Annotated in this window: 103 protein-coding genes, 7 tRNA genes and 1 riboswitch (1 of these 111 running past the window's edge); of the genes, 61 read left to right on the forward strand and 49 right to left on the reverse strand. The window is 36.0% G+C overall.

Annotated elements, in window-relative coordinates; all coding sequences use genetic code 11:
* Positions 1-95: 95 nt before the first annotated feature.
* The 3 genes from EDF66_RS16970 to prpB all read right to left on the reverse strand — a co-directional run bounded on the left by EDF66_RS16970 (position 96) and on the right by prpB (position 3,646).
* On the reverse strand, positions 96-1,547 hold the full coding sequence (locus EDF66_RS16970; protein WP_132843914.1) for a bifunctional 2-methylcitrate dehydratase/aconitate hydratase: 1,452 nt from the start codon (positions 1,545-1,547) through the stop codon (positions 96-98).
* A gap of 67 nt (positions 1,548-1,614) precedes the next feature.
* Positions 1,615-2,769, reverse strand: a complete 1,155-nt coding sequence (prpC, locus tag EDF66_RS16975) for a 2-methylcitrate synthase (protein ID WP_132843916.1) — start codon at positions 2,767-2,769, stop codon at positions 1,615-1,617.
* Positions 2,750-3,646: a methylisocitrate lyase gene (prpB, locus tag EDF66_RS16980; RefSeq protein ID WP_132843917.1), complete on the reverse strand. Its 897-nt coding sequence runs from the start codon at positions 3,644-3,646 to the stop codon at positions 2,750-2,752. Before prpB ends, prpC begins: the two co-directional genes overlap by 20 nt.
* A 432-nt stretch (positions 3,647-4,078) precedes the next feature.
* Between prpB and EDF66_RS16985 the strand changes: the two genes are divergently transcribed.
* Both EDF66_RS16985 and EDF66_RS16990 read left to right on the forward strand, forming a co-directional pair.
* Entirely contained in the window at positions 4,079-4,831 is a 753-nt protein-coding gene (locus EDF66_RS16985) for a DUF1080 domain-containing protein (protein WP_132843919.1), read from the forward strand.
* Between the two features lie 184 nt (positions 4,832-5,015).
* Entirely contained in the window at positions 5,016-5,594 is a 579-nt protein-coding gene (locus EDF66_RS16990; protein ID WP_021190911.1) for a hypothetical protein, read from the forward strand.
* Positions 5,595-5,692: 98 nt separating this feature from the next.
* On the opposite strand, the gene EDF66_RS16995 is transcribed toward EDF66_RS16990, so the two are convergent.
* The gene (locus EDF66_RS16995) at positions 5,693-6,271 is read right to left on the reverse strand and encodes a hypothetical protein (protein ID WP_132843920.1); all 579 of its coding nucleotides are present in this window, start codon (positions 6,269-6,271) and stop codon (positions 5,693-5,695) included.
* Between the two features lie 573 nt (positions 6,272-6,844).
* Entirely contained in the window at positions 6,845-8,536 is a 1,692-nt protein-coding gene (locus EDF66_RS17000) for a sodium/sugar symporter (protein WP_132771878.1), read from the reverse strand.
* A 172-nt stretch (positions 8,537-8,708) separates the two neighbouring features.
* Here EDF66_RS17000 and EDF66_RS17005 point away from each other — a divergent pair, with 172 nt between their 5' ends.
* Together EDF66_RS17005 and EDF66_RS17010 are read left to right on the forward strand one after the other, a co-directional pair.
* The gene (locus EDF66_RS17005) at positions 8,709-9,278 is read left to right on the forward strand and encodes a hypothetical protein (protein ID WP_206368662.1); all 570 of its coding nucleotides are present in this window, start codon (positions 8,709-8,711) and stop codon (positions 9,276-9,278) included.
* The gene (locus EDF66_RS17010; RefSeq protein ID WP_021190909.1) at positions 9,278-9,742 is read left to right on the forward strand and encodes a hypothetical protein; all 465 of its coding nucleotides are present in this window, start codon (positions 9,278-9,280) and stop codon (positions 9,740-9,742) included. The genes EDF66_RS17005 and EDF66_RS17010 overlap by 1 nt, the downstream gene beginning before the upstream one ends.
* A gap of 194 nt (positions 9,743-9,936) precedes the next feature.
* On the opposite strand, the gene EDF66_RS17015 is transcribed toward EDF66_RS17010, so the two are convergent.
* Positions 9,937-11,808, reverse strand: coding sequence for a M1 family metallopeptidase (locus EDF66_RS17015; protein WP_132843922.1), 1,872 nt, complete (start codon positions 11,806-11,808; stop codon positions 9,937-9,939).
* A gap of 278 nt (positions 11,809-12,086) precedes the next feature.
* On the opposite strand from EDF66_RS17015, the gene EDF66_RS17020 reads away from it, so the two are divergent.
* From EDF66_RS17020 to EDF66_RS17035, 4 genes are all read left to right on the forward strand, one after another.
* Positions 12,087-13,415, forward strand: coding sequence for a BamA/TamA family outer membrane protein (locus EDF66_RS17020; protein WP_132843923.1), 1,329 nt, complete (start codon positions 12,087-12,089; stop codon positions 13,413-13,415).
* A 65-nt stretch (positions 13,416-13,480) separates the two neighbouring features.
* Positions 13,481-15,559 (forward strand): TonB-dependent receptor, encoded by a 2,079-nt coding sequence (locus tag EDF66_RS17025; protein ID WP_132843925.1) that lies wholly within the window; start codon positions 13,481-13,483, stop codon positions 15,557-15,559.
* The gene (locus tag EDF66_RS17030; protein ID WP_132771883.1) at positions 15,560-16,045 is read left to right on the forward strand and encodes a GNAT family N-acetyltransferase; all 486 of its coding nucleotides are present in this window, start codon (positions 15,560-15,562) and stop codon (positions 16,043-16,045) included. It abuts the gene before it with no gap.
* A 76-nt stretch (positions 16,046-16,121) separates the two neighbouring features.
* On the forward strand, positions 16,122-16,721 hold the full coding sequence (locus EDF66_RS17035) for a hypothetical protein (RefSeq protein WP_132771884.1): 600 nt from the start codon (positions 16,122-16,124) through the stop codon (positions 16,719-16,721).
* A 41-nt stretch (positions 16,722-16,762) separates the two neighbouring features.
* Here the strand turns inward: EDF66_RS17035 and EDF66_RS17040 are convergent, their stop codons facing one another.
* From EDF66_RS17040 to EDF66_RS17050, 3 genes are read right to left on the reverse strand one after another with little or no spacing between them, the layout of a single operon-like run.
* Positions 16,763-17,113, reverse strand: a complete 351-nt coding sequence (locus tag EDF66_RS17040) for a hypothetical protein (RefSeq protein WP_132771885.1) — start codon at positions 17,111-17,113, stop codon at positions 16,763-16,765.
* A gap of 1 nt (position 17,114) precedes the next feature.
* Positions 17,115-17,660 (reverse strand): RNA polymerase sigma factor, encoded by a 546-nt coding sequence (locus EDF66_RS17045; RefSeq protein WP_132843927.1) that lies wholly within the window; start codon positions 17,658-17,660, stop codon positions 17,115-17,117.
* A complete protein-coding gene (locus tag EDF66_RS17050) occupies positions 17,660-18,007 on the reverse strand; it encodes a DUF6249 domain-containing protein (RefSeq protein WP_132771887.1) in 348 nt (115 codons plus the stop codon). The genes EDF66_RS17045 and EDF66_RS17050 overlap by 1 nt, the downstream gene beginning before the upstream one ends.
* A 251-nt stretch (positions 18,008-18,258) precedes the next feature.
* On the opposite strand from EDF66_RS17050, the gene EDF66_RS17055 reads away from it, so the two are divergent.
* The 3 genes from EDF66_RS17055 to EDF66_RS17065 all read left to right on the forward strand — a co-directional run bounded on the left by EDF66_RS17055 (position 18,259) and on the right by EDF66_RS17065 (position 23,497).
* Positions 18,259-21,618: a DEAD/DEAH box helicase gene (locus EDF66_RS17055; RefSeq protein WP_132843929.1), complete on the forward strand. Its 3,360-nt coding sequence runs from the start codon at positions 18,259-18,261 to the stop codon at positions 21,616-21,618.
* Positions 21,619-21,696: 78 nt separating this feature from the next.
* A complete protein-coding gene (locus EDF66_RS17060) occupies positions 21,697-22,554 on the forward strand; it encodes an alpha/beta fold hydrolase (RefSeq protein WP_132843930.1) in 858 nt (285 codons plus the stop codon).
* Positions 22,555-22,720: 166 nt separating this feature from the next.
* On the forward strand, positions 22,721-23,497 hold the full coding sequence (locus EDF66_RS17065) for a Cof-type HAD-IIB family hydrolase (RefSeq protein WP_132843932.1): 777 nt from the start codon (positions 22,721-22,723) through the stop codon (positions 23,495-23,497).
* Here EDF66_RS17065 and EDF66_RS17070 read toward each other — a convergent pair.
* The 4 genes from EDF66_RS17070 to EDF66_RS17085 all read right to left on the reverse strand — a co-directional run bounded on the left by EDF66_RS17070 (position 23,494) and on the right by EDF66_RS17085 (position 27,682).
* Positions 23,494-24,105 carry a hypothetical protein gene (locus tag EDF66_RS17070; protein ID WP_132843933.1) on the reverse strand — a complete coding sequence of 204 codons (612 nt, stop codon included), beginning with the start codon at positions 24,103-24,105 and terminating at the stop codon, positions 23,494-23,496. The genes EDF66_RS17065 and EDF66_RS17070 overlap by 4 nt on opposite strands.
* 29 nt (positions 24,106-24,134) lie before the next feature.
* The gene (locus tag EDF66_RS17075; protein ID WP_132843935.1) at positions 24,135-24,497 is read right to left on the reverse strand and encodes an iron chaperone; all 363 of its coding nucleotides are present in this window, start codon (positions 24,495-24,497) and stop codon (positions 24,135-24,137) included.
* A gap of 98 nt (positions 24,498-24,595) precedes the next feature.
* Entirely contained in the window at positions 24,596-25,192 is a 597-nt protein-coding gene (locus EDF66_RS17080) for a DUF502 domain-containing protein (protein WP_132771894.1), read from the reverse strand.
* Between the two features lie 48 nt (positions 25,193-25,240).
* On the reverse strand, positions 25,241-27,682 hold the full coding sequence (locus EDF66_RS17085) for a bifunctional UDP-N-acetylmuramoyl-tripeptide:D-alanyl-D-alanine ligase/alanine racemase (RefSeq protein ID WP_132843936.1): 2,442 nt from the start codon (positions 27,680-27,682) through the stop codon (positions 25,241-25,243).
* 73 nt (positions 27,683-27,755) lie between these two features.
* On the opposite strand from EDF66_RS17085, the gene EDF66_RS17090 reads away from it, so the two are divergent.
* The 17 genes from EDF66_RS17090 (at position 27,756) to EDF66_RS17170 (ending at position 38,899) form a co-directional block, all read left to right on the forward strand.
* Positions 27,756-28,244, forward strand: a complete 489-nt coding sequence (locus EDF66_RS17090; protein WP_132843938.1) for a regulatory protein RecX — start codon at positions 27,756-27,758, stop codon at positions 28,242-28,244.
* A 99-nt stretch (positions 28,245-28,343) separates the two neighbouring features.
* Positions 28,344-28,419 (forward strand) — tRNA-Gly (locus tag EDF66_RS17095).
* A gap of 14 nt (positions 28,420-28,433) precedes the next feature.
* Positions 28,434-28,518, forward strand: a tRNA-Leu gene (locus tag EDF66_RS17100).
* Between the two features lie 470 nt (positions 28,519-28,988).
* Positions 28,989-29,567, forward strand: coding sequence for a GDP-mannose pyrophosphatase NudK (gene nudK / locus EDF66_RS17105; RefSeq protein WP_132771897.1), 579 nt, complete (start codon positions 28,989-28,991; stop codon positions 29,565-29,567).
* Between the two features lie 186 nt (positions 29,568-29,753).
* Positions 29,754-29,852: riboswitch (TPP riboswitch) on the forward strand.
* Positions 29,853-29,873: 21 nt separating this feature from the next.
* Positions 29,874-30,122, forward strand: a complete 249-nt coding sequence (gene thiS / locus EDF66_RS17110; protein WP_207898667.1) for a sulfur carrier protein ThiS — start codon at positions 29,874-29,876, stop codon at positions 30,120-30,122.
* Between the two features lie 27 nt (positions 30,123-30,149).
* Complete coding sequence (gene thiC / locus EDF66_RS17115) at positions 30,150-31,964, forward strand: phosphomethylpyrimidine synthase ThiC (RefSeq protein WP_132843939.1); 1,815 nt, start codon at positions 30,150-30,152, stop codon at positions 31,962-31,964.
* Positions 31,961-32,557, forward strand: a complete 597-nt coding sequence (locus EDF66_RS17120; protein ID WP_132843941.1) for a thiamine phosphate synthase — start codon at positions 31,961-31,963, stop codon at positions 32,555-32,557. Before thiC ends, EDF66_RS17120 begins: the two co-directional genes overlap by 4 nt.
* A 107-nt stretch (positions 32,558-32,664) precedes the next feature.
* On the forward strand, positions 32,665-33,315 hold the full coding sequence (gene thiE, locus EDF66_RS17125; RefSeq protein WP_132771900.1) for a thiamine phosphate synthase: 651 nt from the start codon (positions 32,665-32,667) through the stop codon (positions 33,313-33,315).
* Positions 33,303-34,073: a thiazole synthase gene (locus EDF66_RS17130; RefSeq protein ID WP_132843943.1), complete on the forward strand. Its 771-nt coding sequence runs from the start codon at positions 33,303-33,305 to the stop codon at positions 34,071-34,073. Before thiE ends, EDF66_RS17130 begins: the two co-directional genes overlap by 13 nt.
* Before the next feature lie 9 nt (positions 34,074-34,082).
* Positions 34,083-35,204, forward strand: a complete 1,122-nt coding sequence (gene thiH, locus EDF66_RS17135) for a 2-iminoacetate synthase ThiH (RefSeq protein WP_132843944.1) — start codon at positions 34,083-34,085, stop codon at positions 35,202-35,204.
* 26 nt (positions 35,205-35,230) lie between these two features.
* The gene (locus EDF66_RS17140; protein WP_132771903.1) at positions 35,231-35,941 is read left to right on the forward strand and encodes a HesA/MoeB/ThiF family protein; all 711 of its coding nucleotides are present in this window, start codon (positions 35,231-35,233) and stop codon (positions 35,939-35,941) included.
* 187 nt (positions 35,942-36,128) lie between these two features.
* Positions 36,129-36,204, forward strand: a tRNA-Gly gene (locus EDF66_RS17145).
* Between the two features lie 13 nt (positions 36,205-36,217).
* Positions 36,218-36,302: transfer RNA gene (locus tag EDF66_RS17150), tRNA-Leu, on the forward strand.
* Positions 36,303-36,608: 306 nt separating this feature from the next.
* Positions 36,609-37,166, forward strand: a complete 558-nt coding sequence (locus EDF66_RS17155; protein ID WP_132843946.1) for a TetR/AcrR family transcriptional regulator — start codon at positions 36,609-36,611, stop codon at positions 37,164-37,166.
* 3 nt (positions 37,167-37,169) lie between these two features.
* Complete coding sequence (gene fabF / locus EDF66_RS17160; RefSeq protein ID WP_132844113.1) at positions 37,170-38,414, forward strand: beta-ketoacyl-ACP synthase II; 1,245 nt, start codon at positions 37,170-37,172, stop codon at positions 38,412-38,414.
* Between the two features lie 310 nt (positions 38,415-38,724).
* A tRNA-Gly gene (locus EDF66_RS17165) sits at positions 38,725-38,800 on the forward strand.
* Positions 38,801-38,814: 14 nt separating this feature from the next.
* Positions 38,815-38,899: transfer RNA gene (locus tag EDF66_RS17170), tRNA-Leu, on the forward strand.
* 144 nt (positions 38,900-39,043) lie between these two features.
* Here the strand turns inward: EDF66_RS17170 and EDF66_RS17175 are convergent.
* On the reverse strand, positions 39,044-39,997 hold the full coding sequence (locus tag EDF66_RS17175) for a hypothetical protein (protein WP_132843948.1): 954 nt from the start codon (positions 39,995-39,997) through the stop codon (positions 39,044-39,046).
* 125 nt (positions 39,998-40,122) lie between these two features.
* Between EDF66_RS17175 and EDF66_RS17180 the strand changes: the two genes are divergently transcribed.
* The 9 genes from EDF66_RS17180 to EDF66_RS17220 all read left to right on the forward strand — a co-directional run bounded on the left by EDF66_RS17180 (position 40,123) and on the right by EDF66_RS17220 (position 48,747).
* The gene (locus tag EDF66_RS17180; RefSeq protein WP_132843950.1) at positions 40,123-41,340 is read left to right on the forward strand and encodes a hydroxymethylglutaryl-CoA reductase; all 1,218 of its coding nucleotides are present in this window, start codon (positions 40,123-40,125) and stop codon (positions 41,338-41,340) included.
* 1 nt (position 41,341) lies between these two features.
* Positions 41,342-41,923 carry a CDP-alcohol phosphatidyltransferase family protein gene (locus EDF66_RS17185; RefSeq protein ID WP_132843951.1) on the forward strand — a complete coding sequence of 194 codons (582 nt, stop codon included), beginning with the start codon at positions 41,342-41,344 and terminating at the stop codon, positions 41,921-41,923.
* 2 nt (positions 41,924-41,925) lie between these two features.
* On the forward strand, positions 41,926-42,651 hold the full coding sequence (locus tag EDF66_RS17190; protein ID WP_132843953.1) for a phosphatidate cytidylyltransferase: 726 nt from the start codon (positions 41,926-41,928) through the stop codon (positions 42,649-42,651).
* Positions 42,651-43,322: a diacylglycerol/polyprenol kinase family protein gene (locus tag EDF66_RS17195; RefSeq protein ID WP_132843954.1), complete on the forward strand. Its 672-nt coding sequence runs from the start codon at positions 42,651-42,653 to the stop codon at positions 43,320-43,322. Before EDF66_RS17190 ends, EDF66_RS17195 begins: the two co-directional genes overlap by 1 nt.
* A gap of 160 nt (positions 43,323-43,482) precedes the next feature.
* Positions 43,483-44,199, forward strand: coding sequence for a sensor histidine kinase (locus EDF66_RS17200; protein ID WP_132771910.1), 717 nt, complete (start codon positions 43,483-43,485; stop codon positions 44,197-44,199).
* Positions 44,192-44,902 carry a LytR/AlgR family response regulator transcription factor gene (locus EDF66_RS17205; protein WP_021189847.1) on the forward strand — a complete coding sequence of 237 codons (711 nt, stop codon included), beginning with the start codon at positions 44,192-44,194 and terminating at the stop codon, positions 44,900-44,902. The genes EDF66_RS17200 and EDF66_RS17205 overlap by 8 nt, the downstream gene beginning before the upstream one ends.
* Before the next feature lie 93 nt (positions 44,903-44,995).
* Entirely contained in the window at positions 44,996-47,275 is a 2,280-nt protein-coding gene (locus tag EDF66_RS17210; protein WP_132843956.1) for a cation:proton antiporter, read from the forward strand.
* Between the two features lie 11 nt (positions 47,276-47,286).
* Entirely contained in the window at positions 47,287-47,505 is a 219-nt protein-coding gene (locus EDF66_RS17215; RefSeq protein WP_132771913.1) for a hypothetical protein, read from the forward strand.
* Between the two features lie 192 nt (positions 47,506-47,697).
* Positions 47,698-48,747 (forward strand): endonuclease/exonuclease/phosphatase family protein, encoded by a 1,050-nt coding sequence (locus tag EDF66_RS17220; RefSeq protein WP_132843957.1) that lies wholly within the window; start codon positions 47,698-47,700, stop codon positions 48,745-48,747.
* Between the two features lie 39 nt (positions 48,748-48,786).
* On the opposite strand, the gene EDF66_RS17225 is transcribed toward EDF66_RS17220, so the two are convergent.
* On the reverse strand, positions 48,787-49,053 hold the full coding sequence (locus tag EDF66_RS17225; RefSeq protein ID WP_021189844.1) for a hypothetical protein: 267 nt from the start codon (positions 49,051-49,053) through the stop codon (positions 48,787-48,789).
* A gap of 205 nt (positions 49,054-49,258) precedes the next feature.
* On the opposite strand from EDF66_RS17225, the gene EDF66_RS17230 reads away from it, so the two are divergent.
* Positions 49,259-49,984: an acyl-[acyl-carrier-protein] thioesterase gene (locus EDF66_RS17230; protein WP_021189843.1), complete on the forward strand. Its 726-nt coding sequence runs from the start codon at positions 49,259-49,261 to the stop codon at positions 49,982-49,984.
* Between the two features lie 52 nt (positions 49,985-50,036).
* Here the strand turns inward: EDF66_RS17230 and EDF66_RS17235 are convergent, their stop codons facing one another.
* The 13 genes from EDF66_RS17235 to EDF66_RS17295 all read right to left on the reverse strand — a co-directional run bounded on the left by EDF66_RS17235 (position 50,037) and on the right by EDF66_RS17295 (position 64,000).
* Entirely contained in the window at positions 50,037-50,669 is a 633-nt protein-coding gene (locus tag EDF66_RS17235) for a gluconate 2-dehydrogenase subunit 3 family protein (RefSeq protein ID WP_021189842.1), read from the reverse strand.
* Between the two features lie 19 nt (positions 50,670-50,688).
* Positions 50,689-52,119 carry a Gfo/Idh/MocA family protein gene (locus EDF66_RS17240; protein WP_132843959.1) on the reverse strand — a complete coding sequence of 477 codons (1,431 nt, stop codon included), beginning with the start codon at positions 52,117-52,119 and terminating at the stop codon, positions 50,689-50,691.
* A gap of 19 nt (positions 52,120-52,138) precedes the next feature.
* The gene (locus tag EDF66_RS17245) at positions 52,139-53,827 is read right to left on the reverse strand and encodes a GMC oxidoreductase (RefSeq protein WP_132771916.1); all 1,689 of its coding nucleotides are present in this window, start codon (positions 53,825-53,827) and stop codon (positions 52,139-52,141) included.
* A gap of 37 nt (positions 53,828-53,864) precedes the next feature.
* Complete coding sequence (locus tag EDF66_RS17250) at positions 53,865-55,115, reverse strand: nucleoside permease (RefSeq protein WP_132771917.1); 1,251 nt, start codon at positions 55,113-55,115, stop codon at positions 53,865-53,867.
* 92 nt (positions 55,116-55,207) lie between these two features.
* Positions 55,208-56,128 (reverse strand): hydroxypyruvate isomerase family protein, encoded by a 921-nt coding sequence (locus EDF66_RS17255; RefSeq protein WP_132771918.1) that lies wholly within the window; start codon positions 56,126-56,128, stop codon positions 55,208-55,210.
* 8 nt (positions 56,129-56,136) lie between these two features.
* A complete protein-coding gene (locus tag EDF66_RS17260; RefSeq protein ID WP_132771919.1) occupies positions 56,137-57,183 on the reverse strand; it encodes an FAD:protein FMN transferase in 1,047 nt (348 codons plus the stop codon).
* Positions 57,184-57,198: 15 nt separating this feature from the next.
* Entirely contained in the window at positions 57,199-58,512 is a 1,314-nt protein-coding gene (locus EDF66_RS17265) for a Gfo/Idh/MocA family protein (RefSeq protein ID WP_132771920.1), read from the reverse strand.
* A gap of 22 nt (positions 58,513-58,534) precedes the next feature.
* The gene (locus EDF66_RS17270) at positions 58,535-59,497 is read right to left on the reverse strand and encodes a formylglycine-generating enzyme family protein (RefSeq protein ID WP_132843960.1); all 963 of its coding nucleotides are present in this window, start codon (positions 59,495-59,497) and stop codon (positions 58,535-58,537) included.
* A gap of 205 nt (positions 59,498-59,702) precedes the next feature.
* Positions 59,703-60,299, reverse strand: a complete 597-nt coding sequence (locus EDF66_RS17275) for a hypothetical protein (RefSeq protein ID WP_243656074.1) — start codon at positions 60,297-60,299, stop codon at positions 59,703-59,705.
* A gap of 3 nt (positions 60,300-60,302) precedes the next feature.
* Positions 60,303-61,046 (reverse strand): hypothetical protein, encoded by a 744-nt coding sequence (locus EDF66_RS17280; RefSeq protein ID WP_132771921.1) that lies wholly within the window; start codon positions 61,044-61,046, stop codon positions 60,303-60,305.
* Positions 61,047-61,221: 175 nt separating this feature from the next.
* On the reverse strand, positions 61,222-61,506 hold the full coding sequence (gene rpmA, locus EDF66_RS17285; RefSeq protein ID WP_021189836.1) for a 50S ribosomal protein L27: 285 nt from the start codon (positions 61,504-61,506) through the stop codon (positions 61,222-61,224).
* Positions 61,507-61,549: 43 nt separating this feature from the next.
* Positions 61,550-61,861 carry a 50S ribosomal protein L21 gene (rplU, locus tag EDF66_RS17290; RefSeq protein ID WP_021189835.1) on the reverse strand — a complete coding sequence of 104 codons (312 nt, stop codon included), beginning with the start codon at positions 61,859-61,861 and terminating at the stop codon, positions 61,550-61,552.
* A gap of 96 nt (positions 61,862-61,957) precedes the next feature.
* On the reverse strand, positions 61,958-64,000 hold the full coding sequence (locus EDF66_RS17295) for a M13 family metallopeptidase (protein ID WP_243656075.1): 2,043 nt from the start codon (positions 63,998-64,000) through the stop codon (positions 61,958-61,960).
* Positions 64,001-64,121: 121 nt separating this feature from the next.
* Here EDF66_RS17295 and EDF66_RS17300 point away from each other — a divergent pair.
* From EDF66_RS17300 to EDF66_RS17345, 11 genes are all read left to right on the forward strand, one after another.
* Positions 64,122-64,209 (forward strand) — tRNA-Ser (locus tag EDF66_RS17300).
* A gap of 218 nt (positions 64,210-64,427) precedes the next feature.
* Positions 64,428-64,721, forward strand: coding sequence for a barstar family protein (locus EDF66_RS17305; RefSeq protein WP_132843963.1), 294 nt, complete (start codon positions 64,428-64,430; stop codon positions 64,719-64,721).
* A gap of 337 nt (positions 64,722-65,058) precedes the next feature.
* Positions 65,059-65,283, forward strand: a complete 225-nt coding sequence (locus EDF66_RS17310; protein ID WP_132843965.1) for a TIGR04139 family peptide modification target — start codon at positions 65,059-65,061, stop codon at positions 65,281-65,283.
* Between the two features lie 162 nt (positions 65,284-65,445).
* Entirely contained in the window at positions 65,446-65,652 is a 207-nt protein-coding gene (locus tag EDF66_RS17315; RefSeq protein ID WP_132771936.1) for a TIGR04139 family peptide modification target, read from the forward strand.
* 18 nt (positions 65,653-65,670) lie between these two features.
* On the forward strand, positions 65,671-65,892 hold the full coding sequence (locus EDF66_RS17320) for a TIGR04139 family peptide modification target (protein ID WP_132771937.1): 222 nt from the start codon (positions 65,671-65,673) through the stop codon (positions 65,890-65,892).
* Between the two features lie 118 nt (positions 65,893-66,010).
* A complete protein-coding gene (gwsG, locus tag EDF66_RS17325; protein WP_132843967.1) occupies positions 66,011-66,913 on the forward strand; it encodes a grasp-with-spasm system ATP-grasp peptide maturase in 903 nt (300 codons plus the stop codon).
* Position 66,914: 1 nt separating this feature from the next.
* On the forward strand, positions 66,915-67,118 hold the full coding sequence (locus EDF66_RS26110; protein ID WP_165902457.1) for a hypothetical protein: 204 nt from the start codon (positions 66,915-66,917) through the stop codon (positions 67,116-67,118).
* On the forward strand, positions 67,115-68,203 hold the full coding sequence (gwsS, locus tag EDF66_RS17330) for a grasp-with-spasm system SPASM domain peptide maturase (RefSeq protein ID WP_243656076.1): 1,089 nt from the start codon (positions 67,115-67,117) through the stop codon (positions 68,201-68,203). The genes EDF66_RS26110 and gwsS overlap by 4 nt, the downstream gene beginning before the upstream one ends.
* Positions 68,204-68,205: 2 nt before the next feature.
* Positions 68,206-70,407, forward strand: coding sequence for a peptidase domain-containing ABC transporter (locus EDF66_RS17335; protein ID WP_132843968.1), 2,202 nt, complete (start codon positions 68,206-68,208; stop codon positions 70,405-70,407).
* Positions 70,397-71,704 (forward strand): HlyD family efflux transporter periplasmic adaptor subunit, encoded by a 1,308-nt coding sequence (locus tag EDF66_RS17340; protein ID WP_132771940.1) that lies wholly within the window; start codon positions 70,397-70,399, stop codon positions 71,702-71,704. Before EDF66_RS17335 ends, EDF66_RS17340 begins: the two co-directional genes overlap by 11 nt.
* Positions 71,704-73,044, forward strand: a complete 1,341-nt coding sequence (locus EDF66_RS17345) for a TolC family protein (RefSeq protein ID WP_132843970.1) — start codon at positions 71,704-71,706, stop codon at positions 73,042-73,044. Before EDF66_RS17340 ends, EDF66_RS17345 begins: the two co-directional genes overlap by 1 nt.
* A gap of 19 nt (positions 73,045-73,063) precedes the next feature.
* On the opposite strand, the gene EDF66_RS17350 is transcribed toward EDF66_RS17345, so the two are convergent.
* From EDF66_RS17350 to EDF66_RS17370, 5 genes are all read right to left on the reverse strand, one after another.
* Entirely contained in the window at positions 73,064-73,804 is a 741-nt protein-coding gene (locus EDF66_RS17350) for a LytR/AlgR family response regulator transcription factor (protein ID WP_132771942.1), read from the reverse strand.
* Positions 73,805-73,807: 3 nt separating this feature from the next.
* Complete coding sequence (locus EDF66_RS17355; protein WP_132843971.1) at positions 73,808-75,775, reverse strand: sensor histidine kinase; 1,968 nt, start codon at positions 75,773-75,775, stop codon at positions 73,808-73,810.
* A 351-nt stretch (positions 75,776-76,126) separates the two neighbouring features.
* Positions 76,127-76,633 carry a YybH family protein gene (locus EDF66_RS17360; protein WP_132843973.1) on the reverse strand — a complete coding sequence of 169 codons (507 nt, stop codon included), beginning with the start codon at positions 76,631-76,633 and terminating at the stop codon, positions 76,127-76,129.
* Positions 76,634-76,639: 6 nt separating this feature from the next.
* Positions 76,640-77,314, reverse strand: a complete 675-nt coding sequence (locus tag EDF66_RS17365) for an NADPH-dependent F420 reductase (RefSeq protein ID WP_132843975.1) — start codon at positions 77,312-77,314, stop codon at positions 76,640-76,642.
* Between the two features lie 117 nt (positions 77,315-77,431).
* Positions 77,432-78,007 carry a Crp/Fnr family transcriptional regulator gene (locus EDF66_RS17370; RefSeq protein WP_132843977.1) on the reverse strand — a complete coding sequence of 192 codons (576 nt, stop codon included), beginning with the start codon at positions 78,005-78,007 and terminating at the stop codon, positions 77,432-77,434.
* A 384-nt stretch (positions 78,008-78,391) separates the two neighbouring features.
* On the opposite strand from EDF66_RS17370, the gene pncA reads away from it, so the two are divergent.
* Positions 78,392-78,982 (forward strand): bifunctional nicotinamidase/pyrazinamidase, encoded by a 591-nt coding sequence (pncA, locus tag EDF66_RS17375; protein ID WP_132843979.1) that lies wholly within the window; start codon positions 78,392-78,394, stop codon positions 78,980-78,982.
* Positions 78,983-79,059: 77 nt separating this feature from the next.
* On the opposite strand, the gene EDF66_RS17380 is transcribed toward pncA, so the two are convergent.
* The 4 genes from EDF66_RS17380 to EDF66_RS17395 all read right to left on the reverse strand — a co-directional run bounded on the left by EDF66_RS17380 (position 79,060) and on the right by EDF66_RS17395 (position 82,892).
* Positions 79,060-80,298 (reverse strand): DUF6596 domain-containing protein, encoded by a 1,239-nt coding sequence (locus EDF66_RS17380; RefSeq protein WP_132843980.1) that lies wholly within the window; start codon positions 80,296-80,298, stop codon positions 79,060-79,062.
* Positions 80,288-80,629 (reverse strand): YciI family protein, encoded by a 342-nt coding sequence (locus EDF66_RS17385; RefSeq protein WP_132771948.1) that lies wholly within the window; start codon positions 80,627-80,629, stop codon positions 80,288-80,290. Before EDF66_RS17385 ends, EDF66_RS17380 begins: the two co-directional genes overlap by 11 nt.
* A 261-nt stretch (positions 80,630-80,890) precedes the next feature.
* Positions 80,891-81,397 (reverse strand): N-acetyltransferase, encoded by a 507-nt coding sequence (locus EDF66_RS17390; RefSeq protein ID WP_132843982.1) that lies wholly within the window; start codon positions 81,395-81,397, stop codon positions 80,891-80,893.
* An 88-nt stretch (positions 81,398-81,485) separates the two neighbouring features.
* Positions 81,486-82,892 carry a PLP-dependent aminotransferase family protein gene (locus EDF66_RS17395; protein ID WP_132843983.1) on the reverse strand — a complete coding sequence of 469 codons (1,407 nt, stop codon included), beginning with the start codon at positions 82,890-82,892 and terminating at the stop codon, positions 81,486-81,488.
* 77 nt (positions 82,893-82,969) lie between these two features.
* Here EDF66_RS17395 and dxs point away from each other — a divergent pair, with 77 nt between their 5' ends.
* A complete protein-coding gene (gene dxs, locus EDF66_RS17400) occupies positions 82,970-84,871 on the forward strand; it encodes a 1-deoxy-D-xylulose-5-phosphate synthase (RefSeq protein ID WP_132843985.1) in 1,902 nt (633 codons plus the stop codon).
* A gap of 128 nt (positions 84,872-84,999) precedes the next feature.
* On the opposite strand, the gene EDF66_RS17405 is transcribed toward dxs, so the two are convergent.
* The 4 genes from EDF66_RS17405 to map form a co-directional block, all read right to left on the reverse strand.
* Complete coding sequence (locus EDF66_RS17405) at positions 85,000-85,770, reverse strand: porin family protein (protein WP_132843987.1); 771 nt, start codon at positions 85,768-85,770, stop codon at positions 85,000-85,002.
* Positions 85,767-86,786 carry a PCMD domain-containing protein gene (locus tag EDF66_RS17410; protein ID WP_207898668.1) on the reverse strand — a complete coding sequence of 340 codons (1,020 nt, stop codon included), beginning with the start codon at positions 86,784-86,786 and terminating at the stop codon, positions 85,767-85,769. The genes EDF66_RS17405 and EDF66_RS17410 overlap by 4 nt, the downstream gene beginning before the upstream one ends.
* A 92-nt stretch (positions 86,787-86,878) precedes the next feature.
* Complete coding sequence (locus tag EDF66_RS17415) at positions 86,879-89,326, reverse strand: mechanosensitive ion channel family protein (RefSeq protein WP_132843990.1); 2,448 nt, start codon at positions 89,324-89,326, stop codon at positions 86,879-86,881.
* A gap of 348 nt (positions 89,327-89,674) precedes the next feature.
* A complete protein-coding gene (gene map, locus EDF66_RS17420; RefSeq protein WP_132843991.1) occupies positions 89,675-90,472 on the reverse strand; it encodes a type I methionyl aminopeptidase in 798 nt (265 codons plus the stop codon).
* Positions 90,473-90,688: 216 nt separating this feature from the next.
* Here map and EDF66_RS17425 point away from each other — a divergent pair, with 216 nt between their 5' ends.
* A complete protein-coding gene (locus tag EDF66_RS17425; protein WP_132843993.1) occupies positions 90,689-91,525 on the forward strand; it encodes a helix-turn-helix domain-containing protein in 837 nt (278 codons plus the stop codon).
* A gap of 37 nt (positions 91,526-91,562) precedes the next feature.
* Here the strand turns inward: EDF66_RS17425 and EDF66_RS17430 are convergent, their stop codons facing one another.
* From EDF66_RS17430 to EDF66_RS17445, 4 genes are all read right to left on the reverse strand, one after another.
* On the reverse strand, positions 91,563-92,720 hold the full coding sequence (locus EDF66_RS17430) for an FAD-dependent oxidoreductase (protein ID WP_132771957.1): 1,158 nt from the start codon (positions 92,718-92,720) through the stop codon (positions 91,563-91,565).
* Between the two features lie 29 nt (positions 92,721-92,749).
* Complete coding sequence (locus EDF66_RS17435; RefSeq protein ID WP_132843994.1) at positions 92,750-93,505, reverse strand: helix-turn-helix domain-containing protein; 756 nt, start codon at positions 93,503-93,505, stop codon at positions 92,750-92,752.
* Positions 93,506-93,659: 154 nt separating this feature from the next.
* Positions 93,660-94,310, reverse strand: a complete 651-nt coding sequence (locus tag EDF66_RS17440) for a flavodoxin (protein WP_207898670.1) — start codon at positions 94,308-94,310, stop codon at positions 93,660-93,662.
* Between the two features lie 82 nt (positions 94,311-94,392).
* The gene (locus tag EDF66_RS17445; protein ID WP_132843996.1) at positions 94,393-95,376 is read right to left on the reverse strand and encodes an aldo/keto reductase; all 984 of its coding nucleotides are present in this window, start codon (positions 95,374-95,376) and stop codon (positions 94,393-94,395) included.
* Positions 95,377-95,781: 405 nt separating this feature from the next.
* Between EDF66_RS17445 and EDF66_RS17450 the strand changes: the two genes are divergently transcribed.
* From EDF66_RS17450 to EDF66_RS17465, 4 genes are all read left to right on the forward strand, one after another.
* A complete protein-coding gene (locus tag EDF66_RS17450) occupies positions 95,782-96,786 on the forward strand; it encodes a sensor histidine kinase (protein WP_132843998.1) in 1,005 nt (334 codons plus the stop codon).
* Positions 96,787-96,792: 6 nt separating this feature from the next.
* Positions 96,793-97,545: a LytR/AlgR family response regulator transcription factor gene (locus EDF66_RS17455; protein WP_132843999.1), complete on the forward strand. Its 753-nt coding sequence runs from the start codon at positions 96,793-96,795 to the stop codon at positions 97,543-97,545.
* 124 nt (positions 97,546-97,669) lie between these two features.
* A complete protein-coding gene (locus tag EDF66_RS17460) occupies positions 97,670-98,872 on the forward strand; it encodes a DUF418 domain-containing protein (RefSeq protein WP_132844001.1) in 1,203 nt (400 codons plus the stop codon).
* A gap of 11 nt (positions 98,873-98,883) precedes the next feature.
* The gene (locus EDF66_RS17465) at positions 98,884-99,750 is read left to right on the forward strand and encodes a helix-turn-helix domain-containing protein (RefSeq protein WP_132844003.1); all 867 of its coding nucleotides are present in this window, start codon (positions 98,884-98,886) and stop codon (positions 99,748-99,750) included.
* Positions 99,751-99,808: 58 nt separating this feature from the next.
* Here the strand turns inward: EDF66_RS17465 and EDF66_RS17470 are convergent, their stop codons facing one another.
* The 3 genes from EDF66_RS17470 to EDF66_RS17480 form a co-directional block, all read right to left on the reverse strand.
* Entirely contained in the window at positions 99,809-102,076 is a 2,268-nt protein-coding gene (locus EDF66_RS17470) for an alpha/beta hydrolase family protein (RefSeq protein ID WP_207898672.1), read from the reverse strand.
* A 77-nt stretch (positions 102,077-102,153) separates the two neighbouring features.
* A complete protein-coding gene (locus EDF66_RS17475) occupies positions 102,154-105,189 on the reverse strand; it encodes a DUF5107 domain-containing protein (RefSeq protein WP_132844005.1) in 3,036 nt (1,011 codons plus the stop codon).
* Between the two features lie 178 nt (positions 105,190-105,367).
* Positions 105,368-108,382, reverse strand: coding sequence for a glycoside hydrolase domain-containing protein (locus EDF66_RS17480; RefSeq protein WP_243656077.1), 3,015 nt, complete (start codon positions 108,380-108,382; stop codon positions 105,368-105,370).
* Between the two features lie 574 nt (positions 108,383-108,956).
* Here EDF66_RS17480 and EDF66_RS17485 point away from each other — a divergent pair.
* The 4 genes from EDF66_RS17485 to EDF66_RS17500 are packed head-to-tail and all read left to right on the forward strand — an operon-like array spanning position 108,957 to position 113,015.
* Positions 108,957-109,658, forward strand: a complete 702-nt coding sequence (locus EDF66_RS17485; protein ID WP_132771965.1) for an ABC transporter ATP-binding protein — start codon at positions 108,957-108,959, stop codon at positions 109,656-109,658.
* On the forward strand, positions 109,639-110,586 hold the full coding sequence (locus EDF66_RS17490; protein WP_132844006.1) for an efflux RND transporter periplasmic adaptor subunit: 948 nt from the start codon (positions 109,639-109,641) through the stop codon (positions 110,584-110,586). Before EDF66_RS17485 ends, EDF66_RS17490 begins: the two co-directional genes overlap by 20 nt.
* Before the next feature lies 1 nt (position 110,587).
* Positions 110,588-111,721, forward strand: coding sequence for an ABC transporter permease (locus EDF66_RS17495; RefSeq protein WP_021189792.1), 1,134 nt, complete (start codon positions 110,588-110,590; stop codon positions 111,719-111,721).
* Position 111,722: 1 nt separating this feature from the next.
* Complete coding sequence (locus tag EDF66_RS17500; RefSeq protein WP_132844008.1) at positions 111,723-113,015, forward strand: TolC family protein; 1,293 nt, start codon at positions 111,723-111,725, stop codon at positions 113,013-113,015.
* A gap of 110 nt (positions 113,016-113,125) precedes the next feature.
* Here the strand turns inward: EDF66_RS17500 and EDF66_RS17505 are convergent, their stop codons facing one another.
* A complete protein-coding gene (locus EDF66_RS17505) occupies positions 113,126-114,577 on the reverse strand; it encodes an FAD-dependent oxidoreductase (RefSeq protein WP_207898674.1) in 1,452 nt (483 codons plus the stop codon).
* A gap of 302 nt (positions 114,578-114,879) precedes the next feature.
* On the opposite strand from EDF66_RS17505, the gene EDF66_RS17510 reads away from it, so the two are divergent.
* Positions 114,880-115,343 carry the 5' end (the start) of a prolyl oligopeptidase family serine peptidase gene (locus EDF66_RS17510; protein WP_132844010.1) on the forward strand. Its footprint extends 2,086 nt past the window's final position, so the window shows 464 of its 2,550 coding nt (coding positions 1-464); its start codon is at positions 114,880-114,882; the stop codon falls past the right edge of the window.

Consider the following 115,343-nt stretch of genomic DNA (forward strand, 5'->3'; position numbering starts at 1 on the left):
ACTAACTAACTAACTAACTAACTAACTAACTAACTAACTAACTAACTAACTAACTAACTAACTAACTAACTAACTAACTAACTAACTAACTAACTTTATTTCACCATCAAATCAACTAACTGATTAACATCCATATCGATAAAAGTATCGTAATCCAATGTTGCATTTAAGATTTGTTTCTGTTGTTTATCTGCAAATATGCGGGCCAAATTAATCCTGTATTTTTCAATCAGTTTAGGAATACCTTCATCGCGGCGGCGTGGATGCCCTATTGGATATTCAACCAAAATTTCAGAGAGCTTTGTTCCATCATTTAATGTAATCGTCAATCCATTTGCAATTGCCCTTTTTTCAGGATCATGATAATCTTCTGTTAATTTAGAATCTTCGATACAATTCATTTTATCACGCAAAACATCAATTCGAGGATCCATAGCTATCCGATCTTCATAATCTTCTGCTGTCAATCGGCCATAGATCAAAGGTACCGCAATCATATATTGTATACAATGATCTCTATCAGCAGGATTATGAAGTGGCCCCTTTTTATCAATAATGCGAATAGCAGCTTCATGGGTCCTAATTTCTATATGCTTAATAGACTCAACAGTTTTCCCTATTGCTTTAAGTTGATCATGCAGCAACATGGCAGCCTCAACGGCTGTCTGAGAATGGAATTCAGCCGGAAAAGAAATCTTAAATAAAATATTTTCCATCACATAAGAACCATAAGCTCGCTGAAATTGAAATTTCTTTCCTTTGAACGAAACATCATAAAATCCCCACACTGGAGCCGTTAATACGGAAGGATATCCCATTTCCCCTGTCTTGGCTATCAATGCTAACTTTACCGCACGTGAGGTTGCATCGCCTGCTGCCCAAGATTTACGGCTACCTGTATTGGGTGCATGACGATATGTTCGCAATGCCTGCCCATCAACAAAAGCCAGTGAAACAGCATTGATCAATTCATCACGACTTAATCCCAACAATTTACCAACCACAGCAGTGGAAGCTACTTTGACAAGAATCACGTGATCTAAGCCCACTTTATTAAAAGAGTTTTCCAAAGCCAGAACACCCTGAATCTCATGTGCCATGATCATTGCTTCTAAGACTTCCCTTGCTTTTAAAGGTTTTTCTCCCATAGCAATACGGGTTCTACTCAACCAATCAGCCGTTGCTAAAATACCTCCTAAGTTATCCGAAGGATGTCCCCATTCTGCCGCCAGCCAAGTATCATTAAAATCTAACCAGCGCACAATTGTTCCGATATTAAAAGCAGCCTGTATCGGATCTAATTGGTAGTTTGTTCCAGGAACTTTCGCACCGTTTGGCACAATGGTACCAGATACCACCGGACCTAACAATTTTGTACAGGCAGGGTAAGTGAGCGCTTCAAAACCGCATCCTAATGTATCCAAAAAACAGTAAAATGCAGTTCTCCATGCAACTTTGCTTTCAATCTTATATTGAAGTACATAATCTGCAATATCAGCTAAGACCTGATCAGCCTGTGGTCGTTCATTCGAAATTTGTGATGCCATTTTTTCTAAAAAACTATTCGTAAATATTAAATTTCAATTGTTGCGTTCATTTGTATATTTTCTCACATTACCTTTCAGAAATAGGAATATAAGGTCTATTTTCTGGTCCGATATAGTGAGCACTAGGTCGAATAATCTTCCCGTCCTGACGCTGTTCAAATACATGTGCCGACCATCCTGTTATCCGTGACAGCACAAATAAAGGGGTAAACATTTCTGTCGGGATACCCATTATATGATATGAAACGGCCGAATACCAGTCTAAATTGGGAAACATTTTCTTTTCTTCCCACATCACAGATTCCAAACGCTCGGCAATGGAATATAGTGTCATATCGCCCGCTTCCTCCGATAGCTCCCTAGCAATACGCTTAATAACCTGGTTACGCGGATCTGAAATGGTATAAACAGGATGACCAAATCCAATAATAACCTCTTTATTCGCTAACCGCTTACGAATATCAGCCTCCGCTTCATCAGCATTGGCATAACGACTCTGTATTTCAAAGGCTACTTCATTAGCACCACCATGTTTTGGTCCCCGCAGGGCACCAATAGCTCCTGCAATACAAGAATAAAGATCCGATCCAGTACCTGCAATAACACGGGCGGCAAAAGTAGATGCGTTAAACTCATGTTCAGCATACAGATTAAGAGACACCTGCATGGCTCTTATCCAAGATGCAGATGGCGGCGTGCCATGCAACAAGTGTAAAAAATGCGCACCCAAAGTTCCATCGGTCGTTTCGACATCGGTTTCTCGGCCATGTTGGCTAAAATGATACCAATACAACAAAGCAGAAGCCATAGAGGCCATTAAACGGTTGGCAATATCGCGCGCACCAGCACTTGGATGACTTTCCTTTTCAGGTTGAATACTCCCAAATACCGAAACATAAGTTCGAAGAACATCCATTGCATGAGCAGTTGTCGGCAATTGTTTTAAAACTTTCTGTATCGCGATCGGTAATCCACGTTGACTTATTAATTGTGCCTGATAAGTGGTCAATTGCGATTTAGTCGGTAAATTTCCATAGATCAATAAATAGGCTACTTCTTCAAAACTAGCCTGATCTGCAAGTTCCAAAATATCATAACCTCGATAATGTAAGTCATTACCACTTTTTCCGACGGTGCTTAATGCTGTATTGCCTGCGGCAACACCAGATAATGCGACGCTTTTCTTGGGTTTAAAACCCATTTCATTTGTTTCTGTCATCATGCTTAGTATTGAACAATTGATCTAGTTTATTTTCATATGCATAATAATTAATGCTACGATAAAGTTCTTCACGGGTTTGCATACCTACCAGAACGGCAGCTTGCGTACCATCTTTTCGAATATGCTGATATACATTTTCAGCCGCTTTATTAGCTGCTCGAAAAGCAGAGAGCGGATATAAAATTATTGAAACTCCTACTTGATGTAATTCATCTCGAGTAAACATTGGCGTTTGACCAAACTCTGTAATATTTGCTAAAACAGGCAATTGGGTTGCATCATGAAATCGTCTGTATTGATCCAGTTCATGAACAGCCTCTGCAAAAATAAAATCAGCTCCAGCCTCTTTATATGCGATAGCTCTATCTAAAGCCGCCTCTAAACCTTCTGATGCTAAAGCATCTGTACGGGCGCCGATTACAAATGTATTATCCGTACGTGCATCCACAGCAGCTTTAATACGGTCCACCATCTCTGTCTTCGATACCAATTCTTTTCCAGGTCGATGTCCACAACGTTTTGCTCCCACCTGATCCTCCATGTGAACAGCTGCAGCACCAGCCTTGATCAAAGACTGAATCGTACGTGCTATATTAAATGCCGAGGGTCCGAATCCGGTATCGATATCGACCAATAAAGGGACTGGACAAACGTTCGTAATACGCTGCACATCAACCAGTACATCTTCAAGCGTGGTAATACCAAGATCAGGAATTCCCAAAGAACCCGCGGCAACTCCTCCTCCCGATAAATAAATGGCCTGAAAACCTGCTTGCTGAGCTAGCAGAGCATGGTTCGCGTTGATAGTTCCAACCACCTGTAATGGTTTTTCCTGTTGCATCGCTTCTCTGAAAAGAAGCCCTGGAGTTTTTATCATATAATTGGATATTATAAATGAGCCCGATAGCCGAGCAGATGCATTAAACTTTTTATTGCTTAATGTCCAAGAAATTTTCTCCTTTATTATCGTACTGAAAAAAGTTCCCTTATTGCTAAAGATAAGAAAAATAATGGTCGTGATCACCATCTTTAAAGATCATTTTTCATGTAAATGTTCAAAGTACACACTCTCAACAACACCCTTCAAAATATTGATTATCAAAAGTTTTATTGTAAAAAAACACTTGATAAAATAATTAAAAAGGCTAAATACTGAGACAATATGCATATCCACTGGGTCAGATGATGAGCAATAGAATTGGTGATAATTATATTGCTTATTACTACAAATTTATTTAAGTTTGCTTGTACGCAGTATTTTAATCATAATCCTTATTTAACCTTTTTTAAACCGTTTCACTACATCAATATGAACCTTAAAACTATCGGTTTATTTTTTCTTTTGATCGCTTTATGTCAGCATAACTACGCTCAAAAAATACCCTTATCTTTTGGCGAAGAAGTACAACTTGAGGATCTACTTTTATCAAAAAAGCCCACGAAAAATTCAATCAACTGGCTAAATGTAAACACAGCCAAAGATACTTGGCGTTTAAATGGAAAATCACTCATATGTACAGGGCTTCCTATTGGTGTCATGCGTTCTGAAAAACTATATGAAAACTTTATTATCCATGTCGAATGGAAGCATATCTATGCAGGAGGTAACTCGGGTATCTTTGTATGGTCGGATGCAGAGCCCGATTCCATAGGAAGACTTCCAGGAGGAGTTGAAGTGCAGATGCTGGAATTGGATTGGGTAAAACAGAATACCAAAGACGGTGTTGTTCCGCCAATCGCTTACGTTCATGGCGAATTATTTGGTGTGGGCGGTGTGGAAACAATACCAGATAATCCACGCGGTACAAGAAGTAAAGCGATAGAGAATCGGGCTAAAGGGAAAGGAGAATGGAATAAATATACGATCGTCTGCGTGGACGGTACAATTAAATTAGCTGTGAACGGAAAATTTGTCAATGGTATTCGCAATTCGACTATTAAGAAAGGGTACCTATGTCTTGAATCTGAAGGTTCGGAAATACATTTTAGAAATTTTCAATTAATTGAACTTCCTCCAAGTGTTACCCACATTTCTCAAATCGTAAAAACAATAATACAATAACCACTTAACTTCGTTGCTGCTCTTTTAAGAGCAGTTTAAAACAGAAAGTTTAACAGCTAAAAATTAAAAATAATTAATTTCGGATCTTAATTGTAAGTTACAAGCAAAAAAAAGAAAACTTTTGATTTCGTTTACTGTTATATAATAAACAACAATCGTTAATTATATAGAAAACTTACGAATCATGAAGAAATTAGCATTACTACTTACAATTATGGGGGGAATAGCTTTCGGCGCAAATGCACAAAAGATCGAAACTGTTCCACAAAGTTCAGCAGATGTTGGAACTGCCCCAATAAAAAAAGGTAACTGGATGGTTGGTGGTTCCTTAGCAAATCTAGGTTATAGTTTTGAAGGAAAAGCATTTAATATCAACGTACAACCTCGAGCTGGTTATTTTGTTTCTGATGGTATCGCGATCGGAGCTCAAGCTAACTTAGGATTTATTGCTGTAAAAGATCATGATAACGAATGGAATTATGGTATTGCACCTTTTGTCAGATATTATTTCCCAGAAGGTTCATCTTCGTCAGGACGTTTCTTCGGACAAGGTGATATTGGTATCGCAGGTAGTTCAGTTGGAAAAGGTGCTTCCTTAGCTTTAGGAGCAAATCTTGGTTATGCACACTTTATTACAAGAACAGTTGCACTTGAGGCTACTGTCGGTTATAACTATACCAAATCGAACGTTAACTTAGGTGAGAAGTCTTCTGGCTTAGGAGTAGGACTTGGATTCCAAATCTATTTACCTGGTCAGAGATAAAAACAGATTTTTACACCGTATAAAAAAAGCACATATTCATCTATGTGCTTTTTTTATTCACGTCATTTTTTCATCATAAAACAGACTTCATTAAAGAATCATGAACATAATACGTTCTTAGGTTTTATTGTCATCACAGTCTGTTCATGCCAGCTTGTTGCTACTGGACAACCCAGTTTTTCATTATAATAAATATCAGATACAACATGCTCTTTTTCGATTTTCACCTCCAGCTGAAACATACTGTCCAAATCATTTAAAATACGCTGCTGATACTCCTCTCTTTCAGTTGCCGCAGGTAAAGTAATTTCATAGCAATACAAATACTTCTCCCTCCATAATGCGGAGTCTCCACAATCCTGAGTATGTAAATACTGACACCGATTATCATCATAGATAAAAATACGTGAGACAGGAAAATTTGCCGATAAACCAAACGCAAACAAGTAAAATTCATAAATCGCCATATTGACTAATGAGATTCGAAGTATATCGGCTTTTTCATCGCGCACAACAGCACTGTAAGAATCAAGTCCATTTAAAGGAGATGTAAACTGTGCATAGTATTGTTCCGGAGGTTTTACTTTTAAAATGCTTTTTAAAGGTTGTTCCCGATTATGAGTTTGAAACTCTTTCATGACACGAGTTTTAAAACGATCTTGCCTTAATGTTTTCATTCTTATTATATGTTTATAAGTTTTTCGTGTAATTAAAAGCTTTAGCTATACTAAGTATGTTCCCAAATCAATTGACTTCCCTATAAAAAATTGAAAATAAAAAACCGACCTACTACATTCACAAATAAACAAGAACATGCATCTATCATAGAGCACAAAAAACTCACTTAAATTTATTGTATCAAGAATAAATTAGTCATGAAGATTTCTCTATCAGTGCTACTTGCCAGACAAGTAGGTCGGAAAAATCATAAGATACTAGCCGTTCACCATCTTTACATAAGCCGTTACAAATATGAAAAACAGACAACATGAAGTTGACAACATGTTGTGAAAGTTGACGACTAGACTTATAATTTTTTTTAAAATGTCATTATCTAACAAATTTTAATATAGCATGCATTTTATATAAATAGTGCATGTAAAAAAATGCTAACAAATCAAATGTCTACATGGCTTCAATCCCACTACTATTAAGATTTCTCGATTGCTATAAATTAATAAAAAATAATGCATACAAGAAAAGGCACCCTATTGGGTGCCTTTTCTTGTATTATAGTGCATATGTAGTTCTTACCAATAAATTGAATATAGGGCAACCACAATCATGAGTACCAATAATGACCCAATAACAAAACCATTGTGAGATTTAAACATTTTTGCATCAATTTCTAATCCTTTAGGGACAATGCCACGTTTGTTATCAATCAAACTAATGATTACCATAAAGATCACACAGATGATAAATACAAAACTCATCCTGTCTATAAATGGAATTTCATAAATACCTGTTGTTGGATTCAGCACAGAGAATCCGGTGCTTGATAAGAAAGAAAGGTCCATCATATCTGGCAACTTTTTGAATAGTACAGATAAAATAAAGCCTCCAATCGTTGCGAACATCGCTGCATTTGATGTTGTTTTTTTCCAAAAGAACCCGAGAATAAACATCGCAAAAATACCCGGAGAAACGAATCCTGTATACTCTTGAATGTATTGGAATCCCTGTTTTCCTTCTCCCATTAGCGATTCACCTAAAATAAGTGCCAATCCTGTTCCTAAAATCATGGAAACAATAACAGCTATTTTTCCAACATTCACCAAATTCTTTTCAGAAGCAGTTTTATTGATTGCTTTTTGGTAAATATCTAACGTAAAAATGGTCGCAATACTGTTTGCTTTCCCCGCTAAAGAAGCGACGATTGCAGCAGTCAATGCGGCAAATGAAAGACCTTTTAAGCCTGCAGGCAAAAGAGTTAAGAGCGCTGGATATGCTTTATTTGGATCCTGTGCTCCAGTTGAGGTCAATAAGCTTGATGCATCAATAGCACCTAAATTTTTATTTACAATATAGTAAACAGCAATTCCTGGGATAACAACAATCACTGGCATCAAGAGTTTTAAAAATGCAGCAAACAATAGACCATTTCTTGCTGTTGGCAAAGAAGCTCCCAATGCACGCTGTGTAATATACTGATTACATCCCCAGTAGCTTAAATTAGCTATCCACATACCTCCGATCAGAACACTGATACCAGGTAAGTCCATATAATTAGGGTTGTCGGTTTTGAATATCATATGGAAATGTTCAGGAGCATCATTATGCAAAGTGGTAAAACCAGCTAAAACACCATTACCATCTGAAATGATATTAAGTGCTAAGTAGGTAGCTACCAAACCTCCTAATACTAAGAAAAATACCTGAATAACGTCTGTATACCCAATAACTTTCATACCACCTAATGTGATGATGATAGCAAAAACAGCCAATAACATAATACATAAAGTCAAATCTAAACCAGAAATACCACTGATAGCGACAGCTCCAAGATATAAGATCGACATTAAGTTGACCACGATATAAAGCATTAACCAAAATACAGCCATGATCATCGCTACAGTACTATTGTAGCGTTGATTTAAAAACTGAGGCATGGTAAAAATCTTATTCTTAAGATAGACCGGCATAAAGAATATGGCTACAACAATCAGGGTTATGGAGGCCATCCATTCATATGCTGCGATTGCAAGTCCCATTTTAAAGCCCGAACCGCTCATTCCAATGAATTGTTCGGCAGAAATATTTGAAGCGATCAAGGAGGCACCAATAGCCCACCATGTCAATGATCCCTCAGCCAAGAAATAGTCCTTTGCTCCTTCTGACGCTGACTTCTTTTTGTAGTAGATCCACAAACCATATGAAGCAACAATTATAAAGTATACAAAAAATACAATATAATCCTTCGTACTTAAAATAGTATTCATTAGTTAAGATTAATTAGATTTTGATATAAAAATGTGAGGCTAAATATAGAAATATTTATTGCAGAATCACATAAAAAAACAGACGCAAAACTTATATAATCAATTTCACTCATCTCAAAATAGTTCAATTTTTATGTTTTTTTCCCAATTTTCTTTGTAATTTTGCACAATAATGTCAAAAATCTCATCAAATAGAGTTATTCGTTATACCTCTTTATTATTACTTTTCGTAATACAATTATTATTTTTATTAGCAATCTTTAAGGAAAATAACTCAACTATTGCCCTATCATTCTTCATCATTCTAATTTCATTCTTATTACTTTTCTCCTTTTTTAAGTCACCAGTTCATCATAATAAATTAGCGTTTGAAAAAGTTTATATTGCCGTATGGGTTCCAATTGGTGCAATAAGTTGTTATTTTTTAAATCACGCATTTGGATTAGGTTCGGTATTTTCAGCAAGTTTAGTAGGGCTCACCGGCGCCTTAATTCCGTACCTAAACAAAAAGTCAAGTTATCTGCCCCATCTACCTCCTGCTATTTATTGCGGTGCATTCGTAGGTATGTCCAATACCAAAGTAGCTCATGATATTTATTTCATTCTCGCAGCCAGTATCTGTACGGCTATTCTGCTGATCATATCAAAAAGTTTGTTGAACGGAATTGGCGGAAAACTTGGAACATTGGCTTTTGCCGGAGTTACCATTACCTACTTGATTCTATTTTTATTTTCTAGATAATGATATTTACAGCGATTCTCATATTTACAGGAATTTTCGGAAGTTTACTCACTTATTATTTTAACAATAAGCTGAAACTTGGAGGTGTACTATCCTCATCCCTATTGACCAGCATTGTTGCTGGATTTGTCCACTTTTTTCCTTCTCATATTCCAAAAGAATTAGTCAATCATATTCCGCTGATTTTTATTGGGTCTTCTTTTGTTGGTATGGTTTCGAGCAATCAATTGTCTACATTTATCGGAGTTTCACTTTCCGGTCTTGTATACAGCCTGATCTATATCAACACCAGTAAATTTTTTGATGGTTTTGGCGGTGCATTAGGTACTTCAGCGTGCATATCATTACTGGTAATTATGAGCATACCTTATCTTCGGTCAAATCATAAAATGACACTGGGTTTCTTTCAGTTACGCCGTATGATATTTAAGAACACCAGAAGAAAATCGCAAAAAAATACCTAGTCGTGTACCAATACCTTAAAAATCTACTTTTTCAATAAAAGGCAGCAGCTCTCTTCCCTAAAAATCTCAGAACCTTATCGTAAAATAAGAGCACAAAAAAAACGGTTTGAGTACTATTATTCCCGCTTTTAAGAGAAATAACAGCCCCAAACCGTAAGATGCAAAGTCTTCTCAGAGATTACAAAACAGTAACATTAAAGTGTTACTCGATTATCATCACTGTTATAATCCATAAATATATCATTATCAAGCACAACTTCTTTCACCTTTGCTTTAGTTTTCAGTTTTAATGTAGTAACAGCCTGATTACTCTCCCAAACTTGTGGTGTAAAATGAATTTTTTCTTTTTCACCGTCCACATAAGTCAATATCACATCAAATGGGATTGCAAATCCACCATTATTTTCAATCTCTAAACTAATGGTTTTATTTTTTTGACTGACCTTTGACAGCTTCAGATCGATATAATGATTACTAAAATACCAGTTGTTCCAGAACCAATTGAGATTTTTTCCAGATCCTGTATTGAAGGAATAAAAATAATCCCAAGGAGTCGGATGCTTCCCGTTCCAATTCTCCATATAATGATGTAAAGCTTTTCTGAATGCTTCGTCCCCTAGATAATCTTTCAGTGCCAAATAAGATAATGCCGATTTGATATAGGCATTATTACCATAACCCTTACCGCTCAATTGTGATGACAAAGAAATCAATGGCTGATCTTGTTCAGTAGCAGGATCCTGAATCCATCCTTTTACCCGATATTCTTTAAACAATTGCTTAGCAGCTTCCTCTCCATTTTCATCCATTCCAATAAGCAATTCCAAAGCTGTAGCCCAACCTTCATCCATAAAAGCATAACGGGTTTCATTAGTTCCCATATAAAAAGGAAAATAAGTATGGGCAATTTCATGGTCTACAGTTTGTCTAGCATCCATCAAGTTATCCGGCACACTGCTATCATTGACCATCATCGGGTATTCCATATCCGCAAATCCTTGAATTGCAGTCATCGTTGGAAATGGATATTCTACTCCTGGCCAATTTTTAGAGAACCAGTCAATACAGTAACGCTCCCAACCTACATATTGCTCGAAATCCTTAGTCCCATTCAGATAAGCCGCCTGAACACTTACTCTTTTACTTTTCAATTGAACACTAGAAGCATCCCACACATAATGATCACTCAAAGCAAAACAAAAATCAACGATATGATCTGCTTCAAACTTCCAGATGTTCCAGTCATGCTGTTTTGTCACCTTTTGTGTCTCCATTTCTTTTAAATTTGCAACCGTAATCACTTGGTCCGAAATCAAAGATTTTTTAAAACGGTCTAATGTTTCAGTTTGCAGTACCTCTTCAGGATTTAGAAAACTTCCTGTAGCCCATACTACATAATTTTTTGGAACGCGGATTTCAACTTTATAATCATTGAAATCATTATAAAATTCCTGACGGCCGTTATGTTCCAAGACATCCCATCCATTATAATCATCATAAACTGCTATACGCGGGTATGCATACGCACAGAAATAGGTACCAGGATCAATCTGCCCCTCACGGTCACTGGATAATGACAATGGATATTCCCATTCCATTTCGACTGTGACAGAAGATTTGGGATCAACAGGTTTATTCAACTTAATGCGATTGGCGGTAGTCCAGTCCTTACTATCGATAACATACACTTTATTATCTACTTTAAACGACTTCAACTTCAGTCCCGAAGTGAGAAAATCTGTACTGACGTCCGCAGCTCTTGCGGCTGTAGGTTTATGTACATTATTAGCAAAATGAATAACAAGATCTTTTAATGCATTAGGACTATTGTTCTCATATTGAATACGTTCTTTTCCAGAAACAATTTTTGTTTCTGGGTTTACCGTTACCTGTATGTGATATTGCGCTCTGTTTTGCCAATATTTTGCACCTGGTGCACCGGTTAAACTTCGGGTTTCATTTTTATAAGCCTGCTTAATATGACGAGGAGTATATAATTCCTGAGCGTGCAGGAATATGTTACAGACGACAATGTAAACCAGACTGAAGAGAATCTTTATTTTCATGTACTTTTTTTTGCTAAAGATAAGCAGTTCCTAAACGTCGTACAACAAGGAGATGTGTCGTATATTAAAAATTACTGGCTAAAAAATATCGCAAGTCTTACTTTTAACCGTATTTCCTCAATAAAATAATTCTAGATACCAAAGAGATATCGATAATTGTATAAGAATCATGAGTGCCAAATAAAAAAAATACAAACAAATTTATCTAAGTTTGCATACTATCTATATGACTAAAACGTTAAATTTTATACTCATATGTTGCAATATAAACTTGATACATGAAAAGATATTTACCTCATTTTAAAGCTGTTAACATAACTTTAGTTTCTTTATTACTTTTGTTCGCAACACATATCACCCCAGTTCTTGCTCAGGTCACTATTGTATCGGACTCTTCTAGATTAGAATCAAAATCCACCTATATGCAGCATAAAATTGATTCTAACGCTTCTTATCAATATGATATATCCGATTTATTTCGCAACATTCTTCATCCAAAAAGAGAGCGAAACCCAAATAAAAAACGTTCTGGAATTACCCTGATGCCTGGTGTGGCCTTAAATCCCACTATTGGAGCTCAAATCGGAATAAAGGGAGTTGCAGGAATTGTACTGGGAGATAAATCGAATACCACAATGTCTACAGCGGCATCAACAGCTTCAGTAACAACAAAAGGTATTATGGTTTTTTACGTAAGCCATAACATCTATACCAGAGAGAATAAATGGAATATCCAGGGAGGATGGGCTATTGTAAAAATGGTCAATCCAGATGCCGGCTTAGGAATGACTAAAACTTTTTCTGGACAAAATGATGATGATATTCTTGCTAACCCAGACAAAAACATGTTTGTCTACAAGTATACATCCTTTAGCATCAATGAAAAGCTCTATAAACGGGTTTCAGATAATCTTTTTCTGGGTGCTGGTTTTGCATTTGACATTCGCAGAAATATCAAAGCATCAACCGAAAACAATGACAATCCAAATTACGTCTATAGTAAACGTTATGGTTTTGATCCTGAAAAATTCAATTCAAATGGTCTTCTGTTTAATGTTCAGTATATGACACGTGATAATCCAAATCGTGCGTATAAAGGAATTTATTCGGATATTGGAATTCGTATGAACCAGGAGTGGATGGGCAGTAGTAAGAATGCAATTCAGCTTACCACAGATTTTAGAAAATACATTAGTCTTTCTGAGGAAAACCCTGAACATGTACTTGCATTATGGAATTATGGATCTTACCGTATAGCAGGAAGACTACCTTATCTTGATCTACCAGGAACTGCCAAAGATAGTTATGCACGGTCAGGGCGCGGTTATACGCTTGGGTTTTTCAAAGGCTTATCTTACTTCTATAATGAGGCAGAATACCGGTTCCCGATACTTCGTAATAAATTTATCAGTGGAGCAACCTTTTTTAATATCCAATCGACCAATAACGATATGGACAGCAAATTATTTCAATCTTGGAGAGCTGCTGGAGGAGCAGGATTACGTATTCTGTTTAATAAAGCCACACGCACTAATTTATGTATTGATTATGCTTTTGGTGGGTATCATCAAAGAGGTCTATTCCTTGGATTAAATGAAACCTTTTAAAAAGCAGGCTTAATTGAAGTTTTTCATTATTTTAGGGGCAAATTGTTTTTGAGCCCCAATATCATATGTATGTTTTTAAATCTGCTTTCTACGCATTAATACTATTTTCACCTTCTCTATATGCACAGGAGGTTAGTAAAGATACCATTACATCCTATCAATTAGAAACAGCAAAAGTGTCTGGCTATTTTACAGAACAGCCCCTATTAACAACACCAGGATCTGTTTCTATAGTCGGGCAGAAAGCAATTCTTAGTCAAAATGGAGCAACTTTATTACCGAGCTTGAATACCGTTCCGGGCTTACGGATGGAAGAACGCTCACCAGGAAGCTACCGTTTGGCCCTTCGTGGTAGTTTAATCCGTTCTCCTTTTGGTATCCGTAATGTGAAAATATATGTCGATGAATTTCCAATAACAGACGCAGGTGGGAATACTTACCTCAATCTTATTGATCCGGCTTCCATTTCGCAAATTGAAGTTCTAAAAGGTCCTGATGGATCTATTTTCGGACCGAACTCGGGAGGTGTACTCATGATTAAACCTAATGGCTTTCAACATAGTCCGTTATCGAAAACCTCACTTAACCTTGCTGGTGGATCTTTTGGATTCGCACAACAACAATTTTCGATACTACAGCAGATCAACCAAAAATATCAATTTTCCCTTGATCAAAGTTTTACAAGATCCGATGGTTATCGAGAAAATTCGGCTTTAAATAAAAAAACTATTCAAACAGCACACCTATGGAACTATCATCCACAAGCAAGTCTTAAAGTCTTTGCCCTTTATAGTGATTTGAATTATCAAACACCAGGAGGACTTACGCTAGAACAATATCAGGAAAACCCACGTATGGCACGTCCCGCTACTCCAGCCACACCATCGGCTAAACAACAAAAAGCGGCGATTGATAATAAAACCTTTTTCGGAGGAATATCCCATAAAATCAACATAATTAATAAACTATCCAATACGACCACTATTTTTGGCTCATCATCAAAAATAGAAAATCCATTTATCAGTAATTATGAATATCGAGATGAACAAAACTTAGGGTACCGAAGCTATTTTTCTTACGAATCGCAGGATCAATTGAATTGGCAATTGCAAATTGGTACAGAAGGTCAAAAAGGTTGGTATGATATTGCTAATTATGATAATAAAAACGGAGTTTCCACAGATCCTCAAGCAGAAGATAAATTGAAAAATTGGCAGAATTTCTATTTTGTAAGAGGTAAAATTATTCTTGCAGAAAAATTGACCGTGGAGGGTGCTCTTGGGTTGAACCAGAATCAAATTGCTTATAGACAAGTATATCCTCAAACCTCGCAACAAAAAGAACGAATCTCTTTTGGAACAACGTGGATGCCGAAGTTTGCGGCATCCTATCTGCTTACACCAAAACTAGCCATCCGAGGTTCCATTTCCTCTGGATTCTCAGCTCCTACAATTGCTGAAGTCCGATCATCGGACAATATCATCAACACAGCTCTGAAACCTGAATCTGGTTACAACAAAGAGATCGGATTACGATGGGAATGGATGAACCGTCGTTTTATTACCGATATATCCTACTATCAGTACAAAATGAATAATGCCATTATTCGCCAGTTAAATGCAAATGCGGTAGAATATTACCAAAATGCTGGAAAGGTAAACCAAAGTGGAATTGAGAGTTCCATTATGGGGTACATTATAAAGCCTTCTTCAGAAAAGTTGGTGCAGGCGCTGTACATCAATTCGAGCGTGACCTACAATCATTACCGATTTAAAGATTATGAGATAGGGAATAACAATTATGATGATAATAAACTTACTGCAGTACCGGACTGGATTATTGTTCATGCTTTAAACCTAGATTTTGCCCATCAACTTGGTCTCCATGTGCAACATAATTATACGTCAAAAATTCCGCTAAATGATGCAAATACAGCATTTGCAGATTCCTATCATCTGGTTCAGGCAAAGATCCAATGGGGATTCAAATTTTCAACTAAATTCATGGCAAATGTATACCTCGGAGTGGATAACCTACTGAATGAAAAATACAGTTTAGGAAATGACATTAATGCATTTGGAAATAGATATTACAATGCCGCACCAACACGAAATTTTTTCGCTGGACTAAAACTAAGTTATTAAATGAAACGGGACTATATCATCAGAAAACATTCAACTGATGAAGCTATACCTTACGATTTACTGTTATTGGCAGATGAGACGAAAGAAGCTATCGACAAGTATATTTCGACCTGTACCATCTTTACATTAGTACATCGAATAACTAACGAGATTGTTGGAGTCATGGCAGTAAAACAAATAAATTCAGATACGGTTGAACTAAAAAATATTGCGATCACAGCACAGTACCAAGCGCAAGGTCTGGGCAGCGACATGCTGTCTTTCTTAAAATCCCATGCACAGGAAGAAAATTTACTGCATATCTGGGTTGGTACTGCGGATGTAGGCTTTCAACAGCATCGATTCTATATGCGCAATGGTTTTGAAATGAATCACATCCGTCATAACTTCTTTATGGAAAATTATGCTGACCCTATTATAGAGAACGGACTGCAGATGAAGCACATGCTTGTCTTTGCATACCGTTTAAATACGAATACAGATTAAACTACCTGCAACACAATATAAATAATTATACATACCTTTAAAAATAATAGCTTTACAAAAAGAGCATTTAGATACCATGAGCAATTTCAATTATCCATTAAACTTTCTATTTAAAATTTCGACTTTTCATAATGACTTCACCATTAAGGATAGTGAGGATCGTACACTCTTTTATGTTCGTCAAAAACTGTTCAAGCTTAAAGATGAAATTATGATCTTTTCAGACGAAAGTAGATCAGAACAGCAGTATGGTATAAAAGCAGACCGTTGGTTAGATTTCAATGCAAATTATACTTTTACAGATACCAGAACTACTGAAACGATTGGTAAAGTAGGCCGAAAAGGAATGAGATCGATATGGAAAGCTAATTACAATGCTTTAGACATAGATGGTCTTGAAGATTATACCATCAAAGAAGACAATGGCTGGGTAAAAGTTGGCGACAGCTTTTTAGGAGAAATACCGATACTCAATATTCTCACCGGATATGTATTCAACCCCTCATACACCATGTATGATAAAGAAGGAAATAAAATATTACAGCTCAAGAAAAAACCTTCTTTTTTCGGCCGAAAATTTACATTGGACAAACTCGCGGATATCAACCCAAAGGATGAAACAAGACTTATTCTTTGTTTTATGATGATGATCTTACTAGAGCGCGAAAGAGGATAAAATAGAAAAGGAGAATACATCTTGTATTCTCCTTTTCTATTTTATAAACCTTTAATCTGACGGTTCAAGTGATATAGCTTAACAAGCCTTTCTATAAAAAACAGGATCAATATCGCATAGATGATCTGAGAAACTAACAAGGCATTTTCCTGCTGCGGTAAATTGAATTGGAGGTCTTTCCATGACTTGCTGAGTAGATAGTTCAGTCCAAGCCCAAATATCATTCCTGCTAAGAAAAAATAAATTCCTCTCTTACGATCCTCTAAAACAGCAACCGCTTTTTTTTCATCCTGTTCGATTGTTTGCATTACACGACTTTCAAAATCAGAAAAAGGCATTTTAAGTTTACTGCTCTGCATTAATGTCTTCATTAATTCATCATTATTTTCCATGCTACACATTTGCTTTATTCATTAATTCCTTCAATATGGCGTACATTCGTTTACGGCCCCGGTGCAAGATCACTCTTGTATTTGCATCAGTCCAGCCCGTTATTATCGAAACCTCTTTGATACTTTCTTCCTCCAGATAAAATAACCGTAAAGCCAAACTTTCATTTGCCGGTAATAGACAAAGTGCTTCATTGATCATCTGACTCCGTTCTTCTTCCTCCAATAAAGTCAGGTCACTTTCATCGATCACCTCTTTATCATAATCTGACTGAAAATCTAAGACTTCAATCTTAATTTTTCGCAATTGCATAAAGGCTGTATTGACGACAATTCGATATAACCAACTGCTAAATTTGGAGTGCTGATTAAACGTGTCGAGTTTATGGTAACATTTGACAAAAGCATCCTGCGCGACTTCTTCTGCAAGCGATTCGTTTTTCACAATACTCATTGCAACAGAAAAGACCATATCCTGATATTTTTGTAAAAAATATCGAAAGGAATCGCGATCTCCCGCTAAAACTTTATCAATATACTGTTGATCCATCAATCCCTATCCTGCTTAGGTTTATCTACATAATTAGCAACAATCATGGCAATACCGCCACAAAGTACAATAATCGAAACTTTAAGTACACCGACAATATTTTCGGTCTGATATTGCGAAATTAAACCAACTATCAACAGCCCGATGCCAATTCCTACTATAAATACACCTAAACGTAACCAGTGTGAAATTCGAACTTGTTTTTTATAAAATTGAGATAAGTCCAGCCCTGCTTCGATCAAGGCCATACGCTCTTTATTTCTTGCTTGAAAATAGTAATAAAGCGTGAAGAAAATTGTACTAAAAAATGATACGAACATAATCGCACCCATTGTTTCCTTTTCCATAATTTATATTTTTCTCATTAGATGCAGACCGATCATCAAATGTTACAACTTAGCACTATAAATTTTAAAAAATGCTTTTTTAGTCTTTTAGCAAAAAATATTTTTGGAAAACGAATTTACATCGTTGCGCTTATATTCATACTGATATAACAGTTTTAAAGACTCTGACCATAAATATTGAAGAATAAAATTGGTTTTATATGACGGAATTAAAATTGTAAATAAAACAAATTTATCTAAGTTTGAGTAGCATGTATACAAAAGACGTTTTGCCACAGGGTTCAGATGATTTTCACCAGTTTCGATTCTCAGATATTCATTTTAACAATGAAAATCGATACAGCTTTTATTCTTGGATGTCAAACTTATCCGATAGCAACGCTCCAATCCGCATATTGACACTAAAGAAAAATGAAGGCCATTTCTCTATCCTCTCCCTAGGTATTCCCTACGATATCATTGTCGTTTATGACACTCCCGTACTCTCATTACTGTGCAATTGCTCTGAAAGCGAAGAATTCTGTATCCATCAAAAGCTAGTTCTGAATGAAATCTTTAAAAATGATCAGGTATATTTATTTTTCTCCGATCATGCTTATCAGAATTATCTAACTAAAATAGCAGTTAAATATGGGATAGAAGATGAACAGCAACTCGAGGATTATTTCGAAATTCAATGCATTGACGGTGTTGTAAAAACCATCAAAAAACAGGATAATTTACTAGATTTATCTCAAGATATTCTTAACACCGCAACAAATCCTGATTTAAAACGCAACAATAAGGAATTAGAACAGCTAAGCAACATTCTAGTACTTAAAGAGCATAAATACTATAAACACCCTCAGGTGTTACTCTATCGTGCAGCCCGCGCTAAAAATGGTTCGCTAAAAAACCCAGTACAGCAACTTTCATGTGAGGAAATGATCTGGAAAAGTAAAGATATTACAGAAAGTCAATTTTTTACCGCACTTCATTTTTTAGGGCAGAACACAATAGAAGAAAGCAAACAACAGATCACCGCCTTTAAAAAGCTGATTAAAAATCCACTAGGACTGGAAATCTATCAACATGATAAATCCTTATCGCAAACTATCGGGGCAAATAGTCTGACGCAGATCACATTAAGAGAACTACCCAAAACAATCCGAATTGACATCGATCGCGTCGGGAGATTTTTCACTGTTAGAAGCTCAATTCAAATCGCTGGACAAGATCACGCTTTACAGCAGCTTCCTGTAGTCTTTGATTATTTCATTCAGTTACAGCAACATTTCTATTTTATAGAGCATGCACAAATCCTTGCCCTGTTCAAACTTTTCAACACGACAGCAGATCACCTTATCGTACATCAGTCCAAATTCGAAGGTTTTAACAAGGATTTCTTAGTAGCAATGGAGGAGATTGTAGAAGTCAACTATCTACATATTCCCAAAGCAAATAGTAAACAAATCAAAGAACAACAGTTTTATAACGACACCGAATCGATTATCTATCTTGAAGAATCTGGTGATTATATCAATCTCATTCCGACCATGCGATATGCGGATGTAGAAGTTCCTGTTCGAAGCAGAAGATCTATCTTCGGATTTGATAAAAATGGACAAAAATTTTTAGTGAAACGGGATCTCGAAGCAGAACTCAAGATCATCAGCTTGATCATTAAGCAACATCCCTATTTCCAGGAGCAACTTGATGAAGATTTTCAGCACTTCTATCTGCATCGTAAACATTTTCTTGAACTGGACTGGTTCTTAAATGTGTTTGAAGATTGGCGCAATCATCATATTTCCATCATCGGATTTAACGAAATAAAAGCAAATAAATTCAACTCATTTAAAGGTAAAATAGCAATTCATGTGCTCAGTGGACAGAATTGGTTTAATGTAAATGTGGATCTGCAGTTTGGTAAAAGTAAAGGTTCGCTTAAAAACCTTCAAAAAGCTATTCGTAATAAATCAAAATTCATTACACTAGATGATGGTACGCAAGGTATATTGCCCGAAGAATGGTTGAATAAATTTGAACAGTTCTTTTTAGCAGGCGAAATCATTGATGACAGCCACTTACAGATTGCAGAAACAAATTATACAGCCATTGATCAATATTTTGAGGAACAATGGTTATCCCAAATAGCAAAAGAACGTTTGGAAGAAATTAAAAGTAAAATACGCAACATCGATCAGGTCAAACCCGTAATATTATCAAAAGATTTTATCGGCGAACTCCGTAATTACCAACATGATGGATTGAATTGGCTAAATTTCTTAGATGAATTCAATTTTGGTGGTTGCTTAGCGGACGATATGGGACTCGGAAAAACCATTCAGGTCATTGCTTTTATTTTAGATCAACGTAAAAAAGTAAAAAACAATTGCAATTTACTGGTACTTCCAACCACGCTAATTTTCAATTGGAAAAACGAATTGGAGAAATTTGCTCCTTCCATTAAGGTACTTATATTACAAGGTGCAGATCGTCAAAAAAACACCTTTGGATTCGATCAATATGACCTGATACTAGTTTCTTACCATAATTTATTGACCGATATTAATCACTTAAAAAAACACACTTTCAATTATATTTTTCTAGATGAGTCACAGCAGATTAAAAACCCCGAATCACAACGTTACCAAGCTGTTACCAAACTCAGTTCTCGTAATCGTATTGTAATTACAGGTACACCGATCGAGAACAGCACCATGGATTTGTTTGCGCAACTGTCGTTCGCCAATCCCGGATTATTAGGTTCGAAAAAATATTTTAAAGATGTCTATACTACGCCTATTGATGGATTCAGCAATAAAAAAAGATTGGAAGAATTGCAACGCAAAGTAAAACCTTTTATTTTGCGACGTACAAAAACGGAGGTTGCCAAAGAGTTGCCAGCAAAAAATGAAATCGTACTTTATTGCGAAATGAAGCCTGCTCAAAGACATATCTACGATACTTACGAAAAGGAATTTCGGGAATTTATCTCGGTCAAAGATGGAGATGAAATACGCAAGAGTCCTATGCATGTATTAAAAGGATTGACCAAATTACGTCAGATCTGCAATTCAACAAAATTGCTAAAAACAGATGATCTAAGTGTAGAACAAGATGCATGCAAGATTGAAATGCTTATCGAACAAGTACTCGACAAAAGTCCATATCAGAAAATCATCATCTTTTCCCAATTTGTGAGCATGCTAAATCTAATCGAAACAGCTTTAGCCAAACACGATATCAAAGTGCTAAAATTAACAGGACAGACAAGAGATAGACAACATATTGTAACGCAATTTCAAGAAAATGAAGCACAGCGAGTCATACTGATAAGTTTAAAAGCAGGTGGAACGGGCTTAAATCTTACAGCGGCGAGCTTAGTATATTTGGTTGATCCTTGGTGGAATCCTGCAGTTGAAGCGCAAGCTATCGACCGCGCCTTTCGAATAGGTCAAGCAAAAGATGTCACCGCGATACGCTTAATCTGCCCGGATACTGTGGAGGATAAAATCATGAAACTGCAAGCCAATAAAACAGCAATAGCAGATAACATCATTTCCAGTACTTATAATCCGATTGCAGACTTTATGAATAAAGAACGCCTACTGAGCTTATTTCAATAAATGGAATTGCTACATACAAAGCGAATGTAAAGAGCTCATCTATGCCCTTAAAACATACATTTTTAAATAATTATCCTGATGAAAAAACTAAAGCAAAGCATTGAATATCTGAAATCTTTAGAACATATTTCTTTAACGGCTAATTTAGATGATATTTGGTCGTATATCTGCTATTCCCCTAAAATGCCATTGCGACATCATCAAGAGCTACTAATACAGTTAGCTTCAAAAGATGAATTAGCAGTAAAGGATGAATTTTTCAGTGGTCACCTATTATCTTTTCCTGCCTACCGTTGGGGATCGGGCAAAGATTTAGTTTTGTTGACGCATGGTTGGGGATCAAAAGCCGCAGATTTTTCGATGCTTATTGATAAACTATTGGAAAATCCAGATTTAACGATAATCGCATTTGACGCACCTGGAAATGGAGGAGCTGAAGGAGAATTATCCAATTTAATTTTATACATTGAAGCTGTTCAAACTATTATTAATACCTATGGTTTACCTGCAATAGTCATCGGTCATTCTCTCGGTGCCATGGCTAATATCGCAGCATTAGCAAAAATTAGACATACTCCGAACTGGATCATTAGCCTTACTCCACTAATAGATTTAAAAGCAAATTTCGCAGCTAGTATGGATTTCGTAGCTGTACCAAAAGATGTTCAAGAACACTTTTTTCTGAATTTTGAAGAAAAATTCAATATGAAAACCGCTTACTTTCATTTAAACAGTTTATACGATTTTGATAATAGCCAGCAGCATCTTGTACTCTATGATCAACAGGACAAAATTGCGCCCTATACCTATCTGCAATCATTTTTTAAAGTTCATCCCCCGACAGAGGCGATAGACTTGAATGGTGTCGGTCATGAACGCATCTTAAAATCACCGGAAGCAATCTCCTGCGTTCTTGAAAAAATTTACTTAACATAGAAGCTGTTCTATGAATTGCAAATCAAATAATCTTATTTTAAATTCAATACTTTTTGATGGATAAAATATAGCAAAATACCCATAATACATCTTCATTATGACATCAAAGGGGCAAAAAGCAATCTTCTAATGTTTACCTTTGTATCACAAACATTTATAAAGTAGCATGATTAAAGCAGTTTTTTTTGACATCGACGGTACTCTTCTTAGTTTCGACACCCACAAAGTCCCCGCTTCAACCGAAAAAGCCATTCAAGAATTAAAATCAAAAGGTATAAAAGTAATTGTTTCTACAGGAAGGTCTATCAATAGTTTAGATCACATCAAATACCTTGACTTTGACGGATTTATCACTTTTAACGGTGGTTATTGCATCACGAAAGAGGGTGATGTACTTTTCAGAAAAGGTATTCACGCCACTGATATTCAATCTTTGATTGACCATGCGGCAAAAAATGAAGTAAGCTTCTCTCTGATGTCAGAACAAGAAATCAGTATTTTTCAAGTAACACCGGAGATCGCTTCCATGTATGCACTCTTAAATTTACCTGTCCCGCCTCAAAGATCTTACTCAGACTTTGATATGGGATCTGTGCTTCAAACCAATATCTTCATTCAACCGGAGGAACAGGAAGAATTCATGAACAATGTAATGCCTAATTCTGTGGCCAGCCGTTGGACCCCGCTATTTGCAGATGTGAATCCTTTAGGTCAAAGCAAACAAATTGGTATCGATATTTTCATCAAACACTTTAATATCGACATCAAGGAAACCATGTCTTTTGGTGACGGTGGAAACGATATCACCATGTTGAAACATACGGCCTACGGAATTGCTATGGGTAATGCCAATCCTGAGGTAAAAGCTATTGCAGACTATATTACAGATGATGTAGACAGTGACGGTATATACAATGCTCTAGCACATTTTGAGGTTATCTAAAACCTCAAAGTTAGATTTGCGCGAAATGTATGTGCATTGCTATTCATAATAAGTGTATGTTGATCACCAAATTCATACTGTAGACGAGCCTGATAATTCTCCACAGAGTCATTAACTTTTTGATCTACAATATGGTGATTAACATGATTTGTAATATCCAATGAAATGATTTTTTCAAATACTGAAATCTTGATTTTCATTGGATATTTTGCTGCTGCATGATATCCTTGCCACAAAGCATTCTGAACCAATGGCAATAAGATAAACCTCGGTACAGACAAAGTGGGATATTCGATCTTTTTAGTCCAAACAACGGAAAGGTCTACAGCAGAAATCTGACTAAATAAAGAAACATATCTTTCCATAAAATCAATTTCTGCTTCAGCACTATTCTGAGTTTCCAATTGCGAAGCAATATCCTGATGAGCTAGAAAAGCTTGTAAAAATAAGGTATTCTTTGGATCATCCTTAATTTTATCCAAGCAACCTCGTATAAGTTCTACATCAAACTGACTGTTTACAAAAGAAAGTTTTGCCTTATCTTTCCATTGTTCGTGTAAGTTTTCAGGAACTTTACTGCTCCATAAACGATTCCATAATCGATCCATCACCACCTTTAATTTAAAATCCTAATAACCTATTTAAACTTATCTAATGTCTCTGAAACCCTAAATTCAACAATTCTTCCGATGAGTTCAAATGGGATCGGCTCCCGTAACGGAAACTGCACCGAACCTTTACCTTGCTTATAAGAAGCAAGTTCTATTTCGAATTTTGAATGACCAGTCGGCGTTGCATAAAATCCGATATGCTTTTGATAACCACCGAAATAAACAAGCGGTTTTCCTTTTAATTTATAAGCTGGCATGCCATAAGCTATTCCTTCAGTAGCTTGAGGAGCATGCTGCAGAATTGTATTACGGACCTGCAACAAGATCTCCTGCACTTCTTTTGGAAAACAAGCAATATACTCTTCTACTGTTTTAAATTCAACATTCATCACTAATTATGATTTAAAGTTCAAGATAAATGTAAACAAAAGGGAACCATTTTACCAATGATTCCCTTTTGTTTTATATAAACGTATGTATTTGTATCTTATTCTAAACCACTGACACCACCTGAAACAACGAGCTTCATCGCGTCTGTAGCAGACATATCTAATTTGGTTACCAAGGATGATTTTACAACGACCACCTGACCTGCAAATGAATATGAATAGGGAAAATAAACCACCACTTCATCTGTAAGCTTAATTTTTGATAGATCTGATTGTGTCAGAAAACCAATTTTACTAACACCTATTTCATTCACTTTAACTAGAACAGGAACATTAAATTTTTTGGCATCACCTACAAAGGCTTCAGTAAAATCTTTAATGGATGAATATAGCGTATTCAACAAAGGAATACGGTTAATCTGATTATTCAGCCAGTGTTTAATTGGATCTGTCACAAAATTGGTAAAAACAATCCCTGCTACAACCAAAAATAAAATGACTGTTAAAATACCAATTCCGGGAATATATAAAGGATGTCCTGTCTCATCCTCCAGGAATAACCCTGTAAGGTTAAGCGCCGAATCGACTGAAGCAACAATCCAAACAATTAAAAAAACCGCACCAGCTAAAGGAACAACGACCAAAGTTCCTTTGATAAGATAATTTAAAAAAGCTCTAATTAATTTTGATAACATATTACTTGTACCTAAAAGACCCTACAAAGATGCGAAATAAGCCTCGAATTACTCGTAAAAATAAACTCTTTTCACCCGTTGTGAGATATTGACCAACAATTCATACGGGATGGTTCCTATAGCCAATGCCGCTTCCTTAATATCAGGATAAACAATGACTTCGTCTTCTTCATTAACATTAATATCTGTCACATCTAACATACACATATCCATACAGATATTTCCAATGGTAGAAACCAGTTGCCCGTTGATCGACATTTTACCTACTCCATTACCGAACCTTCGATCATAACCGTCTGCATAACCGATCTTGATGGTTGCGGTTCTGCTCGCACGTTGCAACATACCAGCGCGATTGTATCCTACTGTTTCATTAGCCGTAAGCTCTTTTATCTGGGTAACATTGGTTTTCAGAACACTAACTTCTCTCACCGGCAGATCATCTCGATCCATATCAATTCCATAAAGACCAATCCCTAAGCGTACCATATCGAAATAAGCACTTGGCCACAGATCAATACCCGATGTCGCAGCAATATGTCTGATAAAAGAATACCCTAATTCCTGCTTAAGTTTTGTCGTGAAAACATCTAAAAGATGAATCTGATTCTCAGTAAAAGCATTATCAACAGCATTTCCTGCCGAAGCTAAATGTGAAAAAACAGACTGCACTTTCATCGCATCCTGATTTTTCAATATCGCTAACAGTCCATCAACTTCCTCTGGCATAAAACCAAGACGATGCATCCCGGTATCAACTTTAATATGGACTGGAAAATCTTTTAGCCCTTGCTGTAACAGATAGCGGAGAAATGAATTTAAAACTCTAAAACTATAGATCTCTGGTTCCAACTTGTGATGTACAATAGCATCAAAGGCATTTTCATCAGGACTCATTACCACTATTGGAAGTGTGATGCCTCCATTTCTCAGATCAACACCTTCATCAGCAAAAGCAACCGTCAAATAATCCACATGATTAAACTGTAGTAAATTAGCAATTTCAAAACTTCCACTTCCATAAGAAAAAGCTTTTACCATAGCCATCAATTTAACACCTGCAGGCAACAGACCCCGGTATACATTGAGGTTATGTTCCAATGCATTTAAATTAATCTCTAATATCGTATCATGTGATTTAGCAACCAATCGTTTACTGATCTGTTCAAAATGATAATCACGTGCACCCTTTATCAAGATCGTTGAATTGCTATAATCAATATGCTTAAAACCATCTATAAATGATTTTGTATCCGAGTAGCTGGCCGTGGGTAATGAAAACTGTGCTTCCAACTGACTCAAAATAGGTCCGATAAAAATCAAATCAGTTAATCCACTAGCTGCGACCAAACGCTTTAGTTTACTGATACTCTTCTCATCATGCAACTGTACACCAGGAATATCGGATAAGATTAGGACCTTACGAGAATTTTGCTTTTGTTGCTTTAAAAAATCCAATGCAATCTGTAGCGCTACCAGATCATTACTATATGAATCATCAATAATGGAAGTATTATGTTTTCCTTTTTTCAATTCAAGACGCATCTCCATCGGTTGCAACGTGGCAATACGATCGGCTATAGTTTTAAAATCATAACCAAAAGTAATCATCACTGCAATACATGAAATCGCATTCTCAATTGATGCTTGATCAACAAAAGGAATTTTAACCGTAAAAAACTGGCGGGAAAAACATAAACTTACCAATGTAGCTTGATCACCTTCCTTCTTAAGTGAATAAACTTCTAATTGACACGATTCATCCTCTCCCCAGGCGAATTTGTAAATCTGAGAAGGCATATAGATCTGTTCAAGATACTTTTTAGGATAGACCAATACCTCAGCATCTGTAAAAAGTTTCAGTTTCTGTGCAATTTTTTCCTCTTTCGATTGAAACCCTTCTTTATGGGCTACCCCAATATTGGTTAATACACCATGCGTGGGTTTAATCATTTTTTGGAGTTTTTCCATTTCACCGACCTCACTTATTCCAGCTTCAATGATGGCGAAATTATATTGTTCATTTAGTTCCCAGAGTGATAAAGCAACACCCAGCTGTGAATTATAGCTTTTAGGACTGCGATAGATTTTATATTCTGGAGATAGCAGTTGAAACAACCATTCTTTGACGATAGTCTTACCGTTACTCCCTGTAATACCCAATACAGGAGATTTAAATTTCATGCGCTGTGTTTCTGCTACTGCCTGTAATGCTAAAAAAGTATCTGCTACCCATAAAACATTAGCATCTGGCAATACCAGTTCTTGCTGAAAGTCATCTTGTAACACAAAATTTCTAATCCCTTTACTATAGGCATCCATGATAAACTCATGTCCATCACGACGATTGATCAAGGCAAAGAATAATCCTGTTTCAGCATTTACGATCTTACGTGTATCATAAATCAGATTTTGAATGATAGATTTATGATGAACAATAATTGATCTTTTAGGAACAACAATCTCTGAAATATCCGATATGGTATACATTTTTTAAAATATTTATTCAATCAAAGCTCCACAATTTTTCAATAAGTTCAATATATTTTTGAAATTTGTAAAGATGTTTGACGAAGAGAAAACGAGAAAAAAAATATACACACCTAAGCAGGCATTGCTTAAGGCTGCCAGTTATTGTGCTTATCAAGAACGGGCACAACAAGAAGTCCGGGACAAATTATACGAATGGGGCTTGCATCATGAAGATGTAGAAGAAATCATTTCACAATTGATATCGGACAATTTTCTAAATGAAGAGCGCTTTGCTATAGCCTATACCCTAGGCAAGCTTAGAATAAAAAGTTGGGGAAAGATTAAAATTAAGCAGTCCTTAAAACTCAAAAGGGTATCCGATCCTTTAATTAAAATTGCGTTTTCAAAAATTGATTTAGATGAATATGAAGATAAACTCCATGATCTCTTAGATAAAAAGCAACTATCATTGAAAGATAAAGATGCCTATATTCTAAAAAATAAATTATTTCAATATGCTTTATCAAGAGGTTTTGAAAGTGATCTCATTTCTTCTCTCCTGAAAGAAAAGGGCTTATAAAAAAAAGACAATAAAGCTTATATTAAAATTTGTTTTTTTAATTATTAGCTCTATATTTGCATCACCAAAACAGAAAACAACTTGTTAACTGTTAGCAATGCGAAAATAGCTCAGCTGGTAGAGCACAACCTTGCCAAGGTTGGGGTCGCGAGTTCGAATCTCGTTTTTCGCTCCACATTAATATCACCTGCCTAGGTGGTGGAACTGGTAGACACGCAGGACTTAAAATCCTGTTTCCGTTAAGGAAGTGCGGGTTCGATTCCCGCCCTAGGTACAAGAAAGCTCATCAAAAAGATGAGCTTTTCTTGTTTTTGGACCTTTGATTTTTTTATTGATATCAATAGATTTACCATTGCATTTTATTGTTTCCATCTTGTATATTTCTAGATAGGTGATAGTGATATTATAGAGGTTTTATAGAGGGTTCATAGAGGTATATCTCTATAAACCCTCTATAAATACACAATAAAATGTATCTAAGATCTCAAGTACTTTTTAACCTGTCCTCTACATGATCTTCATCATTTTATATCAGCTCATAAGGCAATCGCTACTGAATAAAATTTCCTTCAACACGATCGATTTTCCCCATATAAACAATTTTAGGAGTTTATAAATTTATATACCTTTAGCCATCGACAACTTACTTTTAAAAGTCCACCGTATTTTAGAAAAAAAGTATAAAAGAACTGAAAAATATGCATATGACAATTATTAATAATGCGAATTTGAAATACCTCAATCATGATAGATAACATCAAAATCACAGAAACCAAGGTCTTATCAGACAATTGGTACGTCTTGCGAAAGATCACTTACGAATATTTGAAAAAGGACGGCACCATTATGAGTCAAAGCAGGGAAGCATACGACAGAGGAAACGGTGCCACTATTTTACTGTACAACAAAGAACAGAAAACAGTTATCCTTACCCGTCAATTTCGTCTACCTACATTTGTCAATGGAAATGAGAGTGGTATGATGATTGAAGCTTGTGCAGGTTTGTTGGATAAAGATAATGCCGAGGATTGCATCAGAAGAGAAACTGAAGAAGAAACGGGTTATAAAATTACAGATGTACGTAAAATATTTGAAGCTTATATGTCCCCTGGATCTGTCACGGAAATTCTGTATTTCTTTATAGCCGAATATGCTAAAGAAATGAAAGTCAGTGAAGGTGGTGGGCTAGAACAGGAGGAAGAAAATATTGAAGTTTTGGAATTGCCTATAAAAGAAGCGATGCAAATGGTTGATAATGGCGAAATCAAAGATGCCAAAACCATTATGCTGCTTCAATATATTAAACTCCAGCATATTTTATAGTATTTGCCATTGATTCTCCCTGCCCATAACTCCACCTCTGCCAGGGAGAATCATTATTCGCTATACCAGCAGTCCCCATTAATAAAACACTTCACTTCTTAAAGTATATGGTTCTGTCACAAAAAGATGGACAGACTAAAATAAATCTACCTCTTTTCGTTTATTGAGATTTTTTACCTAGTTTAGTGGAAACTTTAGGGGTGTCTGCAAAATTTGCAGGCTGAGATTTTACCCTTAGAACCTGATCCGGATCATACTGGCGTAGGGAAAAGTAGATGTCTTCATTGTGCATATACCGGCACAACTGTGGCCATTCCTAAAGTTTTTTATTTAAAAATTTTAAAAGGAATGGAACTCAAAATTAATCACCAATTACGTTTTTTTGAACAGCCCCCCTCCTCTTTGGAAGGTTTGATGCTTTTGGAATTCCCAGAAAAAAGCAAGGGCATTGCTGTCGCTATTAATAACCAGGTTATACCCAAAACGGCTTGGGCAACAACCAAACTACAGCATCAGGACTCAATTCTAATTATCGCTGCAACACAGGGCGGATAAATCTCTTATACCTATTACTATACCATCATGTTAGAACAAAACATTACCCAGACCCCATTTCCAAATTCAAAAAAAGTCTATATTTCAGGTCAGCTCTATCCTATTCAGGTTGCCATGCGTGAAATTACATTAAGTCCGACCAAACTTAGCAAGGGTGGAATAGAAATCAATCCTCCAGTCACTATTTATGACACTTCTGGTCCGTATACGGATGAACAAGCACAGATTGATATCCGCAAAGGCCTTCCTAGAACTCGTGAAAATTGGATATTGGACAGAAAAGATGTTCAAGTTTTATCACAAATCAGTTCAGATTATGGAAAAGAAAGATTGGCAGACTCGGACCTGGATGAACTCCGTTTTGAATACAGCCATAGACCTAAAAAAGCATTAGCGGGTAAAAATGTAAGTCAACTGCACTATGCAAGAAAAGGAATCATAACTCCAGAGATGGAGTATGTAGCCATTCGCGAAAATCAGCGTATTGAGCAAATCGAAGCAGCAACTAAAGGTATGGATCATCAGCACACCGGTCACAGTTTTGGTGCCCGTACTCCAAAGAAATTAATTACCCCTGAATTTGTAAGAGAAGAAATTGCCGCCGGAAGAGCAATTATTCCAAACAACATTAATCATCCAGAAAGCGAACCGATGATCATCGGTCGCAACTTTTTGGTAAAGATCAACGCTAATATTGGTAATAGTGCCGTTACCTCAAGCATTGAAGAAGAAGTTGATAAAGCTGTCTGGGCATGCCGATGGGGTGCTGATACAATTATGGATCTTTCAACAGGTAAAAATATTCATGAAACACGCGAATGGATCATCCGTAATTCTCCGGTGCCAATTGGTACAGTTCCTATATATCAAGCTTTGGAAAAAGTAAAAGGCGTTGCAGAAGATCTGACATGGGAAATATTCAGAGATACACTAATTGAACAAGCCGAACAAGGGGTTTCTTATTTCACCATCCATGCAGGAGTACTTTTACGTTATATCCATTTAACAGCACAACGTGTAACAGGTATTGTTTCCCGAGGTGGCTCGATTATGGCAAAATGGTGCCTGTTCCATCATAAAGAAAACTTCCTCTACACGCATTTTGAAGAGATCTGTCAGATTATGAAGGAATATGATGTTGCTTTTTCACTAGGGGATGGACTTCGACCAGGTTCTATAGCTGATGCTAACGATGCTGCACAATTTGCTGAATTAGAAACCTTGGGTGAGTTGACCAAAATAGCATGGAAACATGATGTACAGGTTATGATCGAAGGTCCAGGTCATGTGCCTATGCACATGATCAAAGAAAACATGGACAAACAGCTTGAAGTTTGTGACGAAGCACCATTTTACACTTTAGGCCCATTGACAACAGATATTGCTCCGGGTTATGATCACATCACCTCAGCAATTGGCGCGGCAATGATTGGCTGGTTCGGCTGTGCCATGCTTTGTTATGTTACCCCAAAAGAACACCTCGGTTTACCTAACCGAAAAGATGTAAAGGATGGCGTGATCACCTACAAACTGGCTGCACATGCGGCAGATTTGGCTAAAGGACATCCTGGTGCACAATACCGAGACAATGCTCTAAGTAAAGCGAGGTTTGAGTTCCGTTGGGAAGATCAGTTTAACCTTTCCTTAGACCCTGACACAGCCCGAGAATTTCATGATGAAACTTTACCTGCAGACGGCGCTAAAGTTGCTCACTTCTGTTCGATGTGCGGCCCTAAATTCTGCTCGATGAAGATCACACAGGAAATCCGGGATTCTGCAGAACAAGGCATGATCGATATGTCAAAAGAGTTTATCGAACAAGGTAAAGAATTATACTTATGATCATCGTCTTGACAGCCGAGCATGATATTGATAACGAACTCCAGACCATCAACAGTATACTGGATGCAGGATTGGAACTACTACATATTCGAAAATATAATTTTTCGGATGATGATATGTGTCAATTTATTTATGGAATAGATCCGCAATATCGAAATCGTCTTGTCATGCATAGCCATCACCATCTAGCCGAAAAGTTAAACTTAAACCGGTTACATTTTAATGAATATGATCGAAAATCAAAAAAACAAAGTCAGTATAGTCATACCGTAATCCGATCAACATCTGTACACAGTATGATAGATTTTAATCAACTGGATAACCAATGGTCATATGCACTGTTTAGTCCGATGTTTTCAAGTATTTCAAAACCAGGTCATGGTAAGGAGCATACTATCAAAGATCAGCTAAAACTTCGGAATAATCAGCAAGTTCAATTAATTGGGCTTGCTGGTATCCATTCCGAAAACCTAGGCCTTGCATATGACGCCGGCGTCGATGGTGTAGCTTTATTAGGAACAATCTGGAAGAGTGCACAACCTGTAAAAAGTTTTAAAAATTGTCTTATAAAAGATCATGCATATTGCCTGTAACAATTGCTCTTACAGGTAATTCATTCCTTTACAGATGATTAGAAGGAAATACCCAAACCGGATTATACTGAGCAGAAAAATGCGATAGTAAAAAAATTGAAATAGCAATGACAGCATACCCCAAAAATATCACGTTCAGTAAGATACAGTATATCTCGCAGGGAGATACGGCTATTGAACAGGAGACTAACATTAATAATGCACTACAAGCGGGTGCAGATTGGATTCAGCTACGCTGGAAACAAGGCACTAAAGATGAAGTGCTCGCATTAGCACGTCGTATTAAACAGCATTGCTTGCAACATAGTGCTACGCTTATTATCAATGATTATCTGCACATAGCCAAAACCATTGATGCTGCCGGAGTTCATCTGGGATTAACAGATACTGACATACAAGAGGCCCGACATGTATTAGGACCGCACAAAATAATTGGTGGTACAGCAAATAATATTTCTGACGTACAGCAACGCATCACAGAAAACTGCGATTACATCGGTCTTGGCCCTTTACGGTTCACCGCAACTAAAAACAATTTAAGTCCAATATTAGGCTTAACAGGATATCAAGACATCGTTTATCATTTAAAAAACAACGGTCAAAACTATCCGCCGATTTACGCTATTGGCGGTATAACACTTGATGATATCGTTCCCCTACAAGATATTGGCATTTATGGGATAGCACTGTCAAGTTTAATCACCGTACACCCTCACTACATTCAAGAACTTAAAAATAAACTACAATGGATACATTAAAAATAGCAGATCAGATATTTCAATCGAGACTATTCTTAGGAACAGGAAAGTTCGGAAGTCTGCAACAAATGAAGGAATCTATCGTCGCATCGGGTTCTGAATTGGTCACGATGGCTTTAAAGCGTTTGGACCATCAGTCTTCCTCAGACACATTTCTCGAGTCTTTACAAATCCCTGGCGTAAATTTACTCCCCAATACCTCTGGAGCACGTAATGCAAAAGAAGCAGTCTTGGCCGCACAACTTGCTCGTGAAGCCCTGGAAACGAACTGGGTAAAACTCGAAATTCATCCAGATTCACGCTACCTGATGCCCGATCCAATCGAAACATTGTTGGCTACAGAGCAACTTGCAAAACTCGGTTTTATTGTGCTCCCTTATATGCATGCAGATCCAGTGCTCTGTAAAAGACTAGAAGAAGCTGGAACGTCGGCAGTAATGCCTTTAGCTGCACCCATAGGAAGTAATAAAGGACTTCGAACATTGGACTTTTTAGAAATGATCATCGCCCAAAGCCAAGTTCCTGTTATTATTGATGCTGGAATTGGTGCTCCTTCCGATGCTGCAAAGGCAATGGAAATCGGTGCTGATGCTGTTTTAGTCAATACAGCTATTGCATCCGCAAAATATCCGATACAGATGGCGACGGCATTTAAAGAAGCTGTAATAGCAGGTCGCAAAGCTTATCAGGCAGGATTAGGTATATCAGAAAATCGTGCTATCGCTTCTAGTCCGCTAACTTCATTTTTAATCGATTAAGAACGTTTTATGCAAACTTTTCAGGAACTATTTACACTATACAGCTGGCAGGAAATCAAGGAAAAGATATATAATACCACAGTTGAGGATGTCAGAAGAAGTCTCCGTAAAGAAAAAAGAAATTTAACTGATTTTCTAACCTTCCTTTCTCCTGCGGCGATTACTGAAATAGAAGAAATGGCACAATTAACGCAACAGATCACACAACGTCGATTTGGTAAGACAATCCAGTTATATGCTCCTTTATATCTAAGCAATGAATGTCAGAATATCTGCACCTATTGCGGTTTTAGTATGGACAATAAGATCAAGCGCAAAACACTTTCGAATACAGAATTACTGTTAGAAGCCATGGCGCTAAAATCTATGGGTATCAGTCATGTATTATTGGTAAGCGGAGAAGCCAATAAAACAGTCGAGATCAATTACTTTAAAAATGCGATTGCATTGCTGAAGCCCCACTTCGCGCAGATATCCATTGAAGTACAACCTCTGCTTTTAGAAGAATACCGTATTCTGCAGGAAGAAGGTGTTAATACTGTGCTTGTCTATCAGGAAACCTATCATCAAGAGGTTTATAAAACATATCATCCAAAAGGCAAAAAGTCAAATTTTGAGTATCGGCTGGATACACCAGACCGTATAGGTCAAGCCGGAATTCATAAAATTGGTCTTGGTGTTCTTTTAGGTCTAGAAGACTGGCGTGTCGATAGCTTTTTCAATGCGTTACATATTGATTATCTTGAGAAGCATTATTGGCGTACAAAATATTCAGTTTCATTTCCTCGATTACGACCTGCGGAAGGTGTATCCACACCGAATTTTATTATGGAAGATCGTGATTTACTGCAATTGATCTGCGCTTATCGTTTATGGAATGAAAATCTAGAAATATCCATATCAACTCGTGAACGCGAGAAATTTAGAGACCATATCATTCCTATCGGTGTCACGACCATGAGCGCCGCTTCGAAGACAAATCCAGGTGGCTATGTGGTGGATCCACAGTCGCTTGAACAATTTGAGATCAGTGATGAGCGCAGTATGGAAACTATCCAAGGTATCATCAGAAAGGCTGGATACGATCCCATTATGAAAGACTGGGACATAAGCTACTCTGGTAGGCAATAATAATTATAACACAAATTATCGTATTTATGCAACAGCACAGTGCTTTTGATCGATACTCCCGCCAAGTTTTTATTAATGAAATTGGTGTTGAAGGGCAACAGAAAATTATGGCGGCAAAAGTCCTCGTAATTGGAGCAGGTGGACTAGGTTCGCCTGTTCTTCAATATCTCGCTGCTGCTGGAGTAGGTCATTTAGGGATTGTTGATTTTGATCATGTAGAAATTCATAATCTCAACAGACAAATTATACACAATGAAAAAAGTGTACATCTACAAAAAGTAAAAAGTGCGGCAGTATATATCCGCGAACTCAATTCATCCATCCAAGTCGACAGCATTGCGACAAAAATCACTTCGGAGAATGTTGATGTTACCCTAGCGGGATATGACATTGTTGTAGATGGTTCTGATAACTTTACTACACGCTATCTGGTCAACGATGCTTGTGTACGTTCCAACAAAGTTTTGGTGTATGGAAGTATTCTTGCTTTCGAAGGTCAAATGGCTGTTTTCAATTACATGGGCAGTAAACAATTGCGTGATTTATTTCCAGAGCCTCCCCATCCAAAAGATGTTCCTAGCTGTGATCAATATGGGGTATTAGGCCCTCTGCCTGGAATCATGGGAAGTATGATGGCCATGCAGGTATTAAAAATTATAACAGATCTACCTGTTGATTCCGACAAACTGACGCTAGTTGATACTTACCACTGGAGATTCACTACGCTCTCATTTTAAGTTTTGACTACTATGAAAGCTTGTATTAGTTCCCCTACATATCTAGCAAGGTGGTGAATTCAAATTTAAACACATCGTATTTTGAAGCGGGATAAAAATTATCTCGCTTCATTTGAGGGAATTACGCTTAAGCTATAAAAAAACATTTTGTAGTATCTATAATCTCCCTATATTTGCAGTATCAAAAGCGAAAATAGCTCAGCTGGTAGAGCACAACCTTGCCAAGGTTGGGGTCGCGAGTTCGAATCTCGTTTTTCGCTCCACATTAAATCACCTGCCTAGGTGGTGGAACTGGTAGACACGCAGGACTTAAAATCCTGTTTCCGTTAAGGAAGTGCGGGTTCGATTCCCGCCCTAGGTACAAGAAAGCTCATCCAAAAGATGAGCTTTTCTTGTTTATTTTAAATATTTCGAATTGCCTCCCTTTACATGTAATTGACCAAGATATCCCTTAAAACTTAAATTTCGGATTTTAAATCCTGATCATCATGTATTTCAAAATACAATAACCCCAGCGATAATACATCCGCTCCCTTCAAAAAAGTTCTTGCATAATCAGGTAGGCCTGATCATGCGGAAAAATCCAACCACACCACTGATCTCAAATAAATATCAGCAACCCTTACCTACCAACTGGTAGGTTTGTATATTTACAAAAAAATAATTGATGTCAACAAAAGAACAAATCATACGAGTTGCTGATAGCCTGATTCGGGATAAGGGTTACAATGCCTTTAGCTTTTTTGATATATCTAATGCCGTTGGAATAAAAAAAGCTTCTATTCATTATCATTTTCCACAAAAGATAGATTTGGGAATTGCAGTTATAGATTATCATATTGAAAACTTTCACAAAATGAAAAAGGATTTTGAAGATAAGTCTCCACTACAAAAACTAGACAAGTTCCTCTCTATATACAGGAATATTAAAAATGACAATAAAATATGTATCGTTGGATCGCTATCTACTGATTACAATACTTTAGATATAGGTATAATTGAACATCTAAAGATTTTTTCCGAACAGGTGTTAAATTGGGTGATTGCATGGCTTAAATATGGTCAAGAACAGGGTACTTTTCATTTTAAAGGTGAGCCTAGAACAAAAGCCGTCTTACTTATTTCCACGATGATTGCAAGTGTACAAATTACTAGACTGACAGGTGATGAAGATTTCACTCTCATACAAAAAATTATTAAAGAAGATTTAATTAAAAACGATTAAATGATGAAAAGAGTTGTTATAACAGGTATTGGAGCGATTACGCCTTTAGGAAATACCGTAGATAAATTTTGGAATGCACTGATTATGGGACAAAGTGGCGCAAAAATGATTACTAAATTTGATGCGACAAACTTTAAAACAAAATTCGCATGTGAAGTAAGAGATTTCGATCCTTTACAATTCATGGAAAAATCAGAATTACGAAAATTAGATCTTTTTACGCAATATGCATTAGCTAGCGTTCATGAGGCTATTCACCACGCTGAGATTGATTTCAATCTACTGGACAAAGATCGGATAGGTGTTATCTGGGCTTCAGGAGATGGCGGGGTTTCAACATTTGAGCAACAAATAGCGGAGTTTAAGCAAGGAAATGGAATACCACGCTTCAGTCCGTTCTTTATTTCTAAGCGTATTTTAAACATTGCTTCAGGTGTTATCTCCATTAAATATGGACTTAGAGGAGTAAATTATACGACCGCTTCTGCTTGTTCTGCAAGTAATACTGCGATTGTTGATGCCTTTAATTATATCCGCTGGGGCAAAGCAGATATGATTATTACCGGAGGTTCTGAAGCGTCTATAACCGAAAGTTCCATCGGTGGATTTAATGCATCTAAAGCCTTATCAACAAGTAATGAAGATTATTTGGGTGCCTCCCGCCCTTTTGATATTCATCGTAACGGTTTTGTATTAGGAGAAGGTGCTGGGGCTATCGTATTGGAAAGCTATGAAAGTGCGATTAAAAGAAATGCCCCGATTATTGCTGAAATAATTGGAGGAAGTTTAGCGGCGGATGCTTATCATATTACGGGCACACATCCTGAAGGAGACGGGGCATTTCTGGGAATGAAACTTGCTTTGGAGGATGCGAATATCGCTGCAAAAGATATAGACTATGTCAATGCGCACGCAACTTCTACTCCTATGGGCGATCAAAGTGAACTGAAAGCTATGGGAAGAATGTTTGGTTTTAACAACGAGGTATCTATTAGCGCTACAAAATCAATGACAGGGCACTTACTGGGAGCTGCTGGAGCTATCGAAGCTATTGCTTGTATTAAGGCGGTTCAAGAAGATATTGTTCCGCCTACGATAAACTCTAAAGAAATAGAACCAGAATTTGCTGATAAATTGGATTTAACTCTCGGAAAAGCAAAGCATAAAAAAGTAAATATAGCCATGAGCAATACTTTTGGTTTTGGTGGTCATATCGCTTGTTCCATTTTCAAAAAAATAGAGCACTAGATCTCGGCTACTTTTAGAAAATTTATAAATGAACATTTTAAAATGACGGCTTAGAAAGGCTGTCATTTTACTTGAAACATGTACAAATAGTGCATCGTATAATAGGTGCAAAATTTTGAAAAAACATCTATACTCCAGTTTCAGATCAATGTGTTTTTCTGTTATTCATTTCAATCTAAAAAATAAGAGCCAATATTTGAGGTCATTACATTAAATATTAAAAAAATGATGGTTTCAAATTTTGATTTTATAAAAATCGCCGTATATTTGCATCACCAAAACAGAAAACAACTTGTTAACTGTTAGCAATGCGAAAATAGCTCAGCTGGTAGAGCACAACCTTGCCAAGGTTGGGGTCGCGAGTTCGAATCTCGTTTTTCGCTCCACATTAATATCACCTGCCTAGGTGGTGGAACTGGTAGACACGCAGGACTTAAAATCCTGTTTCCGTTAAGGAAGTGCGGGTTCGATTCCCGCCCTAGGTACAAGAAAGCTCATCCAAAAGATGAGCTTTTCTTGTTTTCTATGCCGTCTAAAATATTTTTATTAAATACTAGATTTTCATACTAAAAGCACCACCTGATCGAAACTGTAAACTGCAGTTATATAAACGACCCATTAGCATTAAATCAAATTTCATCCATCGCGCTTACTCTTGCCTTATACAGATCAATTTTTTGATAAGCCTTATTAAAAAACATTTTCTTATCCCTTGTTCCTGCTGTGTTTAACAACCTGGAATTCTTAAGCTGGTGCTGATAAAAATTTGAAACGTGTTGACAGGTGTCAGTATCGTGTGTGATAAAATACCCCAACATGGTATGGGGGACAAATAAAGCCCTTCTATCTTTGTTCGAAACAAGAACATTATTGTTTAATATCAACAGTTCATGATAATACAGTTGGTATTGGTCATTATTCGGAACACATTTCTTCTCCAGCGAAAACAAAAGCTCTTTGATCTGATCGCAGAGAATCGTCCCGTGCGCTGCGGTCAATAAACCAGTTTGTGAAAAATACATGATCTGCTGTAACGTACTATTGATAGTTGTATCATTCCAAATTTCTTTTACTCTGATGGAGGAATAATAATCGTTCAATTTTTTTCCGCCATTGTCTAAGGGATTTTTCGATAAAAAAGATTCGAATGATACTTCCAGCCCCTCAAAACTCAATAAGTTGAGCCAGACGTATCTTTTAAAGCTTGACAGTAATCCTGTATTTATGGTATAGAAAATTGGAATATCCTTAGCGGAATAGTAGAGGGACGTACCAAGATCAGGATTGAATTCTGTTAAAGACTTAAAGGAATTTTCCAGATAAGTTGAAAGGTCATGTGGTGTCCGGATTTCTGTCGTTTTTTTTACTAAAACATGATCACTCTTTTGAAACATCTTATCTAAAGAAATTGCAAAGTGATTAGCCAGCTGAACTGTCTCCTCTATCGAAAATTTACTTTTCATCGAAATTCTTCGATGTGCCGCATCATAACTAATATCAAGCGCATTTGCAATGGCTTCTATAATAGACTTAGTAGCGTCGATTTTTTTATATATTTCTTGGATTAGCTTTTCTTGATACATTGGTTTAATCATTTGCGATAATCGCAAAATTAAAAATATTTTTTATTGTTTGTCACAATTTTAAATGCAATTATCACAATAACTTTGGAATACGAAACAAACAGTCCATTTATTAAAAGCTCATTATGAAAACATTATTAAAAAAAACAGAAGCATATGACGTTCATAATGAAGACGCATGCGCTTTACCATTTTCTTCAGAAATCAGCCAAACAGAGATAGCGAAACTGTGTGATTATCTCAGCAAAAAAACGAATAAACAATTTCCAATACTTACTGACAGTAACATCAACTTATCGCTATTAAATGGAAATATTGAAAATTTTATTGGGATAAGTCAAATTCCTACGGGGGTCATTGGCCCGCTAAAAGTTCATGGTACAGCAGCTAATGGAGCTTACTATGTTCCATTAGCTACCAGTGAAGGCGCGCTGGTGGCTTCATATCATCGTGGAGCGAGAGCATGCTTACTAGCTGGAGGAGTTACTTCGATATGTCTAAAGGAAGGTATCCAGAGAAGTCCTGTATTCAAATTTGAAAATTTAAATGATTTAAGCCTTTTTATCTCTTGGTTTCTTGCTAAAAAAGAAAGTCTCCACGATATTGTTAAAAATACAAGCAGATTTGCTAAGCTAACAGATACAAAGATTCAGATTGAAGGGAACCATCTCACTATATCTTTTGAATACTTTACAGCAGATGCATCGGGACAAAATATGGTCACGATATGTACAGATGCGATCTGTCGATTTATGATTGATCAATGTCCCGTTAAACCTAGCCATTGGTTTATAGAAGGAAATAGTTCAGGAGACAAAAAAGCAACAGCATATTCCTTTAATAACGTTAGGGGTAAGAAAGTCACAGCGGAAATTGAATTATCCGCTAAAATCGTATCAGAGGTACTTAAAACGTCATCTGCACTCATGGATAGGTATTGGCGTACTTCTACAATGGGAGTGATCCAGAGCGGTGCAATAGGCGCACAAGGTCATTATGCAAATGGGCTTACAGCATTATTTATAGCTACCGGTCAAGATGTGGCCTGCGTAGCAGAAGCGGCAACAGGAATTACAAGAATGGAATTAAATAGTGATGGATCGCTCTACGCCTGTGTTACATTGCCAAATCTGATCGTAGGAACGGTAGGTGGAGGAACCAATCTACCTACTCAAAGAGAGTGTCTGGATATGATGGACTGCTATGGAGAAGGAAATTCAATAAAATATGCCGAGATAGCTGCTGCTCTTGTTCTTGCCGGCGAGTTATCGATCGCCGCGGCGCTGTCAGCAGGTCAATTTACGCAGGCTCATCAAAAGTTCGGTAGAAAAAAATCACTGTAATATGGAAACTAAAAAAGAAAACAGATGGAATGTGCCAAATGCACTTTCACTATACCGTTTATTGGCATTACCTTTTATCATTTATACTATAATTACAGCAAATAGAGAGTCCTTTATATTGTTGCTGTCCATAAACCTAGTAACTGATATACTTGACGGATTAATCGCAAGACTGTTTAACCTTCAAACAGAGTTTGGTGCAAAACTAGATTCGATTGCAGACATCGGGACTTATATTATGGCGTTCATGGGAATGATTAGTTTAGAAAAAGTATTCGTAGCAACATACAAAATAGAATTTATAATCTTAATTGCGATGTGGTTAATTCCACAGTTATGCGCGCTTATCAGATTTCAAAGATTCCCTAGCTTTCATTTATGGTCTTATAAAATAACTGGCTACTTACAGGGCATATTTATTTTCAGCTACTTCGTATTTGGCTTTAGTGCATTCTATTTTCACTTGATGTTAATTGTTAGTTGTCTAGCGTACCTAGAGGAATTAATCTTAGTTATTACGCTACCAAAACTACACTCTAATTTAAAGAGCATATTTCTTATACAGCAACAAAAAAGAAATTAATCATGTACTTAATTCTTGGTTCTATATTGTTCCTGTTTTTTGGAATAGGCAGTTTAGTTACACAGTATATCAATAAACAGAGTAAGGTGCGACAAGCTAATGAACGTTGGTTAAAACTCGTGTTGTACTTTGTAATTCTGATCATGGTATTTTCGTGTATCTATTTTGAATTAACAGTATCTCTAGCTATTTGCATAGGAATAATAGGTCTTTTTGAAATTTCAAAAGCTCATATATTTTCCAATAAACGGATTATATTTTTCTTTTTTTCTGTATTTATTTACCTTACGATCCTATTTGCATTTATCAAATTCAGTGACAATACTTTAACAGAAAACGTATGCTTTGTATACTTTACTGTGGTCACTTTTGATGGATTCAGCCAACTTACTGGTCAATTATTTGGTAAAAGAAAACTTCTGCCTCAGATTAGTCCCAATAAAACTTTTGAAGGTTTACTTGGAGGTTTAATACTAACAACATCGACCAGCTTTTTCTTTTTCCAATACATCGATTTTTCAATTGGCCAAACCATAGCGACAGCAATTTCTATTTGTTTTACAGCACTCACTGGAGATTTATTAGCTTCATTGCTGAAACGTAAATATCAAATTAAAGATTATAGTAAGCTAATTCCAGGTCATGGTGGGATATTAGATCGCTTTGACAGCTTTATATTTTCTGGAGCTATGTATTGGTTAGCTGATTTATTTAAAGAAATATTATAATGAAAAACGATTTGTTAAACCTGCTTTTACTGGCATTGACATTCTTGCTTTTATTTGCTCTTTCTGAATTTTTATACCATCAATACAAGATTAAGGTAGAATTGACAAGAAAACTTGTACATATTGGTACGGGATTAATTTGTTTGCTCTTTCCAATATTATTGAAAAATCATTGGTCAGTCCTATTTCTTTGTGGATTATTTGCTGTGATTTTACTCCTATCCTTAAAATTTAATTTATTAAAATCCATCAATGCAGTTGACAGAAAATCCGTAGGTAGTATTGTATATCCAGTGGCAGTTTATCTGTGCTTCTTAATCCAGACGTCTTTGGATGAATGCTATATATATTATTATTTACCTTTAGTTACCTTAGCTATTTGCGATCCTATGGCCGCACTATCCGGCAAGAAATGGCCTTTAGCGCAATATAAGATCTTTGGTGCAAAAAAAACTTTAATGGGATCTACTGTTTTCTTTATATGTGCTATGATCGTTATGTTTTTAACATGGAGATCCGTTTATAATTCTAATTTAGATTCGGAGGAATTTATAGTAATAGCCACAATTGCTCTTACTGCTACATTAGCAGAGGCATTTAGCAAAGATGGCTATGATAACTTAACAATTCCGGTAAGTATATTAGTCTGTTTGTATATATATTTTCCTTGATGAAAAAAATGATCATCTTTAGAAATAGAAAAAGTTTAGCTTTGGGATCAGTTTTTGTATTTTATTATAGTCGATCTATAGATTCCCATTTCCTATTGAAATCTTAAAATTCCATTGCCTTTTTAGAAAATTGCTATATTCGAAGTAAAACAAAGTCAGTATGTCTACTTTTTATTATAGTTTATTATTTCTTGTGTTCTTTATTCTTGTTTTATTAGCGGTCTTCCTCTACTTGAAGATTCGTATTTTAAAACGTCAAAATAAACTATTAATTCGACAAAATCGAGATTTAAATAGCATTTCTCTTCCTGATGAAACGAATTATTATAAGTTGGACCCACACTTACTAAAAAATGCATTAAACGCTATTCAGTCTCATGCCTACCAAAGTTATCATGCACTTGATAAATTATCCAATGTACTAGATTATATTCTTTATGAAACAGATGGCACGTTCGTAAAGCTAAAAGATGAGATCGCTTTTGCGCAAAATCTAATAGAGATCAATAAACTTAAAATAAGTCCTTTATTTGATCTACATATACGAAAAAAAATTAGTGCCGAAGCTGGAGAAATGCTTATTGCTCCATTTATGACCATCAACCCAATTGAAAATGCTTTCAAACATGCTGATGTTCAAAATGAAAACAGTTTTATCTCTGTGGTGTTTGAGGTTATCGACGATTATTTTCACCTCACCGTTTCTAATCGGGTCATGCAAAAACAAAAAATAGACTCAAGCCTAGGTGGATTGGGCAATAAAACTTTTTCGAAACGGTTGAAAAATATTTACGGTACTGAATACAGCTTGAATACTGAGCAAAAAGAAAATATATACACGGTAACCGTAAAAATAAAACTTTATCAAAATGATTAAATGTATTTTATTGGATGATGAACTTCCTTCACTAAGTTACATTCAAGCTTTATGTGAAAATTTTAAGGACGTAGAAATCGTGAAAAGTTTCAATAATCCCCAAAAGTTTTTAGCACAGATTGACAGACTTGATTTTAACACCTGTATTCTAGATATTCATATGCCAGGTATGAACGGACTAGAGGTCGCCCGGATACTTTCTGACAAAGCAATTATCTTTTCAACAGCTCATAAGGAATATGCTGCTGATGCATTTGATCTCAATGCTGTGGATTATATACGAAAACCTTATCAGGCTGATCGATTACAGACTGCTTTTGATAAAGCCTTGAAGTGGCTTAACTCAACAAAGGAAACGGGTTTAGAGGTTATAGAGTTAAACAGTAATCAAGGAAAAACAAGGATAAGAATAGATCAAATTGCCTATATTGAGGTGGCCGATCATGATAGGCGGGATAAATACATCTATATGAAAGACGGTCAAAATATTCTTGCGAAAAACATCAGTTTAGATGAAATTTTGGCGATCCTACCTTCTGGAAAATTCTGTAGGATCAACAGACGAAATGTTGTTGCATTAGCTGTGGTCTCGTCTTACACAGCACAGTATGTCGCGTGTAAAATAAAAGATATGCCTGACCTGAAACAACTTACCTTATCGGCACCCTACAAAGATCATTTTGTAAACAGCTTAAATGTTTAGTACATTTTTTTTCTGGTCTGGTACAAAAAACACGAATTCGTTTTGTAGAAAAAACTTTAGCTATTATACTTGCTCTTTACAATCCGACGAAATATGTTTAAAAGTAAGTACCGCTCCACCTTTTTTTATCTAGCCATTTTAATTATTGGGATAGCTTTAGGCTATTTTATTATCCATCAGGGCTCCCAATTTGAAAATCAACCACATACAACTGCAGATGTACCACTCAACTCAGCATGGTCACATTTCTTAGATCATTTGCATGAAAATCTTTCCTACCCGCTAGCAATACTCATGTTGCAGATCATAACAATCATATTTGTAGCGCGAATATTTGGTATATTATTCAGAAAAATTGGTCAACCCTCTGTTATTGGAGAAATCGTAGCGGGTATTGCACTAGGGCCTTCCCTACTAGGGAATTACTTTCCAGAAATATCCACATTTTTATTTCCAGTCAGTTCTTTGGGAAATCTGGGGGTATTGAGTCAAATAGGTTTAGTGCTATTTATGTTTGTCGTCGGCATGGAGCTAGATTTGAAAATATTGAAAAACAAAGCTCAAGATGCCATAGTTATCAGTCATGTAAGCATTATCTTTCCTTTTCTTCTAGGGATGGGGCTCGCCTATGTGATCTTCCAGACAACAGCACCTGAAGGTATTTCATTTTTATCATATGCGCTCTTTATTGGAATATCCATGAGTATTACTGCATTTCCTGTTTTAGCAAGGATCGTACAGGAAAGGGGTATGAGCAAAACACGACTAGGTTCGATTGCCATCACCTGTGCAGCGGCAGATGATATCACTGCTTGGTGTCTTTTGGCAGCTGTTATTGCGGTTGTAAAAGCAGGATCTGTAGTCAGTGCAGTTTACACGATCGCTTTCGCGGCCGGCTATGTCTTATTGATGGTCCGGTTCGTAAAACCATTTCTCCAACGTATCGGTGACCTTCACTCCACTAAAGAACGGTTAGGCAAATCGATTGTAGGTATCTTTTTTCTAACATTGCTGATTTCTTCATGGACCACCGAAGTTATCGGTATCCACGCCCTATTTGGAGCTTTTATGGCTGGTGTAATCATGCCAACCAACACAAGTTTTCGAAGTATCTTTATTGAAAAAGTAGAAGATGTAGCGCAAGTACTTCTTTTACCGCTATTTTTTGTCTTTACAGGCCTAAGAACACAGATTGGATTACTCAATGAGGCCGAACATTGGCAAACCTGTTTCTGGGTGGTTACAATTGCTGTAGTGGGTAAATTTATTGGAAGTGCTTTATCGGCAAGATTTGTGGGGCAAAACTGGCACAGTAGCCTTACCATAGGAGCTTTGATGAATACTAGAGGTTTGATGGAACTAGTCGCTCTAAACATAGGTTATGATTTAGGAGTCCTTACTGATGAAATGTTCGCAATACTGGTTCTTATGGCTTTGATCACAACATTTATGACGGGGCCTGCATTAGATTTAATTAATAAATTTTTTAAGCCTGAAATCGAAAATAATGGCGATCTCATTTCGAAGAAAAATAAATACAATATTCTGATTTCATTTGGCAACCCAAATTCTGGAAAAATTTTACTCCGTATTGCCAATATGCTGATTAAAAAATCAAAAGAAAATAGTACGGTAACGGCATTACATCTTTCGATCGGGAATGAACTCAATACTTATAATTCGATCGAATACGAAAGAGATAATTTTTCAGTATTAAATGATGAAAGTGAAAAAATAGAGCAACCGTACACTGGTATTTTTAGAGGTACCGACAATATCAACGACGACATTGCAAAAATGGCCAATGAAGAAGATTTCGACTTACTGTTGACAGGTATCGGTCAATCTGTCTATGAAGGATCTGTTTTAGGAAGTATCATCGGGTTTACAAGTAAAGTCGTTAATCCGGAAAGATTGTTAGGTTCATTAACAGGTAAAGAAAGTTTATTTAATCATAGCGGATTTGAAGATAAAACGACAGCGCTTTTAAAAGCTGTTCATATTCCTTGTGGAATTTTAGTCGATAGGGGTCTTCCGGAAGAGGTGAAAAACATATTGGTTCCTATCAAAACACTTAGTGATAGTTTCTTATTGATATATGTGCACAAACTTGTACAGAACAACGATGTAAAAATAAGTTTCTTAGACGAAGATGAGGTCATTAAAACCTCTGTAGAGCTCAAAGAGGCTATTCGTTCGTTAGATTATGCGGCACCTAATCAAATCAATATTATAGAGGAACCCAAGACTAAAGATATTGATTATTCTTCATTCGATATTATACTGATAAGTTTCATTGCTTGGAAACAGATTTCTTTTGAGAAAGAGCAATGGACGAAAAAATTACCGAGTACATTGATTTTAAAACCTTAATATTTATTGTTATGGAAAAATACATTTTTGAAACCATGCTAATTAATGAAGACAAAATTCATCAATTAGAGGAAACTTTAAAGAAGATTCCCAACATCATCACCATTAATATTAACAGATTCAGTAACGGATTAATATTAAAATTGGAAGCTCTAAATATTCAAGCGTTTGAAATAGCACTACGTCTGAAACAAAATGGTTTTGCCGTTGAGCGCTTATACGAAGAATAATAGCTGATCCATTGTTACACCATTATATAAACTCCAACAAAAAGTTTATATAATGGTGTATGCATTTTTAACGATTCCCCATACATGATGCCCTTATAGCCTGCTTCTGCTATCTTCCAATTCTCATTTTATTGTGCCCGAATCATCTTTTCTTGATTATTTTTCTATTTTTATCGCACAAATAGATTACATATGCACACAGCTCTATATATTTTTTCTTCCATCCTAATCATTATAAGTTTTATTCCATTAATAAGAAATGATTATTGGACGTTCCGAATTTTTGAGTATCCAAGACTACAAAAGCTTGTATTAACAGCCCTGTCACTGGCGCTCCTTTTAATATTCTCTAACAGAACGTTAACCTTCTATATTTATGTAACCTTACTTTCAGGGACTATTTTATACCTATTAAAACAGATCATTCCCTTTACTCCTCTTGGAAAAAAGCAGATTTTAAGAGTAAAACAGGAAATACCCGATCAAACCATCAGTATTATGATATCAAATGTGTTTGAAGATAATACCAATTACAAAGGCTGCATTGCGGAAATTAAAAAGACTGATGCTAACCTGGTACTGCTACTGGAAACCAGTCATGAATGGATGGAACAGCTTAAGGAAGCCACAGATGCCTATCCTTATCGTATAGAGAAACCGATAGATAACACTTATGGTATGTTGCTGTACTCTAAATTGGAATTGAAGGAAAGTGAAGTCAAATTTCTTGTGGAGGATGATATCCCTTCCATTCATACAAAAGTAATTTTACGAAATGGGCAGGTCATTCAATTATATGCGGTACATCCGACTCCTCCTGTACCAGGTGAAAACCCAAGGTCAACAGAACGTGATAAGGAACTCCTTCTGATTGCAGATAAAGCTTTAGCATCAAAAATACCAGTGATAGTTTGCGGTGACCTGAATGACGTCGCCTGGAGCTATACCACTGAATTATTTTTAAAGACAAGTCAATTACTTGATCCGAGAAGAGGCCGTTTCTTTCTGAATACTTTTCATGCACATCATTTTTTTATGCGCTTTCCTTTAGATCATATTTTCTGTAGTACAGACTTCAAATTAAAGAAAATGAAAAGACTGAATAATTTTGATTCAGATCACTTCCCAATTCTGACCGTATTACAATACGAAAAATCCGCGGATGCAGAACAAGAAGACAATACATTAGATTTAGATCAGGAAGATCGGGAATTAGCTGAGGAAAAAAAAGAAAAGTGCTGATACAACAGCACTTTTCTTTTTTTGAGTAATTATTTTTGTTTAATATTCTATTGCTAAAATTGATCTCAGAGGAATCAATACACCGCTTTTTATTTGGAGATACTTATCCGTTAACGACCAAACCGTTGTTTCTATTCTTTTAGGACCTACTTCTGTTTGAAAGGCTATTGTAGTCTTCGACTTAAATTCATTCCCCAATCGCAAAGCTCCTTTTAAAGTTTCTAAAAATGTTTGACTTTTATCTTCATTCGCCGCGACTATTTTGAATGAAGAGATTTGTTCTTTTTCTATCAATTCTCCGATCATACTACTAATAATTTATAATTGACACTTTGATTAAGTAAGACATTTCATTTATAACGCTCCTAATTGTTATAACATATACTTAACCTTATTTAAATGTAAGGAATCCTCGATAAAATACCAATACTATTTCGATTTTAACATTTATTTTACAAAATGCCTTATTCTACAGCATAATAATGCCTAAATTTGTTGAAATTTATCAAAAATGGACAATTCAACATTTGAAAAAAACTGGGAAATCAATTTTACACAATGCTATTCAAATGCCAGAATCCGTTATTCTGATCTTTCCAATTTACTGCAACTCACAGCTGGTGAACATGCGACTATTGCAGGTTTTGGTTTTAGGGAAATGGCCAAAAATAATCAGACCTGGGTGTTAAGCCGTATCCGGTTTGAAATAAACCGCTTGCCAAAATGGATGGATATAGTGACCATAAAAACCTGGATTCAGCACTTAGAAGGGGCTAAATCAACCCGTAATTTTGAGGTGTATGTCAATAACCAACTTTATGTGACTGCTACAAGTTATTGGGCGGTTATCAATACTGTAAAAAGAGGACCTGAGGAACTGGCAATAGCACTTGGCGATTTTAAAACATTTCCAGAGCGTCACAGTACGCAAAAGCCTTTTTCAAAACTAAATCTAGCACAGACCGTAAAACCAATCGAAAACTATACGGTTAAAATATCGGATCTGGATATTGTCAATCATGCTAATAATGTCAAATATTTAGATTGGTGTATGGATAGATTACCGATGGAATTAGTGCTAACAAATCAAATTGTATCCATAGAAATGAATTACCTACGAGAGCTCCGCTATAATGACCGTGTAGAAATTAGTGGTAACTCAACAGATAAGGGCTATTTCATGACGGTCACAAAGCAAGAACGTGTTTCATTCGCCTTAGAAATCGAAACTAAATAAAAAGGGAGTACTTCGCTTGAAGTACCCCCTTTTTATTCTTTATGTTTTTACATTAACCTGCAAAAGCTTTATCACCTTTTTTATAAGGGTAATTTCCATCGAATTTTCCTGGAATCTTCACATAGCGCAATGCTTTAGTTAATCCCAGTTCCGAATTAAAGTATCCTGTTAAAGTCAACTGCTTAAACATTGTAAACCAATGAGGTGGTTTGTTTTCCACTTCTCTATATAATTCATTTTGTTTTACAGCATTTTTCTCACGTTCTTCTTTTGTCGCCTCATCTTGTTTTTTATTAAACTCACCAGCTTCTTTGTCTAGTAAGTTTACAAAACTTGTACGTTCTTCAGCAGAAAGATCTAAGAAATTTTTCTTCATTAACTCTTGTGCTTTTTTATCTAAGTTGTTAATTCCATCCATGAAAACAGTTTGTTGTTCATCGGTATAACAATCTCTTACCATCACTGGGATAAAGCTTCCCACGCCTGCTTCTTTAGCTCCAGGAGTAGAGGTTTTCGGTAATATTGCTTCGGCTAAGTCTCCCAATAAATCGGTTGTCTTAGGTTCGAATAAAACTTCTACCTGTTTAGTAGCAGAGCGTGAACAACCTTCAAGAAAAAGGCTTGAACCAATGACCACGCCTCCCATCAACATTGCGACACGTTGAATTGCTTCTCTTCTATTCATAATCAATCTCTTTTAATACTTAAATTGTATAATTAACTTCCCAGCCTGGACGGTAGTTACGCTTCACGAACTGGTTTACTTCATCAAAATTCGTCACACGCATATTATTATTATCCCATAATAAGCGTAAGTTTCTTCCTGGATATTTATTATCAACTTTCAAATCCGATCCACGAATAGCCAAGTTTGCCATCAGTAAAGCTTCTGTCAATGGTCCAGCAATTTCAAAAGGAGAAGACATCTGCATATTACCATAACCAGCAATACAACCTTCAACCCATTGCGCCCAGTGACCATCAGCACCACCTTTAACACGTGCATACTTTTGTTTTGGAGTCGTATAAGAAACAGTTGTAGGCAATAATCTCGGATTTGCAGCGTAAGTATCGGCCAATATTTTACCTTTCGTACCGATAAATAAAATACCATTTCCACCGTCGCCAAAAGCCTCATTAGGACCTAGTTCATCTGGTCTTGGTGGTTGAATTCCACCATCCATCCAATGTAACTTAACATCTCCTGCTGTTTTATCCGTTTTCGGGAATGTCATTACGGCATAGCTTGACGGCGGACAGCTTTCTGGGAAATATCCTCTTTTAAATTCGTCAACATATACAGATCCAACAGTTGCCTGTACATCTTTCACATATTGAAGACCATAGATACTAAAAGGCGCTTCCATGTTATGGCATCCCATATCACCTAATGCACCTGTTCCATAATCCCACCATCCTCTCCAGTTGAAAGGAATCAATTTTTCAACATAATCTTTTTTTGGAGCAGTACCTAACCAAAGATCCCAATCCAATTCTTGTGGAACCGGAGCTTGTTGTGTAGGCCATTGGATACCTTGAGGCCATACAGGACGATCGGTCCAACAGAAGATCTCTTTCAGATCTCCAATCATCCCTGCGTCAACCCATTCGCGCATCTGTCTCACACCATCACCTGATGCTCCTTGATTACCCATTTGCGTCACAACTTTATATTTCTTGGCTGCTTGCGTCAAAACACGTGCTTCCCAAACATCATGAGCTAATGGTTTTTGCACATAAACGTGCTTACCCAATTGCATTGCTGCCAAAGCTACAATAGCATGCTGATGATCTGGTGTTGATACTGAAACTGCATCAATATGTTTATGCTCTTTATCGAGCATATCACGGAAATCCTTATAAAATTTTGCCTTCGGAAACTTTTTCACAGAATCTGCCGCACGACGCGTATCTACATCACATAGGTAAGCAATATTTGCTTTTCCACTTGCTGCAAATCGCGATACGTCTGATCCCCCCATACCACCGACACCTACAGATGCAACATTCAACATATCACTCGGTGCTGTAAAACCTACTCCACCCAATACATGGCGGGGCAGTATAGTCACTCCAGCGCCAAATAAGGCAGCTTTTTTCAGAAAGTCTCTTCTTGATGAATTATTCTTTTCCATAATTTAGATTTATAACTGATTAAAGATTACCTTTTTTCAACTCACTTACAGCAAAATCAACCGCTCTTGCTGTTAATGCCATATACGTTAATGAAGGATTGACACAGCCTGCAGATGTCATCGCTGCACCATCAGTTACAAAAACGTTAAGTGCATCCCAAACCTGGTTGTTACCATTTAAAACAGATGTTTTAGGATCTCTACCCATACGAGCAGTTCCCATTTCATGGATACCTTGACCAAAACCATACACGTTATCATAAGTATATGTGTCCTTAACACCAATTTTCTCCAACATCTCTTTCATCTCGTTTTGCATATCACCACGCATCTTCAACTCATTATCCTTGATTTCAACGTCCATTGATAATACAGGAAGACCCCATTTATCTTTTTTAGTTTTGTCTAAGCTAATTTTGTTTTCATGGTATGGCAAAATCTCACCGAAAGCAGTAAAACCTACGTTCCAATCACCAGCTTCGGTAAGAGCATCTTTCCATGCTCCACCTACACTCATTTCTGCGACCTCTCCAGACCAGCGACCACGGCCTGCAGCTCCTTGATAACCAAAACCACGGACATAATCACGTTTCTTGTCATCTCCAGCAACGTTAACAAAACGTGGCACATATAATCCTGTTGGTCTACGACCAAATACATAGCTATCTAAATATCCTTCTACATTACCTCCTGCTCCACAACGGAAATGGTGATCCATTACGTTATGTCCCAATTCTCCACTGCTACTTCCAAGTCCACCTTCCCAAACATCTGTAGCTGAGTTCATCAGTACCCAAGTTGAGTTAAATGCAGATGCATTAACGAAGATCACTTTAGCGAAAAACTCATACGTTTGATTTGTTTCCGCATCTACAATTTCAACACCTTTTGCTTTCTTGGTATTTTTATCGTAAATGATTTTCGTAACAATTGAGAATGGACGTAATGTCAAATTGCCAGTTGCTACTGCTGCTGGTAATGTTGCCGATTGCGTACTAAAATAAGCACCAAAATTACAACCTAACCAACATTGGTTTTGATATTGACAGTTGATACGGTTATGATGAGGAACAGTAATGTTTGCTGTTCTTCCCATAATAAAATGGCGGTTACCACCGTATTCTTTTTTCAAACGTGCTGCAAGATCCTTTTCCACGATATTCATCGCCATAGCAGGCATAAAATCACCATCAGGCAATACATCCAAACCATCACGGTTACCGCTGATACCAGCAAATTTCTCTGCATAGCTGTACCAAGGAGCAATATCTTTATAACGGATCGGCCAATCTACACCGTGTCCATCTTTTAAATTTGCTTCAAAATCTAAATCGCCAAGTCGGTAAGATTGTCTTCCCCACATCAATGAACGACCACCTACGTGATAACCTCTATACCAGTCAAAACGTTTAGTTTCGGTATAGGGACTTTCTTGTTCATTTACCCAATAATCTAAGTTTTTTTCATTTAACGGATAATCCCTGCTCAAAACTGGACGTTCTTTGATCATCTCTTGCGTACGTCCTCCGGCATGTGGGAAATCCCAAGGATTCTTATTCGGCGACGGATAATCTTTTACGTGCTCGATATTACGACCACGTTCTAACATAAGGGTTTTTAAACCCTTTTCTGTTAATTCTTTTGCTGCCCATCCACCACTGATTCCTGAACCAATGACAATAGCATCATAAGTGTTATTTTCAGCCATTTTATTTTATTGTTTAGTTTTAGTTCTTTTATTAATTTTACTCAGCAACCGCTTTATTCTCAACCTTCTCATCTTTAAAAGCAACTAAAAAGATAACAAAGACTACGAATGCTATTCCTGCTGGAATAATCCATGTTTGTTTCCAAAAATCAGCAACATTAGCTTGTTGCAAGTATGCATATTTCTCACCGATAAAACCCGCAACCCAGAATCCAATAAGCTGACCTACCCCATAAGTCGCTAATGTAATCAAACCCTGTGCAGCACTTTTATATTTGATTCCAGCTTTACTATCGGTATAAATTTGTCCAGAAACGAAGAAGAAATCGTAACAGATACCGTGTAAAGCAATACCTAATATCAACATGAAAGAAAGATCGCCCGCATTACCATATGCAAATAAGATATATCTTAATGCCCAAGCAAGCATACCAACCAAAATCGTTTTCTTGAAGCCGAATTTAGAAAAGAAAACAGGTAATGCCAATAAGAATAATACTTCTGAAATCTGACCAATTGTCATTTTTCCAGTAGGATTTTCCATTCCTATTTGATCTAAAAATGGATTGGCATTTTGATAGTAAAATGCTAAAGGAATACAGATTAAAATCGATGAAACGAAGAAAATCAAGAAATTACGGTCTTTCAATAATTTGATTGCATCCAATCCGATGATCGATGAGAATGATGGTTTCTGATCTGACTCAATTTTAACAGGTGGCGTTTTAGGCAATGTAAATGAGAATAAACCTAACACCAAAGAAGCAATAGCCCCCATTAAAAAAGTATTTTTCAAAGCTCCAGCAGATGAAGCTTCTGCAGCATCCCATTTAAACAAATAACTGATTGAAAGACCAGCAATGATCCAACCGATAGTTCCCCAAATACGGATATTAGAGAACTGTTTCTCAGGATTGGTCAACTGTCTGAATGATACCGAATTTACCAATGATAGTGTCGGCATATATAAAACCATATAAGCCAATACATAAGGGTAAAAAGAAGAAATTTCAGTTGCATTATACATTTGATACATCAATACCGCACCGATGATATGCAATACGCCTAATATACGTTCCGCGTTAAAGTAACGATCGGCAATCATACCGATAATAAAAGGAGCAATAATAGCACCTAATGATTGGGTTGAAAAAACATTCGCAATTTCAAGCGGCTGTGCTTGTAAATTTTTACTCAGGTATGTACCCAATGTAACGAACCATGCGCCCCAGATAAAGAATTCCAGGAACATCATGAAGGATAATTTAAATCTAATAGATGTGGACATTATATGTTTTAGTTTATTTTAAAATAAGAGATTTCTATCAAGAATTTGGTTTTTAAAATGACAATCTAGCATAAAAAAAACAATTGTACAAGTTACACTAAGAAATTATCTACTTCTCTGTAAGCGTTGACCAAAGTTTCTTCGCCGATCTTGCCACTTTTGGACATACCATGCTCCATACCGACCACGCCTTTAAATCCCTTCTCGTGAAGCCATTTAAACACATTTTTGTAGTTAACTTCACCTGTAGTAGGTTCCCTTCTTCCTGGATTATCTCCTACTTGAATATAAGCGATCTCATTCCAGCACTCATTCATTTTATGAATGAGATTACCTTCATTTTTTTGCATATGATACGCATCATATAATAATTTACATGAAGGACTTCCCACACCTTTGCATATTTCATAGGTCTGATCTGAATATCTAAGAAATAAATCAGGACTGTCACTTAAAGGCTCCAGTACCATCGTTATGCCATGTGGTTCAAAAATTTCTGCCCCTCTCTTCAATGCCTCAATCACATTACCAGTTTGTACCCCGATAGATAGATTACGTTCGTAATCGCCAGGAACAACCGTTACCCATTTTGCATTGACACGTTTTGCTACTTCCACAGACTCTTTACAGCCTTTTAGAAAGATATCAATGTATTCTTGTTTACCTGCCGCTAAAGTATTGGCACCGTTCCCGCCCTTTGGAACAACAAAAACGCCCATACGCATCCCAAGAGATGCCAACGTTTCACCTATTTTCTTTTGTTCATCGATACTGCGTCCTGTCATACCGTTATCTTCGATACTTCTGAATCCCAGTTCATGCATATATTTTATTTCATCAACAAAATTTTTACCAGCAGTTGCACTGAACATGCCCTGATGCGGTGCATAATCTAAGTTAAATACTGCTCCTGCCTTATTTTTTTTCTGTTGTTGTTCACCCGCTAAAGTATTCAAGCTCACAGCGGAACCTGCAACCAATAAGGTGTTTTTTAAAAATTCAGATCTTTTCATAATTTCATTTATATTGTTTTTTTTAGAAAAAAGTTGGAAAACCCTTTCGAGTACTTTTCTTCTATTTCTCCCTTTTCATTGTTAAATATAATATAAACTTCTAAATTCTTTCTCTTCTTCACAAAATCAAGTATCTCATCTGGTGTAAGGGCCATAAAATAATTGTCCAAGGCATCTGCTTCCATTGCAGTTTTTGCATATACCGTAACACTGACTACTGGACTAGAAAACATATATCCCGTCAAAGGATTGACATGATGACTAATCTTCTGTTTTCCATTCATCATGTACTTTTCAAAATTTCCAGCAGTCGTCAATGCTCCAGATTTGATATGCACAACTTCGGTTTTCAGTAATTGATTGTGGCTGGAGGCTGGTCTTTCAACACCAATTTTAAAAAATTCACCTGCCTGATTTCTTCCCTTAACACGCATTTCCCCACCTAACTCCACAATATAATTTTTGATATGCTTACTTTCAAGAAATTTAGCCAAGACATCTACTGAATACCCCTGTGCAATACCATTGACATCAATACTGACGTTAGGTTTGCTTTTTTTAAGATAAGGAGCTTTCCAAATTAACTTATCCATTCCCACAGACGCTAGGGTTGCATTGATTTCATTTGAGTCTGGAAAATGTTTAATCTGTTTAGGTCCAAACCCCCACAATTGGACAAGTGGTGCTACCGTAATATCAAAAATACCTTTCGTGATGCGATTATAGCGGAATGATGCATCAACAACCTTTTGAAAATGACGATCTAACTTGACAGCACTTCTCTCCTCTTTATTAAATAGACTTATTGTAGAGGATGGGTTATAAATCGACATTGACAAATCAATGACTTTCAAAACACTATCGATATCATTTTTTGAAACCAACTCCTGTGTATCAAAATACGTAATATGATAAGAAGTACCCTGCGCAGGGCCAGATAAAACAGTTTTTCGGAGAGATTTTAAAGAATAAGAAGCTTGTTCAGCTCGTGCAGCTGTTATGCTGCACAAGCCAAAAAAACTAATTGAGAGCAGTATCCATGATTTAAAATACATGAATGCATCCTCTTATTAAATGTATAAATTTGTATTCTGACCTGGTATAGCTACCGGGTACGAACCATCTTCTTTTGGTAATATCTTAGGTAAAGCATCCCATGCATAATTTGTAGGCATAATATCGATTTCCGACTTTAATGCAGCATCCCATTTAATTACTTTTCCTGTATAACATGCGATACGACCAATAATACCTGTTAAAGTACTATATGCACCATATTCTGCATTATCAAATTTATATTCACCTTTTGAAATTGCTTCAAACAATTCTTTATGCTCTTGTTGATAAGGATTTGGATTTCCTTTTGGTTCATGACGATAGATTTCATTTCCTTTAGCATCCCAAAGTACTGCTTGTCCATTTGCTGACAGATAGGCTCTACCTTTGGTTGCTTGAAACTGTTCGTCGACACGGTTTGTAACCCCTTCGAAGTGCGCACACTGACTGTATACAACTGAATTATCAGGATAAGTTAACTCTAATGCAAAGTTGTCATAGATCTCACCATATTCTTTACCTGTTCTATGCGCGCGGCTACCAGTACCTTGAATACGTACCGGGTATGCACCTTTGACCCAATTGGCAATATCAATATTGTGAACGTGCTGCTCTACGATATGATCACCACATAACCAGTTAAAATAATACCAGTTGCGCATCTGATAATCCATTTCTGTCTGTCCCGGCTTACGTGGTCTTACCCAAACACCACCACTATTCCAGTATACCTGTCCAGAAACAACATCACCGATTGCACCCTCGTGAATTCTTTTAATGGCTTCTCTGTAGTTTGTTTGATACCTACGTTGAAGACCCACCACTACATTCAGTTTTTTCTTCTTAGCAATTTCAGCAGCTGCCAAAACTTTACGGATTCCTGGGATATCTGTGGCAACAGGTTTTTCCATAAATACATGTTTACCTTGGCGCACAGCTTCTTCAAAATGAATTGGACGAAATCCAGGAGGAGTTGTTAAGATCACCACATCGGCTAATTTAATAGCTTCTTTATAGGCATCAAATCCAACGAATTTATTTTTTTCAGGAACATCAATTTTATCCTGCCATTTATCTTTTAATGTTTTATATGTGCTGTCCAAATTATCTTTGAAAGCATCAGCTAATGCAACTACTTTAATATTAAATCCTGAGCTTAGGGCGTCAAAAGTTGCACCTGTACCGCGTCCACCACAACCGATCAATGCAACTTTAATTACATCGCTTCCCGCGGCAAATGCTCCTACCAATGGCACTGAACTTAAAACTGTCCCGCCTGCGATAGCTGCTGTCGTTTTTAAAAAATCACGACGTTCAAAATTTTCCATATTTTAGGTTTTTTGGTTATAATTAATAATCTTTAATTGGAGCCTTATCATAATAGGCCATTATTTCTTCATGCGAAGGAGGTGTCACAGGTCTTACTAAGCGCATTCCTACAAATGGAGCTTCAGGGAACCACCAGTTACTTTTAGGAATTTGTGGATCTAGTTGTTTCCAGAATGGATCTGAAGCTACCCGAGATGCACTTCTTAAATCTACAGCTTCACTATCAAAGGCACCGCCTCTTACACTATTGGGATATAATTTAGTAGGTATTGCAACGGGGTTATCAGCTACTTTACCGTCAAACTGCTGGTAATAATCTTCGATATATTGATCAAAAGTCCATTCTGAAACATTTCCATGCATATCAAATAAACCCCAAGCATTTGGCTTCTTAGTTCCAACAAGATGTGTTGAACCGTCACTATTGCCTTTATGCCAAGCATATTGATCCAATAAAGCGGTATCATCTCCAAAACTATATGCTTTATCACTTCCGGCGCGACAAGCATACTCCCATTCCGCTTCTGTTGGCAATCTATAAAAAACTCCTGTACGTACGTACAGCCACTTGCAGAACTGAATTGCATTATAATGGGTCATGGCCAAAGCTGGGTGACCTTCTTTACCCATACCAAAGGTCATATCTAAATATGGTTTTGTAGGACGTGTTACTGCATCCACTTCGGGAGTGATCTTGCCATCTATACTTTGAGTCAACTCATAATCTTTATACAAGAAAGGTTCAAACAAGTTCCAGGTTACCTCGTATTTCCCTATCCAGAAGGGAGCTATTTTTACCTCATGAATAGGCTTTTCATCTGCTTTAACATTCCCACCTTGTTTATATACGCCAGCTGGAATCGCAACCATGTCAAACTTCAATTTTGTCCCTTTTATTTCTTGTACATAGCTTTCCACCTTTTGCTGTGCAAACAACGAGCTGGACATTCCTGACAAGATAAGAGCAAGTAAACTTTTACGCATTTCTATTTTTTTCTATAAATAATTGGTCATCACCCACCACTAATCCAGATATATTATTTGTCTAAGATATTAATTTCATTGTGTAATTTAAACAATAAGTATCATAACTTTTTTATTACACAGATAAAAAATGACAATTGAATAAAAAAAATAGGGTCTGTAAAACAATGTTTTACAGACCCTATTTAAAAATTACAAGTATCCTTTATAATAAAATATTACGGCTAACTTCACGATCAATCGTTATATATCCGGGATAAAAAATTGATTTACCGGCGACATTTATCGAAGGTTTAATCTTTATTGTAAACAAACCTTTTTTAGTGTTTGAATTAGATCCTATAAATCCTGCTAAATCACCATTATTGATCAATTCATAAATATTAGTATTTAATCTTACCGAGGCTACCGTAGATTGTCCAGGGTCTAAAGAAATCGACTGATTAACAATACCCTCTGCTAATTGCTTTTTTTCAAACAGAATAATATATTGAAACTGATTAATTGCAGCTTTCTTTAAAGTCGGATTTTCAATTTTCAAGCGAATTACGGCATCCAAAGGAATATTTTTACGCAACATTCCCAAAGCTACACTCGGTAGTGCCGATAGATCAATACCATCTGCTTTCACTATTTTTTGAATGGAAGTTCCCGCTACACGAATGCTATCAACAGACTGTATATCAAACTTACACTTACCAAGATTTTCAATCTGGGCTTTTTGCCTACTGATCCCGCAGCTACTCAAAAATGTCACGCTCATTAACATCAATAGCCAGTTCTTTTTCAATACTTTTATCATAATTTAATTTTTCCCTCCAAATTTATAAAGAATTCCCAAACTATTTATCGGATGCCCTGCTTTCAAATAATCATTGCTCATCAAACCGAAATTCATGCCAGTCATATATTGTATCTGCCAGCCACGCCCTACTTCCATACGGGTATAGAATACAGGTTCTATCAAAACATTCTGTTCTTTATTTGCATTAAGCTGGTTTATTTTAAAATCTGTCATATTTACATGTGACAATCGTAAAATTGTACCATAGTTCAAGGCGCGATCTCCACCAAACAAACGAATTTTCTCACGTTTTGTGGAAGAGTAATTGACTTGGACAAATATTTTATTAAAATCCATATCTCGGCTTTCTACCACTGCCGGCCCCGCCGTTGATGTCCTTGTATCTAGTTCATTTACAACACCCATCCCATAACCGGCATATACTTCGAGAATACGATTGCGCCGTTGACCAAAAGTCGTAAAATAGCCAATACCCAGCTCACCCATTTTTTGAGCAAAATCTGTAGGACTATCTTTTCGGTCCACATAAGAACCATTTGCAATCACTCCGATATGATCTGAAACGGCGACTCCTCCACTGGCAGAAATATTTCCCTTTAAATTAATATTTCCGGAAACATATACTTCACCAGCATCTTTAAACATTGGCGCGGCTGGCACATTGGGCATATACATCGAACTACAAGATGACAACAACAATAACACAACTGCTGGAATACTGTAAGGTAGACTTTTATAAATCATGAACGTTTAATATTATCTATAAACTGCAATTCCTGTATAAAATTGTACCAAACTTAGATTCTTGAAGAAATAAATGTATACAATTTTATTAAGAAGCTCTTACTTAAGCTTTAAAACATAAAAAAGGCGTTAAGTAAACTTAACGCCTTTTACAAATATTGTGTAGCAAAAAAACTTATGCCTTCTCTACAGGAACTACAGAAACTTCTGCAGGAATAATAGAAACATAAGATTTATTGTTAGCTTTTTTGCGGAAAAGTACTTTTCCATCAACTAAAGCAAACAATGTATGATCTTTACCAATACCAACATTTAAGTCAGGATTGTGTTTAGTACCACGTTGGCGAACGATGATGTTACCAGCGATAGCAGCTTGACCACCGAAGATTTTGATACCTAAACGTTTCGAATGTGACTCACGGCCGTTCTTAGAACTACCCGCACCTTTTTTATGTGCCATTTCTTTATCTCAATTTAAGACTAATGTCTGATTAAAAATTCAATTATAATGTAATACCAGTGATCTGGATTTTAGTGAATTGTTGACGGTGACCGTTTTTCTTTTTGTAGCCTTTACGACGTTTTTTCTTGAAAACGATAACTTTATCACCTTTTAAATGAGACAAAATTTTAGCCGAAATTTTAGCACCTGCCACGTTCGGAGTACCGATTGTGAATTTACCACCATCTTCTGCTAACAATACATTGTCAAATTCAATACTAGCGCCTTCTTCTCCTTGTAAGCGGTGCACAAAAAGAAATTGGTCTTTTGCAACCTTGAATTGCTGTCCTGCTATATTTACTATTGCGTACATTGTTAATAAATTAATTAAATGTGTTTATTGTTAATGAACGGCAAAATTAGCAATTATTATTCAATTCTAAAAATATATTACACTTTTTATTTACCACTACCAAACAGCAACACGTTTCTCTGGTGCTACATACATCTTCGCAGTTTTTGGAATCTGGAATGCTTGATAAAAAGCTTCCATATTATAGACTGGACCATTGACACGGAATTCTTCAGGGCTATGCGGATCGACTTTCAAACGCATGCTCATTCGCTCATCACTATTTTTAATACGCCAAACTTGAGCAAAACTTAAAAAGAAACGTTGGTCTGGTGTAAATCCATCTATTTTGGTTGCATCTTGTCCTTGCTTTGTTTTTTTGAAAGCATCGAATGCAATATTAAGACCTCCGATATCCGCTAAATTTTCTCCTAATGTCAATTTTCCATTCACATGTTGTTTATCCAGTAAAGTAAAACCGTCGTATAAGGAGGCTACCTGATTAGCTTTTGTCGTAAACTTAGTTGCATCTTCTGGAGTCCACCAATCTTTTAGATTTCCTTCTTTATCATATTGACGACCTTGATCATCAAAACCATGCGTCATTTCATGTCCGATTACAGCTCCTATAGCACCATAGTTGATTGCATCGTCGGCATTTGCATCAAAAAATGGAAACTGTAGTATTCCTGCAGGAAATACAATTTCATTATAAGGTGGGTTGTAGTATGCATTGACAGTAGGTGTTGTCATCAACCACTCAGTCTTGTCAACTGGTTTGCCCATTTTTTCGATCATTTCCTTATAAGCATGACGTGATGCAGCTTGTAAATTGGCATAATAAGTATCCTTATTGATTTCTACATCAGAATAATCTTTCCATTTATCTGGATATCCGATCTTTTTAGTAAAAGCTTGCAGTTTTTCGATCGCTTTTTTCTTGGTTTCAGGAGTCATCCAATCTAACTTTTCAATACGGTCACGATATGAGATTTCTAAATTATTAACTAACTCCAACATTCTTTTCTTAGCCTCAGGTTTAAAGTATTCTTCGGTAAACAATTTTCCAAGTACTTCTCCTAAGTTATCATCGACCGTACTGACCATAAGTTTCCAGCGTTCCTTTTGCTCTTTCTGCCCCTGCAAAGTTTTACCATACAGTTCAAACTGTGCATTACGGAAGTCTTTTGTCAATGCTGTTGCTGATGAATTCAACAGATCCGCCTTCAATTTTAGTTTCCATACTGGTAGCGGTTCAGATTTTAACAAATTATTTAGAGCAACATAAAACTTCGGTTGCTGTACCAATAAAGTATCTGTTTTAATTGCTAATCTGCCCAAGATATCATTCCAGTTCAGATTAGGTGTCTCCTTTTGAAAAGCTGCTACCGCAACTTTATTATAGTTTTTAATCGGATCACGTAATTCAACTGGATTAAGATGAGATTTCGCAATTGCAGTTTCAATCTTAAGGACAGATTCGGCATCCGCTTTAGCTGTAGCCTGTTGACCGGCAAGGGTAAACAGCTTACTAAGATAATTCGTATAAGCTTCACGTATTTTCTTTGCCTTTTCATCCTGATCCAAATAATAACTTGCTTCAGGAAGATTAAGTCCCCCCTGTACAAAAGTAGCGGCATTTTTATTACTCATACGTTCATCGGCAGCGATATAAAATGAGAAAAGATCTCCCTCCCCCTCTTTAAAACCGTCGGCACTATAAGCAATCAGTTCTTCGATGGATTTTAAATCATCAATTTTCTTCAGCTGAGCCTGAATAGGTGAAATTCCAAGCTTTTCTATCGTCAGGGTATCCATTCCACTGGAATAGAAATCGCCAACCTTTTGTTGATCCGTACCTTTTTTACTATTGGACTGAGCGGCCTTATCTAAAATACCATGAAGCTTTTGTAAGTTCTCATCATTCAAGGTATAAAATGATCCCCAGCCAGACTCTGATGGAGGAATAACTGTTTTCTTCAACCATTGTCCATTGGCATACATAAAGAAGTTATCTCCTGGATGAACTGTCGTATCCATACCGGATACATCTAAAAATACAGTTCGATCTGCTTGTTTCTGATCCGAACTTCTATTGGATTGGCAACCAAATGCTAGAGCAGCAATCGGTAATATTGCCCATAATTTTTTATTGACCATAATTTTCTTATTTCAAACACCTTGAGTAAAGGTAGTTTTTTTATTAATGCGGAAATAACACATTTTAATAAAATTTGTTTTGGAAAATAGAATTATACTTCTATTTTTGCCAACAGACTCCGGAGAGGTGTCAGAGTGGTCGATCGAGCACGCTTGGAAAGCGTGTGTACTTAACGGTACCGCGGGTTCGAATCCCGCCCTCTCCGCCATCAAAAAATAAAACCCAACTATTAAGTTGGGTTTTGTCGTTTACAGGATTTTGCAAACTTACTTAAAACAACACACGCTTACACGACAAGGTGAATAAGCAAAGCGAATGGTTTTATTTTTAGATAAAGTCTTCCTGTAGCATAGGTATCATTCCTACTTTTTTTGTAGATTGGTTTTGCTGAACCATTAGGAGCGAACATAATAATGTAAGATTAAAATGGACAAACTGACAATCATAATAAACGGAGGCAATTTTTCTGATTTAGAAAGTTTCTATCATGAAGTCGACCAAGTCTTGACGAAAGATCTTGATTGGCAAACGGGGCATAATCTAGACGCGTTTAATGACCTACTTTGTGGCGGTTTTGGTGTTTACGATTATGCGACATCTGTAAAAATTGTTTGGACAAAATTTTCTAAAAGCAGAAGCGAATTAGGAGAGAAATTTACAGATACTTTATGTGCGATAATCGCATACCACGATCATATTGAATTTGAGACAAAAGACTAAGAAATAATTGTAGTATAAAGAATAAATGATGGGCGTGATTATCTATCGCTTAAAGCGTCTACATAGGTGACTAATGATAACACTCCCTCCCTAAACTACTAAAAAGCCCAGCTACAAAGCTGGGCTTTCTCATTTTTTACATGTATTTTTTTTGAAATTTAATGATGTAAAACGTACAGTAGAAAATTATTAATCAACCGAATATTTACCCAAAGCATTCGAAAATACATAAATACCAACCGAATATTTATTGCCTAAAAAGACCTCTTTTAAATTGATTATTTTTAAAGAATACATACATGGTGCATGGCCTTTGTTAATTATAAAATTTAAAAAAATGAAAAAATTAAATGGAATGAAGAGTTTCTCTTCTTTAGAAAACAAAAAATTAGACTTAGAAAATGTGGAAGGTGTTACTGGAGGTCGTCTATCTCAGGAACGTTTCACCCAAGTTTCTTCTAACTTTTTAAATGCAGACGGTGCTCAAGATTATGATATGTACATCGGTAGTAGATTTGTTGGAAGAGGATGGGATATGTCAGATTGTGACGTTTCTTGGTAAGAGCTGAATCGATTCATCACATCGTGTACATCTAACATTATTCAAAGGAACATTGATTACCTGGCGAATATGTATGTTGCCCGAGTCCCATTGACTTACTGATTGATTTTAAAGAACACAAGCAATTGTACATTGAATTTGTTAATTATAAATTTTAAAAAAATGAAAAAATTAAATGGAATGAAGAGTTTCTCTTCTTTAGAAAACAAAAAACTAGACTTAGATAATTCTAAAGCTGTGTTAGGTAGTTTGGCTGGTGGGCCTCAGTATATCAGATCTAATTTCTTAGATGAAAATGGATGTCAGGATGTAGATTACTATCATGGAGGTAAATGGCGTGCTAGATTTTATGATTGTTCAGGTTGTTAATATTTCAATTTTAAGGTTATGAAGAAATTAACTGGAATGAAGGATTTTTCTGCTTTGGAAAAGAAGAAAATCGATATAAATACTGTAGGCGGATTAGCCATGTCTGGTGGTGTTTATGAAATACGTTCAAACTTCGTCGATGCACATGGTTGCTCTGATGTAGATGTTTATGATGGAAATGGCGGTACATACCTGTCAAGAGTATGGATCAAAGATGGCCGATTTCCTCACCTAGATTAAACTAAATTTCAGTTTTAATCGAAATATATTTCTAAAACATAAGCTGCTTTTGTTTGCAAAAGCAGCTTATGTTTTTAAAAAGACTGTTATACTTAAAAATAATACACTACTCAAATTTATGATTTTAATCATCTCTAAAAACAATGAAATCACGACCACAACGGTCATAAAGTGGCTTATTGCTATGAAGAAGGAATTTATCCGTATTCATGAAAACGAGGTATTTGAAATCAAAACTGCAGAAAAAAGAATTCTTTTAAAAAGCACGCGAAATCAATTTTTTCTTGATGAAATAACTGCTGTATGGTATCGACGAGGAAATATCGCATTTGATACATTAAAGTACGAGAATCAAGCTATAAATCGCTATATGTTTGAAGTGCAGCACTGGTTAACAGATTATGTAATCAAATCTTTGGAAGGAAAAAAACACATCAATAAGGAAAGTAATAGTCATGTTAACAAACTATTGGTTTTAGAAAAAGCAAAAGAAGTAGGATTGGATGTACCTCCTTATTTTTTGGCTGAAGATATGAAGGATGTTATCATCAATCAAACCATTGTGAAACCCATTTCTGGTACGCCGATAATAGATATGGTTCATGAAAATCAGAATGGCATTATGTACACATCGGTCATCGAGCAAAAGAAAGAATCCAATTTCTTTATTTCTTTTTTTCAAGATAAGATCGAAAAAGATTTCGAGATACGAAGTTTCTACTTAAATGGAAAAATTTATTCTACAGCCATTATATCACAAAATGATGAAAGAACAAAGATTGATCATAGAAGATACAACAGCAAAATTCCCAATAGAAATGTCCGGTATAACCTACCTCTGGAAGTAGAGCAAAAAATTACGGTATTGATGCAGGCATTAGATCTAAATTCAGGGTCTTTAGATTTTATTAAATCTGGCGAAAAGTTTTATTTTTTAGAAATTAATGCCATTGGTCAATTTTTAGGAATGTCCAATGCCTGCAACTATGGATTAGAAAGAGAAATAGCAACATATCTATAATATGGAAGAAAAAGTAAAAGACCTGATTATAAAAGAAGAGAATAAGCTTCCTCTGACATTTGAATACATGGAATTGTATGATGGTAAAAGTTCGAATAATTTAGATTCCAGTTCAGGTTCATCGCTTTATCTAAAATGTTCAACGTATCAAACAGATTATTTGTTACGGACAAAACCATTTAAACGATTGACAAGACTGATATGAGATTTTTTAATTTGTACACTGACATCTTTATAACAAAAGGATATAATCGTATACTAATATCCGATTTAGGGAGAAATGTTTCCAAATTATATCCGTTAGAATTGTATGAGCTTATTGAAGAATTAAAATCGAGTTCCATTGAATCGGTACTTGACAATTATGATCCAGAATCCAAAAAGATTGTCCAAGAATATCTCGATTATTTATTGGAAAAGGAATATGGTTTTATTACGGAAAACGATTGGGATAAAAATTTCCCCCCATTATCTTACGAGTACCATGACTATCAATTGGTTTCCAATTTATTCATAGAAATTGAAAAACTATCCGTACCAGAAACATTAATAAAATCAATAACCAATTTAAATATTAAACATGTGGTTGTTTTTTGCAGAAGTTCAGCATCTTCACAAGAAATCATCGATTTTGACCGTGCTTTTGAAAATACACCTTTAGAAGGTTTAGAAATATTTACAGCCTATTCTACTGCTCTTAACGAAGCTTTTCTTCAAGCTGTTCATGATCGAAGTCAGCGGATTTATCATCTTGTATTTTATCAATGTGAAAAAGTCCCTGTGCTATCGAATTCCAGTTTCAGATTTATGGTTGATTTTACTGAAGATGCACTATCTATTAATTCCTGCGGAAAAGTAAACACAGATTATTTCAATACAAATATGCCCAAAGTTCTAGAGGCTATAAATCATAATTCTTGCCTTCACAAAAAGATTGGAATCGATATAAATGGTAATATCAAGAACTGTCCAGCAATGCCACAATCTTTTGGTAACATAAAAGAGATGACTTTAGAAGAAGTATTACAGCAAAATTCGGTTCAGGAATATTGGCATCTGACAAAAGAAGAAATAATGGTTTGTAAAGATTGTGAATTTAGAAATGTATGCACCGATTGCAGGGCTTTTACAGAACGTTCCCAATACAATAAAAAAGGTTTGGATATTTCCAAACCCTTAAAATGTGGCTATGACCCCTATAGCAATGAATGGTCGGAATGGTCTATGAATCCGCTAAAACAACAAGCGATAACGTACTATGGTTTTGAACAATTGGCTCCGAAAAATTAAATATGGCAAAATTTCCATTCTATAAACAACCGGATTCCAAAGACTGTGGACCTACCTGTCTCCGCATTATCAGTAAATATTACGGAAAAATATTACCCCTCCAGATGCTCCGTGATTTGTCCGAGACAACACGCGAAGGATCAAGTCTTTTGGGATTAAGTAAAGCTGCCGAATCTATAGGATTTAAATCACTTTCTGTAAAAGTAGATTTCAAGACACTTGTTGAAGACGCACCACTTCCCTGTGTAGTGTTTTGGATGAAACAACATTACGTTGTTGTCTATAAAATTCAAAAAAAACGTCAGGGTTACCGAATCTATATTTCAGATCCAAGTTACGGCTTAATTAGCTATTCAGAAGAAGAATTTCTACAGAACTGGATAGGAAAAGGTGCTACCGATACAACAGAAGAAGGTATTGTACTCGTTCTAGAAACAACAGCACGTTTTGATCAACAAGAAGACATTTCAGACAGATCCTTTTCTATCAAAAACTATCTGAAACATTATTTTTTTAAATATAAATCCTTTATTATTCAATTGGCTTTAGGGTTGATAGGAGGAAGTTTACTGTCCTTGGTTTTTCCGTTTCTGACACAAAGTATCGTTGATATAGGGATTCAGAATCAAGATTTAAATTTTATCTATTTAGTGTTATTTGCCCAAATTATGCTTTATATTGGACAAATGGGCATAGAAGTGATCCGAGGATGGATTTTACTGCACCTATCATCACGCATCAATATATCTATTGTATCTGATTTCTTCATTAAATTGATGCGTTTGCCTATTAGCTTTTTTGATTCAAGGGTAACGGCCGATATCATGCAACGAATCGCTGATCATGGTCGAATCGAACAATTACTTACCAACAACTCTCTACAGACACTCTTTTCATTGATCAATTTTTTGGTTTTTGGTGTTGTTCTTCTATTTTACAGCTATAAGCTTTTTATTATTTATCTGGTAGGTGCTGTTCTTTATTTCTTTTGGATCGCATTTTTTTTAAAGAAGAGAAGAGAATTAGATTACAAACAGTTCTCCCAGCTAGCAGAAGAACAAGGCCAGGTCATGGAATTGATCAATGGTATGCAAGAAATCAAAATGAATAATGCCGAAACCAATAAACGTTGGCAATGGGAAGGTATTCAGATTAAAGTTTTCAGAATTAAAATTAGAGCACTTAAGCTTGAACAGATACAGACTATAGGTGGAAATATTATCAATCAACTTAAAGATGTATTCATCAGTTTTATCGCGGCAAGCCTGGTGGTAGAAGGTCAATTGACATTAGGAATGATGCTTTCTGTGCAATACATCATAGGACAGCTAAATAGTCCATTAATCCAATTTATGAACTTCATCAGACAAACGCAGGATGCTAAAATTGCACTGGAGCGATTGAATGAAATCCACGGAAAGGACGATGAGGAAAGTCTGGATAATAACTATGCGTCTGAAATTCCAGAACAAAATATTTCAGTAACGAACTTAACATTTCGCTATAAAGGATCAACTCATGCTGTATTTGAAAATTTGAATCTATTGATTCCCTATGAAAAAACGACCGCTATTGTAGGCGCCAGTGGATCTGGGAAAACGACTTTAATGAAACTATTAACAAAGTTTTACGATGCAGATGAAGGCGAAATTAAGATTGGGAAGACCGACATACGCCATATCGCCCCCAGTATGTGGCGTGCATCCTGTGGCGTTGTTATGCAGGATGGTTACATTTTCAATGAAAGTATAGCAAATAATATTGCAATGGGTAATATTAGTGTAGATAAGCAAAAATTAAAGCACGCGGTAGAAATCGCACATATAAAAGATTTTATTGAATCATTGCCAGTAAGTTACAATACAAAAATTGGCTATGAAGGATTAGGTATCAGCGGGGGGCAACGCCAACGGATGTTAATAGCGCGTGCAGTCTATAAATCTCCACAATATGTATTTTTCGACGAAGCAACTTCTGCCCTTGACGCAAATACAGAAAAAGTTATAACAGATAATTTGAATCAGTTCCTAAAAGGGCGAACGGCAGTGATTATCGCACATCGCTTATCTACTGTAAAAAATGCAAACAAAATAATCGTACTGGATAAAGGTAAAGTGGTCGAGGAAGGCACCCATGAACAGCTTGTATCCTTAAAAGGAGAATATTATCGATTAGTAAAAAATCAATTAGAACTTGGCAACTAAAGACAACATATTGGACAATATCAATCTGCGTTCAGAGCAGGTACAGGAGGTTTTAGAAACACCGCCAAATTGGCTTATCCGTTGGGGAAGCCTAGTGATGTTAGGTATAATACTTTTATTTTTTTTACTGGCATGCATTATTAAATATCCAGAATTCATTTCATCTACTATTATTATATCATCTCAAAATCCACCAGAGAAAATTGAGGTTAGGATCGATTCACGGATTGAAAAGTTGATCGCAAAAGATCAAAAAACAGTAAAAAAAGGAGACTTACTGATGGTTTTGGAGTCGTCAGCCGATGATCAAGATATATATCAATTAAAGAAGATTCTCGATTCTCTATCGACGAAACAACTTAGTAAATTTCCATTACAACTTGTTTCCAGCTTTAGATTGGGTGAAGTACAGGAAGATTACAATGCCTTTGCCAAGGCGCTGGAGGAAGAGATATTATTTACCAATCTACAGCCTTATGCTGCAGAAGAGGTAACGGCCCTTAAAGGTATTACAGATTATAAAGAACGTGTTGCAAATCTTAGGCAACAACATATATTAGAATCAAGTAAGTTACAATTGACCGAAAAAAACTACAAGCGTTCCGAATCATTACATCGTGAAGGTGTGATAGCTGCTTTAGAACTTGAAAATGAAAAAGTAAAATTATTGGAAGCGCAAAGGAATTTCAAAAATACAGAAATATCAATTGCGCAATTGGAAGAAACTATTTTAAACTTTAAAAAAATAAAATCAGGTGCAGATGTAAATATTGTTAAAGAAAAAACTTCCTATTCATCTGCTTCTATCTTATTACTTGAAAAGCTCAAAAAAGCACTACGACAATGGGAAAAAACTTATCTCGTCTATGCTTCTATAGATGGAACATTAAGTTATCTCCAATTTTTAGGAGAGAAACAATTTGTGAAAGCGGGCAGTACCCTGCTCAGTATACTGCCAAACAATAGACAGATAACAATAGGACAAATGCATATAGGAGCGCAGAATCAAGGTAAAATAAAAATAAATCAAAAGGTATTGATCAAGCTTGATAATTATAAGTACCAGGAATATGGTATAGTACAAGGGAAAATCAAATCCATTGCTTTAGTTCAAGATAAAGACAGTAAATACTATATAGAAGTAGCACTGCCCAATGGATTACAGACTTCTTATCATAAAACAATTGTATTTGACAAGGAATTGAGCGGAACGGCTGATATTGTTACAGAAGAATTAACACTTGCTGAAAGAATATTGAGTCAATTAAGGAGTTTACTTAGATATCAAGATAATTAATGATTGTGTTATTTCGATATATATTACTAACGCTTGGCATCACATGCATTACAGGCAAAGTTTTGTTCGCACAACAGACTTTTGACTTACACCAATGCATTGCCGTTGCACTTGAAAAGAATATCACTTTAGACAAAGCGAAATTAGTTCTTGAAGACAAAAATCTAGATATAAAAAATTACAAAAATGAACGTCTACCTAATCTAAATGGATTTACAAATTTATACAACAATTTTGGACAATCTCAAGATATTTTTGGTAACAATGCACGAAATGACAACTTCAACAGTACATTAGGTTTATCTTCCTCCTATTCGATCTTAAACAATGGCAAACTGAAAAATTTCATTAAGAAATCAGAGAGAGAAATGGAAGCAAGCCGACAAGACTTAGCTTTACTCAAAAGAGATATAACACTAAAAACTATCCAGGCTTACCTAAACGTATTGTTGCAAAAAGAGATCTGCAAATCAGTAGATACAGCTCTATTTTTTGCAGAGAGCCAACTTTTAAAAGTACAAAAGTCAACTGACCTCGGAGCCACTTCGCTTACTATATTATACGAAGCAAAGGCTAATTATGAACGTGAGAACGAAAAGAATAGACAGGCGCACTACACTATAGATAAAGCTATATTGGAACTTAAACAAATAATAGCTATTGAACCAGATCAAAATTTTGAAATTAATACGGAAACTAAGGCTTTTTCACCGTTACAGCAATCAAGTTCTGAATCTTCGGATTTATACAGTTCCTATTTAAAACAACACCCTGGATTAAAAAAATATGCATTGTTAAGTGAGGCACTTCAATTTGATCAAAAAGCTATAAAAGCCCAGCTTTACCCCACGATTGATGCGAGTCTGACATTGGGTAGTTTTTATTTCAACAATTTGACTACAGGTTTTGGAAGACTTCCTTTATTTCATCAGCTTCAAAATAATTTTTCTCAACAGATAGGTCTGACCATCAATGTACCAATATTCAACAAAAATACGGTTAAGACAGCTGTTCAAAAGAATAAGATTCAACAGGCTGAAAATGCAAAACAAATACAATTAGAACAGCTTACTATCAAGCAGGAGCTAACAAAACAATTACTTGATCTGGATAATTATCAAAAACAATATAAACTAGCAACTAATGTTCTGGAAGTCACTAAAAAGGCTTTTGATTTAAGTTTAAAAAGTTACGAGGCAGGTAGAATCAGTATATACGACTTAAATACATCGCGTTCGAACCTGCTCACGACAGAGAGTGAGCTGATTCAAACTAAATACAATATGCTATTTACACAAATTTTAATCCATTATCTAAGTACAGGTGACATTAAATTTTAAACCTGTTCAAAAAATAAAATTATCCCAATCCTTCGATAAACTGCATAATCATTTCTCGCTTTCGATTTGAAATAGGAATCATCCTGCCATCCTTCATTTCCAGTTGCCCGTCTTTAAAATACTTATGGATATAATGGGAATTAATAAGATAAGATTGGTGACAACGTATAAACTGTTCTTGAGGCAACATCGCTTCAAAATGCTTTATTACTTTAGAAACCATTAAATTGACCCCATCTTTTAAATGAAAAGTAGTATATCCTTTATCACTAAAACAGTATAAAATATCCTCTACATCAACAATCTGTGTAAATTCAAAGGTTCGAAGTGCTATTTTTTTTGGAGTAGCCGGATGTTTAAGATGACTTTCTGCAATCTTGAGCTGTAATTGGTTTAGCGTAAATTCTGTCGTCTTTTTATAGCATTGTTCAATCTTCTCCATGAGTAAACTTGGATCGATCGGTTTTGTCAGATAACCAATAGCGCCAAGATTAAGCGCTTCAATAGCATATTGGTTAAAAGCAGTTATAAATATAATATTAGCATCTAAATTAAGATTGGCTAATAATGCTAAGCTGAGACCATCTTTTAACTGTATATCTGATAAGATAAGGTCCGGTAATTCTCTCGGAATTTCGATCTCGGCCTTTTTGATATTAGACGAGCTTCCAACCATCCGCACATAGGGTATTTCATCCAAAATGGATTGGATATAACGAAGTATATTCGCCTCGTCTTCGAGTACATAAATCTTTAACATAATCTAATCAAAATTCAGAGTTAATGGGAAATATATTTCAACTTGATAACCTGTTCCGTCCTGTTTAAAATTCGGATGTTTCCGCATACCTGCAACATGCTTATCCTTTCCAAATAGCAGTTCAATACGCTCCTCGGTTATTACCTGAGATAAAGATTCTTTCTTTTTATTTATCTGTGAGTTTTCCGCCACTCCCACTCCATTATCAGTAATCTCAATATGTAGCGTACCTTTAGTTTGGTAAAACCTAACTTGTAGACAACCTTTATCCTCCAGGCTCATAAGACCATGTTCTATCGCATTTTCTAAAAAGGGCTGGACCAACATCGGAGGAATAAGTGTATTATCTAAGTCTAAATCGCCTGTTTCGACATGATATTCAAAAGAGTGATTAAAACGCATTTGTTGAAGATTGACGTAGTTATTAAGACTATCTATTTCTTTTTCTAACGGTATAAAATCTTTTCTATTTAACTCTAACATATCGCGGATAACTTTTGTCAGAGTAACCAAATACTTATTTGCTTCCAATTTTTTATCGGTACTGATCAAGCCCTGCAAGTTGGCAATAGAATTATATATAAAATGAGGATTTAGCTGATTTTGTCTATTTTTTTGTTCTAAGACAAGTTGTTTATGTTGTAATAACAATTTATCATGTTCAGCCTTGAAGAGTTTTTGTTTGTAGGAGCTGAAAACAAAAAAGACAATAAAAATCGTCAATATGATGAAAATTATAAAGGTCCATCGCTGTTGGGTAATAAATTTACTGTTTAAATCATTATTTTCCTGAAGAGATCGAATTGCTTCATCTTTCTTCTGAGCATCATAACGTGCAGTAATGTCAGCTATTGCTGTCTTTTGCATCACCTCAGTGGCCTGTAGATATGCTTCATATTGTTTTCTACCATACAGGTAAGCTTGTTTATAATCACCCTTTTTTTCATAAGATTTGCTTAAGATATCCAATACCGAAGTCATATCTTTGGTTTCCTTTTTGTTTTTACGAGCGATTTCCATCCCCCTCTTTACATATAGAATAGCCGAATCAGGTTGATTGTTAGCAAGGAATAGGTCGGCAAAATTATTGTACTGTTTTAACGCCGTATTCTCTTTCGTTTTGGTGAGATAGTTAAAATATATCCTATGTCGATCAACAGCTTCTTTTGTCTTCCCCTGTTTTTTCAGCCATTGTGATTCAAAGTCAATCGAACGCATTAAGGCCAATGTATCATCCAATTCTCTAGCCAATGCTTGACAGCTATCCAGATATGTCTCAGCCCCAGGAGTTCCATCAAGATCTAAGGAGATCATAAAACGAATATCATAGTACATTTGAAGGAAGCGTGCAGATGTTGCATAGGGATGATTTTGTCTGAACAATTTAATATACCGTAAAGAATTCTCGGAGTCCTGATTAGTGTAAAAAATCATGGCCAACATGTTGTCATATAAAAATAAGAATACAGACTTAGATTTCTCCACCAGACTTCTCGTATTCATAAGCTCCTTAGTCACTTCTGAGCTATTAATATCTGTATGGTCGGCTTTACTTTTTAAGAGCAAATATTTCTTTAAAGCCCACTCATCCACCTGCTTAGGTAATATATATATGTTATTCACACTATTTATCAGTGAATCATCTTTGAAACCAAAGGGTAAATTAAGTGCTTTGAGTGCCCAATAATAAATATTCTGCTTAAAATTGGGTGATTTTTCATACTCGACAAATAGACTATCTCTGATCCGATTATTATCCTGTGTTGAATTTATAATCGAACTTAACAAATGATGCTTTGCAACACTGTCCAAAGTCAAATCTGCATGTTTAGAAATTGTTGGCTTCTGACTGGAGTCACAGCTTACAAATATGGTTAAAAAATAAATGCAGAAAATTATGCTCCAAATTCTATTCAATTTCAGCAAGCGACCAATTTTTAGACAATATTCTTTCATCCCTATAAAAATCATTTTTTAAAACAACTAATATAAACCATTTTCGATATTCGCTATAGTTCAACCAATATTCGAAACGATCTTGTCGATATTTAAAGAACAAGATTGTCCGAAACTTATACTATATGTAAAAATAAATAAGGTTACAGAAGTGCCGACTTCAATTAGTTTGTTTCAAATATATTTAAAAAATGGAACTAGTCAGGGGCTCTCAATTCAATTATATAAATAGTCAAATAAAAAATGCTAAAATTATTTTAAAAAAAATCCGCCGGTTTACCATATTACATAAAATCAAAACCCTATAAATCAGAAAATTTACATGGTTTTGATTTTTATTTTAAATTACGATTTTCTATCTAGTACCTATTTTGGTTGGTTAAACATGTACCGAGCGATCTTCCATTTGTTATTTTCTTTTTTCATTAAAAAAAACTCTCGATTTAACTCGTTAGATTTTTGTCCACTAGCACGGATCAATTGACTTCCGTTTGATTGAGTTCGAACAAATACTACACTATCTTCAAGTATAACTGCTTCCTCCATTTTAAAGGATACATTAAGCAGGATTGCTTTAAAAACATTTTGATAAGCTATTGTAAGTTCATGTTTTCCTGTTGCTGTGGGCAACCCTGTTGGCATAAATATACCGTCAGCCGTATATTGACCGACGGCCTGCTCGACATTTGATTTATTCAGGGCCTCAAAATAAATAGTCAAAGCATCTTCGATTTCCGCTTTTATTGTTTGTTTATTCATTACTGTTGAGTTTTCAAGTTTAGAAATATGTGCATAATCATTCCGCTGATTTGTTTCATTTTGACAGGCTAATAACATAAAAAAAAACACTGCCGCCACCATGGCTTTTATCATACGATTTTAGATTTTATGTTGACCAATAATATCCTTTGCTTCATCAAGTACCACTGTTTTTCCCAGTGCTCCGAACTCATGCAGATCGCCAAATACTTCTATGCGAATAGATTGATTGATACCTCCAATATGAAGAGGTTCAAAACCACTGGCTTTGATTAATTCTTCAACAAATTGATTACTATTAGTATTATCCGATGCATAAAATAACACTTTATTTTGAGGGGTAACGAAAGCCTCTTCTGATAATGAATGTACACCTAGAGTTCCAAATGCTTTAACAAAACTGGTTTCTTTAGGTACCAAAGCTAATAGAGTCTGACCTGCAGAATCATGTTGATCAATAATTTTTCTAAAACCTCCATTGCCATCTGGAGCAATTGGATTTGAAACATCTACAATAATTTTTCCTTTTAGCTCCGTCGCATACTGCACCAAAAATTCTTTAATCTTATCAAAGTAAATCGCTGGAATGATTACATCAGCTTTATGAATCGCATGGGATATCTCCTCTGCTGTGGCAAGATTTCCAAATTTGTCCGCCAGATTGCTTGCCTTCTCAAATGCTCTAGAAGAAAGGATAACCGGGTGATTTCCTTTTACAAGATTAGTGGCTATGGCTTTACCAATATTACCCAAACCAATAACGGCTACTTTTACTTGTTGATTTACTGTATTCATCGTTTTATATGTTAAAAATTTGTTTGTCATTATTGACAATACAAAATTGCGATGAATAGTCAACCTACACCTATAAGCTATAATAAGAAATACCCTTAATCTAGTTTAAGAGTATAGTTATTTTCTAAATCTATCGTTCTTTATTTTACTCAAAAATTCTGCAGTTATACCTAAATAAGAGGCGATTTGTGTATTAGGTAGCCTATTTGCTAAATTGGGATATTGATTAATAAAACTTTCGTACCTATCAATAGCGGTAGAACTAAACATTTGTAATAATCGATTTTGAAGTTCAATATATTTATTTTCAATAATCACACGGAAATTACGGTCAAACTTTGGATAATTAGTGTATAAATACCATAAATCACCTTTGGAAATCTGTAACACTACTGAAGGTTCTATTGCTTCTATATATAACTTCGAAGGAGTTTCACGATGTAAACTACCTATGTCCGAAATCCAATCGTCTTCAGCTGCGAAGACAAGATTATGTTCAGCCCCCTTATCATCTATACCGTACATTTTAAAACAACCACTCTGTATGTAGGTAAAAGACTTACATACATCCCCTTGGTGTAAAAGAAACTGTTTTCTTTTTATAGTTCTCTTCGTAATATGGTTTGTTAAGACCGCGATCTCCTCGCTATCAAGGGGCAGATACTGGTTAAAGTGGTTTATAATATGATCCATATCAATTCTTTTTTCTAAACAATCTTCTAAAGATACAAAATGAGAATGCCATGAATATAATGATGGATTTAATATTTCTAAATAATGCCGCGTTTATAGTTTTGATAAATACGCTATATTTTCAAAATTAAAACACATATGCTATAACATTCATCCTAATTTTTAAACAAGGAATATACTAATAAAGTTAACAACTTTAAGATCTGAGTACATGGAGTGATGGTGTAAAAAAGAGTCATAAACGAATGCTTTACCATATAAAACAATCCGAAATAATTATTTTTTTCCTTTTAATAAAGCAACAACAGCAATTACTAACATTTTTCTTATATTAGGGAAAATATTACATATCAAGGTATCCTTACTAATATTTAACTTTTCTTTATGAAAGCTTTAATTATAATCGATGTACAGTATGATTTTTTACCAGGAGGTGCTTTAGCTGTTAATCATGGTGATGAAATCGTGCACACAATTAACGAGCTACAGACACAGTATGATCTTGTGGTAGCCACACAAGATTGGCATCCAAGGGGGCACAAAAGTTTTTATACCTCGCATCCTGGCAAAGAGCCATTTGAAGAAATAAAGTTAAATGGATTAGATCAGGTACTTTGGCCAGAGCATTGCATACAAGGAACTAAAGGCGCTGAATTCGTCTCTGGACTTTCAACAAATGCAATTGAAGCTATTTTTAGAAAAGGAATGGATAAAGAAATTGATAGCTATAGTGGTTTTTTTGATAATGGTAGAAAAAAATCTACAGGAATGGGTGATTATCTTAAAGGTAGAGGTGTTACAGAAGTAGCTGTCTGTGGAGTGGCTGCTGATTACTGCGTATATTACACTGCAAACGATGCTTTAGATTTAGGTTTTAAATCGAGTATTATAGCGGGTGCATCTAAACCAATAGATCTGGAAAGATACGATCGTGTGAAAAAAGACTTTATCTCGAAGGGCGGTACAATCATATGACCAGCTGACAACTCTAAACATAATATTTACAGTAATTATAAATTAGGCCCAATAGCGAAGTTGGGCTTTTTTTATGATCACGAATGGAGAAGGCTTAATTTCAGGTTTATGTATTCGTTATCAAATTGATTGTTGGTATATGATAAAGAACACCAATAGTAATGGCAGGCCATTTCCTTCTTTTCCCCCTTTTCATAAAGAAATGCTAAAGAGCTATAAAATGGAAATTTAAGAAAGTCATTTAACATAGGTTCCAAATCAAACATTTTCTCAATCAATGGAGTTATTGGCAAGTAATTACTCTCAGCAATAACCCTATTTATTTTTACTGCTATAGCATTAGGCTCTAAAAATTCTAATTGAGAATACAAGGAAGATATCAATCTCCAATCTGTTTTTTCATAATTAGGTGAAGAACAATGCACTGAAGCAATTAAAGCCTCTAAATGATATTTATTCAGCCTATTTTTACTTAAATCTATTTTATTAAGATAAGCATATCCCTCGCTTATTAAATTTTTATCCCAAAGCGTCCGATTTTGAAATTGAATAGATATCCATCCATTTTCTTGAATCCTTGCGGGAAATCGAGAAACATGAAAGAAAAATAAAGCTAAAAGAGCATTTAATTCACAATGATCCTCCTGATATTTTTTGACTAAAACACTTAGACGAATCGCTTCAAAACATAAATCCTTTTTTATTGATTCTCGTTTTTGAGCAGATTTGAAGCCTTCATTAAACATCAAATACAATACATGAAGCAGATGGGGCATCTCATTATGCAAGCTTTCGAATTCACATTTCTCATATTGAATAGCAATTTTTTTTATTAAAACCTGACTTCGTAAGATGATCTTTTTAATAGTTTCAACGGGTAACATCATGGCTCTTGATATTTCAGAATAGCCAAATCCACATAAATAAAACAAAGATATAATCAACTTATTTCTGTCAGAGACATTGATTTTAGAAAAGAAGATCAACAATTGAAGTAAACTATCTTCGGCTTCATGTGACGCAATTGATTCTTCTTTCTCGTACGAAATTCGATTAAGAATCTTGCTGCCAACCGAATCTCGATTGATTTTATTGATTAATTTATTTTGAGAAACATAAATTAACCATCCGAAACAATTTTTGGGAGTTCCTTTATATCTCCATTCACTTAGGGCAATTTCAAATGCTTCCTGAACTGCATCAACAATATTATCGATCTGCTGATATCCAAATTTTGCAGACAAAAACGAAATCATCTTTCCATGGTATTCCCTGAAAAGATGATCTGTTAATTTGTCAATGTCCTTATTGCTCATCGGTAATGATAATCTCCCGTATTTCTAAAGTTGCACCATTCTTTAAATCAGGACAACTTTTAGCAAGCTGTGTTGCTTCTTCCAAACTTTTCACACTTAATTTGTAGTAACCGCTAACACATTCTTTTGTCTCGATGTATGGACCATCTGAAATCATATCCTTCTTTAATGTAACTCCATTAGCTTCTAGTGGATTTCCTTCTAGAAAATGTCCATTTGCAACCAGTTCCTCTACCCAATTGATATGTTCCTGAATATCAGCCTGCATATCTTCTACCGATAGGTTGCCATAAGTCGAAGACTCACGAATCAACAATAAAAACTCTTTCATCTTTTCTTAATTAAGGTTAATAAATATACTATTTATTTTAATGACAAATGAGGATCGTAATTCGGGACATTTTTTTTCAAATCGTATTCAAGAAATTTATAATCACATGAATAGATGCAATTTAACGTAATATAAGGTACTAAAAAATAGTGATTAATGTATATGATCGCGATTAGCTATATACTTTTTCCTTGTCAATAAAATCAGAAGACAAAACTTAACGTCTGCCTTTAAGATTTCAAGAACATTCTCTTAAATAAATTATGCAATTAAATATACTGCATTCAAAGGCAATTCATCAAGTTGATTTATCTCCGACTGTTTAACAAATCCCTTACTTTCAAAAAGTCTGATAAAGGGATTTTGAATATACTCGTGGATCCATACCGCTTCATATGGCCTGCAGACGGATAAACTTTTTTCCAGTAATGCTTCTTCTACACCCAGATTAAAATATTTTTTTAAGATCCCAAAATTGGCAATACGGATAGCCCGTTTACGGTCTAAACTCGAAGGTCTAACGCCCTTTGACGTAATTTGGACGAATCCTGCCGGTATATTATCGACGTATGCGATGAGCCATTGATTTGACATGCTATTTAATTCTTCAACCAAATTGCTATCACTAAAATTTTCATGTATATATTTCTCTACGAACGAAAGCTCTAGATGTTTTGAAAACTTTTCTATCGCTATCGCATGCGTTAATGTTAAAAGAGCTGCCAATCCTTCTTCTGTAGCTATAGTAAATTTGATTATTATTTTCATACTGATATCATAAATGTGTGTGCACAAATGTATAAGTCTTTCAAAAGAATAAAGAGAACAGCTTATGCAACATGAAGCAGTACAGTTGTTATCGCATTAGTTGACCAGCAAGCATAATCGCTTCTATCTTCTTAACAGAAAATTTGTCTGCAAATACTACTCGAAAGTAATTTGCGAACGCCCCCGAAAATGAAAAAGTATACCCAGGAGTAAATCTCACTCCTATTTGCTCACATTGTCTATAAAATTTAAGCATGTCTGTCCCGTCAGGCATCTTTACCCAAATATTATAGCCTCCTGCTGGCATTAAAATAGAAGTACTGTCCGGAAAATTAGCAGAAAGCAAGTGTACAGTACTATAGGCATTCTTAGCCAATTGCATTCTAAAGGAACGTATATGACGATCGTAACTACTTCCTGTCATCAGTTTATTTAGCGTCTCCTGATATAAAGGAGAAACGGTACTTCCCAATGAAAATTTAATTTGCTCTGCCCGTTTCATAAATTTTCCAGCCGCCAACCAACCTAGTCTTATACCGGGAGCCAAAGTTTTCGAATAGGACGAATAAGTAAGAACTAGACCACTTACATCAAAACTTCTCAAAGTAGTCGGTCGCTGTCCATGAAAATTCAGATCACCATAAATATCATTTTCAATAAGCGCAACATTATAGTATTGTGCTACAGTAACTAAGGCAATCTTTTGTTCATCTGACATTAATATCCCTGTCGGGTTATGAAAATTTGAAGTTACAATCGCCGCTTTAACCGGATTGTGAAGGCATGCCTCTCTGAAAAAATTAATATCAAATCCCAAAACCGGATCTACAGAAATCTCGATAACTTTCAGGTTCAATACCCTTATTACTTCAAGTACCGAAAATACACAGGGACTTTCCACTGCTACAACATCGCCCGAAGAACAAACTGTAGCCAGAGCAATATATAAAGCCTGCAATGCACCATCTGTAATAATTAGCTCATCCATATGAATAACAGTACGATAAGCTGCCGCACGTGTGATAATATGTTCTTTTAACTCAACAGAACCATTTGAAGGATAATACCGAAGCAGACCTGCCCCCTGCTCCCGGATCACCTGTTGCATTGTCCGCAACACTAACTTTTGTGGCACAAGCAAATCTCCAGGAGCAGCTACATTAAACTCAGAAAATGTCTTTCCTGCTCCCGCAGAAGTTGTAAGTCCAAGATGATCCTTAAATATAGCATCCCTAATGACTGGAATACGGTCACTTTTTAACTCTTCTACATTTTTTTTTGTTTGATAACTTACATAATAACCCGATTTAGGAATACTTTCCACTAAACCATGAATCATCAGATATTCGTACCCATTTTGTATTGTACTGACACTGATCTTAAACTGTTCTTTCAACTCACGAACGGAAGGCAGTTTATGACCTGGCTTGAAAATACCATCTTTGATATTTTTTTCTATAGTACTGGTAAATAGTTCGAATTTATACGCCTTCATATCTGTACTGGTAAGTTTTACAAAATCTACACCTATATCGCAAATCTAAGTAATTTACCTTTGAGAAAAAAAATACTATGTCCCCTAATAATTTCATAAGTAGTCCAGTAGATCTACGCAATTTATCCTTTTCCTCTTTACAAGTTGTATGCGAAGACTTACGATCGTTTATTATCGATCATGTTGCCGTAAACGGAGGTCATTTCAGTTCTAGTTTAGGTGTTGTTGAACTTACTGTGGCCTTACATTATGTTTTTAATACGCCTATAGATAAACTGATCTGGGATGTAGGACATCAAGCTTATCCTCATAAATTACTCACAGGAAGAAGAAAATCTTTTTACTCTAACCGAGTACTAGGAGGTATAAGCGGTTTCCCCTGTAGGGACGAAAGCGAATTTGATGCATTTGGAACCGGTCATTCTTCTACCTCCATTTCGGCCATCCTAGGTATGGCTATCGCAGCCAAATATCGCGGAGAACTCAACCGGCAGCATATTGCTGTTATTGGAGATGGGGCGATGACAGCAGGACAAGCCTTTGAAGCAATGAACAATGCGGGATATGAACAACCAAACATGCTTATTATACTCAATGATAATAATATGTCTATCGATAGCAATACCGGTGCACTACAAAATTATTTGACAGATCTCACTACCGCTAAATATTACAATACGTTAAAGTTACATCTCAAAAATCTCCTTTCATCAGAAAATTCATCCACAAAATGGGCTTCAGAGACGCTGCGAAAATTTGATAAAATCATTAAGGGAGGATTTATGCAGCATAGTAATCTTTTCGAAGCATTAAACATACGATATTTTGGTCCTGTAGATGGACATGATCTAAAAAAAATGATTGGTTTGTTCGAAAAACTAAAGCACATACCAGGACCAAAATTACTTCATTGTGTTACTATCAAAGGAAAGGGATTTGCTCCCGCTCTGGCCGATCCTAAAAAATGGCATGCTCCAGGAACTTTTAATAAATCAACGGGATCGAAGTTGAGTACAGTTAATCACAGTCCCACTTTTCAGGAGGTTTTTGGAAATACGCTACTTACACTAGCAAAAACCAATGACCGCATCATAGCAGTCAGTCCAGCCATGTTATCGGGTAGCTCGTTATCGAAGATGAAATCAGAAATGCCTGACCGAGTTTTTGATGTCGGTATTGCCGAACAACATTCCGTTACTTTTTGTGCTGGACTTGCCGCTGACGGCCTGTTGCCATTTTGCGCAATATATTCAACATTCCTACAGCGCGCCTACGATCAGCTCATACATGATGTCGCTTTGCAAAAGTTACCTGTTGTATTCTGCATAGATCGTGCAGGTGTTGTTGGCACAGATGGGCCAACACATCACGGCGCATTTGACATTTCCTTTCTTAGATGTATACCCAACATAACAGGTGCATCTCCCATGGATTTGGATGATTTTAAAAATCTGCTTTTCACAGCACAATGCGATACGTTAAATGGTCCTTTCGCGATACGCTATCCAAAAAGCGTAGGCTCTGGTGAGCTCAAAAGTAAGTTTTGCAAAATACCTCTCGGAAAGGGACGAAAAATCAAATCTGGAAAAAGAATAGCCATATTATCGCTCGGTCCGATAGGTCAATTTGCAGTAGAAGCCTGTCAAGAACTTTTGGATGATCACATTGATGTAGCCCATTACGACCTCCGGTTCTTTAAACCTATTGATGAAACATTACTGCACGATGTCTTTAGTCAATTTTCAGTCGTGATTACTATAGAAGATGGTAGTATCATAGGCGGGATAGGTAGTGCAGTAATGGAATTTATGGTAGATAATGGATATCATTCCATTTTAAAACGTCTGGGGTTACCTGATACATTTGCGACACAGGGAACCCAGAATCAACTTCATGCATTATACGGATATGATAAGAAAGCTATAATTTCTTTGATTAGATCACTACACCATGAACCAAATAAAGAGAACATCTCTTAAAAAAAACAATTAGTTATATAAATATGCTGCGCTTGTATCTTGATTTAAGCAAATAAAACAAGCTCTGAAATAGAGCTTGTTTTTAAATATCAGAACTATTAAAAATAGCCAACCTATTCAAGTTTGTATTACCAAAGTCTATATGCTACACCAAGTGTTAGATACATATTATGCAAATTATATCCTACTCCACGGAAAGATGAAGGGAAAACCGGATTTAAGCCTAATTGTCCTGTCAGATCTGCCGCCCAACGTTGACCAAAATGCCTTGAAACTCCTAAATGAGCTCCAATATCAAAGGATCTCACCTCTCTTGAAAAGTCAAAATCAGCACTTTCAATCAATACTTTTTCGCCTAATGAATTACCTTTTCTAATATAACCATCTGACACAGTTCCTTTGAATTCAGCCGATAATAAACAAGCGAAATACATTCCTAATTTAAAATCCCATTCTCCCTGACGGTAACCTGCAAAAACAGGTAGCGTTAAATACACATTTCGGGATGTCGTGGCGTTTGTTCCTGTAAAATCTCCTTCAAAAGAGCCTTTTTCACCATTACCATTATCCACAGAAATAATAGTATGAAAGTACTGGACACTGTCAGTTACTTTCATTCCTTTAACATCTACGCTTAATCCAGTACCTACAAACCACTTTGATGAAAGATCATATGTAGCATGATAGCCAAAAGAAGGTGAAAATATCGGTGCATAACTATTGATCTGACGAATGGTATTAGGAAAAGAAAAAGGAGCCGTAGCACCAATATTATAACCTAATGTAATTGAATGCTTAATCTGATCAAATAAAAACTTTCGCTTTATGTCTTGTGCGTACAAGATATTTGATCCCACCAATAGACAACAATAAAGGGATAACGTTATATATTTCTTCATAATAAAGGTACGATTCTTAAACTATCTACCACCAATCGCGATCCTATCGCTCCTCTATATTGATCCCCTTCAGCACTGGACGAGGTAACAATGGCCATCATCAAATTTTTACCAATACTAGCATCCTGTTTATATACAAAAGGAATATCAAAACGTGTAAAATTGGTTTTATCAGAGCCATCCTGAAGATCCGCACGCGCAATTATCCGGTCCGAATTCATAATATTAGTCGCATTAAGTCTATCCGGACCGTTAAACAAAACGGCATAGATACTACATTTGTCTTTCACTCCTGGCTGAACCTGACCTGCCTTATTTATAAAATCAGGTCCTGCACTATATTTATAATAACCTGTGAAAGATTTAGGAAGCCCCTTATAAGGTTCTCCAAATTCTGTCGCCGCCAACGGATTAAGCATAGCCTGAGAAGCATTAAAATTTCCTAAAAACAAAGAACCTGCATACAGTCGAATACCAATAAGTTCTGATAAAGGTGTACCTTTAATCGTAACCAGTTCTGCAGCCTTCGTTCCAAGGTAACCATCTGTAGTGGATCGTGTCGGGTATGCGTCACTGCGCGCAGGAACACCCGAAAGCGCAACTCCCGGATTGCCGGAGGACCAGAGCTGTAATCCATCATCCTCTACCGGATACTCATATTTATCTGTAGGATGACTAGCCCAATTTTGAAAAGCAAAATCCCAATGACCAATATTCACAACTTTAACCGTATACCGTTTGGTGTTTTCTCCTGATTCTGAAGTGACATCATATACAATTTCTTGATCACCGTCAAACTTGATCAGTGTTCCACTTGCTGGTTTTACAGAAGCACCCCTAGATAACGTCAGCACCGGAGAGATTCCCGAATCATAGGCTTCGTTTGTAAGGTTTAATGTTATTGTCCGATTTATCTGATCTATAAACACATTACCAGTTAGTAAATGTGGATCAACAGTAACGGATTCAATATCTGCCTCAGGGTTTTGCGGAGCATCCTTAATACAGCCTTGCATAAGCACTATGCATAGAAATAGCGTGGCAAAAAGCCGTTTTCTCATCGTTCCTTGATTAGTATTTATTAATTACGTAAACCATTCTCATTTGATTAGTCAATCGTATTATTTGACTCAGGTTCATTTTTCCACAGTAGCTCTTGTTTCGGTAAGGCCAGATCAACTCCATTCTCCTGAAATACAGATTGGATGGTTTTAATCACATCGCTTCTTACCTGACCCGTGTCTTTTAAAGTTTTCACCCAGAAGTAAATTTCTATCATTATAGATTGTGCTGACAGACTTCCAAATTGCACGGATACAGCAGGAGTAGCGAATATCTGATCATTCTTATGTAAAACATCTACGATTAACATTTTTACTTTATCCAGATCTGACCCATATTTTACCTCTATCTGAATATGTATTCGTTTTTTAAAACCACCGACAGTCCAATTTAATACATTGGAATTCAAAAGATCACCATTAGGCATAATGAGATCAGCACCATCTAGTGTCGCAATTACACTGCTACGAAAACCAATAGATTTAACCTTACCGGCATGTCCGTCAATTTCGATTAGATCATCTACGTTAACCGGTTTTTCAAAAGCTATAATCAATCCACTGACTAGATTATTGACTAGTGATTGTAAGCCAAAACCAATTCCTACACCCAAAGCACCAATCACTAACATGATTTGATCTACGGGAATTCCGGCAGCGGCGAAGGCTAGGAAAAAACCGATTGAGATAATACTGATACGAATGAGCAGAATCCAGCTTCCCAAACGGAACTTTTTCTCCTGCTTATCATCGTTGGAATTCCATTGGGAGTCTGACGCAAAAAAAGATACTATTTTGGAAAGTACGGTGGCTCCGATCATAATAAGCATAAAAATAAGCAAGTTATATATCGAAAAGGTATAACTTCCTAACTGATGTTCTTCCTGAAAAAAACTTTTTAATGGTTCTGACAAAAGCCTAAACTCATAAAAATTTCGTCCAAATAATACGAACCAGCCAACAATTAAAATAGCGTAAAAAAAGAATGGGGCCCGCTTACCAACTCGATTATAATTAATGTAAAAAAGTCTTCTTTCCTGCTTTTTATAAAGATTAGAGGCATAAGTCAATCCCTCATTAACCAGCCTAATCACCCAAAGAAAAACAATCGCAACAACGACATTCATCAAACCTGCAACCATCAAAATTTTAGCAATATTGAAGCGCCCCAATACATTAAACAAAATCGAAAAAAGTTCCATTATGGTCATAAGAAAGATCGGTATAAGAATCCAACGCTCACGTAATTCTTGATGACGCTCTTTATTAAAAAGAATAAAGATACCAGTAACAAAACTTATCATGGCAAGAATAACCATTAACCATCTTTCTGGCCTAGAAGCCTGCAATACAAGATTATCTACGGCTACAAAGGCAAACAAAACGACAAAAATAACCCAGATACCCAACCAATATTTAGAAATTTCTTTTCTAAATATAATAGTGATCATCAAAGCAGATACTAATACAATTCCCGCAGTAAAAACAAATGGTGGATTAGGAAATAAAAACTGAGCTACACTGAGCGTAATCACTATTCCTGATAGAAATGGAGAGCTTAGTAGCATACTTTTCACTTCTCCTTTATTATTTATATTTCTAATTCCAGATCGTAAAGAATGAAGATAGGTCGTTACGAGAAGTAACAATAAAACAGAAAGAATAATCTTTCCCCACTGCCCCTTTAGGTAATAAAAGAATACTAGCTTTGCTTTTAGTGCGGAAAAGTAAAGCACTTCGTGGATCGGCCGATCAAAATTACTTTCTTCCCAAAGATTTAAAAATTCTTGTTGAAATGTTTTATCTGAAATTTGCTGTTGATCGTATTCAATTTCTTCCATTCCAGTTTGAAGTTGAAGCAACTCAAAATTAACTTGATTCTGTATGGTCTGTATAGTATTAATATTATCTTTTAATAAAGTTGTGACAGGAGTTATTTCCACAGCTACAACTTTCAGTTTGTGAATATATTGATTGAGTTCCGTTGAGTCTTTAGATAATATAAATAGTGATTTATCATTACATAACGAATCAATCTGAAATCTATAACGAACCAGCTGGTCTAAATAACGATCAACCCGTTTCTTATAGATGGAAACCTCTGCATGAAGAGCATCAAGAATATGATAAGTTGTGGTCAGGTTGCGCGAGGTTTGAGTTGTACCCTTATTTTCAAAGACACCATCTTTGGAAATATTATGCCATTGGGAAACTTGATTCAGATCACGAATAAGGGCTACAGTATCAAAACCTTTTTTCAAAAAAGAGCGGGCTTGCCTCGACAGCACTTCGATTTCTTCAATGACTTGATTTTGTCGTATGGCCGCTTTATCTGTCTCTATATCTTGAAGACTTTTTTTCGCCGATTCTTTAAAAAAAATTTCGGTACGTGAAACGAAATCTTGCTTTGCACTATCTTGTGCCAACACTTTTGAATATGCGTCAGAAACAAAAAGAAATATGGTCAGCAGTATAGATATATTCAAAAAGCGCATTCTCTTTAATAATTAGGTTAATAAGTTTATCCTACACAAAAGATTATATGTCAGAGCACTCATCAAATTTAATGATTAATATTGAAGTATTTTATGTTTTTAAGCTAAATAATCGATAGGCAATATCAATTCTAAAAACATGAGTACTCATCTACAATTGATTTTAAAAACCATATTAACACGTAAATGGAAGATAATCGTACTCTCCTATATATCTTAGCATCACACCTTAATTTACACTGATCCTGAAAATAAGGAGACGGGCGGTTTGGTTGTTATAATAATCATGAGAAAATGATCTTAAATCGATCACTTTCTCATGATAATAGCACGGTAAGACTCCTCAAATTAGTAGTAAGAAGAGTTTAAGTTATTGTTTTCTTTTTCCGCTTTTTCAATAATTTTGATATCTGTCAGAATTAGAGGAAAGTTTTTCTTAATACATACATCCTGTTCAAAATGGACTGAAGGTTTACCATCTGCAGTCCGAATAGTCCAACCGTCCTCCTCTGTATAATTATCATCCGTTCCTAAATTAATCATCGGTTCAATTGCTATCACTAAGTTTTCTTTCAAGACCTTACCTTTACCACGTTGTCCATAGTTAGTAATATCTGGTCCTTCGTGCAAATCACGTCCTAATCCATGACCGACCAAGTCGCGTACTAAACCATATCCATATGGTGAAATATGAGAGGCTATTGCATAACCTATATCGCCAATACGATTACCATGCACAGCTTGCTCGATACCTTTAATCAATGATTCCTTTGTGATTTTGACTAATTGAATTACTTCTTGAGCAACTTCACCAATGATAAATGTATATGCCTGATCTCCGTGAAATCCGTTTTTAAATGCTCCAACATCTATGGAAACTAAATCACCCTCTTTCAAAGGATTATGATTTGGAAATCCATGTACGATAGCATCATTTACTGAAGCACAGATATGGAATGGAAATCCACCAAAATTATGAAACGAAGGAATTGCACCATGATCACGAATAAATTCATTTGCAAAACGATCGATATCAAGTGTTGTGATACCTGGTCTAATAATCGATGCAATAGCAGCCAATGTTTGACTTGTCAATTTTGCACTTATTTGCATTAATGCTACTTCTTCTTCTGTCTTATAAATCATATCATTTATTTTTATTACAATCTGTTACAATCAGGCTTTTAGCCAATAAATATCACTTCACCAGGATCAAGATTCTAAATGAGCACACATCCATCTAATCTACTGATTAAGTAATAGTTTGAAACAAATTTAATGACCATAATACAACTAGAAAAGTAAAAATTGGACAATAATTCGACATAGCACTGAATATATTTTAAGTACTTTTGTAAAACTATGCCCATTAATTTTTTTGGAGATATTAAACCATCTGATTCCATAATAGGAGAATCAACAAGATACTGGAGGGATTCTAATTTATTTTTTAAATCAGAATGCATCTTAGGTGCATATGTATTTTCATGCAAAGACTTAGAAGGCAACCAGGCACTATTCAATGACGGTCTTCCTACTTTAATTTTTATGCCTAATAAAACGGATATCGTTCATATTAAAAAGGCTGATCAAACAATCAAATTAAATGCGGCATGGGTATGTTGTGGGACAATACAGAATACTTACTGGCAACTACCTCAAGATCTTGAATATATTATTGTATTACGTTTTCATCCTTCATCCTTTTATCAAATTTTTGATGTAGCACCAGAATTCTTTCTTTCACATCCCGTCTGTAGCTTAACTGACATCATAAGTGAAAAATCAAAATTGCTAATCGATAAACTGTATCAAAATAAAACTGTTGCAGATCGTATGCAATTACTGGAAAACACCATGCGCACATATACTCCAGCAGAAAACCTACCTTCTCTGCTTCAAGAAGCTTTAAATAAAATTGAACAGAAAAAAGGAAATATATCTGTAGCAGATGTAATCCATGGTTTGGGAGGAAAAATAAATCGTAAATGGCTACAGAGAAGTTTTGTAAAATACATGGGAATTTCTCCTAAAAAATACATTTCTTTACAACGCTTCATTTATATATATGGCGAGTGGCAGAGCAACTATCAAAAGGATTTCATGTCGAACTCTTTCTTATCTGGTTATTATGATTACAACCATTTTTTAAAAGATTTCAAACTATATATAGGCGTCTCACCCACGAAATTTAAATAAGCAGAAACTATTTCCTGCTCATTTAAATACAATATTACTAATCTTCATGTGTAAGATTAAAAAATGTAAGCATTTGCTCTAATGCATTATTGGCATGCATAATTTCACTATTCTTTAAAGTATCTGCTGTAGCCTCTGCACCTCTCTTGATCATATCTGCTTCAAAAAATGCTATAGCACTCTTTAAATCACTAAATTTATCACTGGTAAGACATGATGCCAATTCAAATGCATCTTGCATCGCAACATTGGCACCTTCACCAGCAAAGGGTGGCATCCGATGAGCCGCATCTCCAATCATAGTCAGGTTATGATTTGCTTCCCAAGATTGATCAAGCGGAAAGTAGTATTGTGGACGTAAAATTAACTGAACATGCTCATTTCTAAAAAATTCAGACCATGCTGTACTCCATTCCACAAACACCTGTCTGAACCATTGATCCGCTTGCTGCTTGTCTTTCAAATCTATTCCATTTTCTTTGAACCAATGTTCTGGACATTTAAAGCTCGCAACAAACATAATCGAACCATCACCTTTAGATCCGTATCCCACAAATTGCCCCTGCCCAAAAGCCATCACCTTTCCATCTTTCGCAAATTCAACAAGTTTTGGAGCATGAATAGCGGCATCATAGATATTACCTTCAATCAAGGTGATACCAGAATATATAGGCTTAATAGTACTAATGAGCGGACGAATTTTTGAATTAGCTCCATCGGCAGCAATTACCAAATCTGCATATGTAGTTGTGCCATTTTTAAAATTTAAATACCATCCATCTTGATGTGATTCCATGGACACAAATTGGCTGTCCCAAATGACAGTATCGGGTTTTAATGAATTTAACAGAATATCACGCAATGGTCCGCGGTCTATTTCAGGTCGGTCTTCTCCTTTTCCAATTTCACGATCATGATCATCCATGTGAATGTTAAGATCCTGATCGACAAGCAACAATTTACTTGCAGTGGGTCGGTGATGTTTATAAAACTCTTGAAGAAGACCTGCACGCTTCATCGCTTCTAATCCAGTACCTTCATGAAGATCCAACGTAGATCCTTGCACGCGCACTTCACGATTAATATCCCTTTCGTAAACATTTACTTCCACATTTTGCATCTGTAAAAGACGAGCTAAAGTTAACCCGCCAACGCCACCTCCGACGATAGCAATTTTCTTATTTTCTACTAACATTCTTTTTCTTTTAACACGATGTGGTAAAATTATTCAGAGTTAAGAGAAGATAATAGTATAAATCGGTCGTTTTTATTCTTCAATAATTCTTTCGGTACTACGCCAGAAAATTTTTTTATATCTTTTATAAAATGGGTCTGATCAAAAAAATTCTCTTCAGGAAACAATTTTCCCTGTGCAACATGATCCAGAGATGCTCGAAAGCGTAAGACATTGCAGTATGCCTTCAGGGATAGACCAAATTGCTGATTGAAATACCTATTGATCTGACGGCTGCTCCATATCACTTTTTCTGCTAATTCTTTTACACTCACGGATCCCTTCGAGGCATAAATTAAATCAAATAAGTGCTGTTTCCGTTTATCGATTTGATGGGGAATTAAGGACTCCATTGTCAGTGTTGCTTTATTCATAAAACAATTAAAATCTTGCAGATCATCTTCAGAAAAATCCCAAAAATCACTTGGAAGCACTTTGCCTGAATCCACTAGATCGGAAATAGGTTGTTTCAAAATATAGTCGACAGCAAGTAATTTAAAACTTACCACAAACATCTTTATACGTGCGGGAATAATCGCCGGTTTATGTTGTGTACCAAGTCCCAATAATATGATTTGAAAAGGATTTTCCGGTGATTTAGAAAATATCAGATCAATTCGTCCATCTGGTAAACCAACTGTTTCTTTTTCCTGATCAGATTGATTATGCAAAAACCAAAAGCTTTCTACATAATCACAAAGGGATTTATTCGGTAAAAAAACGCCATAGTCTATGCTCTTATCCATCACCTTACAACCATATTTAACTGTTATCTGACAGCTGAAAATTCATAATTTATTGAAATATCAAAACTAATTTACAGATTATATTCTTACAGATAAATACTTCTCCTATTTAATAATTATAAATAGCATATACTTAGACCAGCTCCCCTAATCTTTAATTATCTATCTTAATCGTTGCTAGCCATTTCTTTATATCCGCTTTAACCTGCTCTTCTTTTGCACCTTTCATCACCAAAAAAAGTCCTTCTTTTTCCTTTCCGCCTGTAGTAGAATAGCCTGTTAAAACGGTACTATTAGCACATAATTGCCTTAACGTTTCAAAACTGCTACCAATACCATAACCGCCATTCGTGTTAAAAGGAACAATCGTTTTCCCACTTAAATCATTTTGGGACAAAAAGCTTTTGATTGGAGGAGGAAGTTGCATTCCCCAAGTAGGAAACCCGACAAAAATTACATCATATTGTTTTATATTCTCAATTTGCGTTTTTAAAGGAGGCAAATAGCCTCCTTGATTTTCACGAGCAACCTGATCTACTGCACTTTGATAATCCAGTGGATAAGCTGTCATTAATTCGATCGGCACCAGATCACCTCCTATTTCTTTGTGGATGATCTGAGCAACTGCCTTTGTATTGTTTGTACGCGATAAGTACACGATTAATATCTTTTTATCATGAAGCGGTTTGTCTGTTATTGGAGCAGAGCTAGACTGCTCTTTTATCGGTTCTTGAGCCTGAGAACAGGATAATAGCAATAATAAAGCTACACTTAATAGTAATCCGTATTTTGTTAATGCTTTCATTATTAATCAATTTATTAGACAAATATCAAACCGTCAGTTTTTATTTTAGTATACGGATTACGGAAAAAACTACCCTTATTACTTATTTCCCTACTCGATTTTGTAAAGCTTCTGGATACCGCGCTCCTTGGATCGTAATTTTTGAAGTAGCTTGTTCAATCTGTTCCATATCTGCAGCCGATAATCTGATATAAGATGCGCTGATATTCTCCTGTAATCGATGGATTTTTGTTGTCCCTGGAATAGGTACTATCCATGACTTTTGTCCCAATAACCAAGCTAATGCTATTTGTGCCGGAGTAGCCTCCTTATCAATAGCGATTACTTTCAACAAATCAACCAAGGCTTCATTAGCTTTTCTATTCTCTTGTGAAAACCGAGGCACTATATTTCTGAAATCTGTGGGATCAAACTGTGTTAATTCATTGATAGCACCTGTTAAAAATCCTTTTCCTAATGGGCTGAAAGGAACAAAACCTATACCCAATTCTTCAAGAGTAGGTATAATTTCCTTTTCAGGATCCCGATAGAATAACGAATACTCACTTTGTAATGCAGTTACTGGTTGCTCTGCATGTGCTTTACGAATCGTCTCCGCACCCGCTTCTGAAAGCCCCCAATGTCTAATTTTTCCTTCATTTATCAGATCACGAATAGTTCCTGCAACGTCTTCAATCGGAACATTCGGATCCACTCTATGCTGATAAAATAAATCAATATAATCTGTTTTAAGCCTTTTCATGGATGCTTCCGCTACCGCTCTTATGCGTGATGGACTACTATCCAATCCTTTTTTTGAATCACCTTCCTGAAACCCAAATTTGGTTGCAATTACTACTTGGTCGCGAAAAGGGACCAAGGCTTCACCTAGTAGCTCTTCATTAATAAAGGGACCATAACATTCTGCGGTATCAAAAAATGTTACCCCTGCTTCATACGCTTCATGAATTAAGCTAATAGCCTCTTGCTTATCTGTAGCAGGTCCATAACCAAAACTTAACCCCATGCAACCCAAACCCAAAGCTGATACTTCAAGTTTATTATTTCCTAAATTCCTTTTTTCCATGATTTAATATTTTTATACTGACAATAAGTATTTTTTACAATCGCTACTTTTTCTTTTAAGATCTTAAACGGGTATTACAATGCAAAGTTCAGCTATGGTATTGAATAGTCGTGTATACAGATTACGGTTTCACTTACCATTATTACCGATGCTTATTCATTCTCTATTAAACAGACATCATTGTACATGATTTTGTTTATAAAAATCATGTAAGGACTGATGGATATTTATAAAAATAAACAGCATAACTCTATTTACATGCTTAAGGGAATGGTGTATTACAAAATATACTTTCGTCTTCATCCTTTATTTTTCGTTTTAGTCGGGTCAGGTATTTATTTTCGAAACAGAAGGTTGTATCTTTATAAATAGTACTATTTATTGTTGTACAAAATCAAAAAAATATTGTTAGCAAAATACAGTTCATGGCAGGTCTTATTAATCAGTATCGCTGCCGCAACATTTATTATATACCCGGATATCACCTGGTTACCTTTTGAATTAAGAGGATTAGAAGAAACAAGAAAAATGCAGCATATCATCTTTTTCTTATTTCGCTACCTGTTCTTTATCTCATTGGTTTTTATTTTGATTAAAAGCAATCTGACTTATCTTCGATCTTCAACCTTAAAAAAACGGATCGCTTACAATCTTTTGATATCAGCTAGCGGCTACGTTGTATATGGCGGTATTTCATTTTTACTATTTACCAAAGTAAGGCATTTTGGAAGTCTTGTACTCTTTCAATTCTTTGTTGTTTCTATCCTGAGTTCGCTCGTGGGGTACATTATACAGCTCTATCGCGATAAGAGAAAAAAAGAACAGCAGATTGAGGAGCTAACCATGAAAAATCTACAGAGCCGCTATGATGCACTTACCAATCAGATCAACCCACATTTCTTTTTTAATTCCCTAAATGGTCTAACTTCTTTAATTCGAAAAAAGAATGATGAAGTCACTTTAACTTATGTTAACAAATTATCTGATGTATTCCGATACATTCTGCAGAGTGACAAAAAAGGTCTGGTTACTTTGAGAGAAGAGCTTGCTTTCGTAGATGCTTTTAAATATATGATGGAAGTTCGCTTTGCCAATAAATTGACCTATAACGTTGATATAAGTGATGAAGTATTGGACTATAAATTACCAGTGTTATCTATCCTCCCTTTATTGGATAACATTGTTGTACATAATATCATTGACAGCGATCATAAAATGATCATTGATATTTACTTCAATGACCGCAATGAACTTGTTGTTTCAAATCCTATTTACCCTAAATTGGTCGCACCCGTCAGTAACGGAACAGGTCTTAAAAATCTAGAAAGTAGATTTATATTATTACTGGAAAAACCGATACATATTGAAGATAATGGCAAAACATTTACAGTTTATTTACCCTTAAAGTAATTATTGATGCAGGTATTAATTGTTGAAGACGAAACTGCAGCTTATGAAAGCTTGGTTGAGATATTAAAAGAAATTGATCACACTATTCAGGTATTAGGTAATACAGAAAGTGTCAGCCAGACCATTAACTGGTTAACTACAAATCCACCGCCGGATCTCATTTTAATGGATATTCATCTTTCTGATGGTGCGGCATTTCTTATCTTCAATCATGTTGAGGTCGAAATTCCTATAATCTTTACTACTGCTTATGATGAATATGCTATTGAAGCCTTCAAGGTCAACAGTATTGATTATTTGCTAAAACCAATAAAGAAAAATGATCTTGACCGCGCGTTGCAAAAATTTCAACGTTTTACACAATCAGATCTAGTAGCCTATATCTCAAAGATTACGCAATTAGCTCCTGCCAAACAGTATAAAGATAAAATCTTAATTCCTGTTCAAGACAGATTAATTCCAATTGACCTACAGACTGTTTCTTTTTTTTACACAACAGATAAAAGTACCCATATCTATCTCAAAGATGGCAGTAAATATCCTTATTCAAGAACACTCGAGCAACTCTATATTACTTTAAATCCTAAGAACTTTTATCGTGCTAACAAACAGTTCATTATTGCAAGAAATTCAGTCGAGAGCATCACCATCTGGTTTGATAACCGCTTACTTATTACACTTGATACAGAAACCCCTGAACGCATTTATGTCAGTAAAAATAAAGCTTCAGATTTTAAAGAATGGATGGTAAATATGTAAAACCATCGTCGTTTATTTCTCAGATTTTTCGTATTCAGTAATCAATATTTCGCTTTGTTCCATCCCTACATATAGGCATTAATAAATTTCCACATTTTTGCGACTACCTATTACAAGATAGTTTATGGAACCAGTAGCAAAACAAGCAATTACAAACAATAGAATAACTGTCATAGATGCTATTAGGGGTATTACTCTAATCGGTATTTGTATGACACATGCCTTACAGCATTTCGGTGCATTCACTAGTACTGCCCCACCACCATTGCCCTGGATCGGTACAATGGACTCGCTCTTAAGCTGGATATTGCAGTATTTCATCATGGGGAAATTCTTTATTATCTTTTCTTTTTTATTCGGCTTGAGTTTCTTTATACAAATGGATAATGCTGCTAAGAAAGGTATTGATTTTCGTGGTCGATTTTTCTGGCGTCTTATTATCCTATTTATCATCGGTCTTATACATAGCGCTCTTTTTCGAAATGATATCTTGATCATCTATGCGCTATTGGGTGTACCGCTGATCTTTATGTATAAATTATCCAACAAATGGTTGATTGCGATCTCGATTTTCTTTTTATTGGGCGGTGCACAGCTATCTAACATTGTTTACAAATCAATTGCTCCAGAGATTCTATCAACTATTACTGAAACGATGACTGAAAGAAGAGGCCGTTGGCAAGAAATATTTTTCAATGGATCGATTTTAACAAACATACAGCACAACCTTAGTGAACAGTTACATTTTAAATTCAACTTCCAATTTGGGGAATATGGACGAGGCTATATGACAATGGGCTTTTTTATTCTTGGATTATTGGCAGGTCGTTTACGTTTATTTGAAAAACTTGAAAAATACAAAAATCAGATTTATCGCTTAGCTTGGATGGCCTTAGGTGCCGTTATATTACTTTATATTATAAAACCGATCTTACCGGCACAACATGGTAATCCAATTGCTGAATGGCTAGTAATTCCCTTAGATAATCTCATTAACCTATTAGCAGCATATTTATGGTTAGCTGTCATCATAGTTATTTACAGTAAAGAAACGATGCAAAAGAAACTTTCAAAACTTGAAAGCTATGGTCGAATGGGGCTGACCAATTATATGGTACAGTCGATCTTAGGTGTATTTATATTCTATGGATATGGCTTTGGTCTATATGATCTTGGTATATTTCTAAGCGTTATGATCTGTTTAGGCTATACTATGCTCCAGATTCAGTTAAGTCATATGTGGCTACAGAAATTTCGTTACGGTCCGATCGAATGGTTATGGAGATCAGGAACCTATCTTAAATGGCAAAAATTGATCAAATCATAAATGTAAGTAATATGAAAAAAATCACTCATCTAAATAGCGTTTATGCATTCAACATTTTCAATCATTTTGAAGTGCGCCATCCGTTAGTTAATATCGTTGACTGGTCTAAAGCAACCTTACGTCCAGATTGCAATGTCCATTTGGATTTATATTGTATTGCACTATCTATACTTGATAATCATGAAGGCAAGCTTTCTTTTATTGCTCCGGGCAACACGATCGGAATCGAAAATACGGCCGATCAGGTTTTTAGAAAAGGGCATGCCTTAGTATTTCATCCGGATCTGATTGCAGGAACAGCACTTACTGAACATTTAAATGTTTATCATTTTTTTCAAAATAACAGTCATCAAGTATTGCTATTAACTCCAAATGAATGTAAGATCGTATCTGACTGTTTCGCAAAAATCGAATATGAATTAAGTCAACCCATAGACAAGCACAGCAAAAAACTATTAATCTCGAATGTCGAGTTGTTTTTAAATTATTGTGAAAGATTCTATGATCGTCAATTCAGCGTTCCAGATCATATTAATCGGGGGATGGTAAAGAATTTTAAACAGCTATTAAATCATTATTTCAAGTGTGATAATTTAATTGAAAACGGTATTCCTTCCGTGGCGTATTTTGCAGATAAACTAAACATATCGCCCAATTATTTTGGAGACCTAATCAAAAAAGAAGCTGGCAAATCAGCACAGGAATATATAAAGGATAAGATCATTGATGAAGCTAAAAATAAAATTTACAACCGAAGTAAATCAATCAATGAAATTGCATATGAATTAGGATTTAAATATCCTCAACATTTTTCAAGGTTTTTCAAGAAGAATGTAGGCCTTAGTCCAAACGAATATCGGCTCTCGGCTTTAACATAAAAAAGCTGTCTTCCTTATAAAAGAAGACAGCTTTCTAATAAAATAATCTTGATCCTGATTAGTGAAGATGTTTACTAAAGAATCCCATCATCGCTTTATAAAACTCGATCTGATTTTCTTCTTTACCAAAACCATGTCCTTCATCATATTTAACCATATAGGGTACATCAACACCCTTATCCCGCAAAGCTTTTACAATCTGATCAGCTTCAGCAATTTTAACGCGTGGGTCATTTGCTCCTTGTACGACAAATAAAGGTGATTTGATTGCATCAATATGAAAAATTGGTGATACTTCTTTCGCGATTGCAGCTTCATCTTCTTTATTCAGATCATACCATATTTCATATAACATTTCTTTATAAGGTTTCCAATACTCAGGAATCGAACTCATAAGTGTAAAAATATTAGAAACACCAACATAATCAACTCCCGCTTTATACAGATCAGGTGTCTTTTCTAAACCTCTTAGTACAGCGTATCCACCATGACTAGCTCCATAGATCGCGACATTACTTTTATCAACCCAACCTTGCTCAATAGCATATTGTACACCATCTTCAACATCATCCATCGCTTTACGGCCTATTTGCTTAAAACCGGCACGAAGGAATTCTTTTCCATATCCACCAGATATACGGAAATTCACTTGAAGGGTTGCATATCCTCGGCTTGCGAACAATTGGGTTTCGGGATTAAAGCCCCAGCTATCGCGTATTCCCTGAGGACCACCATGTGGGTTTACGATCAAAGGAACTTTTTTACCATCAAGAGCTACTTTAGGCAATGTGATATATCCATGAATAGTCATTCCATCACGGGATTTAAAAGTAATTGGACGCATCACTGCCATATCCTCTTCTTTCAATTGTGGCATCAAATCCACTAATAGAGTCGCTTTACCACTTTTGGTATCATAATGATAATAACGCCCATAAAGTTTGTCGCTTTGAACAACAACTAACAATTGATCTTCATTGTCTGTTTTACCAGCAATCGAGAACTCATAACCTTTAAATTGGCTTTCCAGATTTTTATAAATTTTCTTAAAAGTCTCGCTGACCGGTTTTATAATTACCTTTTCTCCTTCATATCCCACAAAGTCAATTTCCCAATTGCGCTTTCTTGAAAGAGAAATTAGATTCGCATCATATTCTTCATTGGCGTAGATTTCTCTTAATATCTTTTTATTTTTAAGATCGTACAAAACAATTCGAGATTTGTCGGAATCCAAATTAGTTAAGACATAAGCTTCATCGGAATTCTTAGAAGCATAGTTAAACGATACAACACTAAATGTTTCATCCCACTTAGTCGTATGGAAAAGTTCAAAATTTGTGGCACCTTGAGGCTTATAAAAAAATTGACTATTTATACCATTCTGCATCTTTGCATATCCACGAAGGTTACCATCCTTATCAAATTCATAACCAACTATTGCATTTGCAGGATCTTCATTCGTAAATAGTTTTTCCATTACCCCAGTTTGAATATTAACTTTATAAGGTTCGAATACCTGTTTATTATCTTTATTCATCTGGATAATAATAAAATCCTTTTGTTCCTTCAACATATTCAAAATCGATGCTTGAATATTTTCAAAAGGTGTCAAGTCAATATTATTAGTTCCATCAATATTTATTGCATAAAGATGGTAATTCTCGTTACCACCCTGATCCATGACGTACACTAAACGATCATCATTAATCCAACCCATACCGCGGATCAGCTCATTTTTTTCTTCAATAGCCCGAATAACTTTACCAGTAGCGACTTCTTTTACCATTACATGGCGTTTATTCTTATCATCCTTCTCGCGATATGAGATATATTTACCATTTGGAGATAACTGAAAACCGGATAGCTTTGGTTTCGCAAAATAATCTTCAACCTGATATTTAAAATTACCTTTGTCCAATGCAATAAGTGTTGCTAACTGTTCTTTGGTAGATACCAATGTAGTATCGCCAGGCTTAGTGATTACTTTATTTTCCAAAATTAAAGATAGCTTGGCGTCACCTTGTGTATATGTACCTGTGATTTTTCCATTTTCCAATTTACCACTATACTTAATTCCTGCTTGCTCAATACTCAAAACAAGTTGCTTGTTTTCGAAAGTGACAACAGACAGGGGAATTCCAACAGCCCCCTGAAGTGGAACATCCATAGTACCCTGAACTTTACCGTCGGTCTCGGTTAAGTGAAAAATAATGGCAATTGCAGTACCTTGGTAATCCAATGTACCGGTCCAATCGCCTTTGATCTGTGCTTGCGTATTTGACATACCCAAAATTACAAATACAATTGCATAAAGAATCTGCTTCATAATTAATAAAGTTATTTTTGTATTAGTCGCATCTTTATCAATTTTGTTACACTTTTTTTATGGCAGAATCAATAATACTAAAACATCCTATCATCTAATGAAAAATACACAGCACGTATGAGCTCTGGCCAGTACCTCTCCAATCGTCCTTCTCGAATCTGCTGTTCCATCTTACATGCTCTTTCTGACACAACATTGCTTAAAATTGTTATGTTCTCTCCTAACTTTTCTGCGGCTATCTGCTGTAAAAGTTTCTCATATATATTTCTAGATTTAATTTGATTTTTTACCTGTTGCAAACAGTTTTTTTCAGCATCATTGTTTCCTTGTTGCTTCATTAAGATCGCCATCAACCAATCTGCCAGCAATTCATTTTTTTCATCAGCATACGGTTCACCCGCACCAAGATTCTTTGGCCAATTTCGCGATTCTGCTATTTTTCGAAGAGCCGCTTTATATTCTTTTTTAAGAATGTACTGATAAGCAAGCATAAGCTTAGACTGTACATAATATCGATGTCCTTCGGTTGCCCCTTCAAATGGTAAAATATCCATACCTTCTAATGCCTTTTCCGCTTTTGCATATTGTTCATTGAGTAATAAAGTACGGATTAACGTCAAACCTATGATATAGTTCTTCGGAAATCTGCGTTCATAATCTGAAATAACAATAAGCGCTTGTCCATAATTAGTTTGATTATTTAATATCTCGGTCAAATGAAGACCATAACGCCATTCGTTGTGATCTATTGCTCCAGCACGTCGCATATCGTCAACCGCTAGATCTTTCTCTTCCAAACCCGATCTCATAGCATAAAACGGTGCGAAATCAATTGGCTCATTAGTATGTTTCAATTGATCTAATGCATGCTCTTTTTGATTCCTAAAACGGTATAATAAAGCCATCAAGTAATTAATTTTCCAACTTTTTTGCTTTCCTTGTACCCACGCAAATACAGTTTCACTTTCTTCTCTAAAAGGAAATACAAATAATGGATTACTTGTTTCGGCCTTTTTCATCCATTCCGCACTCTCGACCACATCATTCCTGCTCAACCAAGCCATCCAATAAAGCATTTCGGTGTCCATCACAATTCCCTGAAGTACCATTTTAGCTTTTTGATATTCGTGCAAACCTGCGTACCATATAGCAAGTTCAAATACTGTTTGCGAGCTAAATTCTTGTTGCGACACCATCTTTCGCCCTTCCTCGTATATTAGAAATGCATTAAAAGGATCGTAATGGGCAAGTATTTTGCTGTATTTCTCGACTTTTACACGATCTTGTTTATCATTTAGCAGATAACAAATTTGTAGTGCTTCTATATTCATAGCATTTGCCAAGACAGCTTTTTCAGCATATTCAATACTACGCTGGTATTGCTGTATTCGATAATAATATCGGGCCAATTGTGTATAAGCCGCGCTTCTCCAGTTAGGATCTAGAGTTGCCACTTCCAAACCATCAAGAGCATCAAAATTTTTTCCTAATTTTAAGGCATGCAACCCGTAGTAATAGTTAGCTGCCGCAGCATAGGTATCAATTGCCAAAGCCTGTCGGGCATAATTATATCCTTCCTGATAATCCATTTTAAACCAGGCTAATTTTGACATTTCCAACATCATCTCCGAAGTTCTATATTGATCCCTATCCAATTCTTTCAGTTTTATTGCCGCTTGCTCATACTGACGGAATCGAATAAAATCTCGTGCTTCATACAGTTTAACTGTATTGCTATCTAACTTTTCTTCCGGCAATATTTGTGTTGGGCGGTTTAATTGCTTTTCTTCATCTGATAACTTTAGATCAAAATAATCTGTTCCAATCTGTAGTATTTTTACCTGTTCACTAGAGTTACTCCCAACAGTTAGTTTTTGAATCGCACCCACATCAGCTTTCAAAAACGTCGATTCTATGGCATTCCCCTTTCCATCCAGAAATCGAACCGTATCTTTGAGAGTGCGTTTAGGGTCAATAGTTATGAGCAATTCCTGTTGCTTCTTCTCAAAGCTAATCGCTGCCGAAAGTTGTACATCAGCTGGCTTACCAATGCCCGCAAAAGGCATCCAATATTCAGTCCAAACATCAGACTGATAGGGCGCAAACCCGACCTGTTTAAAAGGAGTTAAACTACTGGAAGGTACATTTTGATTAAAAAGCCTACCGCTCTGTATCTCCACATACTGCCCACTCCTATCTGTCAATAGCTCTTCCCATATTTGACCATCGCCAGCCTGTGACCATAAAAATATTTTCTTTCCTAGTTTATCTTCCCGCAATGCATAGCGCATCATACCCTGATTTTGATCAGCATAATAGACTCCAAAGGTATTACTATGTATGCCCAAGACATGATAAGATTTAGAACTACCAAAAGCATTGCCCCGATAAGTAGAAAGATCTCGACCTTGCGAATCCATTGGCCAAGGATGTGTATCGCCATCATGACCGATATACTTATTGCCAGGATATAAAAAATGTAGATCCTCACTTGCTGCTACTCCAAGATTCATCCATGTATAATAAGGTTGCTCCACGGCATTGGCATTCGTCCAGAAAGATCGTGTTGAAAAATACCCTTTATCTTTCTCAAGCTTGATCTCAAGTGTCCAGTGGCTCCGGCTTAACAAATCAAATGCATGAATTAAGCAACTAACACTGCCATCCTCATTTTTAATCATCCGATAATCAACAGGTGTCGAAGTATTGGGTGTATGACCTATAATGCCATAATTAGCCTCAATACCCCCACTAGTCCAGGGACCACGCATCGCAATATCTCGAAATTTGACAACATCATTATTATAAATGTAATCCCTTTTATTAACCTTATCATAGGCAGACCAGATCTTTCCTCCGATTTCTGGCATAACCTGTACCCGGATATAATCATTTTCTAATAGTACTGCCTTCCATTTTTTTTCAACTGCTTTATGAGAAAAGCCATCAAAACGAAAATATGGATATAATTTCTGTGGGGCAGCGATAGGATCCGGATCTGAAAAAGGATAAGTTGTATACTGCTTGTATATTTCAGTAATGCTTGCTGGGCTCTGACCCTGTACCCGGTACAAACTGCTGGTTAATGTGAGTAAGATAATCCACTTTTTCATCAGAATAATTATTTATAAAATTGTTATAACCTGTATGACTTCGTTTCGCTCGATTATTTTTTTAGGGTGATCAAGCAATCATAATCAGCTCTTCGTCTTAAAAAAACTATCATAAGCATACCTTTGTTACGTGCATGCGAAATACTCATGATAATTTTTTCAGATCAATTGAAAACGACTACCTTTCAGTAGATTCCTCAATAATGAGGATCATACCCTTGCCTTTTTCGATCATAATTAGGTCATCAGCTTTATATCTTCCCTCAACTTGAAAAAGAGGTATTGCTGGAGCATATATGTTTGCTTTCTGTGGATTTACGCCCAATTTACTCCAATCAATCTCCAATTTAACTGCGGTATTTTCCGGAGCCCAGCTCGCTATTGCCAGCATAGTTTTATTTCTTTTTTGAAAAACAGTAGTCAAAACATTCTCTTTATTCGTTTTTATAGGGATATTTGGAGACCAGTAACCGATCATTTTACTTCCTTTGATACCAAAATCATCCCATGCTTTCCACAGTCCGGCAGGTGTTAATTTTTGATAAGGCATACGGTTAGTCATACCATAGATCATGCCTCGCCAAGGATTTCCACCGTCCTGTAACATTTCCCCCATCAATCCAAATGGAATACCGCTCACCTCTGTTAAAAAAAAGTCCGGTTGATTGTTTTCATAATCAAAATATTCACCAAACCACAGTCTATTGAGATAAGGAAAATGTTCCAAATAAAGATTTGCACTGTTATTAAAACCATCACTCTTATTAAACTGATTAGCGGAGTGTAGATCAATTAATCCAGCTTTACCATTTTTAGTTAGTACCCTTTTTATGCGTTTCATCGTGATCCGATCAAATGCAACGTCATCGAGATAAATACCATCAATACCAATACGATCGACCAACCAGTTCATACCTTCAACATAGTAGTTATGCCATCTATTCATTCCACTGTTGATGATTGCAGCATCCTTAAATTGAGGCACATACCAAGCAGCAATATAATCCCTTCCCAAATGTTCCTGTAGCCATGAATATCCCTGTCCTTTACCAGAGGAGAATACCTCATGCCCTAAGCTTCTTAACGGATACAGTTCATAGACTCTGTTGGAAACTTCCCTAACCGTATTATATATTTTCACTTTCAATCCTGCTTGATGGGCTTCATCTACATAATGCTTCATTTCCTTAGTAGCAATAAAAGGATAATTGATGTAGGGATTTATTTCATTAGCATGATGTATATTAATCACATTAGATCCACTCTGTACAACCGAATCTACAGGTTTATAAGCATGATAATAACGTTCGTTCCATTGGGCTTCGGTATTCAACGGATGAAAAGGAGTAATCAGTAAATTAAAATTATAGTAGAGAATATCTCCTTTTTTCAATATTCGTTCACCACTATAATTATTTACTACAACTGAGTTTCCTTCTTCTATAATATTGATTCCACCTTTATTGTCGTTACCCCAAGATTTTGGTAATACCAATGGTTTTTGCAGGTAAAAATTAGTATTGAGCGGTCTTGAATAATGTTCGTCACGAAGTGAAAACTGTATTCCGGCATGAACAGCTCCTATCCAGCCACCATCCTGATTTTTATTGGCCACATCCCATTTCCAAGTCAGTTTATTAGGCCTTTTCCCTCCTTTTTCTCCCAAACCCATAAAATAGGTTGCATATTGGGACTGCATCGGAATATGCATCTGGATATCTTTTAATGAAACATCCTCCTGAGCAGTTAGCTTAACTTCGTAATGTAAGTAACCATCAAATTCCAGACGTCCATTTACTTCCATGTTAAGTTGTGGAGAACTATTCATTGCTGTCCAACAATATTGGCCTTCATTTCTTTCGACAAACTTAATTCCACTATTATTCATTTTTATAGCTCTTCCATCAATGGCTCCATAAAGATTAAACTGCATAGGTCCATCTAGAAGATTATTTGGTTTATCTGAAATTTCCGTTAATTCCGGTGTAAAAAACGTGCTGATCTGTCCGGGTAATCCCGATGCACTCAATTTAACCGCTCTCCCCAATATTTGTAAAGTAGAATCAGCTTTCATCTGCAGTGCTGTATATGGCGCGATAAGTGTATTCTTTTGTGCTAAAGTAGAGTTCAACCACGGAAGGCGTGTCATATTCCAAGGTTCATCCGCACCATGATCCTTTATCAGATCGGCTGTAACTTCTACAATAACGTTTATCACTTGTTCCTCAGCATTGGCTGGTTTTACTTTTATTGTTCCTTCATACACTCCAGCACCTATAGTTTCAGGAACTTGAAGACCACACCAAAGCGACTGGATATTATTTATCGGAACAGAAACTTTTAATTTCATCGGTTGTCCAGTATAATCAATACCTTGCGTATTTAGACAGTTCAAGTTCTCTGCAGTGATCAACGATCCATCCTTAGATTTAAAGTCTGAAAATGAAACTTTTACATCCCTTAAATCATGCTTAGAAGACCAAAGAGCAACTTGAAAAGCATAATATTCACCTCGTTTTGCTTGTCCATAAATACGATCACGAGGTCTGTCAATGCCTATCCAGCGCTGGGGTAATTGTTTTTCCATTTTTACAGGAAATTCCCTTAACTCCGGAAATACATAATAGGATTTCTTAGCATTATGGGAAACAAATGCTTCGATCTCTTTCTGAGTTGCAAGAATTTCCATAGGATCATTACTATTATAGTGATCCACCGATTCGAAACGATCAAATGAAACACCTTTCGAGTTTTGAATTTCAGGTTTTGCATCCGAAGGTGCTGCAATAGGATTCTTGAGGTAGATGGCATCAGGGTAATTAGCACTGCGTCCCCCCATTTTATAGGGTAAATAATAAATGTAGTACGTTCCATGATTTGCTAAAGGATTAAAGCGAAAAGCCCCCGATTCAGCATTGATCCACAAATAAGTATTGGGAACTAACTTTTTGTTACTTGCACTATCTACCATGATAAGTTGCTGCTTAGGTTCCATCCAACGGTTACGCCAAGGCAAAACGACCTGTACCTCTTTTTCTTGACTATTTACCCTCACTATCGCCCGATGATTTCCGAATGCATCAGCATCCCATTTCTGTACCTCTGGCGGATACGCTAATTGCCCATAAGCAGAAAAGGAAAATAACGTCACTGTGACAATTCCAACTAAAGCATATCTTTTTACTGTATTCATTTAAATATAGTTTTAATTAACAACATGGTATTTATTCCAGTTTTTTAGGATACATAAGCCTACACAACCAAGAATCTATTTAACAACATCTTTAAATATTCGCAATGAAAATTCGTAACACAATACCAATAACGGAAAACTCATGTTATGGGCTGGTTGTCTCTATACGATTTCGGTACTGCATAATATCATTTTAGATTATCAGGTTTATACTCATATATCTTCTCTCAAGCAATATTTTCTTTTGATCTTGAACTACTTCCTATATGATTTTTGTTGGTTGTATTATGAAACTAATTTGGTTATTATTTATCAATATTACAAGAAAAACATCTTGATACACACATCATTATAATCTTAAAAAATTATAAAAATCCTTTTTAAGAAACACAAGCTTAGAAAGTCTATCCTTATGATCACAAAAAAATATCAAAGTTCATTACTTCCAAAATTTTAAGTTCGGGTATCCCAGTTAAATGATCGTTTATCTATCACTTTCTATAAAATTTTATCGATATTCGTGTAAGTCGGTGCAAACATTGCCTCTTACCACTTGTTTTAATAAAAATTCGACATGCAACAAGGAATCGTCACACTAAAAAACGTTAAAAAAATTTACAAGACAGGCGATTCTGTTATAACTGCATTAGATACTACCAATGTTAGTTTTGAGACAAATAAATTGACTTTAATAATGGGGCCTTCGGGTAGTGGAAAGACAACACTATTATCAATTTTAGGCTTTGTGATCTATCCTACCGCTGGTGATGTTTTTTATAAAGAAACACATGTTAACAACTTAAAGGAATCCGATTTAGCACAATTACGGTTACATGAAATCGGTTTTGTATTTCAACAGTTTAATCTTATAGAACCATTAAATGCTTTAGAAAATGTAATCCAACCACTCATTTTGCAAGGCATTACAAAAAAGGAAGCTATCGTCCGTGCAAGCAGAGCTTTGGATGAAGTAGGATTATCAACTAAAATGAAGACACTTCCAAAAAGATTAAGTGGGGGACAGAAACAACGGGTAGCAATTGCGCGTGCTTTGGTGACTAATCCTGCAATGATCCTATGTGACGAACCAACCGCATCGCTTGATGCTAAAAGTGCCACAAGCATTATGCAAGAACTAAAAACACTAGCTTCCAAAAACAAGGCAGTCATTATTGTTACCCATGATTTACGTCTGCGCAAATATGCAGATAAAGTAATATATGTAGAAGAAGGAAAAGTTTCAGATGTGATTAATAATGAACAAGATTACAAATAGAATCGCGATAACTATAGCTATTGTAATGATGACAATGGCCTGCACTTCGGATAAGAAGCCGAAAACATCACATACTAATAAACAAATCTTACAAGATATAACCGAAATAAAAGCGATTGGTAAGATAATTCCTTCAGAAGATTGGGCCATTATTGCTAGCACAACCGCTGCAATTATTAAACAGGTACTGATTAAAGAGGGAGATACAGTTCAGGCAGGAGAGCTTCTTGTCCTACTTGATAAAGGCAATATTACATTAGATATCGAGCAAGAGCAAACAAAGTTAAATGCGGCAGTCACCGAAAACAGAACTACAGTTGAGGATATTGAAAAAGCAAACTTAAATCTAAAAGAATTGCAAGCTAAATATGAAACTTCTAAACGTCTGTTTGCCCAAAATGCAGAGTCAAAAGAGGTAATGGAAACGGATCTTACCAGTTGGCGACAACAAGAATTAACGTTAAAAGGTCTTCAAGAAAAGCGCAGAGCGCAGCAGATAAAAGAACATGAACAATATTTACAGATTCAAAAAATACAGAATCAGGAGAATGATTTCAACATAAAGGCACGTAAATCAGGAATTATTATGGATCTAACTGCCAAAGTTGGGCAAAGTGTCGGCAATGCAAATGAGCTTGGAAAAATAGTGAATGTTTCAAACCCAATTATTGAAGCCGAAGTCGATGAATTATTTGCTCAGGATGTTAAAATTGGTCAATCGGTAACTATCCTGCCGGTAGGCAGAAAAGATAATCCTATTACGGGACAGATCTTCTACATAAGCCCCATCTTATCGAACAAATCGATTCTATATGAAACCGCAAATGAAGGAGAAGACCGCCGTGTTCGAAAAATAAAAATACAGGTAAATAACAATAATCAACTACCTATCAATGCCAAGGTAGACTGTACAATAAAGATGAAATAGCATGTTAGCATTAGCTTTTAAATTCATCAAATATGATCGCGCAAAAAGTGTAGGAATCATTACGGCAATTGTCATCAGTATCTTTCTAATCGGACAACAGCTCGGGCTCCTTTTTTTTCTGATGGGGCTAATGGGAAATCTAGTGGGCAATGCTCCTGTTCAAGAAAATGATCTATGGATTATTGAAGCACAGAGTAACAATATAAATGCTGTAAATAGTATCGATAAGCGACTGGTTCAGCAAATAGGGAGCTTAAACGATATTGAGCATACCTATCCTGTAATATTAGCACCAGCACGAGCAACTTTTTTAGATGGAAAAACGGCTTCAGTAACGCTAATTGGTGCCGATGCTCCAGACTTTGTTATGGGCCCTAAGACCGAAAGGATAAAGGAAGGAAATTTATCTTCATTAACAACTCCAAGTACAGTGTCGGCCGAGTTTTTCAGTTCAAAAACATGGAATACAAATTTATTTGTCGATAAAGCCATAGAAATCAATGGTCAAAGTGCCAAAATTAGTGTAATAACAAAGCAAGCGCAAGCTTTCGGAGCAAGTTTAATGTATACCTCTATGGAAAATGCCATATTTCTGGGAAATGTATCTCCTTTTAAAGTCAACATCATTATTGCAAGATTAAAGCCCGGAACAGATAAGGAAAAGGTACGCAACGATATTCAGCAATTATTTCCACAGCTCCGTGCTTGGGATGCCAAGAAATTGCAACAGTCTACAATCAAAGAAATCTTGATTACCTCCAATATGGGAATGAGCTTTGGAACTCTTGTCCTTTTCGCTATGATTAGTGGCTTTTTCATTATCGGACTTACCTTATATTCATCTGCTTTAGATAGAATTAAAGATTATGGGACGCTAAAAGCGATCGGAGCAAAAAAAAGCTATGTAAATAAACTTATTATTGCTCAAGCATTTTTATATGCTGTCATTGGCTATCTTATTGCCATGTTTTTATTGGCAGGATTTAAATTCGGTGTTGCCGGTGCTGGATTAGTAATTGATATTTCCCCACTTTTTGCCTTGTTTCTACTATTCATTACATTGCTTATTTCAATTGGCGGTTCATTATTTGCAGTTAGAAAAATAACCAAATTAGAACCGGCATCTGTTTTTTAACATGAAGAAGATCCTATTTACTATACTAACAATTTTTCCAATCTTCGTTCAAGCACAAAAATTGAGCATTGCACAACTATGGAAAGAGGTTGATAAAAACCTCATATACCAACAAGATCTTTTAAAAAGAGGAATTAAAATACAGGAATTAAAAGAATTAAGAAATACTCGTATTCCGGTATTTTACATAGATGCTAACCTGCAACGGAATCTTATTATCCCGACCACGCCAGTCCCGGCAATTGCATTTGATCCGAATGCATTGGAAGGTGCTATACTTCCTTTAAAATTTGCCACAAAATGGTCTTCCAAAGCGGGAATACAGATGGAATGGAATTTATTTGATCCAAAACGACAGCTCGATGAGAAACAAAAATCATTTGAAATACAAAAAGAAGATATCAACAAAGAGCAACATATACAAGAGTGGAAAAAAAATGCTACACTAGCTTATGCTTCTGTTGTACTTGCAACACAACAGTATGAGCTCGCATTACAGGATTCTGCTTCTTATAATGAAATTTTGAAAATTAGCAAAGCTCGTTATGAAGCTGGACGTCTCCCATCTAGTCAGTATTTAAATGCGCAACAAGAATATGAACAGCATCTGATCGGACTATACGATGCTTGGTCGGTTCTAGAAGATGCTGACTTAGAGTTAAGAAAGTATACCGATCTCGCTCAAACACAATCCTTAAATTCAAATATCGAGGAAATCTGTTCTTTCGTCAAAAATTTGCAACATGAAAATTATACCATTAAGTCATTAGAATTAGATCAACAGATCAACAAATTACAGATGCAAGGTGTCAAAAAACAGCTGTTGCCGACCCTATCAACAAACGCCTACCTAGGGAAACAGTATTTTAGTAATGAATTCCGCTTGGATAGAGGCCATTCGTGGTATGGAAATAGTTACATCAATCTAGTGCTTCGCATACCCTTATCCGCTTATTTTACCGCACAGCCAACCTTGAAAAAAGAAATATTAAATTCAGGTGTATTGGAATTACAATTACATCAGGAACAGCAAATCGACCAGATCAATGCGCAACAGCAAATTGTTAAAATTAAGACTGCACAACAAAAACTCTTCCGCTTTCATAATATTGAACAATTGGCAGCACAAGAAAAAAAAGAACAAGAATCACGATATCGAGAGGGACGCTCCATGTTATCAGATTACAATCAATCAATTCTCTCCTATCATAAAGCCAAACAGAATGTATGGCAAGCAGAATTTGAACTGATCAAATTACTCTTAGATAAAATAGGAGTTAATCAATCAAATTGATTGAAAAGCATATTGATTATAACCTTGAGAATTGTTTTTTTCTAATGTTGAGATAGGAAAACGTTCATTAAATCACAGAAAACTTATATTAAAGAAAACTAAATTAAATCCTATTCAATTTTCTTTACACAGCTCCCTCTAGGCGCATCACTTTCAAAAAGTACCATTTCTGAATGCAGAAATTTCGCAGCATCTGCAGAATCCTTCACTTTGACAGCACTCCGTGTTATCATTTCTGACTCATACTCCATCAACACGAATTCCCTTATTCCAGTTTTTTTCCAATGAGATGATCCACATCCTTTTGAAATACCCCGCGCTAATGCCAATGCGTCCAGTAAGGCTTGATTTGCCCCTTGTCCTTTAAAGGGACTCATAGGATGGGCCGCATCTCCGATTAATGTTACCTGCTTCCCATTATCCATAAGCCCCGCTTCAAGTAACGCTCGATCATACACAGGATAACCTGAAATAAGATCAACCTCGGTAGCAGCTAGAATCTGAGGAATAGGAACGTGCCATGGCGCCCTGCGGCATGCCTCCTCTTTAAGGGCCTGCGGTCCCTGTAAACTTAAAGCTTTTGCTTCATTTTCAGAGACAGGAAAACTAAGTTGCCACATAACAGAATCTGAAGTATAGGGCATGATATAAATACGATCATTTCCATTAGCTGTTTGAAAAACCGTCGCACCGTCCAATAAAGTGCTTGTGATATTATTGAGCGCACTCAAAGAACAAATACCCAATATCACCATACAATCAAGATAACGTAAAGGATTCACATCATCACCAAGCAATAACTTGCGGACAGAACTTCGAATACCATCTGCACCAACTACTAAATCGGCTTTCGAAGTTATGATTTCACGGTTCACTTGGAAATCTAAGACAGCCCTCCCGTTCTCGTCTTGCTTAAAATTCACCAATTGATGTGCCCACTTAATTCTATCATTTCCACCAAGCTGCTGTAAAAGTGCCTGCCGTAGTGATTGACGGGCTATATGTACATTCGAACGTTTCGCAACCATCTCAACATCCGAAGACAACCATTTCCTCATCCCCCACTCACCTATCACTTCACCTGCAGTTGTATGAACCACATGCTTTGTGGAAACCACACCTTCGTCCAAAGTTAAAATACCTAATGAAGAAATAGCTTTACTAGCCTGTTGCAAAGTAAGTCCATAACCCTGAGACCTAGTGCTAAAGTCACGATCGCGTTCATAAAGCGTAAAAGGAATACCACGGTGCATACACGCCACCGCTAGCGCAATACCACCAATACCCGCACCAATAATAGCAACATGTGGATAATGCTCTTCGTCAGGTATAACTGGTTCGTTAGACAGAATCAAGCCCGAACCATTACAGTGCAAACAAGTATATTGATGACCTTTAGGGCGAACAGGTACATTGCCCTCACCTTTCATTGTTTCAAATTGATCGCATGCAAGCTGGTAATTTAACCGTACTTTCTTACTAAGCTTACGTCTTTTTTTTCCGCGTCCCAAGCATTCCCGGCACATCACCCAATAAGTTCCTTTATTTTCTACTTCCTTCACTTCAACTTTACTTTAACATATTCAGATAAATTAGCAATTTACGAGTACAGTAAAAGCTAAGTGACCTACGTCTATGATACTACTAAATAGTATAAAACATTACTTTATCAATAGATTGCAACAAAGTAATGATACAAATTTACGACAAATAATAGGTTTCGCCATTGCAAAAAATAACCCGAATAATATTTATTTATAAGACGACATTGATCCACTCAGACGCAAAAACATTGAATTCACATCAAGAATGAAGAGGAGCTCAATAAAGATATGTATATTAGATTTACTAAACCTTTTTCAACATGCAATACCAGCAATCACTCTTAAATATAAAATCGATTTTCATAATCTTGTTTTTAAGTTTAATAATCATACCTTCTTCGGCACAAAACATACATCGCTTTACAGAAGGGCTTAGCATAGAAGCATCCTTTACCTATGGAAGGGAAGCCATATATACAGACGAACTACTCTGGTATTTTTACCAGCATAAATTATCCACCCCTGTGGCAGGAACAACTTTAGATGGCAAAGATGATAAAGCTTTATGGACTATTGTAAAAGCCGATACCAGTGGCTTCTTTAGACGTCAACAAAATACAGGCACCAACCTACAGCAACCCAATAATCCACCAGGACCAGGTCGTATTGCACAGCAAAGTCAGAACACAACATCTGCCGCATCAACATATAGAGGGCCGCGCCCGAGCTATCTTTATCTTACTTACCATTCAAATAAAGAACAGGCCGCTCTACTCAATATCAG

Origin of the sequence: Sphingobacterium sp. JUb20 (assembly GCF_004342035.1) — a bacterium.
GTDB lineage: Bacteria > Bacteroidota > Bacteroidia > Sphingobacteriales > Sphingobacteriaceae > Sphingobacterium > Sphingobacterium anhuiense.

Bases quoted from the DNA above. Each gene is read 5' to 3' on its own strand.
- EDF66_RS17190 (WP_132843953.1), top strand. From the start codon at position 41,926: ATGTACTTAATTCTTGGTTCTATATTGTTCCTGTTTTTTGGAATAGGC.
- thiE (WP_132771900.1), top strand. From the start codon at position 32,665: ATGACAGCATACCCCAAAAATATCACGTTCAGTAAGATACAGTATATC.
- EDF66_RS17475 (WP_132844005.1), bottom strand. From the start codon at position 105,189: ATGAAAAAGTGGATTATCTTACTCACATTAACCAGCAGTTTGTACCGG.
- EDF66_RS17405 (WP_132843987.1), bottom strand. From the start codon at position 85,770: ATGAAGAAATATATAACGTTATCCCTTTATTGTTGTCTATTGGTGGGA.
- EDF66_RS17000 (WP_132771878.1), bottom strand. From the start codon at position 8,536: ATGAATACTATTTTAAGTACGAAGGATTATATTGTATTTTTTGTATAC.
- EDF66_RS17080 (WP_132771894.1), bottom strand. From the start codon at position 25,192: ATGTTATCAAAATTAATTAGAGCTTTTTTAAATTATCTTATCAAAGGA.
- nudK (WP_132771897.1), top strand. From the start codon at position 28,989: ATGATAGATAACATCAAAATCACAGAAACCAAGGTCTTATCAGACAAT.
- EDF66_RS17295 (WP_243656075.1), bottom strand. From the start codon at position 64,000: ATGGTCAATAAAAAATTATGGGCAATATTACCGATTGCTGCTCTAGCA.
- EDF66_RS17220 (WP_132843957.1), top strand. From the start codon at position 47,698: ATGCACACAGCTCTATATATTTTTTCTTCCATCCTAATCATTATAAGT.
- EDF66_RS17040 (WP_132771885.1), bottom strand. From the start codon at position 17,113: ATGGAAAATAATGATGAATTAATGAAGACATTAATGCAGAGCAGTAAA.
- map (WP_132843991.1), bottom strand. From the start codon at position 90,472: ATGATTTATAAGACAGAAGAAGAAGTAGCATTAATGCAAATAAGTGCA.
- EDF66_RS17185 (WP_132843951.1), top strand. From the start codon at position 41,342: ATGGAAACTAAAAAAGAAAACAGATGGAATGTGCCAAATGCACTTTCA.
- fabF (WP_132844113.1), top strand. From the start codon at position 37,170: ATGAAAAGAGTTGTTATAACAGGTATTGGAGCGATTACGCCTTTAGGA.
- EDF66_RS17035 (WP_132771884.1), top strand. From the start codon at position 16,122: ATGAGCAATTTCAATTATCCATTAAACTTTCTATTTAAAATTTCGACT.
- EDF66_RS17050 (WP_132771887.1), bottom strand. From the start codon at position 18,007: ATGGAAAAGGAAACAATGGGTGCGATTATGTTCGTATCATTTTTTAGT.
- EDF66_RS17025 (WP_132843925.1), top strand. From the start codon at position 13,481: ATGTATGTTTTTAAATCTGCTTTCTACGCATTAATACTATTTTCACCT.
- EDF66_RS17010 (WP_021190909.1), top strand. From the start codon at position 9,278: ATGATATTTACAGCGATTCTCATATTTACAGGAATTTTCGGAAGTTTA.
- EDF66_RS17090 (WP_132843938.1), top strand. From the start codon at position 27,756: ATGTTTGACGAAGAGAAAACGAGAAAAAAAATATACACACCTAAGCAG.
- EDF66_RS17360 (WP_132843973.1), bottom strand. From the start codon at position 76,633: ATGATAAAAGCCATGGTGGCGGCAGTGTTTTTTTTTATGTTATTAGCC.
- EDF66_RS17355 (WP_132843971.1), bottom strand. From the start codon at position 75,775: ATGATTTTTATAGGGATGAAAGAATATTGTCTAAAAATTGGTCGCTTG.
- EDF66_RS17015 (WP_132843922.1), bottom strand. From the start codon at position 11,808: ATGAAAATAAAGATTCTCTTCAGTCTGGTTTACATTGTCGTCTGTAAC.
- EDF66_RS17210 (WP_132843956.1), top strand. From the start codon at position 44,996: ATGTTTAAAAGTAAGTACCGCTCCACCTTTTTTTATCTAGCCATTTTA.
- EDF66_RS17030 (WP_132771883.1), top strand. From the start codon at position 15,560: ATGAAACGGGACTATATCATCAGAAAACATTCAACTGATGAAGCTATA.
- EDF66_RS17070 (WP_132843933.1), bottom strand. From the start codon at position 24,105: ATGGATCGATTATGGAATCGTTTATGGAGCAGTAAAGTTCCTGAAAAC.
- thiH (WP_132843944.1), top strand. From the start codon at position 34,083: ATGCAAACTTTTCAGGAACTATTTACACTATACAGCTGGCAGGAAATC.
- EDF66_RS17265 (WP_132771920.1), bottom strand. From the start codon at position 58,512: ATGGAAAATTTTGAACGTCGTGATTTTTTAAAAACGACAGCAGCTATC.
- EDF66_RS17315 (WP_132771936.1), top strand. From the start codon at position 65,446: ATGAAAAAATTAAATGGAATGAAGAGTTTCTCTTCTTTAGAAAACAAA.
- EDF66_RS17280 (WP_132771921.1), bottom strand. From the start codon at position 61,046: ATGATTTATAAAAGTCTACCTTACAGTATTCCAGCAGTTGTGTTATTG.
- EDF66_RS17155 (WP_132843946.1), top strand. From the start codon at position 36,609: ATGTCAACAAAAGAACAAATCATACGAGTTGCTGATAGCCTGATTCGG.
- EDF66_RS17130 (WP_132843943.1), top strand. From the start codon at position 33,303: ATGGATACATTAAAAATAGCAGATCAGATATTTCAATCGAGACTATTC.
- EDF66_RS17060 (WP_132843930.1), top strand. From the start codon at position 21,697: ATGAAAAAACTAAAGCAAAGCATTGAATATCTGAAATCTTTAGAACAT.
- EDF66_RS17240 (WP_132843959.1), bottom strand. From the start codon at position 52,119: ATGGAAAAGAATAATTCATCAAGAAGAGACTTTCTGAAAAAAGCTGCC.
- EDF66_RS17350 (WP_132771942.1), bottom strand. From the start codon at position 73,804: ATGTTAAAGATTTATGTACTCGAAGACGAGGCGAATATACTTCGTTAT.
- EDF66_RS17020 (WP_132843923.1), top strand. From the start codon at position 12,087: ATGAAAAGATATTTACCTCATTTTAAAGCTGTTAACATAACTTTAGTT.
- EDF66_RS17425 (WP_132843993.1), top strand. From the start codon at position 90,689: ATGCCCATTAATTTTTTTGGAGATATTAAACCATCTGATTCCATAATA.
- EDF66_RS17065 (WP_132843932.1), top strand. From the start codon at position 22,721: ATGATTAAAGCAGTTTTTTTTGACATCGACGGTACTCTTCTTAGTTTC.
- EDF66_RS17175 (WP_132843948.1), bottom strand. From the start codon at position 39,997: ATGTATCAAGAAAAGCTAATCCAAGAAATATATAAAAAAATCGACGCT.
- EDF66_RS17075 (WP_132843935.1), bottom strand. From the start codon at position 24,497: ATGAATGTTGAATTTAAAACAGTAGAAGAGTATATTGCTTGTTTTCCA.
- EDF66_RS17215 (WP_132771913.1), top strand. From the start codon at position 47,287: ATGGAAAAATACATTTTTGAAACCATGCTAATTAATGAAGACAAAATT.
- EDF66_RS17430 (WP_132771957.1), bottom strand. From the start codon at position 92,720: ATGTTAGTAGAAAATAAGAAAATTGCTATCGTCGGAGGTGGCGTTGGC.
- EDF66_RS16995 (WP_132843920.1), bottom strand. From the start codon at position 6,271: ATGAAAACATTAAGGCAAGATCGTTTTAAAACTCGTGTCATGAAAGAG.
- EDF66_RS17380 (WP_132843980.1), bottom strand. From the start codon at position 80,298: ATGAGCAATAAGGACATTGACAAATTAACAGATCATCTTTTCAGGGAA.
- EDF66_RS17255 (WP_132771918.1), bottom strand. From the start codon at position 56,128: ATGAAAAGATCTGAATTTTTAAAAAACACCTTATTGGTTGCAGGTTCC.
- EDF66_RS17180 (WP_132843950.1), top strand. From the start codon at position 40,123: ATGAAAACATTATTAAAAAAAACAGAAGCATATGACGTTCATAATGAA.
- EDF66_RS16990 (WP_021190911.1), top strand. From the start codon at position 5,016: ATGAAGAAATTAGCATTACTACTTACAATTATGGGGGGAATAGCTTTC.
- EDF66_RS17445 (WP_132843996.1), bottom strand. From the start codon at position 95,376: ATGGAAAAAAGGAATTTAGGAAATAATAAACTTGAAGTATCAGCTTTG.
- EDF66_RS17335 (WP_132843968.1), top strand. From the start codon at position 68,206: ATGGCAAAATTTCCATTCTATAAACAACCGGATTCCAAAGACTGTGGA.
- EDF66_RS17235 (WP_021189842.1), bottom strand. From the start codon at position 50,669: ATGAATAGAAGAGAAGCAATTCAACGTGTCGCAATGTTGATGGGAGGC.
- EDF66_RS17485 (WP_132771965.1), top strand. From the start codon at position 108,957: ATGCAACAAGGAATCGTCACACTAAAAAACGTTAAAAAAATTTACAAG.
- EDF66_RS17395 (WP_132843983.1), bottom strand. From the start codon at position 82,892: ATGAAGGCGTATAAATTCGAACTATTTACCAGTACTATAGAAAAAAAT.
- pncA (WP_132843979.1), top strand. From the start codon at position 78,392: ATGAAAGCTTTAATTATAATCGATGTACAGTATGATTTTTTACCAGGA.
- EDF66_RS17465 (WP_132844003.1), top strand. From the start codon at position 98,884: ATGAAAAAAATCACTCATCTAAATAGCGTTTATGCATTCAACATTTTC.
- EDF66_RS17455 (WP_132843999.1), top strand. From the start codon at position 96,793: ATGCAGGTATTAATTGTTGAAGACGAAACTGCAGCTTATGAAAGCTTG.
- EDF66_RS17200 (WP_132771910.1), top strand. From the start codon at position 43,483: ATGTCTACTTTTTATTATAGTTTATTATTTCTTGTGTTCTTTATTCTT.
- EDF66_RS17440 (WP_207898670.1), bottom strand. From the start codon at position 94,310: ATGAAAGCATTAACAAAATACGGATTACTATTAAGTGTAGCTTTATTA.
- thiC (WP_132843939.1), top strand. From the start codon at position 30,150: ATGTTAGAACAAAACATTACCCAGACCCCATTTCCAAATTCAAAAAAA.
- EDF66_RS17045 (WP_132843927.1), bottom strand. From the start codon at position 17,660: ATGGATCAACAGTATATTGATAAAGTTTTAGCGGGAGATCGCGATTCC.
- EDF66_RS17460 (WP_132844001.1), top strand. From the start codon at position 97,670: ATGGAACCAGTAGCAAAACAAGCAATTACAAACAATAGAATAACTGTC.
- rpmA (WP_021189836.1), bottom strand. From the start codon at position 61,506: ATGGCACATAAAAAAGGTGCGGGTAGTTCTAAGAACGGCCGTGAGTCA.
- EDF66_RS17085 (WP_132843936.1), bottom strand. From the start codon at position 27,682: ATGTATACCATATCGGATATTTCAGAGATTGTTGTTCCTAAAAGATCA.
- EDF66_RS17470 (WP_207898672.1), bottom strand. From the start codon at position 102,076: ATGAAGCAGATTCTTTATGCAATTGTATTTGTAATTTTGGGTATGTCA.
- dxs (WP_132843985.1), top strand. From the start codon at position 82,970: ATGTCCCCTAATAATTTCATAAGTAGTCCAGTAGATCTACGCAATTTA.
- EDF66_RS17230 (WP_021189843.1), top strand. From the start codon at position 49,259: ATGGACAATTCAACATTTGAAAAAAACTGGGAAATCAATTTTACACAA.
- EDF66_RS17370 (WP_132843977.1), bottom strand. From the start codon at position 78,007: ATGGATCATATTATAAACCACTTTAACCAGTATCTGCCCCTTGATAGC.
- EDF66_RS17500 (WP_132844008.1), top strand. From the start codon at position 111,723: ATGAAGAAGATCCTATTTACTATACTAACAATTTTTCCAATCTTCGTT.
- EDF66_RS17390 (WP_132843982.1), bottom strand. From the start codon at position 81,397: ATGAAAATAATAATCAAATTTACTATAGCTACAGAAGAAGGATTGGCA.
- EDF66_RS17310 (WP_132843965.1), top strand. From the start codon at position 65,059: ATGAAAAAATTAAATGGAATGAAGAGTTTCTCTTCTTTAGAAAACAAA.
- rplU (WP_021189835.1), bottom strand. From the start codon at position 61,861: ATGTACGCAATAGTAAATATAGCAGGACAGCAATTCAAGGTTGCAAAA.
- EDF66_RS17490 (WP_132844006.1), top strand. From the start codon at position 109,639: ATGAACAAGATTACAAATAGAATCGCGATAACTATAGCTATTGTAATG.
- EDF66_RS17120 (WP_132843941.1), top strand. From the start codon at position 31,961: ATGATCATCGTCTTGACAGCCGAGCATGATATTGATAACGAACTCCAG.
- EDF66_RS17205 (WP_021189847.1), top strand. From the start codon at position 44,192: ATGATTAAATGTATTTTATTGGATGATGAACTTCCTTCACTAAGTTAC.
- EDF66_RS17270 (WP_132843960.1), bottom strand. From the start codon at position 59,497: ATGCGTAAAAGTTTACTTGCTCTTATCTTGTCAGGAATGTCCAGCTCG.
- EDF66_RS17245 (WP_132771916.1), bottom strand. From the start codon at position 53,827: ATGGCTGAAAATAACACTTATGATGCTATTGTCATTGGTTCAGGAATC.
- EDF66_RS17005 (WP_206368662.1), top strand. From the start codon at position 8,709: ATGTCAAAAATCTCATCAAATAGAGTTATTCGTTATACCTCTTTATTA.
- prpB (WP_132843917.1), bottom strand. From the start codon at position 3,646: ATGATAAAAACTCCAGGGCTTCTTTTCAGAGAAGCGATGCAACAGGAA.
- EDF66_RS17410 (WP_207898668.1), bottom strand. From the start codon at position 86,786: ATGCAAGGCTGTATTAAGGATGCTCCGCAAAACCCTGAGGCAGATATT.
- EDF66_RS17415 (WP_132843990.1), bottom strand. From the start codon at position 89,326: ATGCGCTTTTTGAATATATCTATACTGCTGACCATATTTCTTTTTGTT.
- EDF66_RS17275 (WP_243656074.1), bottom strand. From the start codon at position 60,299: ATGATAAAAGTATTGAAAAAGAACTGGCTATTGATGTTAATGAGCGTG.
- EDF66_RS17250 (WP_132771917.1), bottom strand. From the start codon at position 55,115: ATGTCCACATCTATTAGATTTAAATTATCCTTCATGATGTTCCTGGAA.
- EDF66_RS17495 (WP_021189792.1), top strand. From the start codon at position 110,588: ATGTTAGCATTAGCTTTTAAATTCATCAAATATGATCGCGCAAAAAGT.
- EDF66_RS17345 (WP_132843970.1), top strand. From the start codon at position 71,704: ATGATTGTGTTATTTCGATATATATTACTAACGCTTGGCATCACATGC.
- prpC (WP_132843916.1), bottom strand. From the start codon at position 2,769: ATGATGACAGAAACAAATGAAATGGGTTTTAAACCCAAGAAAAGCGTC.
- EDF66_RS16970 (WP_132843914.1), bottom strand. From the start codon at position 1,547: ATGGCATCACAAATTTCGAATGAACGACCACAGGCTGATCAGGTCTTA.
- EDF66_RS17305 (WP_132843963.1), top strand. From the start codon at position 64,428: ATGGACAAACTGACAATCATAATAAACGGAGGCAATTTTTCTGATTTA.
- EDF66_RS17435 (WP_132843994.1), bottom strand. From the start codon at position 93,505: ATGGATAAGAGCATAGACTATGGCGTTTTTTTACCGAATAAATCCCTT.
- EDF66_RS17195 (WP_132843954.1), top strand. From the start codon at position 42,651: ATGAAAAACGATTTGTTAAACCTGCTTTTACTGGCATTGACATTCTTG.
- EDF66_RS17320 (WP_132771937.1), top strand. From the start codon at position 65,671: ATGAAGAAATTAACTGGAATGAAGGATTTTTCTGCTTTGGAAAAGAAG.
- EDF66_RS17385 (WP_132771948.1), bottom strand. From the start codon at position 80,629: ATGAAAGAGTTTTTATTGTTGATTCGTGAGTCTTCGACTTATGGCAAC.
- EDF66_RS26110 (WP_165902457.1), top strand. From the start codon at position 66,915: ATGGAAGAAAAAGTAAAAGACCTGATTATAAAAGAAGAGAATAAGCTT.
- EDF66_RS17365 (WP_132843975.1), bottom strand. From the start codon at position 77,314: ATGAATACAGTAAATCAACAAGTAAAAGTAGCCGTTATTGGTTTGGGT.
- EDF66_RS17480 (WP_243656077.1), bottom strand. From the start codon at position 108,382: ATGAATACAGTAAAAAGATATGCTTTAGTTGGAATTGTCACAGTGACG.
- EDF66_RS17140 (WP_132771903.1), top strand. From the start codon at position 35,231: ATGCAACAGCACAGTGCTTTTGATCGATACTCCCGCCAAGTTTTTATT.
- EDF66_RS16985 (WP_132843919.1), top strand. From the start codon at position 4,079: ATGAACCTTAAAACTATCGGTTTATTTTTTCTTTTGATCGCTTTATGT.
- EDF66_RS17055 (WP_132843929.1), top strand. From the start codon at position 18,259: ATGTATACAAAAGACGTTTTGCCACAGGGTTCAGATGATTTTCACCAG.
- EDF66_RS17260 (WP_132771919.1), bottom strand. From the start codon at position 57,183: ATGTATTTTAAATCATGGATACTGCTCTCAATTAGTTTTTTTGGCTTG.
- EDF66_RS17225 (WP_021189844.1), bottom strand. From the start codon at position 49,053: ATGATCGGAGAATTGATAGAAAAAGAACAAATCTCTTCATTCAAAATA.
- gwsS (WP_243656076.1), top strand. From the start codon at position 67,115: ATGAGATTTTTTAATTTGTACACTGACATCTTTATAACAAAAGGATAT.
- gwsG (WP_132843967.1), top strand. From the start codon at position 66,011: ATGATTTTAATCATCTCTAAAAACAATGAAATCACGACCACAACGGTC.